The 111,238-nt window shown below is 67.0% G+C and carries 106 protein-coding genes, 6 tRNA genes, 1 pseudogene and 1 riboswitch (2 of these 114 cut by a window edge); of the genes and pseudogenes, 45 read left to right on the forward strand and 68 right to left on the reverse strand.

Features of this window, described 5'->3' with window-relative positions:
* On the reverse strand, positions 1 to 795 hold the 5' portion of the coding sequence (locus DCN14_RS18965; RefSeq protein ID WP_096503531.1) for a LysR substrate-binding domain-containing protein. It extends 135 nt beyond the left edge of the window; only the first 795 of its 930 coding nucleotides appear in the window; its start codon is at positions 793 to 795; its stop codon lies beyond the left edge, outside the window.
* Between the two features lie 170 nt (positions 796 to 965).
* Here DCN14_RS18965 and DCN14_RS18970 point away from each other — a divergent pair, with 170 nt between their 5' ends.
* The 3 genes from DCN14_RS18970 (at position 966) to scpB (ending at position 4,379) form a co-directional block, all read left to right on the forward strand.
* Entirely contained in the window at positions 966 to 2,288 is a 1,323-nt protein-coding gene (locus DCN14_RS18970; RefSeq protein ID WP_096503533.1) for an MFS transporter, read from the forward strand.
* A 61-nt stretch (positions 2,289 to 2,349) separates the two neighbouring features.
* A complete protein-coding gene (locus tag DCN14_RS18975) occupies positions 2,350 to 3,573 on the forward strand; it encodes a CaiB/BaiF CoA-transferase family protein (RefSeq protein ID WP_096503535.1) in 1,224 nt (407 codons plus the stop codon).
* Positions 3,570 to 4,379: a methylmalonyl-CoA decarboxylase gene (gene scpB, locus DCN14_RS18980; RefSeq protein WP_096503537.1), complete on the forward strand. Its 810-nt coding sequence runs from the start codon at positions 3,570 to 3,572 to the stop codon at positions 4,377 to 4,379. The genes DCN14_RS18975 and scpB overlap by 4 nt, the downstream gene beginning before the upstream one ends.
* 111 nt (positions 4,380 to 4,490) lie before the next feature.
* On the opposite strand, the gene DCN14_RS18985 is transcribed toward scpB, so the two are convergent.
* The 3 genes from DCN14_RS18985 to DCN14_RS18995 form a co-directional block, all read right to left on the reverse strand.
* Positions 4,491 to 5,027 carry a chromate transporter gene (locus tag DCN14_RS18985; protein ID WP_096503539.1) on the reverse strand — a complete coding sequence of 179 codons (537 nt, stop codon included), beginning with the start codon at positions 5,025 to 5,027 and terminating at the stop codon, positions 4,491 to 4,493.
* Complete coding sequence (locus DCN14_RS18990; RefSeq protein WP_096503541.1) at positions 5,024 to 5,635, reverse strand: chromate transporter; 612 nt, start codon at positions 5,633 to 5,635, stop codon at positions 5,024 to 5,026. The genes DCN14_RS18985 and DCN14_RS18990 overlap by 4 nt, the downstream gene beginning before the upstream one ends.
* 161 nt (positions 5,636 to 5,796) lie before the next feature.
* Positions 5,797 to 6,552, reverse strand: coding sequence for a DeoR/GlpR family DNA-binding transcription regulator (locus tag DCN14_RS18995; protein WP_096503543.1), 756 nt, complete (start codon positions 6,550 to 6,552; stop codon positions 5,797 to 5,799).
* A gap of 81 nt (positions 6,553 to 6,633) precedes the next feature.
* Here DCN14_RS18995 and DCN14_RS19000 point away from each other — a divergent pair, with 81 nt between their 5' ends.
* From DCN14_RS19000 to DCN14_RS19015, 4 genes are all read left to right on the forward strand, one after another.
* A complete protein-coding gene (locus tag DCN14_RS19000) occupies positions 6,634 to 7,239 on the forward strand; it encodes an NUDIX domain-containing protein (RefSeq protein ID WP_096503545.1) in 606 nt (201 codons plus the stop codon).
* A gap of 84 nt (positions 7,240 to 7,323) precedes the next feature.
* A complete protein-coding gene (locus DCN14_RS19005) occupies positions 7,324 to 8,205 on the forward strand; it encodes a Sir2 family NAD-dependent protein deacetylase (RefSeq protein WP_096503547.1) in 882 nt (293 codons plus the stop codon).
* Between the two features lie 185 nt (positions 8,206 to 8,390).
* Entirely contained in the window at positions 8,391 to 8,777 is a 387-nt protein-coding gene (gene crcB / locus DCN14_RS19010) for a fluoride efflux transporter CrcB (RefSeq protein ID WP_096503549.1), read from the forward strand.
* A 23-nt stretch (positions 8,778 to 8,800) separates the two neighbouring features.
* Positions 8,801 to 9,151: a DUF190 domain-containing protein gene (locus tag DCN14_RS19015; RefSeq protein ID WP_096503772.1), complete on the forward strand. Its 351-nt coding sequence runs from the start codon at positions 8,801 to 8,803 to the stop codon at positions 9,149 to 9,151.
* Between the two features lie 7 nt (positions 9,152 to 9,158).
* Here the strand turns inward: DCN14_RS19015 and DCN14_RS19020 are convergent, their stop codons facing one another.
* Positions 9,159 to 9,722 carry a YggT family protein gene (locus tag DCN14_RS19020; protein WP_096503552.1) on the reverse strand — a complete coding sequence of 188 codons (564 nt, stop codon included), beginning with the start codon at positions 9,720 to 9,722 and terminating at the stop codon, positions 9,159 to 9,161.
* 76 nt (positions 9,723 to 9,798) lie between these two features.
* A complete protein-coding gene (locus DCN14_RS19025; protein WP_096503554.1) occupies positions 9,799 to 10,728 on the reverse strand; it encodes a DUF2520 domain-containing protein in 930 nt (309 codons plus the stop codon).
* Between the two features lie 516 nt (positions 10,729 to 11,244).
* Between DCN14_RS19025 and DCN14_RS19030 the strand changes: the two genes are divergently transcribed.
* Complete coding sequence (locus DCN14_RS19030; RefSeq protein WP_096503559.1) at positions 11,245 to 11,532, forward strand: hypothetical protein; 288 nt, start codon at positions 11,245 to 11,247, stop codon at positions 11,530 to 11,532.
* Positions 11,533 to 11,655: 123 nt separating this feature from the next.
* On the opposite strand, the gene DCN14_RS19035 is transcribed toward DCN14_RS19030, so the two are convergent.
* Both DCN14_RS19035 and DCN14_RS19040 read right to left on the reverse strand, forming a co-directional pair.
* A complete protein-coding gene (locus tag DCN14_RS19035) occupies positions 11,656 to 12,327 on the reverse strand; it encodes a LysE family transporter (protein WP_096503561.1) in 672 nt (223 codons plus the stop codon).
* Between the two features lie 56 nt (positions 12,328 to 12,383).
* Positions 12,384 to 13,940 (reverse strand): UbiD family decarboxylase, encoded by a 1,557-nt coding sequence (locus tag DCN14_RS19040; RefSeq protein ID WP_096503563.1) that lies wholly within the window; start codon positions 13,938 to 13,940, stop codon positions 12,384 to 12,386.
* Positions 13,941 to 14,535: 595 nt separating this feature from the next.
* On the opposite strand from DCN14_RS19040, the gene DCN14_RS19045 reads away from it, so the two are divergent.
* A complete protein-coding gene (locus tag DCN14_RS19045; protein WP_096503565.1) occupies positions 14,536 to 15,663 on the forward strand; it encodes a lytic transglycosylase domain-containing protein in 1,128 nt (375 codons plus the stop codon).
* A gap of 101 nt (positions 15,664 to 15,764) precedes the next feature.
* Here the strand turns inward: DCN14_RS19045 and DCN14_RS19050 are convergent, their stop codons facing one another.
* From DCN14_RS19050 to DCN14_RS19090, 9 genes are all read right to left on the reverse strand, one after another.
* The gene (locus DCN14_RS19050; protein WP_096503567.1) at positions 15,765 to 16,961 is read right to left on the reverse strand and encodes a pyridoxal phosphate-dependent aminotransferase; all 1,197 of its coding nucleotides are present in this window, start codon (positions 16,959 to 16,961) and stop codon (positions 15,765 to 15,767) included.
* Between the two features lie 69 nt (positions 16,962 to 17,030).
* Entirely contained in the window at positions 17,031 to 17,468 is a 438-nt protein-coding gene (gene nusB / locus DCN14_RS19055) for a transcription antitermination factor NusB (protein WP_014897817.1), read from the reverse strand.
* A complete protein-coding gene (ribH, locus tag DCN14_RS19060; RefSeq protein ID WP_096503569.1) occupies positions 17,465 to 17,986 on the reverse strand; it encodes a 6,7-dimethyl-8-ribityllumazine synthase in 522 nt (173 codons plus the stop codon). The genes nusB and ribH overlap by 4 nt, the downstream gene beginning before the upstream one ends.
* 53 nt (positions 17,987 to 18,039) lie before the next feature.
* Positions 18,040 to 19,182 carry a bifunctional 3,4-dihydroxy-2-butanone-4-phosphate synthase/GTP cyclohydrolase II gene (gene ribBA / locus DCN14_RS19065; RefSeq protein ID WP_096503571.1) on the reverse strand — a complete coding sequence of 381 codons (1,143 nt, stop codon included), beginning with the start codon at positions 19,180 to 19,182 and terminating at the stop codon, positions 18,040 to 18,042.
* Between the two features lie 190 nt (positions 19,183 to 19,372).
* Positions 19,373 to 19,891 (reverse strand): DUF1993 domain-containing protein, encoded by a 519-nt coding sequence (locus DCN14_RS19070; protein ID WP_096503573.1) that lies wholly within the window; start codon positions 19,889 to 19,891, stop codon positions 19,373 to 19,375.
* A 329-nt stretch (positions 19,892 to 20,220) separates the two neighbouring features.
* Positions 20,221 to 20,850: a riboflavin synthase gene (locus DCN14_RS19075; RefSeq protein ID WP_096503575.1), complete on the reverse strand. Its 630-nt coding sequence runs from the start codon at positions 20,848 to 20,850 to the stop codon at positions 20,221 to 20,223.
* A gap of 14 nt (positions 20,851 to 20,864) precedes the next feature.
* Complete coding sequence (gene ribD, locus DCN14_RS19080; protein WP_096503577.1) at positions 20,865 to 21,986, reverse strand: bifunctional diaminohydroxyphosphoribosylaminopyrimidine deaminase/5-amino-6-(5-phosphoribosylamino)uracil reductase RibD; 1,122 nt, start codon at positions 21,984 to 21,986, stop codon at positions 20,865 to 20,867.
* A gap of 15 nt (positions 21,987 to 22,001) precedes the next feature.
* Positions 22,002 to 23,285: a glutamate-1-semialdehyde 2,1-aminomutase gene (gene hemL, locus DCN14_RS19085; RefSeq protein WP_096503579.1), complete on the reverse strand. Its 1,284-nt coding sequence runs from the start codon at positions 23,283 to 23,285 to the stop codon at positions 22,002 to 22,004.
* 162 nt (positions 23,286 to 23,447) lie between these two features.
* Complete coding sequence (locus tag DCN14_RS19090; protein ID WP_096503581.1) at positions 23,448 to 23,900, reverse strand: hypothetical protein; 453 nt, start codon at positions 23,898 to 23,900, stop codon at positions 23,448 to 23,450.
* A 236-nt stretch (positions 23,901 to 24,136) separates the two neighbouring features.
* Between DCN14_RS19090 and DCN14_RS19100 the strand changes: the two genes are divergently transcribed.
* Positions 24,137 to 25,354 carry a Bcr/CflA family multidrug efflux MFS transporter gene (locus DCN14_RS19100; protein WP_096503583.1) on the forward strand — a complete coding sequence of 406 codons (1,218 nt, stop codon included), beginning with the start codon at positions 24,137 to 24,139 and terminating at the stop codon, positions 25,352 to 25,354.
* A gap of 12 nt (positions 25,355 to 25,366) precedes the next feature.
* Here the strand turns inward: DCN14_RS19100 and DCN14_RS19105 are convergent, their stop codons facing one another.
* From DCN14_RS19105 to zwf, 7 genes are all read right to left on the reverse strand, one after another.
* Positions 25,367 to 25,828, reverse strand: coding sequence for a type VI secretion system amidase immunity protein Tai4 (locus DCN14_RS19105; protein WP_096503585.1), 462 nt, complete (start codon positions 25,826 to 25,828; stop codon positions 25,367 to 25,369).
* Between the two features lie 73 nt (positions 25,829 to 25,901).
* Positions 25,902 to 26,258, reverse strand: a complete 357-nt coding sequence (locus tag DCN14_RS19110) for a DUF1493 family protein (protein WP_096503587.1) — start codon at positions 26,256 to 26,258, stop codon at positions 25,902 to 25,904.
* Positions 26,258 to 26,689, reverse strand: coding sequence for an STM2901 family protein (locus tag DCN14_RS19115; RefSeq protein ID WP_096503589.1), 432 nt, complete (start codon positions 26,687 to 26,689; stop codon positions 26,258 to 26,260). The genes DCN14_RS19110 and DCN14_RS19115 overlap by 1 nt, the downstream gene beginning before the upstream one ends.
* A gap of 15 nt (positions 26,690 to 26,704) precedes the next feature.
* A complete protein-coding gene (locus DCN14_RS38050) occupies positions 26,705 to 27,001 on the reverse strand; it encodes a hypothetical protein (protein WP_143331667.1) in 297 nt (98 codons plus the stop codon).
* Between the two features lie 260 nt (positions 27,002 to 27,261).
* Positions 27,262 to 29,190 (reverse strand): bifunctional transcriptional regulator/glucokinase, encoded by a 1,929-nt coding sequence (locus tag DCN14_RS19120; protein ID WP_096503591.1) that lies wholly within the window; start codon positions 29,188 to 29,190, stop codon positions 27,262 to 27,264.
* Positions 29,168 to 29,848 carry a 6-phosphogluconolactonase gene (gene pgl / locus DCN14_RS19125; RefSeq protein ID WP_096503593.1) on the reverse strand — a complete coding sequence of 227 codons (681 nt, stop codon included), beginning with the start codon at positions 29,846 to 29,848 and terminating at the stop codon, positions 29,168 to 29,170. Before pgl ends, DCN14_RS19120 begins: the two co-directional genes overlap by 23 nt.
* 88 nt (positions 29,849 to 29,936) lie before the next feature.
* Positions 29,937 to 31,406 carry a glucose-6-phosphate dehydrogenase gene (zwf, locus tag DCN14_RS19130; protein WP_096503595.1) on the reverse strand — a complete coding sequence of 490 codons (1,470 nt, stop codon included), beginning with the start codon at positions 31,404 to 31,406 and terminating at the stop codon, positions 29,937 to 29,939.
* 430 nt (positions 31,407 to 31,836) lie between these two features.
* On the opposite strand from zwf, the gene DCN14_RS19135 reads away from it, so the two are divergent.
* From DCN14_RS19135 to ugpC, 4 genes are all read left to right on the forward strand, one after another.
* A complete protein-coding gene (locus tag DCN14_RS19135; protein WP_096503597.1) occupies positions 31,837 to 33,084 on the forward strand; it encodes an ABC transporter substrate-binding protein in 1,248 nt (415 codons plus the stop codon).
* A 136-nt stretch (positions 33,085 to 33,220) separates the two neighbouring features.
* On the forward strand, positions 33,221 to 34,159 hold the full coding sequence (locus DCN14_RS19140) for a sugar ABC transporter permease (protein ID WP_096503599.1): 939 nt from the start codon (positions 33,221 to 33,223) through the stop codon (positions 34,157 to 34,159).
* Entirely contained in the window at positions 34,149 to 35,006 is an 858-nt protein-coding gene (locus DCN14_RS19145; RefSeq protein WP_096503601.1) for a carbohydrate ABC transporter permease, read from the forward strand. Before DCN14_RS19140 ends, DCN14_RS19145 begins: the two co-directional genes overlap by 11 nt.
* 113 nt (positions 35,007 to 35,119) lie before the next feature.
* The gene (gene ugpC, locus DCN14_RS19150; protein WP_096503603.1) at positions 35,120 to 36,238 is read left to right on the forward strand and encodes a sn-glycerol-3-phosphate ABC transporter ATP-binding protein UgpC; all 1,119 of its coding nucleotides are present in this window, start codon (positions 35,120 to 35,122) and stop codon (positions 36,236 to 36,238) included.
* A gap of 355 nt (positions 36,239 to 36,593) precedes the next feature.
* Here ugpC and DCN14_RS19160 read toward each other — a convergent pair whose 3' ends face one another.
* From DCN14_RS19160 to trxB, 5 genes are all read right to left on the reverse strand, one after another.
* Complete coding sequence (locus tag DCN14_RS19160; RefSeq protein ID WP_143331668.1) at positions 36,594 to 37,418, reverse strand: hypothetical protein; 825 nt, start codon at positions 37,416 to 37,418, stop codon at positions 36,594 to 36,596.
* Between the two features lie 2 nt (positions 37,419 to 37,420).
* Entirely contained in the window at positions 37,421 to 37,990 is a 570-nt protein-coding gene (locus tag DCN14_RS38735; protein WP_240327401.1) for a hypothetical protein, read from the reverse strand.
* Positions 37,991 to 38,166: 176 nt separating this feature from the next.
* Positions 38,167 to 38,790: a trimeric intracellular cation channel family protein gene (locus tag DCN14_RS19170; RefSeq protein WP_096503609.1), complete on the reverse strand. Its 624-nt coding sequence runs from the start codon at positions 38,788 to 38,790 to the stop codon at positions 38,167 to 38,169.
* On the reverse strand, positions 38,777 to 39,556 hold the full coding sequence (locus DCN14_RS19175; protein WP_096503611.1) for a Smr/MutS family protein: 780 nt from the start codon (positions 39,554 to 39,556) through the stop codon (positions 38,777 to 38,779). Before DCN14_RS19175 ends, DCN14_RS19170 begins: the two co-directional genes overlap by 14 nt.
* A gap of 136 nt (positions 39,557 to 39,692) precedes the next feature.
* Positions 39,693 to 40,655, reverse strand: coding sequence for a thioredoxin-disulfide reductase (trxB, locus tag DCN14_RS19180; protein WP_096503613.1), 963 nt, complete (start codon positions 40,653 to 40,655; stop codon positions 39,693 to 39,695).
* Between the two features lie 365 nt (positions 40,656 to 41,020).
* Between trxB and DCN14_RS19185 the strand changes: the two genes are divergently transcribed.
* From DCN14_RS19185 to DCN14_RS19195, 3 genes are all read left to right on the forward strand, one after another.
* Entirely contained in the window at positions 41,021 to 43,330 is a 2,310-nt protein-coding gene (locus DCN14_RS19185) for a DNA translocase FtsK (RefSeq protein ID WP_096503615.1), read from the forward strand.
* A gap of 46 nt (positions 43,331 to 43,376) precedes the next feature.
* Positions 43,377 to 44,075: an outer membrane lipoprotein chaperone LolA gene (gene lolA, locus DCN14_RS19190; protein WP_096503617.1), complete on the forward strand. Its 699-nt coding sequence runs from the start codon at positions 43,377 to 43,379 to the stop codon at positions 44,073 to 44,075.
* A 174-nt stretch (positions 44,076 to 44,249) separates the two neighbouring features.
* Positions 44,250 to 45,560 carry a replication-associated recombination protein A gene (locus DCN14_RS19195; protein ID WP_096503619.1) on the forward strand — a complete coding sequence of 437 codons (1,311 nt, stop codon included), beginning with the start codon at positions 44,250 to 44,252 and terminating at the stop codon, positions 45,558 to 45,560.
* Between the two features lie 43 nt (positions 45,561 to 45,603).
* On the opposite strand, the gene DCN14_RS19200 is transcribed toward DCN14_RS19195, so the two are convergent.
* A complete protein-coding gene (locus tag DCN14_RS19200) occupies positions 45,604 to 45,870 on the reverse strand; it encodes a DUF2164 domain-containing protein (protein WP_096503621.1) in 267 nt (88 codons plus the stop codon).
* A gap of 250 nt (positions 45,871 to 46,120) precedes the next feature.
* Here DCN14_RS19200 and serS point away from each other — a divergent pair, with 250 nt between their 5' ends.
* From serS to DCN14_RS19215, 3 genes are all read left to right on the forward strand, one after another.
* Positions 46,121 to 47,422, forward strand: coding sequence for a serine--tRNA ligase (serS, locus tag DCN14_RS19205; RefSeq protein ID WP_096503623.1), 1,302 nt, complete (start codon positions 46,121 to 46,123; stop codon positions 47,420 to 47,422).
* Positions 47,423 to 47,552: 130 nt separating this feature from the next.
* Positions 47,553 to 47,643 (forward strand) — tRNA-Ser (locus DCN14_RS19210).
* Positions 47,644 to 47,845: 202 nt separating this feature from the next.
* Entirely contained in the window at positions 47,846 to 49,381 is a 1,536-nt protein-coding gene (locus tag DCN14_RS19215; RefSeq protein ID WP_096503625.1) for a methyl-accepting chemotaxis protein, read from the forward strand.
* 44 nt (positions 49,382 to 49,425) lie between these two features.
* Here DCN14_RS19215 and DCN14_RS19220 read toward each other — a convergent pair whose 3' ends face one another.
* Entirely contained in the window at positions 49,426 to 50,586 is a 1,161-nt protein-coding gene (locus tag DCN14_RS19220) for an alkane 1-monooxygenase (protein WP_096503627.1), read from the reverse strand.
* Between the two features lie 674 nt (positions 50,587 to 51,260).
* Between DCN14_RS19220 and DCN14_RS19225 the strand changes: the two genes are divergently transcribed.
* From DCN14_RS19225 to DCN14_RS19245, 5 genes are all read left to right on the forward strand, one after another.
* Positions 51,261 to 51,776 carry a GNAT family N-acetyltransferase gene (locus DCN14_RS19225; RefSeq protein WP_162826225.1) on the forward strand — a complete coding sequence of 172 codons (516 nt, stop codon included), beginning with the start codon at positions 51,261 to 51,263 and terminating at the stop codon, positions 51,774 to 51,776.
* Positions 51,777 to 51,929: 153 nt separating this feature from the next.
* Positions 51,930 to 52,700: a septum site-determining protein MinC gene (minC, locus tag DCN14_RS19230; protein WP_096503631.1), complete on the forward strand. Its 771-nt coding sequence runs from the start codon at positions 51,930 to 51,932 to the stop codon at positions 52,698 to 52,700.
* 59 nt (positions 52,701 to 52,759) lie between these two features.
* Entirely contained in the window at positions 52,760 to 53,575 is an 816-nt protein-coding gene (minD, locus tag DCN14_RS19235) for a septum site-determining protein MinD (protein ID WP_096503633.1), read from the forward strand.
* 12 nt (positions 53,576 to 53,587) lie between these two features.
* The gene (gene minE, locus DCN14_RS19240; protein WP_006486661.1) at positions 53,588 to 53,842 is read left to right on the forward strand and encodes a cell division topological specificity factor MinE; all 255 of its coding nucleotides are present in this window, start codon (positions 53,588 to 53,590) and stop codon (positions 53,840 to 53,842) included.
* A gap of 159 nt (positions 53,843 to 54,001) precedes the next feature.
* Entirely contained in the window at positions 54,002 to 54,403 is a 402-nt protein-coding gene (locus tag DCN14_RS19245) for a YXWGXW repeat-containing protein (protein WP_096503635.1), read from the forward strand.
* 117 nt (positions 54,404 to 54,520) lie between these two features.
* Here the strand turns inward: DCN14_RS19245 and DCN14_RS19250 are convergent, their stop codons facing one another.
* Complete coding sequence (locus DCN14_RS19250) at positions 54,521 to 56,071, reverse strand: chloride channel protein (RefSeq protein WP_096503776.1); 1,551 nt, start codon at positions 56,069 to 56,071, stop codon at positions 54,521 to 54,523.
* 175 nt (positions 56,072 to 56,246) lie between these two features.
* On the opposite strand from DCN14_RS19250, the gene waaC reads away from it, so the two are divergent.
* Positions 56,247 to 57,245 (forward strand): lipopolysaccharide heptosyltransferase I, encoded by a 999-nt coding sequence (gene waaC, locus DCN14_RS19255; protein WP_096503637.1) that lies wholly within the window; start codon positions 56,247 to 56,249, stop codon positions 57,243 to 57,245.
* 18 nt (positions 57,246 to 57,263) lie between these two features.
* Here waaC and DCN14_RS19260 read toward each other — a convergent pair whose 3' ends face one another.
* From DCN14_RS19260 to rph, 9 genes are all read right to left on the reverse strand, one after another.
* Positions 57,264 to 57,443, reverse strand: coding sequence for a hypothetical protein (locus tag DCN14_RS19260; protein WP_096503639.1), 180 nt, complete (start codon positions 57,441 to 57,443; stop codon positions 57,264 to 57,266).
* A gap of 104 nt (positions 57,444 to 57,547) precedes the next feature.
* The gene (locus tag DCN14_RS19265; RefSeq protein WP_096503641.1) at positions 57,548 to 58,858 is read right to left on the reverse strand and encodes an MFS transporter; all 1,311 of its coding nucleotides are present in this window, start codon (positions 58,856 to 58,858) and stop codon (positions 57,548 to 57,550) included.
* 291 nt (positions 58,859 to 59,149) lie between these two features.
* A complete protein-coding gene (locus DCN14_RS19275) occupies positions 59,150 to 59,638 on the reverse strand; it encodes an energy transducer TonB (RefSeq protein WP_096503643.1) in 489 nt (162 codons plus the stop codon).
* A 208-nt stretch (positions 59,639 to 59,846) separates the two neighbouring features.
* Positions 59,847 to 60,140, reverse strand: a complete 294-nt coding sequence (locus DCN14_RS19280) for a hypothetical protein (RefSeq protein ID WP_096503645.1) — start codon at positions 60,138 to 60,140, stop codon at positions 59,847 to 59,849.
* A 158-nt stretch (positions 60,141 to 60,298) separates the two neighbouring features.
* Positions 60,299 to 60,700, reverse strand: coding sequence for a hypothetical protein (locus DCN14_RS19285; protein WP_096503647.1), 402 nt, complete (start codon positions 60,698 to 60,700; stop codon positions 60,299 to 60,301).
* A 143-nt stretch (positions 60,701 to 60,843) separates the two neighbouring features.
* Positions 60,844 to 60,931, reverse strand: a tRNA-Ser gene (locus tag DCN14_RS19290).
* Positions 60,932 to 60,973: 42 nt separating this feature from the next.
* The gene (gene hemW, locus DCN14_RS19295) at positions 60,974 to 62,188 is read right to left on the reverse strand and encodes a radical SAM family heme chaperone HemW (protein WP_096503649.1); all 1,215 of its coding nucleotides are present in this window, start codon (positions 62,186 to 62,188) and stop codon (positions 60,974 to 60,976) included.
* Between the two features lie 34 nt (positions 62,189 to 62,222).
* Positions 62,223 to 62,852, reverse strand: a complete 630-nt coding sequence (rdgB, locus tag DCN14_RS19300; RefSeq protein WP_096503651.1) for an RdgB/HAM1 family non-canonical purine NTP pyrophosphatase — start codon at positions 62,850 to 62,852, stop codon at positions 62,223 to 62,225.
* A complete protein-coding gene (rph, locus tag DCN14_RS19305) occupies positions 62,845 to 63,585 on the reverse strand; it encodes a ribonuclease PH (protein ID WP_096503653.1) in 741 nt (246 codons plus the stop codon). Before rph ends, rdgB begins: the two co-directional genes overlap by 8 nt.
* 173 nt (positions 63,586 to 63,758) lie before the next feature.
* Between rph and DCN14_RS19310 the strand changes: the two genes are divergently transcribed.
* The 4 genes from DCN14_RS19310 to DCN14_RS19325 all read left to right on the forward strand — a co-directional run bounded on the left by DCN14_RS19310 (position 63,759) and on the right by DCN14_RS19325 (position 68,146).
* The gene (locus DCN14_RS19310; protein ID WP_096503655.1) at positions 63,759 to 64,682 is read left to right on the forward strand and encodes a YicC/YloC family endoribonuclease; all 924 of its coding nucleotides are present in this window, start codon (positions 63,759 to 63,761) and stop codon (positions 64,680 to 64,682) included.
* A gap of 88 nt (positions 64,683 to 64,770) precedes the next feature.
* On the forward strand, positions 64,771 to 65,454 hold the full coding sequence (gmk, locus tag DCN14_RS19315) for a guanylate kinase (protein ID WP_096503657.1): 684 nt from the start codon (positions 64,771 to 64,773) through the stop codon (positions 65,452 to 65,454).
* Between the two features lie 58 nt (positions 65,455 to 65,512).
* Positions 65,513 to 65,716, forward strand: coding sequence for a DNA-directed RNA polymerase subunit omega (gene rpoZ, locus DCN14_RS19320; RefSeq protein ID WP_044848533.1), 204 nt, complete (start codon positions 65,513 to 65,515; stop codon positions 65,714 to 65,716).
* A gap of 63 nt (positions 65,717 to 65,779) precedes the next feature.
* Positions 65,780 to 68,146 carry a bifunctional (p)ppGpp synthetase/guanosine-3',5'-bis(diphosphate) 3'-pyrophosphohydrolase gene (locus DCN14_RS19325; protein ID WP_096503659.1) on the forward strand — a complete coding sequence of 789 codons (2,367 nt, stop codon included), beginning with the start codon at positions 65,780 to 65,782 and terminating at the stop codon, positions 68,144 to 68,146.
* Positions 68,147 to 68,340: 194 nt separating this feature from the next.
* Here the strand turns inward: DCN14_RS19325 and DCN14_RS19330 are convergent.
* From DCN14_RS19330 to DCN14_RS19340, 3 genes are all read right to left on the reverse strand, one after another.
* A tRNA-Arg gene (locus DCN14_RS19330) sits at positions 68,341 to 68,417 on the reverse strand.
* Between the two features lie 61 nt (positions 68,418 to 68,478).
* Positions 68,479 to 68,555 (reverse strand) — tRNA-Arg (locus tag DCN14_RS19335).
* 67 nt (positions 68,556 to 68,622) lie between these two features.
* Positions 68,623 to 68,699: transfer RNA gene (locus tag DCN14_RS19340), tRNA-Arg, on the reverse strand.
* A gap of 130 nt (positions 68,700 to 68,829) precedes the next feature.
* On the opposite strand from DCN14_RS19340, the gene greB reads away from it, so the two are divergent.
* On the forward strand, positions 68,830 to 69,393 hold the full coding sequence (gene greB / locus DCN14_RS19345) for a transcription elongation factor GreB (protein WP_096503661.1): 564 nt from the start codon (positions 68,830 to 68,832) through the stop codon (positions 69,391 to 69,393).
* 108 nt (positions 69,394 to 69,501) lie between these two features.
* Here greB and DCN14_RS19350 read toward each other — a convergent pair whose 3' ends face one another.
* Positions 69,502 to 70,644: a porin gene (locus DCN14_RS19350; RefSeq protein WP_096503663.1), complete on the reverse strand. Its 1,143-nt coding sequence runs from the start codon at positions 70,642 to 70,644 to the stop codon at positions 69,502 to 69,504.
* A gap of 500 nt (positions 70,645 to 71,144) precedes the next feature.
* Positions 71,145 to 71,411 (reverse strand): hypothetical protein, encoded by a 267-nt coding sequence (locus DCN14_RS19355; RefSeq protein ID WP_096503665.1) that lies wholly within the window; start codon positions 71,409 to 71,411, stop codon positions 71,145 to 71,147.
* A gap of 393 nt (positions 71,412 to 71,804) precedes the next feature.
* On the opposite strand from DCN14_RS19355, the gene DCN14_RS19360 reads away from it, so the two are divergent.
* Both DCN14_RS19360 and DCN14_RS19365 read left to right on the forward strand, forming a co-directional pair.
* Positions 71,805 to 72,008, forward strand: a complete 204-nt coding sequence (locus tag DCN14_RS19360; protein WP_059499959.1) for a cold-shock protein — start codon at positions 71,805 to 71,807, stop codon at positions 72,006 to 72,008.
* Positions 72,009 to 72,165: 157 nt separating this feature from the next.
* The gene (locus DCN14_RS19365) at positions 72,166 to 73,293 is read left to right on the forward strand and encodes an exonuclease domain-containing protein (protein ID WP_096503667.1); all 1,128 of its coding nucleotides are present in this window, start codon (positions 72,166 to 72,168) and stop codon (positions 73,291 to 73,293) included.
* 34 nt (positions 73,294 to 73,327) lie between these two features.
* Here the strand turns inward: DCN14_RS19365 and DCN14_RS19370 are convergent, their stop codons facing one another.
* Positions 73,328 to 73,921 carry a chorismate mutase gene (locus tag DCN14_RS19370; protein WP_096503669.1) on the reverse strand — a complete coding sequence of 198 codons (594 nt, stop codon included), beginning with the start codon at positions 73,919 to 73,921 and terminating at the stop codon, positions 73,328 to 73,330.
* Between the two features lie 220 nt (positions 73,922 to 74,141).
* Positions 74,142 to 74,288, reverse strand: coding sequence for a hypothetical protein (locus DCN14_RS38445; protein WP_009690993.1), 147 nt, complete (start codon positions 74,286 to 74,288; stop codon positions 74,142 to 74,144).
* Positions 74,289 to 74,485: 197 nt separating this feature from the next.
* Between DCN14_RS38445 and DCN14_RS19375 the strand changes: the two genes are divergently transcribed.
* The 4 genes from DCN14_RS19375 (at position 74,486) to DCN14_RS19390 (ending at position 79,083) form a co-directional block, all read left to right on the forward strand.
* Complete coding sequence (locus tag DCN14_RS19375) at positions 74,486 to 74,875, forward strand: DUF2946 domain-containing protein (protein WP_096503671.1); 390 nt, start codon at positions 74,486 to 74,488, stop codon at positions 74,873 to 74,875.
* 127 nt (positions 74,876 to 75,002) lie between these two features.
* Positions 75,003 to 77,357, forward strand: coding sequence for a TonB-dependent receptor (locus DCN14_RS19380; RefSeq protein WP_096503673.1), 2,355 nt, complete (start codon positions 75,003 to 75,005; stop codon positions 77,355 to 77,357).
* Positions 77,345 to 78,604, forward strand: a complete 1,260-nt coding sequence (locus tag DCN14_RS19385) for a sialidase family protein (RefSeq protein ID WP_096503675.1) — start codon at positions 77,345 to 77,347, stop codon at positions 78,602 to 78,604. Before DCN14_RS19380 ends, DCN14_RS19385 begins: the two co-directional genes overlap by 13 nt.
* The gene (locus DCN14_RS19390; protein ID WP_096503677.1) at positions 78,601 to 79,083 is read left to right on the forward strand and encodes a thiol-disulfide isomerase; all 483 of its coding nucleotides are present in this window, start codon (positions 78,601 to 78,603) and stop codon (positions 79,081 to 79,083) included. The genes DCN14_RS19385 and DCN14_RS19390 overlap by 4 nt, the downstream gene beginning before the upstream one ends.
* Positions 79,084 to 79,159: 76 nt before the next feature.
* Here DCN14_RS19390 and DCN14_RS19395 read toward each other — a convergent pair whose 3' ends face one another.
* The 7 genes and pseudogenes from DCN14_RS19395 to pepN form a co-directional block, all read right to left on the reverse strand.
* Entirely contained in the window at positions 79,160 to 79,414 is a 255-nt protein-coding gene (locus DCN14_RS19395) for a GlsB/YeaQ/YmgE family stress response membrane protein (protein ID WP_096503679.1), read from the reverse strand.
* Between the two features lie 262 nt (positions 79,415 to 79,676).
* Positions 79,677 to 79,889, reverse strand: a complete 213-nt coding sequence (locus tag DCN14_RS19400) for a hypothetical protein (protein ID WP_096503681.1) — start codon at positions 79,887 to 79,889, stop codon at positions 79,677 to 79,679.
* Positions 79,886 to 81,619, reverse strand: a pseudogene (locus DCN14_RS19405) (FAD-dependent oxidoreductase). Before DCN14_RS19405 ends, DCN14_RS19400 begins: the two are co-directional and overlap by 4 nt.
* A 172-nt stretch (positions 81,620 to 81,791) precedes the next feature.
* Positions 81,792 to 82,601 carry a LuxR C-terminal-related transcriptional regulator gene (locus DCN14_RS19410; protein WP_096503683.1) on the reverse strand — a complete coding sequence of 270 codons (810 nt, stop codon included), beginning with the start codon at positions 82,599 to 82,601 and terminating at the stop codon, positions 81,792 to 81,794.
* A 192-nt stretch (positions 82,602 to 82,793) separates the two neighbouring features.
* A tRNA-Thr gene (locus DCN14_RS19415) sits at positions 82,794 to 82,869 on the reverse strand.
* A 205-nt stretch (positions 82,870 to 83,074) separates the two neighbouring features.
* On the reverse strand, positions 83,075 to 84,088 hold the full coding sequence (locus tag DCN14_RS19420) for a class 1 fructose-bisphosphatase (protein ID WP_096503684.1): 1,014 nt from the start codon (positions 84,086 to 84,088) through the stop codon (positions 83,075 to 83,077).
* Between the two features lie 293 nt (positions 84,089 to 84,381).
* Positions 84,382 to 87,075 (reverse strand): aminopeptidase N, encoded by a 2,694-nt coding sequence (gene pepN / locus DCN14_RS19425; protein WP_096503686.1) that lies wholly within the window; start codon positions 87,073 to 87,075, stop codon positions 84,382 to 84,384.
* Positions 87,076 to 87,261: 186 nt separating this feature from the next.
* On the opposite strand from pepN, the gene DCN14_RS19435 reads away from it, so the two are divergent.
* On the forward strand, positions 87,262 to 87,966 hold the full coding sequence (locus DCN14_RS19435; RefSeq protein WP_096503690.1) for a DUF4136 domain-containing protein: 705 nt from the start codon (positions 87,262 to 87,264) through the stop codon (positions 87,964 to 87,966).
* A 53-nt stretch (positions 87,967 to 88,019) separates the two neighbouring features.
* Here DCN14_RS19435 and DCN14_RS19440 read toward each other — a convergent pair whose 3' ends face one another.
* The 8 genes from DCN14_RS19440 to DCN14_RS19480 all read right to left on the reverse strand — a co-directional run bounded on the left by DCN14_RS19440 (position 88,020) and on the right by DCN14_RS19480 (position 96,045).
* The gene (locus tag DCN14_RS19440; RefSeq protein WP_096503692.1) at positions 88,020 to 88,592 is read right to left on the reverse strand and encodes a TMEM165/GDT1 family protein; all 573 of its coding nucleotides are present in this window, start codon (positions 88,590 to 88,592) and stop codon (positions 88,020 to 88,022) included.
* A gap of 78 nt (positions 88,593 to 88,670) precedes the next feature.
* A riboswitch (yybP-ykoY riboswitch) is annotated at positions 88,671 to 88,808 on the reverse strand.
* Between the two features lie 99 nt (positions 88,809 to 88,907).
* Positions 88,908 to 90,224 carry a guanine deaminase gene (guaD, locus tag DCN14_RS19450; RefSeq protein WP_096503694.1) on the reverse strand — a complete coding sequence of 439 codons (1,317 nt, stop codon included), beginning with the start codon at positions 90,222 to 90,224 and terminating at the stop codon, positions 88,908 to 88,910.
* 16 nt (positions 90,225 to 90,240) lie between these two features.
* Positions 90,241 to 90,630 carry a hypothetical protein gene (locus DCN14_RS19455; protein ID WP_240327404.1) on the reverse strand — a complete coding sequence of 130 codons (390 nt, stop codon included), beginning with the start codon at positions 90,628 to 90,630 and terminating at the stop codon, positions 90,241 to 90,243.
* Between the two features lie 28 nt (positions 90,631 to 90,658).
* Positions 90,659 to 91,684: an adenosine deaminase gene (locus DCN14_RS19460; protein ID WP_096503696.1), complete on the reverse strand. Its 1,026-nt coding sequence runs from the start codon at positions 91,682 to 91,684 to the stop codon at positions 90,659 to 90,661.
* 18 nt (positions 91,685 to 91,702) lie between these two features.
* The gene (gene xdhC / locus DCN14_RS19465) at positions 91,703 to 92,707 is read right to left on the reverse strand and encodes a xanthine dehydrogenase accessory protein XdhC (RefSeq protein WP_096503698.1); all 1,005 of its coding nucleotides are present in this window, start codon (positions 92,705 to 92,707) and stop codon (positions 91,703 to 91,705) included.
* A 611-nt stretch (positions 92,708 to 93,318) separates the two neighbouring features.
* Positions 93,319 to 93,831, reverse strand: a complete 513-nt coding sequence (locus DCN14_RS19470; RefSeq protein WP_096503700.1) for a disulfide bond formation protein B — start codon at positions 93,829 to 93,831, stop codon at positions 93,319 to 93,321.
* 149 nt (positions 93,832 to 93,980) lie between these two features.
* Positions 93,981 to 95,357, reverse strand: coding sequence for an amidase (locus DCN14_RS19475; protein WP_096503702.1), 1,377 nt, complete (start codon positions 95,355 to 95,357; stop codon positions 93,981 to 93,983).
* 7 nt (positions 95,358 to 95,364) lie between these two features.
* Positions 95,365 to 96,045: a GntR family transcriptional regulator gene (locus DCN14_RS19480; RefSeq protein ID WP_096503704.1), complete on the reverse strand. Its 681-nt coding sequence runs from the start codon at positions 96,043 to 96,045 to the stop codon at positions 95,365 to 95,367.
* A 279-nt stretch (positions 96,046 to 96,324) separates the two neighbouring features.
* On the opposite strand from DCN14_RS19480, the gene DCN14_RS19485 reads away from it, so the two are divergent.
* The 3 genes from DCN14_RS19485 (at position 96,325) to DCN14_RS19495 (ending at position 100,044) form a co-directional block, all read left to right on the forward strand.
* Positions 96,325 to 97,512, forward strand: a complete 1,188-nt coding sequence (locus DCN14_RS19485) for a type 1 glutamine amidotransferase (protein WP_096503778.1) — start codon at positions 96,325 to 96,327, stop codon at positions 97,510 to 97,512.
* A gap of 114 nt (positions 97,513 to 97,626) precedes the next feature.
* Positions 97,627 to 98,322 carry a DUF2968 domain-containing protein gene (locus DCN14_RS19490; RefSeq protein ID WP_096503706.1) on the forward strand — a complete coding sequence of 232 codons (696 nt, stop codon included), beginning with the start codon at positions 97,627 to 97,629 and terminating at the stop codon, positions 98,320 to 98,322.
* Positions 98,323 to 98,748: 426 nt separating this feature from the next.
* Entirely contained in the window at positions 98,749 to 100,044 is a 1,296-nt protein-coding gene (locus tag DCN14_RS19495) for an MFS transporter (RefSeq protein ID WP_096503708.1), read from the forward strand.
* 89 nt (positions 100,045 to 100,133) lie between these two features.
* On the opposite strand, the gene DCN14_RS19500 is transcribed toward DCN14_RS19495, so the two are convergent.
* Positions 100,134 to 102,044: a tetratricopeptide repeat protein gene (locus DCN14_RS19500; protein ID WP_096503710.1), complete on the reverse strand. Its 1,911-nt coding sequence runs from the start codon at positions 102,042 to 102,044 to the stop codon at positions 100,134 to 100,136.
* 58 nt (positions 102,045 to 102,102) lie between these two features.
* Here DCN14_RS19500 and DCN14_RS19505 point away from each other — a divergent pair, with 58 nt between their 5' ends.
* Positions 102,103 to 103,758 (forward strand): FAD-dependent monooxygenase, encoded by a 1,656-nt coding sequence (locus DCN14_RS19505; RefSeq protein WP_096503712.1) that lies wholly within the window; start codon positions 102,103 to 102,105, stop codon positions 103,756 to 103,758.
* 8 nt (positions 103,759 to 103,766) lie between these two features.
* Here the strand turns inward: DCN14_RS19505 and DCN14_RS19510 are convergent, their stop codons facing one another.
* The 4 genes from DCN14_RS19510 to DCN14_RS19525 are packed head-to-tail and all read right to left on the reverse strand — an operon-like array spanning position 103,767 to position 109,069.
* On the reverse strand, positions 103,767 to 104,018 hold the full coding sequence (locus DCN14_RS19510; protein WP_096503714.1) for a formate dehydrogenase subunit delta: 252 nt from the start codon (positions 104,016 to 104,018) through the stop codon (positions 103,767 to 103,769).
* A gap of 7 nt (positions 104,019 to 104,025) precedes the next feature.
* Complete coding sequence (fdhF, locus tag DCN14_RS19515) at positions 104,026 to 106,977, reverse strand: formate dehydrogenase subunit alpha (RefSeq protein WP_096503716.1); 2,952 nt, start codon at positions 106,975 to 106,977, stop codon at positions 104,026 to 104,028.
* A 17-nt stretch (positions 106,978 to 106,994) separates the two neighbouring features.
* Complete coding sequence (locus tag DCN14_RS19520; protein WP_096503718.1) at positions 106,995 to 108,572, reverse strand: formate dehydrogenase beta subunit; 1,578 nt, start codon at positions 108,570 to 108,572, stop codon at positions 106,995 to 106,997.
* The gene (locus DCN14_RS19525; protein ID WP_096503720.1) at positions 108,569 to 109,069 is read right to left on the reverse strand and encodes an NAD(P)H-dependent oxidoreductase subunit E; all 501 of its coding nucleotides are present in this window, start codon (positions 109,067 to 109,069) and stop codon (positions 108,569 to 108,571) included. Before DCN14_RS19525 ends, DCN14_RS19520 begins: the two co-directional genes overlap by 4 nt.
* A gap of 131 nt (positions 109,070 to 109,200) precedes the next feature.
* On the opposite strand from DCN14_RS19525, the gene DCN14_RS19530 reads away from it, so the two are divergent.
* The 3 genes from DCN14_RS19530 to DCN14_RS19540 form a co-directional block, all read left to right on the forward strand.
* On the forward strand, positions 109,201 to 110,307 hold the full coding sequence (locus DCN14_RS19530) for a substrate-binding domain-containing protein (RefSeq protein ID WP_096503722.1): 1,107 nt from the start codon (positions 109,201 to 109,203) through the stop codon (positions 110,305 to 110,307).
* A gap of 101 nt (positions 110,308 to 110,408) precedes the next feature.
* A complete protein-coding gene (locus DCN14_RS19535) occupies positions 110,409 to 110,678 on the forward strand; it encodes a hypothetical protein (RefSeq protein WP_096503724.1) in 270 nt (89 codons plus the stop codon).
* Between the two features lie 301 nt (positions 110,679 to 110,979).
* Positions 110,980 to 111,238 carry the 5' portion of a DUF4148 domain-containing protein gene (locus DCN14_RS19540; protein ID WP_096503726.1) on the forward strand. Its footprint extends 89 nt past the window's final position, so 259 of the gene's 348 nt are visible here — the first part of the coding sequence; its start codon is at positions 110,980 to 110,982; the stop codon falls past the right edge of the window.

Here is a 111,238-nt window from a genome sequence, read left to right on the forward strand (position 1 = left end):
GCGCACGAACAGCCGGTGCGCGACCGTCGACAGCTTGAGCTTGCGTTCCTCGATCTCGACGTGCGCGGCCGTCCACGGCAGGATCGTCACGCCGAGCTGCGCCATCACGGCCGCGAACAGGAGCCCGGTCGAACTCGCCTCGAAGCCGATCTGGTACGACAGCCCGGCTTCGCGCATCGCCCAGTCGACGCGGTTGCGGATCGTGTTCGGCGCGCTCGGCAGCACGAGCGGCAGCCGCGCGATCGCGTCGAGCGGAACGGGATCGTCCGGCACCGGAAAGTCGGGCCACGTGATCAGGTACAGCGTTTCGGTCAGCAGCCGGTGAATCGCGATGCCGCGCGTGTCGACCGCATCGACGACGATCGCGAGGTCGAGCCGCGCGCGTTCGAGCAGCGTGTCGAGATCGGCGCTCGGCGCCTCGATCAATTCCAGCATGATCCCCGGATAGCGATCGCGCACGGCGCGCGCGAGCGGGATCGCCAGCACGCGCGCGGTGCTCGACGGCATCCCGACCGTCACGCGGCCCTGCGGCGTATCGGCGTCGCGGCGCAGCAGCTCGCGCGTGCCGTCGGCCTGGCGCAGCAGTTCGAGCGCGTGCCGGTACAGCGTACGGCCCGCGGCCGTCGGCGCGACGCCGCGCACGCTGCGCTCGAGCAGCTGCATCCCGAGATCCTGCTCGAGATTGCGCATCTGCTGGCTGACCGCCGGTTGCGCGACGTGCAGCGCTTCGCTCGCATGCGTGACGTTGCCGCATTCGACGACCTTCACGAAATAGCGCAATTGCCTCAGGTCCATTGCCGCCGCCTCCCGATTCAAACCATAAGCCAATCCGATCGAGCAAGATGAATATCATATTTTTCGACGATCGCTGACATTTCTATACTCGTCTCACAAAAGAGTCCGCAGGCCGGCCATCCCGGACCGGACGCGGCACCGGAGCCGGCTCGGCCGGCAAGGAGACGAAGATGTTCAAGGCGATCGACGCGCCGGCGGCCGGCGCGAAGCCGCGGCGCACGCCGCTCACGCGCGAGCAGGTCAAGGGTTTCTGGGCCGTGTACGCGGGCTGGGTGCTCGACGGCGTGGACTCGGTGATCTACGCGCTCGTGCTGATTCCCGCGCTGACCGAACTGCTGCCGGCGTCCGGCATCGCGGCGACGCCCGCGAATCTCGGGATGTACGGCTCGATCCTGTTCGCGCTGTTCCTGATCGGCTGGGGGCTGTCGTTCATCTGGGGGCCGCTCGCCGACCGCTTCGGCCGCGTGCGCACGCTCGCCGCGAGCATCCTGATCTATTCGGTGTTCACCGGTGCCGCCGCGTTCGTGCACGACGTCTGGGTGCTGGCCGCGTGCCGGCTGATCGCCGGGATCGGCGTCGGCGGCGAATGGGCGCTCGCGGGCACCTACGTCGCCGAGAGCTGGCCGGAGGATCGCCGCAAGATGGGCGCCGGCTACCTGCAGACGGGCTATTACTTCGGTTTCTTCATCGCGGCCTGCCTGAACTACACGATCGGCGCGACCTACGGCTGGCGCGCGATGTTCCTGTGCGGGCTCGCGCCGGCGCTGCTCGCGGTCTTCACCGTGATGCGCGTGAAGGAGCCGGGGCAGTGGCGCCGGCACGACGTGCGCGACGGCGACGCGATGCACGCGAAGCGCGTGCACCCGCTGCGCGAAATCTTCGCGCCGGCGCTCCTGCGCCGCACGTTGACGAGCGCGAGCCTGGTCGGCGTCGCGATCGTCGGGCTGTGGGCCGGTTCGGTCTACGAGGCGAGCGCGGTCAGCACGCTCGCGGCGCGCGCCGGCATCGACCATATCGGCGCGATGCGGCTCGCGTCCGTCGGCGCGGCGATCCTGTCGTGCACGACGATCGTCGGCTGCCTCGTCGCGCCGTGGCTTGCGGAACGGGTCGGCCGGCGCGCCGCGCTCGGCGTGTATTTCGCGGGCATGGCCGCGGCGATCGTGTTCGCGTTCGGCTGGGCGTTCTATCAGCCGAACGGGCTCGGCGCATTCATGGTTTCGCTCGCGTTCCTCGGCTTCTTCGGCGGCAATTTCGCGATCTTCTCGTTGTGGCTTCCGGAGCAGTATCCGACCCGCGTACGGGCGACCGCATTCGCGTTCAACGCATCGGTCGGCCGCTTCATCGGCGCGGGCGTGAACTTCGTGCTCGGCGCCGCGATTCACGGCTACGGCTCGCTCGGCGTGCCGGTCGCGTGGACCGCGGCCGTGTTCGGCCTCGGCATCCTGATCCTGCCGTTCGCCGTCGAAACGCGTCACCAGACACTGCCGGAATGAACGGCGTGCCGGCGTCGTCCGGCTATCAGCAACATCTCGTCATCAATATCAGGAGTCCGGAATGCAGGCATTACAAGGAATCAGGGTCGTCGATCTGAGTCGCGCGCTGTCGGGGCCGTTCTGCTCGATGGTGCTCGCCGATCTCGGCGCCGACGTGGTCAAGGTCGAGTCGGGTCCGAACGGCGACATGAGCCGCGCGTGGGGGCCGTTCGATCGCGGCGTGAGCACGTATTACCTGTCCTGCAATCGCAACAAGCGCGGCATCTGCGTGGATTTCCGGCAGCCGGCCGGCATCGATGTCGTGCGCCGGCTGATCGCGCAGGCCGACGTCGTGATCGAGAACTTCAAGGCCGGCACGATGGACGCGATGGGGCTCGGCTACGACGTACTGAGCGCGCATGATCCGCGGCTCGTGATGGGCAGCGTGACCGCGTTCGGTCCGCGCGGTCCGCTGCGCGACTGGCCGGGTTTCGACCAGATCGCGCAGGGTTACGCGGGGCTGATGAGCCTCACCGGCTTCCCGGACGGCGAACCGACCCGCACGGGTACCGCGATCGGCGATCTCAGCTCGGGGATGTGGGTCGCGACGGGCGTCATCGCCGCGCTGTACGAGCGCGAGCGAACCGGGCGCGGCCAGCATGTCGGCACGTCGCTGCTCGAAAGCCTGGTCGCGCTGCTGAGCGTGCACGGGCAGCGCTATCTGAGCCTCGGCGACGTGCCGCGCCGCACCGGCAACGCGCATGCGGTGATCGCGCCGTATGGCGTGTTCGAGACGGCCGACGGGCCGTTGAACCTCGCGCCGATCACGACCGACATGTGGCTGCGGCTGTGCCAGTTGCTCGAGCTGCCCGAATTGCCGAACGACGCGCGGTTCGCGACCAACGATGCGCGCGTCGCGAACCGCGATGCGTTGAAGGTATTGCTGGAGAGCCGGTTGCGTACGCGCGGCAAGCGCGAATGGACGCAGCGTTTCGTCGAGGCCGGGCTGCCGGCCGGGCCGATTCATACGCTCGACGAGGTGTTCGCCGATTCGCAGCTCGCGCATTGCGGGCTCGTCGAACCGGTCGCGCATCCGACGCTCGGGACGGTGCGTCAGGTCGTGACGCCGCTCGGCGCGATGGGCGACGCCGAGCCGGCGCCGCGCACGCGCCATGCGCCGCCGCTGCTCGGGGAGCATACGGTCGACGTGTTGCGCGAAGCCGGCTACGACGACGATGCGATCGATGCGTTGCTGGCCGAGCGCGCGATCTTCCAGGCCGAAGCCGCAGCGGAGGCCGTGCAATGACGGACGTGACGAAACAGGCGGCGCCGTCGGGCGTGACGGTCGACATGATCGGCGAGCGCATCGCGCGCGTGCGGTTCTCCAATCCCGCGCGGCGTCATGCGCTCGACGCACCGCTCCTCGATCGGTTGGTGACGTGCATCGATGCGCTCGCCGCGCAACGCCCGGCGCCGATCGTGATTCTGTCGAACGACGGCAACGGCGACGTGTGGAGCGCAGGCCACGACCTGCGCGAACTCGCCGACGACCGCGATCCGCTCGCCTACGACAAGCCGCTCGAACGTGCGCTGCGGCGGATCCGGACCTATCCGGGCGCGGTCATCGCGGCGGTCGCGGGCTCCGCATGGGGCGGGGCGGTCGATCTCGTGATGAGCTGCGACCTCGTCGTCGCGGAGCGCGGTGCGCGTTTCGCGATGACGCCCGCGAACATCGGCCTGCCGTATTCGACGAGCGGCCTGCTGCGCTTTTACGACAACCTGCCGATCCACGTCCTGAAGGAGATGTTCTTTTGCGCGCAGCCGCTCGATGCCGAGCGCGCCGCCCATCACGGGCTCGTGAACCGGCTCGCGGAAGCCGGCGGCGTGGACGATGCCGCGCTCGATATCGCCCGCACGATTGCCGCGAAGGCGCCGCTCGCGGTGCACGCGGTGAAGGAGCAGTTGCGCGTGCTGCAGGATGCGCGGCCGATGCCGGTCGACGCATTCGAGCGGATCGCCGAGCTGCGTCGGCAGGCATGCGACGGTGCGGATTTTGATGAAGGGTTGCGCGCGTTCGCGGAGCGGCGCGCGCCGGTGTTTCGCGGCATCTAGGTCATGCGGCGGCGTGACAGGCGTGTGCGAGCGGCGGCGAAGAAGCGTTGCGTCATTGCTCGCATGCCGGTGCGTGTCGCGCATCGCATCCCGATGCGCGGGCGCTTTCGGTCAGCCGAGCGCGTGTATGCCGATCAGCAGCAACGCGCCGAGGACGATCAGCAGCAGCGCGTGAATGCGCGTGACCATCACGCACACCGTCGACGCAACCGCGATCGCCCGCGCGGGCCAGCCGCCGTCGAGCGCCTGCAGCAGCACCCAGACCGACGCGAGGATCATTCCGGCCGCGACCGGGCGCAGGCCGGCCTCGAGCGCGATCTGCCAACGCGCGCCCTGATGCCGTCGCCACAGGTGCGCGACGCCGTAGATCAGGAACGCGGTCGGCCCGAACAGCGCGAGCGTCGCGATCACCGCACCCCAGAAGCCCGCGACCTGCCAGCCGATCAGCGTCGCGAGCAGCGAGCCGGGCCCCGGCGCCATCCGCGCGATCGCGAAGTCGTTCACGAACTGCGTGGCCGTCATCCAGTGATGGACGTCGACGACCTGGCGCTGGATGTCGGCGACGATCGCCTGCCCGCCGCCGATCGTCGCGATCGACAGCGGCGCAAACACGCCGAAGAGGGCGGCGTAGCGCGACATCGCATTCATCGGTCGTCGCGCCTCGCAGAGGAAGGCTCCGCGCGGCGGTATTCGAGCGCAACGCTCAGCGTGCCGCCGATCAGCACGGTCCACACGAGCGGCCAGTGCAGCACGGCCACCGACACGAACGTGAGCGTCATCACCGCGAACGGCAGCACGCGGCGTGGCAGCCGGCGCACCGCGGTGATCGCCATCGAGATCGACAGCCCGATTGCCGCGGCGGCCGCGCCGGCGAGCGCGACATGCGTGAGCGTAAAGCGCGTGAGGGTCGAGAATGCGACGCCGAACAGCACGATCAGCACGGCCGGCGGCGCGATGATGCCGGTGAAGCCGGCCACCGCGCCGCGCCATCCGGCCAGCCGGTAGCCGATCCAGATCGCGAGGTTCTTCACGTTGACGCCCGGCAGCGCCTGCGACAGCGCGAGCCCGTTGAGGAACGCTTCTTCGTCGATCCAGCGCCGCTCGTCCACGAAGTCGCGCATCATGCGCCCGCTCAGCCCGCCGCCGAAGCTGGTCAGGCCGATCTGCGCGAATGCGATGAACAGCGCGAGGACGCCGGGTGACGGTGGATCGCCGTCGGGCGGCGCGGGCGGAGTCGAGGTGGCGGGCGGAAGCATCGGACGGACTGGCGCGACGGTTGGGCAATCGCCCATGGTAGCAAGCGGTGCCTGTCAGCACGCTGACATCGGCGCCGCGAGGTTGTCGGCGCAACGATCGGGGCGCGGTGCCGTCGCCGCTGCGCCGGCGCGAGTCCGTTATCGGCGCAAGCAGGCGGGCGCTAGGCGCGCACGACCGTCACGCCGGCGGCCTCGATCGGCTCGGTCAGCGCCGCGTCGGTTTCCCGTTCGACCACGATGGTCTGCGCGAGCGCAAGCTCGCCGATCACGAACTGCGATGCCGCACGCAGTTTGGACTGCGAGGCCAGCACGACCGTCTCGCCCGCGCGTTCGGCGAGCGCACGCTTGATCGCCGCTTCCTCGAAATCGCCGGTGCTCAGCCCCGCGACCGGATGAACGCCGGTGACACCCATGAAATACAGGTCCGCGTGGATGCGCGCGATACTTTCCATCGCCGCGGCGCCGACCGACACGATCGAATGCTTGTACAGCCGGCCGCCGATCAGGATCACGTCGATCGACGGATGCGCGGCCAGCGCGACGGCGACGCTCGGGCTGTGCGTGACGATCGTCGCGCGCAGGTCGGGCGGCAACTGGCTGACGAGCAGCGCCGACGTCGTGCCGCCGTCGACGATCGCGACCTGCCCGGGCGCGATCATCTGCGCGGCCCGGCGCGCGATGCGCCGCTTTTCCTCCGGTTCGAGCGCCTCGCGCTGCGCGAACGGCGCGACGGCCGGCGACGCCGGCAGCGCACCGCCGTGCACGCGCTGCAGCAGGCCTTCGGCGGCCAGCTCGCGCAGGTCTCGGCGGATCGTGTCTTCGGACACGCCGAATTGCACGCTCAGTTCGGCGGCCAGCACCTGGCCGTCGCGCGCGAGCGCATCGAGGATCACCTTCTTGCGTTGGGTCGTCAGCATCGGGATTGCACGAAAATTCTTGAAATTGCACGAATATGCACGTTACCATGCGATCCGTCTCTTGTCGAATGGGAGGCCGCCATGGCCGCAACGCGGGACCGCGTCCGCATCGTCGATACGACGGTGCTGTCCGATGACTGGTATGTGCTGAAGAAGGTGACGTTCGATTTCCTGCGCCGCGACGGCACGTGGCAGCGCCTGAGCCGTGAAACCTACGATCGCGGCAACGGCGCGACCATCCTGCTGCGCAACGCCGCGACGGGCGACGTGCTGCTCACGCGGCAGTTCCGGATGCCGGCGTTCGTCAACGGGCACGACGGGATGCTGCTCGAAGCCGCCGCCGGCCTGCTCGACGATGCGACGCCCGACGCGCGCATTCGCGCGGAAGCCGAAGAGGAAACCGGCTATCGCGTGCGCGGCGTGCGCAAGGTGTTCGAGGCGTTCATGAGCCCGGGTTCGGTCACGGAGAAATTGCATTTCTTCGTCGGCGAATACGATGCGTCGCTGCGCACGGGCGACGGGGGCGGCATCGCGGAGGAGGGCGAGGATCTCGAGGTCGTCGAGATGCCGCTGCAAGCGGCGCTGGACGCCGTCGAGCGCGGCGAGATCGTCGACGCGAAGACGATCATGCTGCTGCAGTACGTCGCGCTGCGGGAGTCCGCGGGTGGGCGCGCCGCGACCGCGTGACGAAGTCGCGGCACGACGCTCGAACGGGCGTATGATCGCGCGACGCCATTCGCGCGCCCCGTTCGACGCTACCGCAGCTCCATCATGTCGCTTGCCGATTCCACGCCTTCCCTCGCATCCGCCGCCGACGGCGGCGCCACGCAATTGCCCGCCGAACGCGTCGCGTCCGCCGTCGACGCGCTCGCGCGCGCCGATGCGCTGCTCGTGACGGCCGGAGCCGGCATCGGCGTCGATTCCGGGCTGCCGGACTTTCGCGGCACGGACGGCTTCTGGCGTGCGTATCCGGCGCTGCGTCACGAGCGTTTCGAGTTTCACGAGATCGCGTCGCCGCAGGCATTTCGTGCGCATCCGCAGCTCGCGTGGGGATTCTACGGGCATCGTCTCGGCCTTTACCGGGACACCGTGCCGCACGCGGGCTTCGCGATCCTGCGGCGCTGGATGGATGCGATGCCCAATGGCGGCTTCGTGCTGACGAGCAACGTCGACGGCCAGTTCCAGAAGGCCGGTTTCGATCCGGCGCGCATCGTCGAAATCCACGGTTCGATTCATGCGATGCAGTGCCTGCGCCCGTGTTCGGACGACACGTGGAGCGCCGCGCCATTTACGCCGGACGTCGACATGGCCACGTGCCGGCTGGTCGGCGAGCTGCCGCGCTGCCCGCGTTGCGGCGGCCTCGCACGGCCGAACATCCTGATGTTCTGTGACCGGGGCTGGCTCGGCGCCCGCCATGAAGCTCAGGAGCGTGCGCTCGAGAGCTGGGTCGCGCAGGCGGGGCGGGTGGCCGTCGTCGAGATCGGCGCGGGCACCGCGATTCCGACGGTGCGCATGCTGAGCGAACGCCTCGGCGCCGACGTGATCCGGATCAACGCACGCGAAGCCCATGCGCGCCGTGCGGACGTGATCGGACTGAAGGGTGGCGCGCTCGCGACGCTCGCCGCGCTCGACGCGGCCTGGCAGCGCGAATGAGCCGGCCCGCGACGCAATCTGGCGGGCGCCATTGCGCGCGCCGTCGTTGCAGGCGCGCCGCGAATCCGCATACAGTTCAGCCAGTGCCAGCCGTGCGTGCGCCGTGCGCGTCCGGGAACCGGCATTGCCCCCGGGCGACCGGGGCCGGCGGCTGAACCCAGCCGCATGACCGACCGGGAGCGCCCGTGTTCTATTCGATCGTCGCGATCTTCGTCGGCGCCGGGCTCGGCGCGTTGCTGCGCTGGTTTCTGAGCCTCGCGCTCAACGCGTTCTTCCCTGCCGTGCCGCTCGGCACGCTTGCCGCGAACCTGATCGGCGGCTACGTGATCGGTGTTGCTGCCGTCGTCTTCACGACCCGCGTCGGGCTGCCGCCCGAGTGGCGGCTGTTCGTGATCACGGGTTTCCTCGGCGGGCTCACGACGTTCTCGACCTATTCGGTCGAAGTGATGACGCACGCGGTGCAGGGCGAATTCGGATGGGCGTTTGCGGTGGCTGCCCTACACTTGACTGGATCGTTCACGCTGACGGCGCTCGGCATGTGGACCGCGCGTGCGTGGTTCGCGGCCGCCTGAGCGCGCCGGCACCGGAGGAGGCGATGGACAGGGTCTTCTTGCGCTTCTACGTGCACGAGCACCATCGGCTGCACTGGAAGCCGGTGTGGGAATACTTGCTCGAGGAAGCGAACCGGATGGGTGTCGCGGGCGGTTCCGCGTTTCGTGCGATGGCCGGCTTCGGCCGGCATCGCGTGCTGCACGAGGACCGTTTTTTCGAACTGCAGGGGTCGCTCGCGATCGAGGTCGAATTCATCGTCACCGAAGACGAAGCGCAGCAGTTGCTCGAGCGGCTGTCGCGGGAGAAGGTGCGCGTGTGCTACGCGGTGATTCCGGCACGCTTCGGCGTGATCGATACGCTCGACGCGCCGCCGGCGCAGGGGCCGGCGGCGTAATCCGTCGTCAGATGCCGAACATCGTCAGCGACACGGCGGCGCGCGTGACGATCATCAGCAGCACCTGCACGATCACGAACAGCAGGATCGGCGACAGGTCGATGCCGCCAAGGTTCGGGATGATGCGGCGCAGCGGGTTCAGGAACGGCGCGGTGAGCTGATAGAGGATCGGCATCGCCGGCGAGCGCGGATTGAGCCACGACAGCAGTGCCATCAGGATCGTCATCCAGATCACGAGATTGAGCGCCCACTTCACGACGGTGAGCAGCGCGACCACGACGAGCGTTGCGATCACCGAGGCCGGATCGAAGCCGGCCATCAGGACCATCAGCACGACGTACACGAGCGCCGTGAGCAGCGCGGCGACGATGCTCGCCCAGTCGATGCCGCGCACGCCCGCGATCACGCGACGCAGCGGCAGCACGAGCCAGTTGGTCGCCTGCAGCACGGCTTGCGTGACGGGGTTGTACGGCGGCACGCGGACGGCCTGCATCCAGACGCGCAGGATCAGCGCGGCGCCGAACAGCGTGAAGAGGGTATTGAGCAGAAAACGGGCGATCTCGCCGAACATCGTTGGCATCCTTTTTATACAGTCGAGTAGCGTGCGGCCGCCAACGCCGGATGGCGGCGCATCGGCCGACACCTTATCACGCCTCGTCTTGCGACGGGGAGGGGTGCCCGGTGGTGCGCGCGAGCGACGTTTCGACGGCCTCGGCGAGCGCCGGCAGCGAGGCCGGCGGCGCGGCGCGCTTCGCCGCGAGCGCGACCGCGCGGCGGGTCATCAGTGCATACAGCGTCGCATGATCGCCGCCGCGTGCTTCGAGCAGCGCGAGCTGGCGCTCGACGATGCCGGTGTCGCCGCGCGAGACGGGGCCGGCGAGTGCATCCGCGAGGCCCTTGTCGCGCGCGGTCTCGATCGTGCCGGCGAGCATCGGCAGCAGCGCGCGCAGCGCGGCCTGTTCGTCGAAGCCGATGCCGCGCCACAGCTCGACCGCTTCCGACAGCCCGCACAGTGCGAAGCTCGCCGCGTAGTGCGCCGCCGCGTGATAGAGCATCCGGCCGCCGGCCGGAATCGACAGCGGATGGCAGCTGAGTGCGGCAGCAAGTCGCATCAGCGTCGCGTGCAGCGCGCCGTCGGCTTCGATCGTGACCGAGCAGCCGTCGATGCGGGCGAGGTCGGCGTCCGTGCCGCCGAACAGGTAGAGCGGATGGAAGCCGCCGGTGGCCACGCCCTGCCGTTTCGCCGGATCGAGCAGGTCGACCGACGATGCGCCGCTGCAGTGGACGAGCGCCTGGCCGGCCGCGCGCGACGCGTCGACATGCAGCGCCGCGGCGGTCGACGCGAGATGGTCGTCGGGAACGGTCAGGAAGATCAGGTCGGCGGCGTCGACGACCTGCTGCGGCGTGTCGACTGCCCGGCAGCCGTCGATATCCGCGGCGAGCGCCTCAGCCGATCCGGCCGTGCGGCTCGCGATCGCGACGACCGGAAAGCCGGCCTGCGCGAAACGTCGTGCGACGCAGCGCGCGAGGCGGCCGGCGCCGATGAAACCGAGGCGGGGTGTGTCGGGGAGGGGCATGGTGGGTCAGGAAGCGGAAACGGCGCAGCCGCCAGTATCGCAGGAATGGTGCGGCGGCCGCGAAAGGGTGGTTTCGGTGCCGATGCGCGGCGGTCGAGGTCGGCACGCGCGACGCGTTCCGGCGCGATGCGCGTATCGGGATCATCGCGGAATGCAGGCCCTTTTATCCGGCCCCGAATCACGTGGCGCCCGCGTCCCTCTTGAATTGTCGGCGTCTTGTCTCAAATTTGTAATCGTTCATTACTGAAGCGCTCCCGCCACACGCATCGACTCCGGTAAGACTGACCGTCCGGCGCGTTGCGATCTTGCCGCTCGGACGGAATCGCGCGACCGGCAAGGGTTGCCGCGGATGCGCAGGCCCGCGCCGCAGCATCGATGCGACCGCGTGCAATTGCAATTTGCAACAAATGCGCGATACGCGAGGGGCGGGTTTTCGCTACATTGCATCCATGCGACGTGCACGCCCGCCGTTGCCGACAGGAGCGCATAAATGACCGCTCCAGCAGGAGAATCGAAGTGAAAAAGCTCATTCCGTTCATCGCCGCCGCCGCGCTGGGCCTGGGTGCCGTAAGCGCCGCGCAGGCCCACGTGTCGATCGGGGTCGGCATCGGTATCCCGGTCGCACCCGCCTATCCGGTGTACGCACCGCCGCCGCCGGTGTACTACGCGCCGCCGCCTCCGCCTGTCTATTACGCACCGGCGCCGGCCTACTATGCGCCGCCCGTGGTCGTCGGCGGCTACTACGGACGTCCGTACTGGCGGCGTGGTTACGGCGGCTGGGGCCATCACGGCTGGCATCGCTGATCCGTCCCGCGCGGCCTGACCGCGCGCGGCAAAACGGCGCAACGTCCCTCGCGGGGCGTTGCGCCGTTTTTCATTGGGGCGGTGGCAGCGGTCGCGGTTGGGTGCCGGGCCGCCGCATCGCGGTTAGACCGCGTGGGCAATCAGGTCGCGATAGCCGCCGACGATCACGCTGTACGAGAAATACGCGAACAGCAGCGCCGACGCGACGTGGCACGCGCGCATCAGCCCCGCGCCCGCGCGCTTGCGGCCCTGGCTCGCGAGCGTGCACATGAAGAGCGTCCATGCGAGCCCGCCGAGGAAGAAGCCGGACAGGAACACCGACGCCGTCGCCGGCGTGGTCGCACCCGCTTTCGCGATCAGCGCGCCGCCGACCGCCGCGAACCACAGGATCGCGCTCGGCGACGACATCGCGAGCAGCATGCCGCGCATGAAGCTGCGCCGGGCGCTGGCGCGCGGCTGCGGCGCGTCGTCCGCATCGCCGTCGCTGGCCGCGCCGGCCGGCGCGAGCGCTTCGCGCACCATCTTCCACGTGAGGAACAGCAGCACCGCGCCGCCGCCGATCCACACGATCCAGCGCACCGCCTCGAACTGCAGCAGCACGGCCATCCCGGCGAGCGCGAGCGCCGCGTAGACCAGATCGCCGACGCACGAGCCGACGCCGAGCCAGAAGCCCGGCCGGAAGCCGTGCGACAGCGTCAGCGACAGCATCGCGACATTGACGAGACCGATGTCGAGACACAGCGACAGCGACAGGAAAAACCCGTCGGACAGCATCGAGGCGGGGGGGAAGCTCATCGTCGTTCTTGTTGAGGCGTTCAATGCGCGGGCCGGCGAGCGCCGGCCTCGCGGGCTTACAGTCCGATCTCCTGCCAGAGCCGGTCGACGCGCGCCTTCACGGCGGCATCCATCTCGATCGGGCGGCCCCATTCGCGGTTCGTCTCGCCGGGCCACTTGTTGGTCGCGTCGAGCCCCATCTTCGAGCCGAGGCCCGCGACGGGCGATGCGAAATCGAGATAGTCGATCGGCGTGCTGTCGACCATCACGGTGTCGCGCACCGGATCGACGCGCGTCGTGATCGCCCAGATCACTTCGTTCCAGTCACGGATATTCACGTCCTCGTCGACCACCACGATGAACTTCGTATACATGAATTGCCGCAGGAAGCTCCACACGCCGAACATCACGCGCTTCGCGTGGCCCGCGTAGCTCTTCTTCATCTGGACGATGGCCATCCGGTAGCTGCAGCCTTCCGGTGGCAGGTAGAAGTCGGTGATCTCCGCGAACTGCTTCTGCAGCAGCGGCACGAACACCTCGTTGAGCGCGACGCCGAGCACGGCCGGCTCGTCGGGCGGCTTGCCCGTATAGGTCGAGTGATAGATCGCGTCGCGGCGCATCGTGATGCGCTCGACGGTGAACACGGGAAACCACTCCTGCTCGTTGTAATAGCCGGTGTGGTCGCCGTACGGGCCTTCGAGCGCGTGTTCGTACGCAGCGGACGCGTTGCCGGCCGGACGCGGCGGCGCGCCGGCCGGGGCAGGGGCGGGCGTGCCTTCCTGCGGATGGATGAAGCCTTCGAGCACGATCTCCGCGCGTGCGGGCACCTGCAGCGTGTCGACGCCGGGCGTCAGGCACTTCGCGAGCTCGGTGCGGCTGCCGCGCAGCAGGCCGGCGAACTGATATTCGGACAGCGAATCGGGCACGGGCGTCACGGCGCCCAGCGTCGTGGCCGGATCCGCGCCGAGCACGACGGCGACCGGATACGGCTTGCCCGGGTTCTTCAGCGCGAATTCGCGGAAGTCGAGCGCGCCGCCGCGATGCGCGAGCCAGCGCATGATCAGTTTGTTGCGGCCGATCAGTTGCTGGCGGTAGATGCCGAGGTTCTGGCGGGACTTGTTCGGTCCGCGCGTGACGGTGAGCCCCCACGTGACGAGCGGCCCCGCATCGCCCGGCCAGCAGGTCTGGATCGGCAGCTTGTTGAGGTCGACGTCGGCGCCTTCCCAGACGATCTCCTGGCACGGCGGCGACGACACCGATTTCGGCGCCATGTCCCATACCGCCTTCGCGAGCGACAGCAGCTTGCCGGCGTCCTTCAGGCTCCTGGGCGGATCCGGCTCCTTCAGCGCGGACAGCAGCCGCCCGAGATCGCGCAGCGAGCCGAGCGCGGCATCGTCGCCTGCATCGACGCCCATCCCGAGCGCGACGCGGCGCGGCGTGCCGAACAGGTTGCCGAGCACCGGAAATGCGTTGCCGGGCGGCGCGTTGAACAGCAGCGCCGGGCCGCCGGCGCGCAGTACGCGGTCGCACAGCTCGGTCATTTCGAGCACGGGCGACACGGGTTGCGTAACGCGCCGCAGTTCGCCGAGCGCCTCGAGGCGCTGGATGAAATCGCGTAAGTCTTTGTATTTCATGAAGAAGGTCCGGGCCACCCGCATGACGGGCAGCAATGGGCGGGCGCAGCGGCCGGCTGCGGCCCCGAATCGACCGACGATTTTACCCGGGGCGCCGCGCACACGCCCGATAGAGAAAAAAGTTGACCGCGCGCAAAGCCGCTACGGCAGGGGGACTGACGTTCTGAAGGGTGATTTGAAATTACTTTTTGTTATAATTTTGAGGTTTTATAGTGTTGACGATCTATAAAACCCTGCTAGAATCCGCTCACATTGGTTGCAGGGTAAAAGGCTTCGAGCCGCCAATCACCGATCTTTGACGCAGCGCGTCACCGTCCGCCGAAACCTGCACGGCGTATCGACGGCCTTAGTTGTAGTCCTAGCCAGCGCCACCAGACGCTGGTTTTTTGCGTGAGTGCCATCGCGTATGCCCGCCTCGCCCATTGTGCGAAGGTGCCGGCCCTCTTACACCCTGGCCTCGAACGGTCTTACACCGTTTCTCCGATGCCTGCGCGTCCCGACCAAGGCGTGCGGCGTCGTGATTCCGCGGCGCGTATTCTGTCTCGCCATCGAGCTGAGCGAGCCGCACGAGTCATGTTCATGGGAGATGATCTGAATGAACGCTTGGTTATCGTGGCGTCCCAGTGAGCAGCATGCGCAGTTCGTGCGCGGTGTGCTGCGTCGCGGGACGCGTGTCAGTCACCATCTATTCAGCGTCGTCGGCTGTTGCGCTGTCGCGGTTGCGCTTGCCCTGTGGCTGCTGCCGACCGTGCGCGGTTCGCTCGCGGCGAAGCTGATGCCGGTCGTGTCCGCGGCCGTGCAGGCCGGTCCGGCCCGTCTGCTGACCGGCCATCCGCTGCCGAACTTCGCGCCCGCCGGCGCGCAGCCGCAGCAGGACGATCCGCCCGAAACGGATGCGCTCGCAGTCGGCCTCGACGTCGCACCGGAACCCGCCGCGCAGAACGATGCGTCCGATCCGGCCCGCAACGGCCCGTCGCCCGTCGCACTCGCGAAGCTGATTCCGGCCCAGCGGGTGCCGGTCGATGCGCGCGACGATCGCGCGCTCGCGTCGAACCGCCAACAGGCGCTCGTCGCGACCTACCTGTCGCGCCGGTATCGCGTTGCTCAGGAGCCGCTCGGCCAGCTCGTCAAGGCCGCGTTCCAGACCGGTCACGACGTCGGCCTCGATCCGCTGCTGCTGCTGTCCGTGATGGCGATCGAATCGGGTTTCAACCCGTACGCGGAAAGCGGCGTCGGCGCACAAGGCCTGATGCAGGTGATGTCGAAGGTCCATTCCGACAAGTTCGAATATTTCGGCGGTACCGATACCGCCCTGCAGCCGCTCGCGAATCTGCAGGTCGGCGCGCTCGTGCTGAAGGACTGCATCGCACGCGGCGGCTCGCTGGCGACCGGCCTGCGTCTGTACAACGGTTCGACGAACCCGGACGACACCGCATACGGCTCGAAGGTCATGGCCGAACGCGGTCGCCTGCGCGACGTTGCCCACGGCCGCAGCGTGCCGATCAATGCGCCGCAGGCGCCGGCTCAGCCGTCGAAGCCGATCGTGACCGCGGCCGTGACGGTAGCGGCAGGCGGCGCGAAGCGCGTGCATGCGACGCTCGACGCCGCACAGCCGCTCGCCGCGAAGGGCACCGCTGCCTCGAAGGGCGCGCCGCAGCAGGACGACGCGAGCGTCGACACCGTGAAGCAGGCGCACGACGACCATTCGGAGCTGGGCGCGTAACGTCAGGCAGCTCCAGCTGGACGACTCAAGGAAAAAGGCACCCGATTCGGGGTGCCTTTCTTTTTTGCGCGTGCCGGCCGAGACGGGCCCCGGGCCCTGCGTCAGCGCTGACCGAACAGCGTTGCGAGCCGCTCGACGGCCTCTTCGAGGCGCGAGTATGCGGTCGCATAGGACAGCCGGATATAGTCGCGCGGCGCATGCACACCGAAATCCATGCCAGGCACCAGCACGACGCCCGCGTCGTGCAGCATCGCCTGCGTGAGCGCCGCGCTGTCGCCGGCCGCCGGGTGGGCGACGCCGCCGCAGTTCGCATATACGTAGAACGCACCGTCCGGCATCACGGGTACCGTGAAGCCGAGCCGCTCCAGCGCCGGTGCGATGAAGTCGCGGCGACGCTTGAATTCGAGCCGGCGCGCCTCGTAGATCTCAAGCGTCGACGGCTCGAAGCAGGCGAGCGCCGCGTGCTGTGCGAGTGCGGAAGGGCAGATGAACAGGTTCTGCGACAGCTTTTCGAAGGTGCCGACGAGCGCCGGCGGCACGACCAGCCAGCCGAGCCGCCAGCCGGTCATGCTGAAGTATTTAGAGAAGCTGTTCACGGTGACGACGTCGTCGCCGTACGACAGCGCCGACACGGGCGCCGCGTCGTAGCTGAGCCCCTGATAGATCTCGTCGACGATCGTGAAGCCGCCGCGTGCGCGCACGGCTTCGACGATCCGCTTCAGCTCGTCCGGTTCGAGCGACGTGCCGGTCGGGTTCGACGGCGACGCGAGCAGCACGCCGCGCGTGCGGCTGCCCCAGCGCGTGCGGACGTCGTCCGCGGTGAGCTGGAAGCGCGCTTCCGGGCCGCTCGGCACGAGCACCGGACGGCCTTCGGCTGCCGCGACGAAGTGCCGGTTGCACGGATACGACGGATCGGGCATCAGCACCTCGTCGTCGCGGCCGACGAGCGCGAGGCATGCGAGCAGCAGCGCGGCCGACGCGCCGGCCGTCACGACGATCCGTTCGGGGCTGATCTTGAGGCCGTAGGCGCGCGCATAGTGCGCGGCGATCGCTTCGCGCAGCGGCGCGATGCCGAGCGCGCTCGTGTACTGCGTGACGCCGCGGCGCAGCGCGGCCGCGGCTGCCTCGACGACGGGTTCCGGCGCGGTGAAGTCCGGCTCGCCGATACCCATGTGGATAACATCGCGCCCGGAGGACTCGAGCTGCTGTGCCTCCTTCATCAGTTCCATCACGTAGAAGGGCTGGATCGCGTCGACGCGTGCGGCGAGCGTGATGAGCGAATCGGCGGTGGTATTCATGGGGCGGGCGGAGCGGAGAGCGGAGGGAGAACGAAAAACGGGCGCTTGCGCGCCCGTCCAACTACGGAATCAGCCGTTGCGGCGTGCCTGCGTTTCAGCAGGGCGCAGCTTCGCGGCGAGCTTGTCGAGCACGCCGTTGACGTACTTGTAGCCGTCGGAGCCGCCGAACGTCTTCGCGAGTTCGACTGCTTCGTTGATGATCACGCGGTACGGCGTTTCGACATGGTGCGTGAGCTCGAACGTCGCGATCAGCAGCACGGCGCGTTCGACCGGCGACAGCTGGTCGACCGGACGGTCGAGCGACGGCGTGAGGGCTTCGACGAGCGTTGCATGCTCGCGAATCACGCCGTGCAGGATCGCGTCGAGCAGCTCCTTGTCGGCCTTGTCGTAACCGAGCGCGCCGCGCAGTTGCGCGTCGATCTCGCCGGAGGACGCGTTCGACAGCAGCCACTGATACAGGCCCTGCGTCGCCAGCTCGCGCGATTGTCGGCGGGCGCTCTTCTTCATGCGCGCTCCTCTTCGTCGTCTTCGTCTTCTTCTTCGTCCTCATCCTCGTCGTCGCCGAGCTGGTCGAGGGCCATCGTCAGGTTGGCCATCTCGACGGCGACGCGTGCGGCGTCACGACCCTTTTCGGTCATGCGCGCGACGGCCTGCTCGTCGTTTTCGGTTGTCAGGACCGCGTTTGCGATCGGCAGGTTGAAGTCGAGGCCGATGCGGGTGATGCCCGCGCCGCTTTCGTTCGACACGAGTTCGAAGTGGTACGTCTCGCCGCGGATCACCGCGCCGAGCGCGATCAGTGCGTCGAACTGGCCGCTTTCGGCGAGCTTTTGCAGCGCGAGCGGGATTTCCAGCGCGCCGGGCACCGACACGAGCAGCACGTCTTCACCGGAGACGCCGAGGCGTTCGAGTTCTTCGACGCATGCATCGGCGAGGCCGTTGCAGACGGGTTCGTTGAAGCGGGATTGCACGATGCCGATACGCAGGCCGTCGCCTTCGAGATTCGGTTGGTATTGTCCGATTTCCATGATCTGGTCCGTGGTGTGGATGAACGGTTATAGGGCGAAAGCGCCGTGGCGGGTTACGCGTTGGACGCCGGGCAGGACTTGGCTTCGCCGCCGGGCATCGGAATGAAGCCCGTGACTTCGAGGCCGTAGCCGGACATGCTGCCCAGCTTGCGCGGATTCGACAGCACCTGCATCTTGCCGACGCCGACATCGCGCAGGATCTGCGCGCCGATGCCGAACGTCTTGAAATCCACCGGCCGGCGCTTGAGCGCGGCGGCCTTCTCTTCCTCGTCGAACGCCTTGAAAACGTCGATCAGGTGTTCCTTCGTGTCGCCGCAGTTGAGCAGCACGATCACGCCGAGGTCGCGCTGCGCGATGTCGCGCATCGCGGCGTCGAGCGTCCACGAGTGGGTCGAGATGCTCGTCTCGAGCAGATCGAGCACCGACAGCGGCTCGTGCACGCGCACCGGCGTGTCGACGTCCGGCGACGGCGTGCCGCGCACCAGCGCGATATGCGGCGAGCCGCTCGGCTGGTCGCGATACAGCACCGTGCGGAACGTGCCGTGCGCGGTCTGCATCGTGCGCTCGGCGATTCGCTCGATGATCGATTCGGTGCGGCTGCGGTACTGGATCAGGTCGGCGATCGTGCCGATCTTCAGATCGTGCTCCTTCGCGAACTCGAGCAGGTCGGGCAGGCGCGCCATCGTGCCGTCGTCCTTGATGACCTCGCAGATCACCGCGGCCGGCGTGAGGCCGGCGAGCGCGGTGAAGTCGCAGCCGGCCTCGGTGTGGCCGGCGCGCACGAGCACGCCGCCCGGCTGCGCCATGATCGGGAACACGTGGCCTGGCTGCACGATGTGCTCGGGGCGCACGTCGTGCGCGACCGCCGTGGCGATCGTGTGTGCGCGGTCGGCGGCCGAGATGCCGGTCGTCACGCCTTCGGCCGCTTCGATGCTGACCGTGAAGGCGGTGCCGTACTGGGTGCCGTTGCGATAGGTCATCAGCGGCAGGTGCAGCTGCTTGCAGCGTTCCTGCGTCAACGTCAGACAAATCAGGCCGCGGCCGTACTTGGCCATGAAGTTGATCGCTTCCGGCGTGACGAATTCGGCGGCGATCACGAGATCGCCTTCGTTTTCGCGGTCTTCTTCGTCGACCAGGATCACCATCCGGCCGGCTTTCAACTCCGCGATGATGTCGAGCGTGGAGGCGAGCGTCATAAGGGGGCGAGAAAGAGGAAAGTGCGTATTTTACGCCAGCCGGACCGCGTTTCGGCTGGCACCGGCTGTGCGCGGCCGGCGAGCGCGCCGCAAAGCGGTGCAACCGGCTTCCGGCACGGGGCCGTTCATGCTGTCGCGGCCCGCCCGCGCAAGCGGGCGGCCGCGAGCCGGGCCGGGCCCGGGCGGGGCGTCACGCGTGCTCGTTGCGGCCGCCGAGATAGTCCAGCTTGCCGAGTTCGACGCCGCTGTGGCGCAGGATGTCGTACGCGGTCGTCACGTGGAAGAAGAAGTTGGGCAGCACGAAGTTCAGCAGGTACGACTGGCCGGTGAATTCGATCGGGCCGACGCGCATCTTGAGCACGATCTGGCGCGTTTCGCTGCCGTCGATCTGCTCGGCGTCGAACCCTTTCAGATAGTCGATCGTTTTCTGGATGCGCGCGTGCAGCTCGTCGAAGCTCTGCTCGACGTCCGGGTAGCTCGGGATATCGGTGCCGGCGAGCCGCGCGGCGCAGCCCTTGGCCGTGTCGGTCGCGATGTAGACCTGGCGGACGAGCGGCAGCATGTCCGGATAGAGGCGTGCGCCGATGAACACCGACGGGTCGATCTGCTTCTCGGCCGCATGCGCCTGCGCCTTGCCGAGGATGTGCTGCAGGTTGGTGAGGCCGCGGATCAGGACGGGCAGCGAAGCCTGGTACATCGAGATGGACATGGGGACGACTCCTTGAGGAAGAGGGGCAGCCGGTGCGCGGCGCGCCGTGTGTCGCGGCGCCGAAACCGCTGCCGTTGCATCTTAGCGCGACGCGATGACCCGTGCGCGTCGTTGGCCGTTCGGCCAGGTGTCGGGACGGACCGGGGCACGGGCGTCGAGCGATCGGCCCGTCGCGAGGCAGGGAAGCGCGGGCGGAATCAGGGTAGCCGGGCGGGCCGGACGCAGACGGCCGGCGAATGGCCCGGCACGAGGCGGCTTCCGCTCGTCCTCCGGGCAACGTCGGGCTGAACCGCCCGCCGCCGTTCTGTTTGCCGGCGGGAACCGGTCAGTCAGTCCTGGTGCACGCCCTGCGACGCCGACATCATCCGCTCCACATACCGCGCGATCATGTCGACTTCGAGATTGACCTTGTCGCCGGCCTTCACGTGCCGCAGCGTCGTGACTTCGACCGTATGCGGAATCAGGTTGATCGAGAACTCGCAGCCGTCCGCGCGATCGTCGACCGTGTTGACGGTCAGGCTCACGCCGTTGACCGTGATCGAACCCTTGTACGCGAGATAGCGGCCAAGCTCGCGCGGCGCGACGATCCGCAGTTCGCGCGATTCGCCGACCGGCGCGAAGCGCGTCACGGTGCCGAGGCCGTCGACGTGGCCCGACACGATGTGGCCGCCGAGCCGGTCGTGCGCGCGCAGCGCCTTCTCGAGGTTCACGTCGCCCGGCTGCGCGAGGCCGACCGTGCGATTCAGGCTTTCGCGCGACACGTCGACGTCGAAGCCGGCTTCGGTCTTTTCGATCACCGTCATGCACGCGCCCTGGATCGCGATGCTGTCGCCGAGCGCGACATCGGCGAGGTCGAGGCCGCCTGCCTGCACGGTCAGGCGCACGCCCGCGTCGGCCGATGCGCCCAGTGGGTTGATCGATTCGATGCGGCCGACGGCCGCGACAATTCCCGTAAACATCGTGGCGATCCCGTTCAGTGAGTGGCGGGGGACGGCGCGATACGCGCCAGGATCCGCAGATCGTCGCCGATCCGCTCGACGCTGTGGAACGCGAGTCGCGTACGGGCGTCGAGGCTCGCCGGCGCGGCGAGGTCGAACATGCCGGTCGCGTCGCTGCCGAGCAGGCTCGGCGCGAGATAGACGAGCAGCTCGTCGACGCACTGTTCGCGCAGCAGCGAGCCGTTCAGCTTGTGGCCCGCCTCGACGTGCAGCTCGTTGACGCCGCGCGCGCCGAGCGCCGCCAGCATCGCGGGCAGGTCGACCTTGCCGTGCGCGTTCGCGAGCGGCACGATTTCCGCGCCGCGCGACTTCAGCACGTTCGCGCGGACTTCGCCGGCCGCATCGAGCCGGCCGCAGAAGATCAGCAGCGGCGCGCCTTCGAGCAGCCGGGCATCGAGCGGCAGGTCCAGGCGGCTGTCGACCAGCACGCGTTGCGGCTGGCGCGGCGTGTCGATGCCGCGCACGGTCAGGAGCGGGTTGTCCTCGCGCACGGTGCCGATACCGGTGAGGATCGCGCACGCGCGTGCACGCCACGCATGACCGTCGAGGCGCGCGGCCTCGCCGGTGATCCACTGGCTTTCGCCGGACGGCAGCGCGGTGCGCGCGTCGAGCGACGCGGCCGTCTTCATCCGTACCCATGGCCGGCCGCGCGTCATCCGCGCTACGAAACCGATGTTTAGTTCGCCCGCTTCGCTCGCAAGCAGCCCGCAGCGCACGTCGATGCCCGCATCGCGCAGCATGCCGAGGCCGCGTCCCGACACCTGCGGGTTCGGGTCTTCCATCGCCGCGACGACCTTCGCGACGCGCGCTTCGATCAGCGCGTTTGCGCACGGCGGCGTGCGGCCGAAGTGGCTGCACGGCTCGAGCGTCACGTACACGGTGGAGCCGGCGACGTCATGGCCGCGCGCACGCGCATCCTTCAGCGCCTGCACTTCCGCGTGGTCCTGGCCGGCCGGCTGCGTGAAGCCTTCGCCGATCACGTCGCCGTCCTTGACGATCACGCAGCCGACGCGCGGGTTCGGCGCCGTCGTGTACATGCCGCGCGCGGCGAGCGCGAGCGCCCGCTCCATGTGGGCGAAATCGGTATCCGAGAACATGCGTGCGGACCCGGGTCAGGCGGCGAGTGCCGCGAACGCGCGGCGCGCGGCCGCGAGCGTCGCGTCGATCACCGCGTCGTCGTGCGTGCTCGACACGAAGCCGGCCTCGTACGCGGACGGCGCGAAGTACACGCCTTCGTCGAGCATCAGGTGGAAGAAGCGGTTGAAGCGCTCGATGTCGCTCTTCGTGACTTCCGCGAAGCTGGTCGGCACGCGCTCGGCGAAGTACAGGCCGAACATCGCGCCGATCGAGTCGGCCGCGAACGGCACGCCGGCCGCGCGCGCTTCGGCCGCGAGGCCGTCGGCGAGGCGCTTCGTCTGTGCGGTGAGCGCGTCGTAGAAACCCGGTGCCTGGATCAGTTGCAGCGTTTTCAGGCCCGCGGCGACCGCGATCGGGTTGCCCGACAGCGTGCCGGCCTGGTACACGCCGCCGAGCGGCGCGAGGTGGGCCATGATGTCGCGGCGGCCGCCGAACGCGGCAGCCGGCATCCCGCCGCCGATCACCTTGCCGAGGCAGGTGAGGTCGGCCGTGATCCCGTAGTGCGCCTGCGCGCCGCCGAGCGCGACGCGGAAACCGCACATCACCTCGTCGAAGATCAGCACGGCGCCGTGCTTCGTGCACAGCGCGCGCAGCGCGTTCAGGAATTCCGGGGTGCCACGCACGAGGTTCATGTTGCCGGCGACCGGTTCGACGATCACCGCGGCGATCTCGTCGCCGAACGCGCCGAACGCTTCTTCCAGCGCGGCGACGTTGTTGTATTCGAGGACGGTCGTGTGCTTCGCGATGTCGGCGGGCACGCCGGCCGACGTCGGGTTGCCGAACGTCAGCAGGCCCGAGCCGGCCTTCACCAGCAGGCTGTCCGCGTGGCCGTGATAGCAGCCCTCGAACTTCACGATGCGGCTGCGGCCGGTGAAGCCGCGCGCGAGACGCAGCGCGCTCATCGTGGCTTCCGTGCCGCTCGACACCATCCGCACCTGTTCGATCGACGGCACGAGCTTGCAGATTTCCTCGGCGATCTCGATCTCGGCCTCGGTCGGCGCGCCGAACGAGAAGCCGTTGGCAAGCACGTTCTGCACGGCCGACAACACGTCCGGATGGACGTGGCCGACGATCATCGGGCCCCACGAGCCGATGTAGTCGATGTACTGCTTGCCGTCGGCATCCCAGAAATACGGGCCTTGCGCGCGCGACACGAAGCGCGGCGTGCCGCCGACCGAACGGAAGGCGCGCACCGGCGAGTTGACGCCGCCCGGAATGGTCTTCTGGGCGCGTTCGAAGAGGATCTGATTGTTGGACATGAGCGAAACCTGCGAGAGAAGGGCGCGGGGGCCTGTGCACGGGCCGCGGCGCCTGGGCGGAACGATCGTCCGATTGTACCGGAGACGCGCGCGGCGGGCCCGCGGCGGGGTCTGCGGCCTTTCGGCGCGTTGGGGAAATCGGGGGGTGTCGATCCGGCCCGTTTATCGTGGCGGCTTGCGCTTGCCGGTCAGCTCGGCCCAGCGCTTCTCGAGCGGGCCTTCGACCATCGGCTTGATCGACGTGCCGGAACTTTGCGCATCCCAGGTCTGCACCGAGTACGGATGCACGCGCAGCGCGTCGCGCGGAATCACGACGTCCTGATGGGCGTCGACCAGCCAGTCGTAGACGAAGTCGATGCATAGCCGGTAGCCGCGTTTGGTTGCCGGATCGGGCACTTCATAGGGCGCGCGCGTCACGTAGCCCGAACCGAACACGCCCTTCGGCTCCTTCGCGACGCGATGCAGGAACACGCGGTCGCCCGGCAGGATGCTGCGTGCGAAGCCGCAACCCCAGACGTCGTGCACGGCCTCGCCGGCCTTCACGCGCGCGGCGACGTCGGGCAGTTCGGGCCACGGCCATTTCTTGGGGCTCCAGATCAGCAGGAAAGCGGTCATCGGTTCGGTCGTGCGGTTGAATAGGTCAGACGAGAGCGCGGCAGAGTCGCAAGCTTAATCGAATCCGCCCGCGACCCGCATGCGCGGCGCTCGCCGGCCTTGCGCCGCAGGGCGGCCAGCGGCATGCGAGAAAGTTGCGCGTACAATCATGGGCCTGGGCGCGCCGCATGCGGCGCGGCCTCCCGTCTTCACCGCCCGCGTGCCCCGATGCGCGCGGGCTCCCAATACGGATACCCATGTCCCACGTCGTCCGGCGCCGGCCCGATGCCCGGCTGATCCTGTTGCTCGGCGCGCTCGCCGCCTGCGGGCCGATCGCTACCGACATGTACCTGCCGAGCCTGCCGTCGATCGCCGACGGTTTCTCCGTGAGCCCCGGCGCCGCACAGCGTACGCTGACGAGCTTCATGGCCGGCTTCTCGATCGGCATGCTGCTGTACGGCCCGCTGTCCGATACGTGGGGGCGCCGCCCGGTGCTGCTCGGCGGCATCGCGCTGTTTACGCTCGCCAGCATCGGCTGTTTCGTGTCGGGCTCGATCGACATGCTGATCTTCGTGCGCTTCCTGCAGGCGCTCGGCGCGGGCGCGGCGTCGGTGCTCGCCCGCGCGATCGCGCGCGACGCGCACGAGCCGACCGATGCGGCGAAGGTGCTGTCGATGGTCGCGATCGTCACCGCGGTCGGGCCGTTGCTCGCGCCGCTGATCGGCGGCCAGATCCTGCGCTTTGCCGGCTGGCGCGGCGTGTTCGTCGTGCTGGCCGTATTCGGCGCGCTGTGCGCGGCGACCGCGTACCTGCGCGTGCCCGAAACCTGGCCGAAGGAGCGTCGCAAGAGCGCGGCCGTGCTCGCGTCGTTCGCATCGTACGGGCGGATCCTGTCCGATCCGGTCGCATGGGGGCACATGCTGTGCGGTGGGATGGCGTTCGCGTCGATGTTCTCGTACATCACCGCGACGCCGTTCGTGTACATCGAGTATTTCCACGTATCGCCGCAGCACTACGGGCTGCTGTTCGGCCTGAACGTCGTCGGGATCATGATCGGCAACTTCGCGAACACGCGGCTCGTCGGCCGCATCGGCTCGCTGCGCATCATCGCGGCCGCGTCGCTCGTGAGCTGCATCGCGTCGCTCGCGGTCGCGCTCGTCGCGCTGACGGGGTGGGGCGGGCTGTGGTCGATCGTCGTATGCCTGTTCTTCGTCGTCGGCGTGGTCGGGATCCTGTCCGCGAACTGCACGACCGACCTGATGCACCGCTATCCGCACAACGCGGGCGCGTCGGCGGCCGTGTTCGGCGCGATGCAGCTCGCGCTCGGCGCGCTCGCGAGCGTCGCGATCGGCGTACTGGCCGACGGCACGCCGTTCGCGATGGGCGTGACGATCGGCATCGCGGGCGTGCTGTGCTTCGTCGGCCGCTATCTGGTGCTGCGCTGGCATGGGCGGCCCGTGCCGGCCGGGGCTTGATTCACGTCCGCATTATTTGGCGCGGTCTGACGAGCGATTGTCGAGTCGATAGCTACGCTTCGAGTTGATCACGAACCGCTTGACCTGGGCATCGAGTTCCTGGCTGTGGTACAGGTCCAGGCATTTCAAGAAATCAAACCTGACGCCTTTGATTTCGGATTCGACGATCGGATTGCGATAGTCGCGTGCAAGAAAACGATTGACCAGCGATTTGCCCGCGTCGGGGTTCCGTTCCAGATCGAAGTCGGTCCAGTCCATCAGTGCACTGGCGCTGCTTCCCGCGTCCATCGTCGCGGACGGTTCATTCCGATAAGCGGTCGCGATGCATTCGGCGAGCACCATGTCCTTGTAGTTCTGCGCGTAGGTTCGGGCGCCGGCTTGCGGCGACGACGTTGTATCTGTTGCATGGCCCGATTGCGCCGCTAACGTCAGTGCCCCCAGCATCGCATACCGGAGCAGCGGATTTTGTCTCATGGCAGACTCCAGCGGTGTGCACCGATCCAACACATCGCCTAAAAAACAAACCGGTCTATTTGGCGAGGTGCAATCAGCGCGGCAGACTTTCCAAGCGCTGATGGTTCCATTCTCCATCCAAAATAGCCTGATAGAGCATGCCTAGAGTCAGTGGTACTTTGTCATATTTTTCTCGGCGTTTTCTGGAGAAAGCCATCCGTGCCACTTCAATCAAGCTAAAGCCCTCTCCTGAGAAGTAGCGATTGAACTCAAAATCTCCAACTTGCACCGGAAATTTATCGAAGAAGCTCTCCATAAACTCGACCGCATCGTCGCCAGTGATATCCAAATCACCCTCGACGGCATGATCTTTTGTGAGAATTTTTTGGGGACTAACACCGGCCTCCCTTCTCACAAAATCCTCAAACTCGTTCCATGTAAACTGGCTCATCAGAACACCTTGTCCTCAGGCTTAACAAGCGCGTTATAGCGCGACACGGAACGAATGCTGATCATCGTGACATCGTTGGCAGCAATGACCCAGCCAACGACAGGAACCGCGCGCCCAACGAAAACCCCAATGTTTCTTACCAGAATGAACCTCAAGCGCTTAACGCTGGCGTTGGTCAGCGTCGGGAGGATCTTCTTCTTCAAATCGTAGTCCAGATACTTGCGACTCAATATCGACGCAACAGAAGTACCCGGCGTGGTACCAAAGGGCTTTGCTCGTGTTGGCAGCCAATTTTGACCGGCCACAATGGCAACCACTGCTGCTACATCGTCAACACCAAGCTCCTTGCATGTCTCGTCGATAAAGACAAGGAAAAACAGCTCCATCGGCGCGAGATTTCGATGTGTACCAAAGTCATAGGTGTTGTTCATTATAGTATTCCTCTCTCAGGCTATCGACGAGGCTGAAGCCACGAAGAGAACGATCCCCTGCCTATCGTCCAGGGTGCGGCCTCCCAGCGAAGGCGGGAATTTGATCACTCCTGCTTTGCCCCATCGCTGGATATTGGTGGCCACGTTGCCCCAATCGTTCGCGCAACCTTCTCCGCAGAATTTATCGGGGCGTAAATTCGCATTGCTGCTGCCCATGCGGCTGAAAAACGTGGTCTCGGCATATCCCTCTCCGCAAACTGGATGAACGTGATGCTGTCGATGCCAATCCGGGGTCTTTGAGAAACGCATCATTTCTCGCGTCGGACCGAGATGGCGACATCACACGGAGTGAAGGAATTTACCGAGCCTGGGCAACGGCTGACAATTGGACTGGTTCGAAAATGGACGTGTGTACGAACGTATGACGTCACGCGCAGCCATCGGCAGAAGGCGCGTCGATGATTGCCGAGTCGCTATGGCTTGTGGCGGCGCCGCTCATGCGAAACACCCCGAACGCCGGGCCTGAATCCAGCGTTCGGGGTGTCGTGCACCGATGGTGTTTCGCCGAAGCGTCAGTCCCGCGCGACGTCCTTCGCGCCCGGCGACGCACCGTGGCTCAACCAGTCGAGCACGTCGGCCGTTTCGTCGTCGCTCGCGCGTGCCCGCGCCTGCGCGACGGCCTCGGGCAGCTCGCCGTTCGTCGACGCGCGGCGGATCGCGACGCCCACCGCGAGGATGTCGATCATCAGCAGATGCAGGATCCGCGAGATCATCGACAGCTGCGACTCGCGCATCTCGATGTGGTCGGTCTCGAGCGCGACGGTCGCGCGCTTCGCGAGCGGCGTGTTGCTCGACGTGATCGCGATCACCTTCGCGCCGGCCTGCATCGCGACCTCGAGCACGCGCAGCAGCTCGGGCGCGCGTCCCGACTTCGACACCGCGACGATCACGTCGCCCTTGCCGAGCAGCGCAGCCGACGCGGCCTGCATGTACAGGTCGCCGTACGCGATCGTCGGAATCCCGAACCGGAAGAACTTGTAGTGCGCGTCCTGCGCGACGATGTTCGAGTTGCCGAGCCCGTAGAACTCGATGCGGCGCGCACTGTTCAGGATCTCGATCGCGTTTTCGACATGCTCGAAATTCAGGTGCTCGCGCAGTTGCAGGATCGCGGATACCGTATTGTCGAGCACCTTCGCGCCGAAGTCGGTGGCCGTATCGCCGAGATGCACCTGGCTGTGGCTCATCGGGATCGTGCCCGTGAGGCCGGTCGCGAGCTTCAGCTTGAAGTCGGACAGCCCCTGGCAGCCGAGCGAGCGGCAGAAGCGGATCACCGTCGGCTGGCTCACGTCCGCCTTGCGCGCGATGTCGACGATCGGATCGTTGATGATCGAGCGCGGATGGTTCAGCGCGAGATCGGCGACGCGGCGCTCGGCCGGCGTCAGCGCGTCGCGCATCTGCCGGATCCGCTCGAACACGGCCGACGATGCGCCGCCCGAACGGTTCGACAACTGCTCGGCGAGAATCGCCGATACGCCGAGGAACGCCGGATATTCGGCGGTGATCAGGTAGGTCGGAATGTTCTCGAGATAGTGCGTGAAGCGGCCCTTCGCCTCGAAGCGCTCGCGAAACGACGAGCGCGTGAACAGTTCGCCGAGCTTCAGTGCGACGCCGCCACCGATATAGACGCCGCCGAGCGCGCCGAGCGTGAGTGCGACGCTGCCCGCGAACGCGCCGAGGATCCCGCAGAAGCATTCGACCGTCTCCAGCGCGAGCGCGTCGCCGGTATGCGCGCGCTCGACGATCTCGACCGTGTCGACGGTGGCGGCGACGCGCTTCTTGTCGCGCGCGGCGAGCGCGCGATAGATGATCTCCATGCCGGGGCCGGCGCACACGCGCTCGAACGACACGTGCGGAAACTTCTTGCGCGCGTACTGCAGCACGAGATCCTCGCGCTCGTCCTGCGGCGCGAACGACGCGTGGCCGCCTTCGCTGCCGAGCGCGATCCAGCGGTCGTCGGCGGGAATCAGCCCCGACACGCCGAGCCCGGTGCCGGGCCCGAGCAGCCCGATCACGCTGTTCTGGCGGCGCGCGCCGCCGCCGATCTGCACGCGCTGCGCATCGGTGAGGCCGGGCAGCGCCATCGCGAGCGCGGTGAAATCGTTGACGACGAGCAGCGTGTCGAAGCCGAGCGCGCGGCGCGTCGCCTCGATCGAGAAGCTCCAGTCGTGATTGGTCATCGTGACCTGGTCGCCGTCGACCGGGTTCGCGATCGCGATCGCCGCGTGATTCACGCGGCTGATCTTCACGTCCTTCAGATATTTGCGGATCGCGTCGGTGAGCGTCGGGTAGTCGGCGCCGGGATAAACGCGGATCTGCGTGATCTCGCCCGGAGCGGTTTCCAGCGCGAAGCGCGCGTTGGTGCCGCCGACGTCCGCGAGCAGGCGCGGGCCATCGGCATGCTGGCCCGCGACGACGGCCTTACTTTGCGCACCAGTAGACATCGAGCTGGGTCCCCTTGTCGTTGGCCAGTTGGGAAATCGCGTTCTTCTGCAGCGACGCGGCCGCGGCGTCGAGCACGTCGCGTTTGCGGCTGCCGGCGATCAGCAGGAAGAGCCGGTCGACGCGCTTGAGCGCATCGAGCGAAAAGCTCACGCGCGCATGCGGCGCGGCGCCGGGATGCACGGCGACGAAGCGTTCGGGCGTGACGATCGCGTGGTCCCATTCGGGCGCGTCCGCGAAGATCGATGCGGTATGGCCGTCTTCGCCCATGCCGAGCACCGCGACGTTCGGCACGCGATGGTCGGCATTCGCGTTGAGCGCGGCGACGTGCGCGTCGAGCGACACGCGCGTGTCGACGAGCGGCAGGAAGCGGGCAGGGGCCGCGGCATGCTGCAGCAGCGTGTCGCGCACGAGGTGCGCATTGCTGGCCGCATCGTCCTCCGGCACCCAGCGGTCGTCGACCAGCGTGACGTCGACGCCGGCCCAGTCGAGCGCCGCGTGCGACAGCGTTTGCAGGAACGGGCGCGGGCTGGTGCCGCCGGACACCGCGAGCGTGGGGCGCGCGGGGCCGGCGAGCGCGGCGCGCAGCGCATCGCCGACGGCGCGCGCGAGCGCTTCGCTTTGCGCTTCCTGGGTGTCGAAAGCGTGGATCTCGATCACATCTCCTCCGGACTGCTTTGTCTGTTCAATTCGTGCGAATCGTGGGGCGCGTTGCCGCGCGCATTCGCGCACGCGGCAACGGTTTGCATCAGTTTTCTTCTTCGAGCCAGCAGGTGTCGTGCTGCGCGAGCATCGCGCTCGCCGCGGCCGGCCCCCACGTGCCCGCCGCGTACGGCTTCGGCGGCTTCAGCGAGCGCGCCCATTCGTTCAGGATCGGCTCGACCCAGCGCCATGCGGCTTCCTGTTCGTCGCGACGCACGAACAACGCAAGACGGCCGTTGATCACGTCGAGCAGCAGGCGCTGGTACGCCTCCATCTGCCCTTCCTTGAAGAACCGGTCGAACGCGAGGTCGAGGTGCACGCTCGCGAGGTTCATCCCTTCGCCGGGCTGCTTCGCGAGGCAGTACAGGCGAATCGTCTCGTTCGGCTGCAGCCGGATCACGAGGCGGTTCGAGCCGGCGCGCAGCGCGGTCGGCCCCAGCGCCGAGTGTGGCACCGGGCGGAAGTTGACGACGATCTCCGCGACGCGGTCGGCCAGGCGCTTGCCGGTGCGCAGGAAGAACGGCACGCCCGCCCAGCGCCAGTTCTCGATCTCGACCTTCAGCGCGACGAAGGTTTCGGTCTGGCTGTCGGGCTTCACGCCCGGCTCGGTTGCGTAGGCCGGCACCTGCGCGCCCTTGATCACGCCCGCATGATACTGGCCGCGCACCGCGACCTTGCCGATGTCGCGCGGATCGACGGGCTTGAGCGCCCGCAGCACGCGCAGCTTCTCGTCACGCACGGAGTCGGAATCCATCGAGTGCGGCGGCTCCATCGCGACGATCGACAGCAACTGCAGCAGGTGGTTCTGCACCATGTCGCGCAGCGCGCCCGTATTGTCGTAGAAATCGCCGCGCGCCTCGACGCCGAGCTCTTCCGCGATGGTGATCTGGATGCTCTCGACCCATTCGCGGCGCCACAGCGGCTCGAACAGCGCATTGCCGAAGCGCAGCGCGAGCAGGTTCTGTACCGGCTCTTTCCCGAGGTAGTGGTCGATCCGGTAGATCTGGCCTTCCGCGAAGATCTCGCCGACCGCGTCGTTGATCGCATTCGACGACTTCAGGTCGTAGCCGAGCGGCTTCTCGAGCACGATGCGCGCGCCTTCGTTCAGGCCGACCGACGCGAGCGCCTTGCAGATCGGCACGAACAGCGACGGCCCCGTCGCGAGATAGAACACGCGGATGCCGGGCAACTGCGCGACCGCGTCGCGCAGCACGACGTAGTCTTCCGCGCGGCCGAGGTCGAGCTTCACGTATTCGATGCGCTCGAGGAAGGATTTCCATGCGCTTTCGTCGAAGGCGTTGCCGGCCGCCTTCGCCGCGTGCGGCTTCACATGCGTGTCGACCCATTCGAGATAGCCGTCCCGATCCGATTCGTGCCGTGCGACGGCAACGATCCGGCCGCTTTCCGCGAGCATGTTGCCGCGATGCGCTTCGAACAGCGCGGGCAGGATCTTGCGCATCGACAGGTCGCCGGTGCCGCCGAAAAGTACGAAGGTAAAGCTGGAATCGGTATGCATGTGTCTCCGCCGGTTGGGGTGCTGGGAAGCGATCCGTAGTGCGATAAAAATATTTTTGACACTGAATTGTAGTTTAACTACAATCCGCCGCAAGGGGTAGCACCTGGGTGAAGAAAAAAAGAAGTGCGGTCGATGAACTGCGCGAGCTTCGCCTTCGGGAACGCCTTGTGCCGAATGTTATCGGACATTGACGGAGCGCATCGTCTGCGCACCGTCGACCCCGGGCTCGCGCCGCGGCATCGCGGCGGGCCAGAAACACAAAGAGGAGACACGCCGTTGAATCTCGATTCACGCTTTCTGTAAGAGCCCGGCCGGTCATCGGCCCCGTACGCTGCATGCGTCCCGCGGCTCGATTTCCCCGTCGTTTATCAAGAAGCCGGTTCCCGTTCAGGGAACTTCACGAGTTGATTCAGTCTGGAGGAGATAAGTAATGAAAGTTCGCTCGATCATGGGCGCGCTCTGCGCGGCAGGTCTGATGGCTGGCGCCATGGCGGCGCAGGCGGCCGAGAACGTTACGGTGCTGCACTGGTGGACCTCGGGCGGCGAGTCGAAAGCCGTCGGCGTGCTGAAGGACGACATCCAGAAGCAGGGCTACGTGTGGAAGGACTTCGCGGTCGCGGGCGGCGCGGGCGCGGCGGCCATGACCGCACTGAAGACCAAGGTGATCAGCGGCGACGCACCGTCGGCCGCGCAGATCAAGGGCCCGCTGATCCAGGACTGGGCCGACCAGGACGTGCTCGTCAACATCGATTCCGTCGCCGGCGACTGGAAGAAGAACCTGCCGCCGGAAATCGACAAGATCATGCAGTACAAGGGCCACTACGTCGCCGCGCCGTTCTCGGTGCACCGCGTGAACTGGCTCTATATCAACAAGGCCGCGCTCGACAAGGTCGGCGCGAAGGTGCCGACCACCTGGCCCGAATTCTTCGCGGTCGCCGACAAGCTGAAGGCCGCCGGCATCCAGCCGGTCGCGATGGGCGGCCAGCCGTGGCAGGACCTGACGTTGTGGGAAGACGTCGTGCTGTCGCAGGGCCCGGCGTTCTACAAGAAGGCGCTGGTCGATCTCGACCAGGCTACGCTGACGTCGCCGCAGATGCTGTCGGTGTTCGACACCGTGCGCAAGATCCAGGGCTACTTCGACGCCGGTCGTAACGGCCGCGACTGGAACCTCGCGACCGCGATGGTGATCAACGGCAAGGCCGGCATGCAGTTCATGGGCGACTGGGCGAAGGGCGAGTTCGAGAACGCCGGCAAGAAGTCGGGCAAGGACTACATCTGCGCGCCGGTGCCGGGCACCGCGAGCTCGTACACGTTCAACGTCGACTCGTTCGTGTTCTTCCAGCAGAAGGGCCAGAAGGCCGCGACGCCGGGTCAGCTCGCACTCGCGAAGACGATCATGACGCCGGACTTTCAGGAGCAGTTCAGCCTGCTGAAGGGCTCGATTCCGGTGCGCCTCGGCGTGAAGATGGACAAGTTCGACGACTGCGCGAAGAAGTCGTACGCCGACGAGCAGGTCGCGATCAAGTCGGGCGGCTACGTGCCGTCGCTCGCGCACGGGATGGCGCAGAACGACGCGACGGCCGGCGCGATCACCGACGTCGTGACGAAGTTCATGAACTCGCAGCAGGATTCGAAGAGCGCGGTCGCCGCGCTCGCGAAAGCCGCGAAGGTGAAGTAAGCGCGACAGGCGCCCGGCCGGACACGCACGATCGGCCGGGCGTTTTTGCATGTGCAGCAAACGGGCTCGCCCGCGGGCCCGCGCCGTACCGGCGCTGGCCCGGCCTGCGTCGCCCTCGTTCCAGGAGTCGAATCAAGTGGCTGCCCCTCTTAGCGGAAACGGATCCGGCGCTGCCGCCGCACGGCGCACGTCGCCGATGTCGGCCTTCGCCGATCGCTGGATTCCGAAGCTCGTGCTCGCGCCGAGCGTCGCGATCGCCGTGGTGTTCATCTACGGCTTCATCCTGATTACCGGCTATCTGTCGCTGACCCGGTCGCGGCTGTTGCCCAACTACGAATTCGACGGCTTCGGCCGTTACACGGACCTGTTCCAGAACGACGTGTGGTGGACTTCCGCCGCGAACCTCGGCTGGTTCGGGATTCCGTTCATCGTGATCTGCGTCGCGCTCGGGCTGTTCCTCGCGATCCTGCTCGACCAGAAGATCCGCACCGAAGGCGCGCTGCGCGCGATTTTCCTGTACCCGATGGCGCTGTCGTTCATCGTGACCGGCACCGCGTGGCAGTGGATCCTGAACCCGGGCCTCGGGCTCGAGAAGGTGATGCACGACTGGGGCTGGACGAGCTTCTCGTTCGGCTGGCTGGACGATCCGGACAAGGCGATCTTCTGTATCGTGATCGCCGCCGTGTGGCAGTCCACCGGCTTCGTGATGGCGCTGTTCCTCGCGGGGCTGCGCGGCGTCGACGGCGAGATCTTCAAGGCTGCGCAGGTGGACGGCGCGACGCTGCCGACCATCTACCGCAAGATCGTGATTCCGAGCATGCGCCCGGTGTTCTTCTCGGTGCTGCTGATCCTCTGCCACATCACGATCAAGACCTTCGACCTCGTCGTCGCGCTGACGGCGGGCGGCCCCGGCACGTCGTCGTCGCTGCCGGCCATGTTCATGTACACGTTTTCGTTCAACCGCGGCCAGCTCGGGCTGGGTGCCGCGTCGTCGGTGATGATGCTCGCGACCGTGGTCGCGGTGCTGGTGCCGCTGATGTATATGGAATCGAGGAGCACCCGCAATGCAGCCTAAGATGACGATCAGCCGGGCAGTGATCTATGCGGCGCTGATCCTGTTCGCGCTGTATTTCCTGTTTCCGATCTACGTGATGCTGTCGACGTCGTTCAAGGATCTCGACCAGCTGCGCACCGGCAACCTGCTGACGCCGCCGACGCACTGGACCTTCGATCCGTGGATCAAGGCGTGGAGCGGCGCGTGCACCGGCGTGCGCTGCGACGGGATGAAGCCGTTCTTCCTGAACTCGCTGCAGATGGTGATTCCGGCCGTGCTGATCTCGTCGCTGATCGGCGCGTTCAACGGCTACGTGCTCACGCACTGGCGCTTTCGCGGCGCGGATGCGCTGTTCACGATGATGCTGGTCGGCTGCTTCATTCCGTTCCAGGTGATCCTGCTGCCGATGGCGCGCCTGCAGGGGATGCTCGGCCTCGCCAACACGATTCCGGGCCTCGTGTTCGTGCACGTCGTGTACGGCATCGCGTTCACGACGATGTTCTTCCGCAACTTCTACGTGAGCGTGCCGGCCGAGCTCGTGAAGGCCGCGCGCATCGACGGCGCGGGTTTCTTCACGATCTTCACGAAGATCCTGCTGCCGGTGTCGCTGCCGATCTTCATGGTGTGCCTGATCTGGCAATTCACGCAGATCTGGAACGACTTCCTGTTCGGGATCGTGTTCTCCGGCGTCGATTCGATGCCGATCACGGTCGCGCTGAACAACCTCGTCAATACGTCGACGGGCGTGAAGGAATACAACGTCGACATGGCCGGCGCGATCATCGCCGCGCTGCCGACGCTGCTGGTCTACGTCGTCGCCGGCCGCTACTTCGTGCGCGGCCTGACGGCGGGCGCGGTGAAGGGGTAAGCGCGGCTTCATCCCGATACGACGAACCGGCCGCGCACGACGCGCGGCGCATCGAAACGAACCCGACGCGGCGCCGCAGTGCGCCGCGCGAGACGAGACAGAGGATTCACAGCATGGCAAGCCTTTCCATCCGTGACGTGTACAAGACCTACCCGAACGGGGTGCCGGTCCTGAAGGGTGTCGACATCGAGATCGAGGACGGACAGTTCCTGATCCTGGTCGGCGGGTCGGGCTGCGGGAAATCGACGCTGCTCAACATGATCGCCGGGCTGGAGACCGTCACGAGCGGCGAGATCTGCATCGACGGCAAGGTCGTCAACGACCTGTCGCCGAAGGATCGCGACATCGCGATGGTGTTCCAGTCGTACGCGCTGTATCCGTCGATGACGGTGCGCGAGAACATCTCGTTCGGCCTGAACATCCGCAAGGTGCCGAAGAGCGAACAGCAGCAGATCGTCGAGCGCGTGTCGTCGATGCTGCAGATCCAGCATCTGCTCGACCGCAAGCCCGGCCAGCTCTCGGGCGGCCAGCGCCAGCGCGTCGCGATGGGCCGTGCGCTCGCGCGCGACCCGTCGCTGTTCCTGTTCGACGAACCGCTGTCGAACCTCGACGCGAAGCTGCGTATCGAGATGCGCGCGGAAATCAAGCTGCTGCACCAGCGCCTCGGCACGACGATCGTCTACGTGACGCACGACCAGATCGAGGCGATGACGCTCGGCGATCGCATCGCGGTGATGAAGGACGGCGTCGTCCAGCAGTTCGGCGCGCCGCAGGAGATCTACGATTCGCCGTCGAACCTGTTCGTCGCGGGCTTCATCGGCGCGCCGCCGATGAACTTCATCAACGGCAAGCTGGTCGAGCAGGGCAGCGGGATCGCACTGGAGATCGACACGGGGCTCGCGCGCAGCGCGCTGAACCTGCCGTTCGACGCGGCGAAGCTGAAGTCGCACGTCGGCCGCGAGGTGATCCTCGGCCTGCGCCCGGAGCGCATCACCGACGCGCGCAGCGCACACAACGGCGAGGCGTCGAACCTGCAGCCGATCGACGTGCGCGTCGACGTGACCGAGCCGACCGGGCCGGACACGCACGTGTTCGCGCAGGTGAACGGCAAGCGGATCGTGAGCCGCGTGCATCCGGCCGCGAATCCGCAGCCGGGGCAAACGCAGTCGCTGCTGTTCGACGTGTCGAAGGCGGTGCTGTTCGATCCGGCGTCGGAAGAGCGGATCGCGTGACGCAATTCCGCTTGGGGCTATCGATGAGTGTCCGGGTCACACATGGGTTTGTGCTCGTCGATTGCCCCGGCGCAAGCCAGGTCGCTGCATTTGCTGCAGCTTCAGCCTTCACGCTCGATGGCTGGGAGTGCACGTTGCAATCATGGATTTGGCAGCGACAAAAAATACGAACCGATCGCGTGTAGCATTGGCATGAACATGAGGCATGCGAAGACGGCCGGGAAATAAAGCTTCGAGCGGCGTACGCTGGAAAACAAACCGGCTACTGCGACGAGCAAACATACGCTCGCGAGAGCACCAAATAGATCGCTATCAGCGATCACCGAAAAAAACGCACGCATGTCCGTTCCACGGGTTACTGGTTGAATGTAGTGAAATTCCACCTATACAGCTGAAACTGCTTCAGAAAGTCTTTGACTTCGGCACCTGTCGTCCTGTTTCTGTAGTCCCACCCATCCTCGCCAGGCGTGTAGAGGCCGTTTTCGACGCCCATACCTGCATAGCTGTCGCTTTGCGGATCCGCGCGATTTCGGCCAAATATCCGCATGATTGTCGTGAACGGACGAACGATCACGCCGCTCGAATTACCTTGCATGATCGCAATGGACGACGGTGATACCGCCGTGACCATTTGAACGTGGTGTCCGATACCAGCGCGATCATTGGCCTGTACGAGCATATCTCCGGGCAGGAGCGACTCCGGTGTCAGAAGCCGGACGGTATTCGAACCCGCGCGCTGTACGTCTGGCGCGCCAAAAGTCAGCGATACCATATCGGCGAAGCCGTACATTGTCGAATCGTATCGTCGGTGCTCGGGTTCGCCGTAGATTTCCATATTCCGATAGCTTCGCACGCCGGTCGTCAGGTTGAGCGGCAGCCCGCGCAATGCAGAAAACTGGATGAGCAACCGTAGTGCGAAGTCCTCGCACGTAAATCGATTTGCGCGCGTGCTTCCATTTCGATCCCAATACGTTTCCGCGTGGATTTGCGCTGCCAGTTGTGGGACGGTGCGGTGGTATTCAGCAATATCGGCATCGGTCCATTTGCGGACGGTTTTCCAGAATGTATTGAACCGGGCAGTAACCGGCTTCGGTGAAGCATCGCTCGTTGGCGTCGTTGTGCGCGCTGCGACCCGCTTGTATCGATCACCGTCAGGAGAGATGTGAGTATGTTCCGGCATGGCTATTGGGCGAGATAGATTGTTATGTTTTCAGCGTGCGGCACCGAGGCGAGCAGGTGCGTTTGTCCCAGTTCATCCGTCGTGCCGTATTCGAATGCTCCCGTGCGACGCTGCAGTGCATATCGGGTCTGGCTCAGCGGGTTGCCGGCAGCGTCCTGAAGAACGAAGCGATCGTCATAGGTGAGCGGCACGGTTGCCGGGAGGGACGACATCGCACCGGCTGAGGGCGATATCCTCATGTCGTGTCCGGTTTCTTCTATTTTCCATTTGCGCCCGTATCGTGAGTCGATACGTGGAGGACGTTCACAGTGGCATCGGACCCAATCTCCGCTCAGGGCTTGAACTCTTCCTCCGCAAGTGAAGTCGCGTAATCGCTTTTTGTTCGGGTTGCTGGGCGCTGCCTCGATTGTGCCGATGCTTTCGCAGGAGCTACACCAGGCACGTTGTCCGACGAACGTGATTCTCCGCAGCTTGCCGTCGTCACCCAGGATCGTTCCGCATTTGCCTCCATCGAGTACGTAGCCACCACTGTCCAGCGGATCGTCTTCAACTACCGCATAAAAGATAGCCATGCTCTTGCCCCTCGTTTGCAATCATGGGGCGGAACGTAGCACGGACCTGTGCAGCGATGAAAGGTGAATGTAAAAATTCGTGTCCGTATGCAATGGCTCGTTTGGGCCGGAATTACGAACGTGCAACGACAAGGGGCTACTCCTGCAGCCTCTTGGTTTTTGTGGGCGGTTTGCGCTCAGTGCGGCAGCCGCACGTCGAACTTGAACGTGACGAGTCGCGCGACGAGGGTGAAGCCGGTCGCGAGCAGCACGCTGTAGACCAGGTCGCACTGCAGCCACACGAGCAGCAGGTAGAACCAGCCGCCGACGAACGCGCACGTCGCATACGGGCGCGAATCGCGCAGGATCAGCGGAATGTCGTTGCACAGCACGTCGCGGATGATCCCGCCGACCACGCCGGTGATCACGCCCATCATCACCGCGATGAAGCGCGGCATCTCGGCGTCGAGCGCGATCGCCGTGCCGGATATGCTGAAGATGCCGAGCCCGATCGCATCGGCGATCAGCAGCATTCGTTCGGCCGACAGCCGCGACAGCATCCGCAGCAGGAACGGCGCGAACAGCGCGAGCACGAAGATCGCGATCACGTAGTCGTCGTGCACGACCCAGTAGAACGGGCGGCGTTCGAGCAGGATGTCGCGCAGCGTGCCGCCGCCGAACGCGGTGGCGAGCGCGACGACGAACGTGCCGACCGAGTCGAGACGGTTCTTGCGCGCCTCGATGAAGCCCGAGATCGCGAAGGCCAGCGTCGCGATCGCCTCCAGTATCGAGATCGCGAGCGTCAGCCTAGGATGCGGCACGCGGTCCCCGATCGGCGCCTGCCGCCAGCGGCTGCAGCAGCACGAGCACCGCGCCTGCGCCGCCGTCGTGGCCGCGGGCCTCGCAGAACGCGATCACTTCTTCCTTCTGCACGAGCCACGCGCGCACCTTGCCTTTCAGCACGGGTTCCTTGCCGATCGAGCCGAGCCCCTTGCCGTGGATCACGCGCAGGCAGCGCAGCCCTTTCTTGCCGGCCTCGCGGATGAATTCCGCGAGCGCGTCGCGCGCCTCGTCGCGCCGCATCCCGTGCAGGTCGAGCTGCGCCTGCACGATCCACGCGCCGCTGCGCAGCTTGCGCACGACGTCGCGGCTGATGCCGGGGCGGTGGTAGTACAGCGATTCGTCGCTGTCGAGCAGCGTCTCGGGATCGAATTCGTCGGACAGCGTCGCGTTCAGCACGTCTTCCTCGTCGCGCTGCGTCTGCTTCGGCACCGGATCGGGCGGCGTGCGGCCGGACGACGCGCGCGGCGGCGCATTCAGCGGCCGGATCGAGCCGATTTCGTTGCGGAACAGGTTCGCGTCGGCCTCCGCCTGACGGGTGGCCTTCGCGGTTTCGACGCGCTCGCGCTCGCGGCGGTCGGCTTCGCCTTGTAGCGACTTGCGCAACGCGCCGAGGCCGGCGAGCCCCTGGCCGCGCAATGCGGCGGGGTCGGGCGCGCTCGGCGGCGCGACGGGCGCGGGATTCGCGGGGCAGGCGGCGATCTGCCGCTTCGCGGGATCGCTCGGATGGGGCTGGTTCTTCGCCATGATTCGGTAACGGGGCAGGCGCGTTCGGGCGCGCGGGCACAAAAAAGCCGCTGCGCGGCGGCAGCGGCTTGTCCGGCAAGGCCCGCTTCGCGGCAGCGGACGCCATTGTAGCGCCCGGCGCCGGCAGGCTTGCGGCTTACTTTTTGTCGTGCAGGCTTTCGAGGTAGCGCTGCGCGTCGAGCGCGGCCATGCAGCCCGTGCCGGCGCTGGTGATCGCCTGGCGGTACACGTTGTCCTGCACGTCGCCGGCGGCGAACACGCCTGGCACGCTCGTCGACGTCGCGTTGCCGTGCAGGCCGCTCTTCGTCAGGATGTAGCCGTCCTTCATCTCGAGCTGGCCCTGGAACAGGTCGGTGTTCGGCTTGTGGCCGATCGCGACGAACACGCCCTGCACGGTGAGGTCCTGCTTCTCGCCGGTCTTCACGTTCTTGATGCGCAGGCCCGTGACGCCCGAATCCTCGCCCGTCACTTCGTCGAGCACATGATCCCACTTGATGTCGACGACGCCTTCCTTTTCCTTCTCCAGCAGGCGGTCGATCAGGATCGGCTCGGCGCGGAACTTGTCGCGGCGATGAATCACCGTGACCTTCTTCGCGATGCCCGTCAGGTAGAGCGCTTCCTCGACGGCCGTGTTGCCGCCGCCGATCACCGCGACTTCCTGGTTGCGGTAGAAGAAGCCGTCGCAGGTCGCGCAGGCCGACACGCCCTTGCCCATGAACGCTTCTTCGGACGGCAGGCCGAGATACTGCGCGGACGCGCCGGTCGCGATGATCAGCGAGTCGCACGTGTATTCGCCCGAGTCGCCGATCAGCCGGATCGGCGTTTCGTGCAGTTTCGCGGTGTGGATGTGGTCGAATACGATTTCGGTGTTGAAGCGCTCCGCGTGCTCCTGGAAGCGCGCCATCAGTTCAGGGCCTTGCACGCCCTTTGCGTCCGCCGGCCAGTTTTCGACGTCGGTCGTCGTCATCAGCTGGCCGCCCTGCGCGATGCCGGTGATCAGTACCGGGGACAGGTTGGCGCGTGCCGCGTAGACGGCAGCCGTGTAGCCGGCGGGGCCGGAACCGAGAATCAGGACTTTGGCGTGTTTGGGCGTGGACATGTGCGAATCCGTAAAAGGCGGCCGCGGCGGGCGGGGTAAGGCGCGCCGGACGGTCTGGGTTGACCGGGATGCCGTCATAGATGGGTATCAGACGCGCATTATAAAGGCCCCGTTGCTGCGCTGCCGAACGAGAGTTTCAATCGCGGCGATAGCGTTTCCCCGCCGGGCTGCGCGCCGCGGCGGGGCGGGCGGCACGGGCAGGCTGGAAGGCGCCGGGGCCATTCGTCCGGCGTGCGCGGCGCCGAGATTGGCACCCGGGCCCCGTTATGTAACCGTCATTTACACTTGACGGCCCGGTGCAGCGTTTACAATAAGCGGGATCGAACGACAGGCGGGCACGCAGCCCGTCCTCTTTATACGGATTCATGGCAAAAGCTCCTTATTCCGCCCAGGCACAGGCGTTGCCGCACCGGATGTCGAAGCTCCTCACGGAGATCCGCTGGATTCTCCAGGTCGCGCTCTGCGCCTTTCTGGTGATGGCCCTGTTGAGCTACAGCCGGCGCGATCCAAGCTGGACGCATGCAGCGCAGGTGGATCACATCTCGAACTGGGCCGGGCGCGTCGGCGCATGGACGGCCGACATCATCCTGCTGCTGTTCGGCTTGTCGGCCTACTGGCTGATCGTGCCGCTCGGGCGGCGCATCGCCGTCAACTACCGGCGCATCACACGTCACGAGGCCGTCGCCGACGAGCCCGAGCGGCCGATCGGCTGGCTCACCGAAATCCTGTCGTTCGTGCTCGTCGTGCTCGCGTGCGACGGCATCGAGGCGATGCGGATGTGGTCGCTGAAGGTGCAGCTGCCGCGCGCGCCGGGCGGCGTGATCGGCGAGGCCGTCGCGGGCGCGATGTCGCATGCGTTCGGCTTCACCGGCGGCACGCTGCTGCTGCTGATCCTGCTCGCGGTCGGCCTGTCGCTGTATTTCCGCTTCTCGTGGCTGTCGGTCTCCGAGCGCGTCGGCGGCGCGATCCTGTCCGCCGTCACCGTCGCGAAGCTGCGCCGCGAAGCCGAGCGCGATCGCAAGCTGGGCGAGGCCGCGGCCGTGCGCCGCGAAGGCAAGGTCGAAGAGGAGCGCGTGCGCATCGAGGATCACGAACCGGTGACCATCGTGCCGCCGGTCGTCACGCCGGCGAAGTCCGAGCGTGTCGAGCGCGAGCGCCAGGTGCCGCTGTTTACCGATCTGCCGGGCGACTCGACGCTGCCGCCGGTGTCGCTGCTCGATCCCGCGCCGAAGACGCAGGAAGCGATTTCCGCCGACACGCTCGAATTCACGTCGCGCCTGATCGAGAAGAAGCTGAAGGACTTCGGCGTCGAGGCGAGCGTCGTGGCCGCATATCCGGGCCCGGTCGTCACGCGCTACGAGATCGAGCCGGCCACCGGCGTGAAGGGCAGCCAGATCGTGAACCTCGCGAAGGATCTCGCGCGGTCGCTGTCGCTCGTGTCGATCCGCGTGGTCGAGACGATCCCCGGCAAGAACTACATGGCGCTCGAATTGCCGAACCAGCGTCGCCAGACGGTGCACCTGTCCGAGATCATCGGCTCGGAGGTCTATGCGGCGGCGTCGTCGGCGCTCACGCTGAGCCTCGGCAAGGACATCGGCGGCAAGCCGGTGTGCGCGGATCTCGCGAAGATGCCCCACCTGCTGGTGGCCGGCACGACCGGTTCGGGCAAGTCCGTCGGGATCAACGCGATGATCCTGTCGCTGCTGTACAAGGCGACCGCCGAGCAGGTGCGCCTGATCCTGATCGACCCGAAGATGCTCGAAATGAGCGTCTACGAAGGCATTCCGCACCTGCTGTGCCCGGTCGTCACCGACATGCGCCAGGCCGGCCATGCGCTGAACTGGACGGTCGCGGAGATGGAGCGCCGCTACAAGCTGATGAGCAAGCTCGGCGTGCGCAACCTCGCGGGCTACAACAACAAGATCGACGACGCGGCGAAGCGCGAGGAAAAGATTCCGAATCCGTTCAGCCTGACGCCGGACGATCCGGAACCGCTCGGCCGCCTGCCGAACATCGTCGTGGTGATCGACGAGCTGGCCGACCTGATGATGGTCGTCGGCAAGAAGGTCGAGGAGCTGATCGCGCGGATCGCGCAGAAGGCGCGTGCGGCCGGCATCCACCTGATCCTCGCGACCCAGCGTCCGTCCGTCGACGTGATCACGGGCCTGATCAAGGCGAACGTGCCGACGCGGATCGCGTTCCAGGTGTCGTCGAAGATCGACTCGCGCACGATTCTCGACCAGATGGGCGCCGAGTCGCTGCTCGGGATGGGCGATATGCTGTACCTGGCGCCCGGCACCGGGTTGCCGGTGCGCGTGCACGGCGCGTTCGTCGCCGACGACGAAGTGCATCGCGTCGTCGAGAAGCTCAAGGAGCATGGCGAGCCGAACTACGTCGAAGGGCTGCTGGAAGGCGGCACCGTCGACGGCGACGAGGGCTCGGCCGGCGCGGGAACCGGCGAAGGCGGCGACGAGTCTGATCCGCTGTACGACCAGGCGGTCGAGATCGTCATCAAGAACCGCCGCGCGTCGATTTCGCTCGTGCAGCGCCATTTGCGGATCGGCTACAACCGCGCGGCGCGGCTGCTCGAGCAGATGGAACAGTCGGGGCTCGTGTCGGCGATGTCGTCGAGCGGCAACCGCGAAATTCTTGTGCCGGCGCGCGACGCGGAATGAGTCCGCGGCGCCCGCAGCGCCGGCCACCCAGGGAGAAAACCGCATCATGCAGCAACTTTCGTTCGTCCGTTCCCTTCGTTCGACGCGGCGCTGGCTCGGCGCGGCGTTCGCCGGCGCATCGCTGATGCTCGCGGCGACGCACGCGTTCGCGGGCGGCACCGAGCAACTGAAGGCCTTCGTGTCGCAGGTGCGTTCGGCGAAGGGCGATTTCACGCAGCAGATCGTCAAGGCGCCGAGCAAGGCCATGAGTGCCGCGAGCGCCGCGCAAGCCATGCCGAAGCCGACCGACAATTCGAGCGGCACGTTCGTGTTCTCGCGTCCGGGCAAGTTCATCTGGACGTACCAGAAGCCGTACCAGCAAGTGCTGCAGGCCGACGGCGACAAGCTCTACGTGTACGACCGCGACCTGAACCAGGTCACCGAGCGCAAGCTGAACGGCGCACTGGGCGCGAGCCCGGCCGCGATCCTGTTCGGCAGCAACGATCTCGACAAGAACTACACGCTGCGCGATGCAGGCGAGAAGGGTGGCATCGAATGGCTCGAGATGTTGCCGAAGGCGCAGGACACGCAGTTCCAGCGGATCGGCATCGGTTTTCGCAACGGCACGCTCGCGGCGATGGAGCTGCACGACGTGTTCGGTAACGTCACGCTGCTGACGTTCACCAACATCCAGACGAATCCGCCGCTGAAGGGCGATACGTTCAAGTTCGTCGTGCCGAAGGGCGCCGACGTGATCACCGGCTGACCGGCACCGCGCCGTTCTGCTGACAAGGGCCTGCCGGCGACGGCAGGCCCTTGTCGCTTTCGGGCGCGGGCACCGGGCGCGGGCACCAGACGCGGCGGCGGGTTCGCGCGGCTGTCATAATGTCGAGTGCGGCGGCCCGTTCGGCCGCCATTGTTTGATGTGGAGCGAGGGTTCATGTCCGACCTGTTTCAAGTCGAGCCGCGCCGGCCGCTCGCCGAGGCGCTGCGGCCGAAGACGCTCGCCGAGGTGATCGGCCAGACGCATCTGCTGGGCGAAGGCAAGCCGCTGCGGCTCGCGTTCGAATCCGGCAAGCCGCATTCGATGATCCTGTGGGGGCCGCCCGGCGTCGGCAAGACGACGCTCGCGCGCCTCACCGCGCTCGCATTCGACTGCGAGTTCATCGCGCTGTCCGCGGTGCTCGGCGGCGTGAAGGACATCCGCGAGGCGATGGAGCAGGCGAAGGACACGCTGAACCGCACCGGCCGCCACACGATCCTGTTCGTCGACGAGATCCACCGTTTCAACAAGGGGCAGCAGGATGCGTTGCTGCCGTTCGTCGAGTCGGGGCTCGTGACCTTCATCGGTGCGACGACCGAGAACCCGAGCTTCGAGGTCAACTCGGCGCTGTTGTCGCGGGCGCAGGTCTATGTACTGCAGTCGCTGAACGACGACGAGATGCGCCAGTTGCTCACGCGCGCACAGGAAATCGCGCTCGACGGCCTAGCGTTCGACGACAAGGCGATCGACACGCTCATCGGCTACGCGGACGGCGACGCTCGCCGCTTCCTGAACCTGCTCGAGCAGGCGCAGACGGCCGCGTCGTCCGCCCGCGTCACGACGATCGATGCCGATTTCGTCAGCAGCGCGATGACGCTGAACGCGCGGCGCTTCGACAAGGGCGGCGACAATTTCTACGACCAGATTTCGGCGCTGCACAAGTCGGTGCGCGGGTCGAGCCCGGATGGCGCGCTGTACTGGTTCTGCCGGATGATCGACGGCGGCGCGGATCCGAAATATCTCGCGCGGCGGATCGTGCGCATGGCGTGGGAAGACATCGGCCTTGCCGACCCGCGCGCGCTGCAGATGGCGAACGACGCCGCCGCGACCTACGAGCGGCTCGGCTCGCCCGAAGGCGAGCTGGCGCTCGGGCAGGCGGTGATCTATCTCGCGTGCGCGGCAAAGAGCAACGCGGGCTACAACGCATTCAACCAGGCGATGGCGTTCGTGAAGCAGGACAAGTCGCGCGAGGTGCCCGTCCATCTGCGCAATGCGCCGACCAAGCTGATGAAGGAGCTTGGCTACGGCCACGCGTACCGCTACGCGCACGACGAGCCGAACGCGTATGCGGCCGGCGAGACGTATCTGCCGGAAGGCATGCGCGAGCCGCACTGGTACAAGCCGGTGCCGCGCGGGCTCGAGTCGAAGATCGCCGAGAAGCTCGCGTGGCTGCGCGAGCTCGATCGCGAGGCTGGCAAGAAGGGCTGACCGGCCGCGCATGGTCCGACGGCCGGCGCTGCCCGGGGTGCGTCTAGCGCTTGCGGCCCGGCTGTTTCTTCCAGTACCCGAACGGCTCCTCGTGGCATTCGATGTCGAGCTCCGCGACCCGTGCGTGCAGGCGCTCCTGCGCATCGGCGATCGCGAGGTTGTAGATCGCCGGTGCGATTTCCTCGACGAAGAAGTGCAGCAGTGCGCCGGCCTGGATGTTGCCGATCGGCTCGTCCATGTTTTCCGTGAAATAGCGTTGCAGCGACGCGATTGCGCGGTCGCGAACATCCTTGTCCAGTTCGATGCCCATCGTGTTCCTCGGGTGACGGTGATGCGAAAGCGGATGCGTTGCCCGCCGCACTGCGCCGGGCCGGCGCGGCTGTTGCGCGCTTCGCGGTGGCGCCGTGCGATGCGATCCGCCGGCCGCCGACGCACGGGCCGGCTACGCGATACTGCCACGCTGATCGCCTGTTTGCGGCATTGTCCGTCCGGCCAGTGCCGTGGCGGCCCCGCGGTGCGTTAGAATTCCCGTCCTACACAACGATTTTCCAAGTCCTCCCATGCTCGACATCCAGTTGCTGCGCAAAGACCTCGACGGCGTCGCCAAGCGCCTCGCCGATCGCGGCTACACCCTCGACGTCGCCGCGTTCTCCGCTCTCGAAGCGGAACGCCGCGCGATCCAGACCCGTACCGAAGAGCTCCAGGCGCGCCGCAACAGCCTGTCGAAGCAGATCGGCGCGATGAAGGGGAAGGGCGAGGACACGTCGGCCGTGATGGCCGAAGTCGGCGGGATCGGCGACGAGATGAAGGCGGGCGAAGCCAAGCTCGGCGAAATCCAGACGCGCCTGTCCGACCTGATGCTGGGCATGCCGAACATCGCGCACGACAGCGTGCCGGTCGGCAAGGACGAGGCCGACAACGTCGAGGTGCGCCGCTGGGGCACGCCGCGCCAGTTCGACTTCGAGGTGAAGGATCACGTCGACGTCGGCACGCCGCTCGGTCTCGATTTCGAAACCGGCGCGAAGCTCGCCGGCGCGCGCTTCACGATGCTGCGCGGCTCGATTGCCCGTCTGCACCGCGCGCTCGCGCAGTTCATGCTCGATACGCACACGCAGCAGCACGGCTACAGCGAGACGTATACGCCGTACATCGTGAACCCCGAGATCCTGTACGGCACGGGCCAGTTGCCGAAGTTCGCGGACGACATGTTCCGTGTCGAGAAGGGCGGCGCCGAGAACACGATCACGCAATACCTGATCTCCACGTCGGAAATTTCGCTGACGAACACCGTTCGCGAATCGATCGTCGAAGGCTCCGCGCTGCCGATCAAGCTCACCGCGCATTCACCGTGCTTTCGCTCGGAAGCGGGCTCGTACGGCCGCGACACGCGCGGGATGATTCGCCAGCACCAGTTCGACAAGGTCGAAATGGTGCAGGTCGTCGCGCCGGACGCGTCGTATGCGGCGCTCGACGAGATGGTCGGCCACGCGGAAGCGATCCTGCAGAAGCTCGGCCTGCCGTACCGCGTGATCACGCTGTGCACGGGCGACATGGGTTTCTCCGCCGCGAAGACGTTCGACCTCGAAGTGTGGCTGCCCGCGCAGAACACCTATCGCGAGATCTCGAGCTGCTCGAACACCGAGGCGTTCCAGGCGCGCCGGATGCAGGCGCGTTTCCGCAACGCGCAGGGCAAGCCGGAACTCGTGCACACGCTGAACGGTTCGGGCCTCGCGGTCGGCCGTACGCTCGTCGCGGTGCTGGAGAACTACCAGAACGCGGACGGTTCGGTCACGGTGCCGGAGGCGCTGCGTTCGTACATGGGCGGCATGGAGCGTATCGATGCGCCTGCGCAGGCGTCGTGAGATTGCCGAACGATCGGCTTTCGAGGGCCCGGCAAAAAATTTGCAAAAAGGGCTTGTGAGTTTCGAAGAGATCGTTCTATAATCTTTTCTTTCCCGGAAACGACCAGCCGGGAAATGAAGCAGCAAGGAAGGAGAGGTGGCAGAGTGGTCGAATGTACCTGACTCGAAATCAGGCGTACGGTTTCCCCGTACCGTGGGTTCGAATCCCACCCTCTCCGCCAAAATACGAAGCCCCGTGATCCGAAAGGATCACGGGGCTTTTCGTTTGGGTCGCCCGGTGGGGCCGCCGCGCGTCGCAATTCGGCCGACGTGATCGCAGCGCGTCACCTCTTCAGCTTCAGCCTTCGCATCGCGCGCCGTTAACACGGGGCGGCGGCGGGCGTCTTCCTGCGCCGTCGCCGTTTCCCGTCGATTCAAGGTCCCATGAAGCTGAGCTACAAGATTCCCCTCGCATTCGCCGTTGCGCTGCTGCTGATGTTGTGCGGCGCGCTGTACGGTATCCGCATCCTCAACCAGTCGATCGATACGTTCGCGAACGACGTGCAGACGCACGTTGCCGATGAGCGGCTCGTGTCGGCGACGCTCGTGCAGTTCAAGCTGCAGGTTCAGGAATGGAAGGACACGCTGCTGCGCGGCAAGCAGCCCGACAAACTGGACACATACTGGCAGGCATTCCAGACGCGCGAGCGCACGGTCGATACGCTCGCCGCGCAGCTCGTCAACCGGTTGCCGCCCGGCCAGAGCCGTACGCTCGTCGAGCAGTTCATGCGTGCGCATGCGGCGATGGGCGACGGCTATCGCCGCGGTTTCGACGCGTTCAAGGCATCGGGCTTCGATCCGACGGCAGGCGATGCGGCGGTGGCGGGCGTCGATCGCGCGCCGGCCGCGCTGCTCGAGCGTGCCGCGAAGGCGATCGCCGACGAGAGCGCTACCGTGTCGGCCCACGCGAGCCGCGACGCGCAGCACGCGAGCGCGGCGAGTGTCGTGCTGATGTTGATCGTGCTCGGTGTCGCGATGATCGGCGCGTTCCTGTTCAGTCGCGCGATCCTGCGGCCGCTCGATCGCGCGGTTGCCTGTGCGCAGGCGGTGGCGGGCGGCGACCTGACGCGCGACGTCGATGCCGCAGGCCGTGACGAGATCGCCGACCTGCTGCGCGCGTTGCAGGCGATGCAGGCGAGCCTGTCGGGCGTCGTGCACGAAGTGCGCTCGCATGCCGAGTCCGTCGCGGCGGCGAGCGCGCAGATCGCGTCGGGCAATCACGACCTGTCGGCGCGCACCGAGGCGCAGGCTGCGTCGCTCGAGGAAACCGCGGCCAGCCTGGCCGAGCTGACCGGCGTCGTTCGCCAGTCGGCCGAGCACGCGACGCATGCGGCGCAGCTCGCGCGCGATGCGTCGGGCATGGCGTCCGCGGGCGGCAGCGTGATGGCGCAGGCGGTCGACACGATGAGCGGGATTGCCGACAGCGCGGCGAAGGTCGGCGAGATCATCGCGGTGATCGACGGCATCGCATTCCAGACCAACATCCTCGCGTTGAACGCGGCCGTCGAGGCGGCGCGTGCCGGGCAACAGGGGCGCGGCTTCGCGGTCGTCGCGGCCGAGGTGCGCACGCTCGCGCAGCGCAGCGCGGCTGCCGCGAAAGAGATCAAGGCACTGATCGGGCAGTCGACGCAGCGCGTCGATGCGGGCGCCGCGCTGATCGGCCGCGCGGGCGAATCGATACGGGAGATCGTCGGAGCGGTGCAGCGGGTCACGACGATCGTCGGCGATATCTCGTCCGCATCGCAGGAGCAAAGCGGCGGTATCCAGCAGGTGAACATCGCGGTCACGCAGATGGATGAAGCGACGCAGCGCAACGCCGCGCTGGTCGAGCAGGCGTCGGCCGCGACGCAGGCGCTGGCCGAACAGGCGAGTGCGCTGCGGCAGGCGGTAGCCGTGTTCAGGCTGCCGCAAGCCGCGTAACGGCATCGCCGGCGAGCGCGGGAGCTTCGTCGTGCCGCGTTGCCTTATGCCGCGGCCGGATACTGCGCGAGCACGCGGTCGCGGATCGACGGCTTGATGTTCGACTGCGCCATGTTGCCGCCGTAGTGCGCGACGACGCGCGGATTCATCACGCGATACCAGAGCGGCGGCACGTACGCGAACAGGATCATCGTCGCGTAGCCGGCCGGCAGTTGCGGCGAATCGTCGAAGTGGCGCAGCGCCTGGTACGAGCGGGTCGGGTTCGCGTGATGGTCGGCGTGGCGCTGCAACTGGTACAGGAACAGGTTCGTGACGACGTGATTGCTGTTCCACGAATGCTGCGGCGTGCAGCGCTCGTAACGGCCGTTCGGCAGCTTGCGGCGGCCGAGGCCGTAGTGCTCGACGTAATTGACGACTTCGAGCAGCGACGCACCGTAGACGGCCTGGATCACGAGGAACGGGATCACGATCCTGCCGGCCATCGCGATTGCGATGGCCCACACGACGACGGTCATCGCCCACGCGTGCAGCACCTCGTTGCGCCAGCTCCACGGCGAATGCCCGAGCCGCTCGAGGCGCGCCTTTTCGAGTCGCCACGCCGAGCGGATGCTGCCGGTCACCGTGCGCGGCAGGAACGCCCAGAACGATTCGCCGTAGCGCGCGCTTGCCGGATCCTCGGCCGTCGCGACGCGCACGTGATGGCCGCGGTTGTGTTCGACGAAGAAATGCCCGTACGCGACGGGCGCGAGCGTGATCTTCGCGAGCCAGCGCTCGAAGCGGTTGGTCTTGTGGCCGAGTTCGTGCGCGGTGTTGATCGAGATGCCCGTCGCGGCGCCGAGCGACAGCGCGAAGCCGACGTAGTCGTACCACGTGAGCGCATGCGTGCCGACGATCCACACGCAGGTGAAGAACGCGACGTATTCGACGAGTGTCGCGAGGTAGACGATGAAGCGGTAGTAGCGCTCCCGTTCGAGCTGCGGGACGACGGTTTCGGGCGGATTGTCCCGATCGTCGCCGATCAGCGTGTCGAGGACCGGAATCACGCCGAATGCGAACAACGGCCCGAACCACCAGAACACGTGCAGTCCCGTCGCAAGCGCGAGCTGGGCCGCGAGGATCGGCAGCGTGATCGTCAGCGCGCCGAGGAGCCACAGATAACGTTTGCCATCCGACCAGTTCGAGGCCGATCCGTCCGTCATTGCCATTGTCTCCCTCCTTTGGACCGCCTCCGGCGCGCAGGGGCGCCGGGCGGCCGCATGTCTGTCGCCGTTCGAATCGTCGTCGGTGCGCGACACTGCGCGCGGCCCTGGATCGGAAGTCCGGTTGTGCCAGTTATACGACCGTCGCGCACGCTTTCCAAACCCCGGCGCTAGGCATGAAACTCCAAACGGCGGGTTGCGCGGGACGCAGGTGGGGAGGGGCCGGCAGCGGGTGATTGAAACAGCGCGACACGAGCCGGATCGGCTCGCACGGCCCGGGTTCTGGTCTGACGAATACGCGAACCACACGGGTGAGTTTTCCGGCTTCGTGCATCGCAACGAATGTTGCGATGCAATAATCGGCGTGCGGCAGCGCGTTGTAGACCCTCGCTGACGGATACATATATTACGATCCATTACGGGCCGGGCGGCGAAATACCGGACGCTCGCCGCGCGAATGTCCTGCACGACAAAGGCGAGCGGGGTGACATGTCCGGATCGCACTTCGGACTCGCGCGCTTCGCAGCCGATCGACGCACGAATGCTGCACCTGCACACCCGTGCGGGCGGCGTTGCCTGCCGCCTTTTGATTCGCGCTGCCATTTGAAAATAACGATTTGACTCATGCCCCGCTTTCGGTTGAAGCTAATAACTTGCTGTCCGAAGGGGGCTGTGCCTGCATGAGTTCGACCTTGACCGTTCGTCGTATCGCTGCCGACCAGGGTGGCGTGTATCGCGAACTCCGCGCCGCATCGCTGCGTGAGCCCTACGCGCCCGGTGAAGCGCCGGAGGCCGAATTGCTGAACGTCGATTCCGACGCGGCGGCGGCCATCGCCGCGCTGCGCGCCGCATCCGACGAGTCGACGACTTTCCTGCTTTACACCGAAGGCCATCCGGCCGGCATGATCGGCGCGTATTTCGACAATACGCCCGAGCGGCGCGCGTTCGTCAGCGAGCTGTGGGTCGCGCACGCAGTGCGCCATCTGCGCGGCGGCGTGCTCCTGCTCGAAACGGCCACCGGGTGGCTGGCCGAACGCGGTGCGCAGGACGTCTACGCATGGATCGCCGATGCGAACCGCAACGCGATCCGTTTCTACGAGCGCGCGGGTTTCGGCAATACCGGCGAGCATGCGCCGATCGCGCGGATGCCCGGCGCGATGAAGTCGCTGTTCGTGTCGCGCGTGAACACGCCCTGACGGATGAACGCGCGGGCCGCCCGGCGCGCTCAACGCCTTGCCGCGCGCCGGCCCGGCCTGCCGGCGGTGTGTTCGCCGCCACCCAAGTCCCAAAAATAATGGCTGTACGCGTGGACGCCTGTAAAATACGCAAAAATTTTTTGCAGAGTGTCCATGTCGCTTAAAAAATCGCCATTCTTCGAGCTGCGCAGCGGATCGGTCGATACGTTGTTGTTCACCGTGAAGACGACCGATCTCGATGCGTTGCGTGCCGAACTGGTCAAGCGCTTCGAAGCGACTCCCGAGTTTTTCGCCGATGATGTCGTCGCGATCGACGTCCGCCGCCTCGCGGACGGCGAACGCGTCGCGCTCGCCGACATCCGCAAGATGCTGAACGACGTGCGGATGCGACCGGTGGGCGTTGTGGCGCTGCCGGCGCAGGGCTGGGCGGCAACTGCCGGCCTGCCGTTGCTCGAAGCGCGCGATCGCCGCGTGTCGGCCGCGAAACCGGTCGAGGAAGCGGAGCCGGTGCCCGTCGTCGAGGCGCCCGCTGCTGCGGCGGCGGCCGAATCGGCGTCCGAGCCTGCTCCGACGCCGATTCAGGCCGGCGGCCAGACGCTGGTGATCGACCGGCCGCTGCGTTCGGGACAGCAGATTTACGCGAAAGGAGACCTCGTGGTGCTCGCGCCGGTCAGTCACGGCGCCGAGATCATCGCGGAAGGCAATATCCACATCTACGCGCCGTTGCGCGGCCGCGCACTCGCGGGCGTGCACGGCAATCACGACGCGCGCATTTTCTGCACGTGTCTCGAACCGGAACTGATTTCGATCGCGGGTATCTATCGAACAACCGAGAACCCGTTGCCCGCCGAGATATTGGGCAAATCGGTGCAGATCCGGCTCGAAGAGGAAAAACTGATGATCGAACCGCTGCGCCTGACGTGATTCACGCGGCACGCTCCGGATCGATCGGCTCTCATTGACGAACACAGGGTATTGGGTAAATGGCAAAAATCATCGTGGTGACCTCGGGCAAGGGCGGCGTGGGCAAGACGACGACGAGCGCGAGCTTCGCGTCCGGCCTCGCGCTGCTCGGCCACAAGACGGCCGTGATCGACTTCGACGTCGGCCTGCGCAACCTCGATCTCATCATGGGCTGCGAGCGTCGCGTCGTGTACGACCTCGTGAACGTGATCCAGGGCGAAGCGAACCTGAACCAGGCGCTGATCAAGGACAAGAAGTGCGAGAACCTGTTCATCCTGCCGGCGTCGCAGACGCGCGACAAGGATGCGCTCACGCGTGACGGCGTCGAGAAGGTGCTGAACGATCTGGTTGCGATGGACTTCGAATACATCGTCTGCGATTCGCCGGCCGGTATCGAGGCGGGTGCGCTGCACGCGATGTACTTCGCGGACGAAGCGCTGATCGTGACGAACCCGGAAGTGTCGTCGGTGCGCGACTCGGACCGCATTCTCGGCATCCTGTCGTCGAAGACCAAGCGCGCGACCGAAGGCAAGGATCCGATCAAGGAACACCTGCTGATCACGCGTTACAGCCCGAAGCGCGTGAGCGAAGGCGAGATGCTGTCGCTCGAGGACATCAGCGAGATCCTGCGCATCAAGCTGATCGGCGTGGTGCCGGAATCGGAAGCCGTGCTGCATGCATCGAACCAGGGTCTGCCGGCCGTGCATCTCGACGGCACCGATGTCGCCGAGGCATACAAGGACATCGTTGCGCGCTTCGTCGGCGAAGACAAGCCGCTGCGTTTCACCGAATACCAGAAGCCGGGCCTGCTGCAGCGCCTCTTCGGCAGCAAGTAACGGAGGTCGCTCATGTCCATCCTTTCGTTTCTCCTCGGCGAGAAGAAGAAATCCGCGTCGGTCGCGAAGGAGCGCCTGCAGCTCATCATCGCGCACGAGCGGGTCGGTGGCCGGCCGCCGGCCGATTACCTGCCGGCGCTGCAGAAGGAGCTGGTCGCGGTCATCTCGAAGTACGTCCATATTTCGAACGATGACATCCGCGTGAGCCTCGAGCGCCAGGACGATCTCGAAGTGCTCGAAGTCAAGATCGAGATTCCGCAAGCCTGACCCTTGCCGTGTCCCACCGCACGGCGGCACATGCCGCCGTGCGCGTCTTACGCCCTGTTGCACTTTCGGGCACGCCGTAACACGGCCCTTGTCGGCCGTCAGCCGTCCTCCCGCATTGAACGAATACGCCCGCGTCAATTGTTCAATCAGGAGGTTGTGATGGCTGTCTCTACCGTTCAACGTCGTATCGTCTCGCTCACGCTGTTCGCCGCGGGCCTGTCAGCCGTTGCCGCACCGCTCGCCGCGCGCGCGGACGAGATCATCGTCGGCGCGCCGGTGCAGGTGCAGTCGGCCCGAATGGTCGTCGCCGAGCCCGTGGCCCTGCGCACCGGGGAAGTCGTCGTCGTCGCGCCGAATGCGCCGCCGCCCGTGCGCTACGAGGTCGTGCCGGCGACACGCGTCGGCTATGTGTGGGAGCGCGGCCACTGGCGCTGGGATCATGGCCGCTACGTATGGATCGGCGGTCACTGGGAAGCCGAGCGCGTCGGCATGCACTGGGTGCCGGGCCATTGGGATCAGCGCGGCCCGAACTGGTTCTGGACACGTGGCCACTGGGCTTGACGGAGGGCGTGCGATGAAACGAACCGCAATCGCCATCGCGCTCGTCGCGATCACGCTGGCCGGCTGCATCGTCGTGCCGGCCCGTCCCGTCTACTACCGGCCGGCGCCGGTGGTGATCTACTGAGCGTCGCGCGGGCCCGGCTGTGCCGGGCCATGCGTGTCCGGCGCAGCCGGCGCGTCGTCGTGCGTCGTCGCTGGCGTGCTCACCGCGCCGTTGTCGTGTGCCCGGGCGTCCGCCTCGCCGCCATTTTCGTCGCGCAGCGTATCGAGCGGATCGGCGGGCGCGGCGTCCGCATCCTGCGGCTCGGTGACGCTGCTCGCAGCCGCCGGCGCTGCCGTAGCGGCAGCGGCTTGCGCAGCGGCCGCGGGCGGTGCGAGATAGCGCTGCGCCAGCGTTTCGTACAGCGGCGGCGCGAAGAAGCGTGCCATGCGGCTCGACACGAGCGCGGTGGCCATCAACGAAATCACGAGCGCGTGGCCGTTGATCATCTCCATCACGATCACGAACGACGTGATCGGCGACTGCGTGACCGCCGCGAGGTAGCCGACCATCGCGAGCGCGATCAGCATCGGCAGGCTCATGTCGCCGAACACGAGGTGCAGCAGGTTGCCGAAGCCGGCGCCGATCGACAGCGACGGTGCGAAGATCCCGCCCGGAATGCCCGGCAGGTACGACGCGACCATCGACACCATCTTCAGGAACGGATAGAACGCCGAAAGCCGTTCATGGCCGTCGAGCAGGCCGCGTGCTTCGGCATAGCCGCTGCCGAACGTCGTGCCGCCCGACACGATGCCGACGACGGCGATCACGAAGCCGCACAGCGCCGCGAATGCGATCGGGCGCTCGCGATACAGGCCGAGCACGCGTGCGGGCAGCCAGCGTCCCGTGTTGAGCAGCAGCCAGCTGAAGAGGCCGCCGGCGATCCCCGTGACGATCGCGGTGACGAGCACGGCGACCGCGAGCATCTTCGGAAAATGCTGGCCGGCGTCGATCGTGCCGAAATACGTGTAGTTGCCGTTCAGCCCGAGCGCGACGACACCGGCGAGGATGATCGCGGTGATCAGCACGCCGCTTGCGCGCGCGGAGAAGCTGCGGGTCAGCTCTTCGATCGCGAACACGATCCCGGCCAGCGGCGTATTGAATGCCGCCGACAGGCCGGCGGCGGCGCCGGCGAGCACGAGCTGCCGCTCGATCTGCGCATTGGAGCGCGGGTAGAAGCGCCTCAGGTTGAACATCAGCGCGGCACCGACCTGCACGGTCGGCCCTTCACGGCCGATCGTGAAGCCGCCGAGGATGCCCATGAACGAGATCAGCACCTTGCCGAACAGGATGCGCAGCGTCAGCAGGCGTGCGCCGAACGCGCTGGGGCGCGCATGCAGCGTCGCGATGACCTGCGGGATGCCGCTGCCCTCCGCACCCCGAAAGAAGCGGCGCGTAAGCCATGCCGACGCCGCGGCGATCGCCGGCGTCAACACCAGCGGCAGCCACGCGGCGTGGTCGCGCATCGTGCGAAACGTGTCGTAGCCCCAGTCGATCAGCCGCGCGTACAGCACGGCCGCGAGACCCACGGCGATCGCGCCGAGCCAGAAGACGCCGTACTGGCGCCAGATCCGCACCGAGCGGCGGGTGAGAGCGGGAAACAGGGCGGGAAGGGCGGGGCGGGGCATCGGCGACGGGCCGGCGGACAAAAAGGGCATTATAAAAAGAACCGGATGCGCATGGGCGCTCGACAAATTTTCACGAAAACGATGCACTTTGTTGCAAATGTAATGGCGATGTAATGCCTTTGGGTGGGCAGCGTCGTTAGCATGCCGAAATGGCATGCTCCTCCCCACAGGAAACGTGAAACGCATCCTTATCGTGAAAGTGACGTCGCTCGGCGATGTCGTCCAGACGCTGCCGGTCGTCGCGGATCTCCACCGGGCTTTTCCGGGCGTGACGGTCGATTGGGCCGTCGACGAGTCGTGTGCCGAAGTCGTGCGCTGGCATCCGGGCGTGAGCCACGTGCTCTGCGCGCCGCTGCGGCGGTTCAAGAAGCGCCGGAACCGCGGCGACCTGAAGGCGATCTCGGCATCGATCGGGGCGCTGCGCGCGCACCGGTACGACGCCGTCATCGACCTGCACGGCGTCTACAAGAGCGCGATCATTTCGGCGTTCGCGCGGGCCGCCCGCCGGGTCGGCTATCAAACCCAGGATCTCGGCGAGACGGGTGCGCGCTTTGCGTATTCGCATCGCTTCGGCCCGCGCCCGGACTGCGACGCGTGGCACGGCATGCGCGTCAGCGCCGGCGAGGCGCTCGGCTATGTCCCCGAAGGGATCGCTGCATACGGCATCGTGGCGCCGCAGGACACGAGCCTGCCGGCCGCCGTGACCGACGGCGCGCCGTTCATGCTGCTGTTTCATGCGACATCCAATCCGGACAAGAAATGGCCGGCCGACCACTGGGCCGCGCTGGCCATGCAGATGATGGCGCGCGGCGTGCGCGTGCTGGTGCCGTGGGGCTCGGCCGCCGAACACGACGACGCCCAGGACATCGCCGCACGGGCCCCGGGCGCGGTCGTGCTGCCCGCGATGTCGGTGCGGGAACTGGGCGCGGCGATCGGCCGGGCCGCGCTCGTAGTGGGGGTCGATACCGGATTCGTGCACATGGCGCACGCGCTGCGGCGGCCGACCGTGATGATTTTCGTCGCGACGTCGCGCCACCACTGCGGTATCGGCGGCGCGCCGAATGCGCTGTCGATCGGCGAGCCGGGCACGGTGCCGTCCGTTGCGCAGGCGCTGGACGCAATCGATACGGTCGGTCCGGCCTACGATGCGCGCCCCGTGGCGCTGACGGCCTGACGAAGCCGCGGTGCCGGTTCAGGCCAGCAGCGCCTCGACCGTGATGACCGCGGCGATGGCCGCCATGTTCGCGAGCAGTGCCTCGAACAGCAGGCCGCGCCAGGTTTTGGGCCGGAAGCGCAGCGCGAGCAACAGCGCGCCACCCAGCGCGAGCGCGAGGATCAGGACGAGGTCGGCGTTGTCGAGGCGGATATTCATCGCGGCGGCTCCTTCGGGAAGGGATCCCGGGGGCGCACGGCGGCGCCCCCTGAATCGAGTATAAGCAGCGCCGGCCGCCGCACAACCCGGGTCGTCCCCGACGCTCAGAGCAGCGACGAGTCGCGGGTTTCGCGCATCAGCAGCACGCCGATCAGGCTGATCGCCGCCGCCACCGACACGTAGCCGCCCACCCACGACAATCCGCCGCGCGCGGCGAGCAGTTGCGCGATGTACGGCGCGATCGACGCGCCGAGGATCCCGCCGAGGTTGTACGCGACGCCCGCGCCCGTATAGCGGACGTTGGTCGGGAACAGTTCCGGCAGCAGCGCGCCCATCGGCGCGAACGTCACGCCCATCAGGAACAGCTCCAGCGTCAGGAACAGCGCGACGAGCGGCATCGAGCCGCTGCCGAGCAGCGGTTCCATCGCGAAACCGGACAGCAGCGCGGCGATTGCACCCACCACCAGCACCGGCTTGCGGCCGAAGCGGTCGGAGGCCCAGGCCGACAACGGCGTCGCGAGCCCCATGAACACGACGGCGAGACACAGCAGGCCGAGGAAGCTCTGGCGCGGAATATGCAGCGCCGACACGCCGTACGACAGCGAGAACACCGTCGAGATATAGAACAGCGTGTAGCAGACGACCATCGCGAGCGCGCCGAGCAGCGTCGGCTGCCAGTGTTGCGAGATGAGCGTCGCGACCGGCACGCGCACGCGTTCGTTGCGATCGAGCGCGGCCTGGAAGGCGGGCGTCTCGGTGATCTTCAGCCGCACGTACAGGCCGAGCGCGACGAGCACCGCGCTGACGAGGAACGGGATGCGCCAGCCCCAACTGCGGAATTGATCGTCGGACAACGACAGCGCGAGTGCGAAGAACAGCCCGTTCGACATCAGGAAGCCGACCGACGGCCCCAACTGCGGGAACATGCCGAACCAGCCGCGCTTGCCTTGCGGCGCGTGCTCGGTCGCGAGCAGCGCCGCGCCGCCCCATTCGCCGCCGAGGCCGATCCCCTGGCCGAAGCGCAGCACGCACAGCAGCACCGGTGCGAGTGCGCCGATCGTGTCGTAGCCGGGCACGAAGCCGATCGCGGTGGTCGATACGCCCATTACCAGCAGCGACGCGACGAGCGTCGATTTGCGGCCGATGCGGTCGCCGAAGTGGCCGAACAGGAACGAGCCGATCGGCCGCGCGATGAACGCGATGCCGAACGTGACGAATGCCGACAGCGCCTGTGCGGTCGCGGAGCCGTGCGGGAAGAACACGGGGCCGATGACGAGTGCCGCGGCGGTTGCGTAGACGTAGAAATCGTAGAACTCGATCGCGGTGCCGATGAAGCTCGCGAACACGATGCGCCGGTGGCTGACGGCGCCGGCCGAACCGGTTGCGTGCGCAACGGCCGGGGGGGATGCGGACATGGAAGTCTCCGTTTTGTCGTTGGGGCGGTCGGCTGATGCGTCCGAGCAGGCGGGGCGCCTGCCGGGAGCGGCCGAACGGATGAAGCAAGTGGCGGCATGGACGCGCGCCGTGGCGCGTACGTCACCCGCCGGTCGACGATGGAGACGGATAGGTCGCCCCGCCCGGTGCCGGCGTGGTCGGTTCGCTTGCCGGGTGCGGCGCGCGAACGCGCGCGCGGCAGGATGGCCGCGCGATTGCGGAAAATTATAGCCAGCGCCGCTGCATAGCGGCAATCGCAGGCGGGCGAGGGGTCAGTCGAGCGACTGCGCCTGCGCCGACGCCGTACTCTGCAATTGGAACCGGCCGTCGTCGTTGAAGAGCCAGCCTTCCATCATCTCGATCCGGCCGTTGCCGTCGAGCAGTTTCGACGGCGGCGGCGGCAGCGGTGCCGAGCGGCGCAGCGATGCGAGCGCGAGCGCTTCGGCCTCGCTGTCGCCATTGCTGCGATAGACGGATGCGTTGACGAGGCGGCCACTGCGGTCGACGGTGAACGAGACGACGACGAGCGAGCGCAGCATCGCCTGCGGCGTCCCGTGCGACATGCCGGACGGATTGCGCTCGGCGACGCGCTGCGCGACTTCCACGCGATACTGGTCGATGCTCGCGCTGCGGGTAACCGACGGAATCGTCAGGATCGAGTGCAGCGATGGCGGTGTAATCGTGCAGGCGGCAAGCATGGCTGCGGCGACCAGCACGGCGACACGCGGCCGGTCGAGGTTCGGACGGGGAAGTGGGCGCATGGGACGATCGCCGGCGGGTGACTATAAAAAAATGATAGGCGTGCCGACGCCGCGCGATATCGGGAGAAACGCATAACGCACGGCCGGTAACGTCGCGATCGCTGATGACGACGCTGCCCGGCGCAGCCGGTGTGCGCTGCAATGTGACGCGACATATGACGGTGCGGGCGTGACGCGCACCGGCGATGCGTGCATGCGGTCGGCCCCGTCAGTAGCCGTGCGTCACGAGTGCGAGCACCGACAGGTCGGGATGCGTGCCGTCGATGATGCTCTTGCCGAGGTGTACGGCTTCGTGGACGGCTTCGTCGATGCTCGCGAAGCTTTCCTCGCCGTCCGCGTGGAACGGCACCGCATGCCCGGGCAGCGCGGGATTCGCGCCCGGATGGCATACGTAGCCGGTGTAGGTGTAGCGCGTGTCGCTGCCGGGGGCGGTGCCCGGCACGACATGGATCTCGAAACCTTCGTAATCGACGTGTTCCGTCGGGGTCGACAGTTCGGTCATGGCGATCTCCGTGTGCCGCACGCACGGATGGCGCGAGCGGCATCGAGTACGCGGCGGCGGTCGTGTCGCCGTGCTGATCGAATTCTAGGCGATGGCGGCGCGGCCCGTGAGGCTTGCGCGCATCGCCTGCGGCAACGTCGAGCGTGCCGTGTCGCGCCTTACCGCGTGCAGCGTGCGTCCTTGCGCTGCACGACGAGGATCACGGGATACTTCTCGCCGTGATCGAGTTCCACCGGTGCGACGACGGTGAGCGTCGCCGGATCGGAATCGTCGTACACGCTGACCTGTTCGTTGCGGATATAGGTCACGCCGGTGCAGTTCGACGCGCGCCCGTCATCCGACACCTTGCACTGGATCTCGTTGTCTTTCAGGTAGTTGTACGGCGTCGGGCTCGCGAGGTATTCGCGCAGGCTGCGCGGCGAGCCGCCGACGCCCTTCACGTACGCGATCGCGCACGACGGCGTTTGCGCGTCGCTGGCGGCCGCGGTATCGGCCGCGGTCGCATGCATGCTCGCGGCGGCCAGCAGGGCGACGAACGACGAGGCGATGTAGGACTTCATGGCGGGGGTTCCCGTTTCGCGAATCGGAGCGCCGGATTGTAACGGCATCCGGCGGGGCGCGTCGGAACGCAGGGGGAGGGATGCGCGCGCGGGCAAACAAAAACCCCGTCATTCGATGAATGGACGGGGTTTGGCGAACTGCCTGGCGGAAGCGGTGAGATTCGAACTCACGGACAGTTTCCCGTCGCCGGTTTTCAAGACCGGTGCCTTAAACCGCTCGGCCACGCTTCCACACGAGGCGGCATTGTAACCGAAATGCCGCGTCGTTTTTCTTCAATCGTCGCGCAGGAACAATTCCTGCAGGTCGTTGAGGAAACGCTGGCCGAGCGGCGTCGGCGCGATCTGCGCGAAATCGCGCGTGATCAGCCCGCGCCGCTCCGCTTCCTGCAGCGCCGGCTCGATCGTGCCGATCGGCAGCCCGGTGCGCTCGACGAAGCTGTGCACGGGGAAGCCCTCGACGAGCCGCAGCGTGTTCAGCATGAACTCGAACGGCAGGTCGCGTGCGCCGACTTCACGTTCTTCCTGCACCGGCGTGCCGGCCATTGCTTGCTCGATGAAGGTCGCCGGATGCTTGTAGCGCGCCTGCCGCAGGATCCGGTTCGGGAACGACAGCTTCGTGTGCGCGCCCGCGCCGATCCCGAGGTAGTCGCCGAAGCGCCAGTAGTTCAGGTTGTGCTTGCACTGATGATTCGGCTTCGCGTAAGCGGACACTTCATAGCGTCCGTAACCGGCCTCGGCCGTGCGTTCGTGAATCCATTCCTGCATGTCCGCCGACGCGTCGTCGTCGGGTACCGCAGGCGGAAACTTCGCGAACATGGTGTTCGGTTCGAGCGTCAGGTGATACAGCGACAGATGCGGCGGCGCGAACGACAGCGCGGTCTCGATGTCGGTCCGGCACTCGTCGAGCGTCTGGTTCGGCAGCGCGAACATCAGGTCGAGGTTGAAGTTGTCGAACGTCTTCGCGGCGATCTCGACGGCCGCGCGCGCCTGCGCGGTGTCGTGAATGCGGCCGAGCGCCTTCAGATGGGCCTCGTTGAAGCTCTGGATGCCGACCGACAGGCGGTTCACGCCGCTCGCGCGGAACTGCGCGAACTTCGCGGCTTCGAACGTGCCCGGGTTCGCCTCGAGCGTGATCTCGGCGTCGGCATCGAGCGGCAGCAGCGCGCGCACGTCCGACAGCAGCCGGTCGAGGCCGGCGGCCGACAGCAGGCTCGGCGTTCCGCCGCCGATGAACACCGTGTGCACCTGCCGCCCCCAGACGAGCGGCAGCGCCTGCTCGAGGTCGGCGCGCAGCGCGTCGAGATACTCGGTTTCCGGAAACCGCTCGCCTTTCCATTCGTGCGAGTTGAAGTCGCAGTACGGGCACTTGCGCACGCACCACGGGAAATGCACGTACAGCGCGAGCGGTGGCAGCGACGTGAGCCGCACCTGCCCGGGCGACGTGAACGTCGCGACGACGCGCGCGCCGGTTTCTGCGGCCTGGCTCATGCGTCCTCCGGCAGCGAATGCGTGGCGAAGACGGTCATGCGGGTTCCTCTGCGAGCCGCGCGAGCAGCGCCTTCAGCGCGAGCGCGCGGTGGCTGTGCGTGTTCTTGACGGCCGGTTCGAGTTCGGCCGCCGTCGCGCCGAGCGCCGGCAGGTAGAAATACGGGTCGTAGCCGAATCCGTGTTCGCCGCGCGGCGTGTCGACGATCTCGCCCGTCCAGCGCCCTTCGGCGAACAGCGGCTCGGGATCGTCCACATGGCGCACGAGCGCGAGCACGCAGCAATAGTATGCGCGTCGATCCTCGACGCCGCGCAACTGCTCGACGAGGTACGCATTGTTCGCCGCGTCGCCCTTGTCGAGGCCCGCGCGCTGCGCATAGCGCGCCGAATAGACGCCCGGTGCGCCGTGCAGCGTGCGCACGCACAGGCCGGAATCGTCGGCGATCGCCGGCAGGCCGGTGAGGCGCGACGCATGGCGCGCTTTCGTCAGCGCATTCTCGATGAACGTGCCGAACGGCTCTTCCGCCTCGGGCACGGCCAGGTCGCCCTGCGGCACGATCTCGATGCCGACCGTCGAGAACAGCGCGGTGAATTCGCGCAGCTTGCCGGCGTTGTTCGACGCGAGCACGATGCGCGACAGCGGCGCGACGGTGCGATCGTCAGACATGGGCGGCGCCCAGCACGTCCTTCTGCAGCTGCACGAGCTGGCCGATCCCGCTTTGCGCGAGGTCGAGCAGCGCGTTCATCTCGGCGCGCGAGAACGGCACGCCTTCGGCGGTGCCCTGGACTTCGACGAAGCCGCCGGCGCCCGTCATCACGACGTTCATGTCGGTGTCGCAGCGCGAATCTTCCGCGTAGTCGAGATCGAGCACGGGAGCGCCTTCGTACACGCCGACCGAAATCGCGGCGACGTGGTCGGTGATCGGCGAGCGCGCGAGCTTGCCGGCGGCGATCAGCTTCGACACGGCGTCGTGCGCGGCGACGAACGCGCCGGTGATGCTCGCCGTGCGCGTGCCGCCATCGGCCTGGATCACGTCGCAGTCGATGTGGATCGTGCGCGGGCCGAGCGCTTCCAGATCGAACACCGCGCGCAGCGCGCGGCCGATCAGGCGCTGAATTTCCTGCGTACGGCCCGTCTGCTTGCCGCGCGCGGCTTCGCGGTCGCTGCGCGTGTGCGTCGCGCGCGGCAGCATCCCGTATTCCGCCGTCAGCCAGCCTTGCCCGCGATCGCGCAGGAATTCGGGCACGCGCTCGGCGACGCTCGCGGTGCAGATCACCTTGGTGTCGCCGAATTCGACCAGCACGGAGCCTTCGGCGTGTTTCGTGTAGTGGCGCGTGAGGGCGACCTTGCGCAGTTCGTCGGCGCGACGGCCGCTCGGGCGGGAAAGGGAAGACGTCATGGGGAAATCGTGGACGGAGGAGGAAACCCCGATTCTAGCGCCGAACGGCATCCGTGCCCGGCGGGGTGGGGCGCAAAAATGGGATAATGCGCGCTTCCCGCCCCGCGCCTTGCGACGCGCCGGGCGCCTCGACATATTCCGCCCGCAAGGGCATCCAGACGGCGAGACGAACCATGATCTACAGCATGACGGGCTATGCGAGCGCGACGCGCGAACTCGTGACGGCTACCGGCAACGGCGGCACCAGCGTGTCGGTCGAACTGCGTACCGTGAACTCGCGCTTCCTCGACCTGAATTTCCGCATGCCGGACGACGTGCGCGCGTGCGAACCCGCGCTGCGCGAAATGCTGATGAACAAGCTGTCGCGCGGCAAGGTCGACGTGCGCATCAACCTGCAGCGCGGCGAGCAGAGCATCGGCGCGGGCGCGCTGAACCAGTCGGCGCTCGGCCAGCTCGCCGAGCTCGAGCGCTCGGTGCTCGATTCGTTCCCGGGCGTCGGCCGCCTGCGCGCGGGCGAGATCCTGCGCTGGCCGGGCGTGCTCGCCGAGAGCGGCGTGTCGGCGGAAGCGATCCGCGACGCGGTGCTCGCGTGCGGCAAGGAAGCGATCGGCGAGCTCGTCGTCGTGCGCTCGCGCGAAGGCGCGCAACTGGCGACGATGCTGCTGTCGAACGTCACCGAAATGGAAGCGATCGTCGCGCGCATCACGCCGCTCGTGCCGGAGCTGATCGCGAAGCATCAGCAGAAGATCGTCGAGCGGCTGCAGGAAGCGCTCGGCATCGCGGCGCCCGAAGGCAGCGCGCCGATCGTCACGCGCGAGGAAGCCGCGGAACGCATTCGTCAGGAAGTGACGATGTACGGCATCCGGATCGACATCGCGGAAGAGCTGTCGCGACTCACCGCGCACCTGAACGAAACGCGTCACGTGATCGAGAAGGGCGGCCGCGTCGGCAAGCGTCTCGACTTCATGATGCAGGAACTGAATCGCGAAGCAAACACGCTCGGCTCGAAGGCGGCGGCGAAGGAACTGGCCGACGCATCGATGGCGCTCAAGCTGTTGATCGAGCAGATGCGTGAGCAAGTGCAAAACCTGGAGTAAAAGAGATGCAACAATCCCCACGCTCACTACGTTCGCTGCCCCCCGAGGGGGCGGTCAGCCTCCTTGGGGCGGCCCGGCGGAGGCTGACATGACCGAATCCACTCGCGACGCGCACGCGTCGCATTCGCTGCACGGCGGCGTCTATCCCGGCAACCTGTTCATGGTCATCGCACCGTCGGGCGCCGGCAAGTCGACGCTCGTGAACGCGCTGCTGTCGAAGGACAGCGACATCTGCCTGTCGATTTCGTACACGACGCGCAAGCCGCGCCCGGGCGAGCAGGACGGCCAGCACTATCACTTCACGACCGTCGAGGATTTCCGCACGCGTCACGCCGCGCACGAATTCCTCGAGAGCGCGGAAGTGCACGGCAACTATTACGGCACGTCGCGCGTCTGGATCGAAGAGCAGATGATGAACGGCCATGACGTGCTGCTCGAGATCGACTGGCAGGGCGCGCAGCAGGTGAAGAAGCAGTTCCGCAACGCGGTCGGCATCTTCATTCTGCCGCCGTCGCTCGATGCGCTCGAGGAGCGTCTGAAGAAGCGCGGCCAGGACGAACCGAACGTGATCACGCGACGCCTGCTCGCCGCGGGCAGCGAGATGGCGCATGCATCCGAAGCGGAATACGTCGTGATCAACGAGAATTTCGATCGCGCGCTGTCCGAGCTCGAGTGCATCGTCGCGGCGACGCGGCTGCGCTTTGCTTCGCAGTACGCGCGACACGCGGAGCTGTTCATCGAGCTCGGCATCCATCTGCCCCACGCGGAATGACGCGGGGGCAGAGGGACATAAGGTAGAATAAGGACTATATTCAGAAGGAATTACCAACATGGCTCGCATTACCGTCGAAGACTGCCTGAAGCAAATCCCCAATCGCTTCGAACTGGCGCTCGCCGCCACCTACCGCGCGCGGCAGCTCGCGCAAGGCCATACGCCGAAGATCGAAAGCCGCGACAAGCCGACCGTCGTCGCGCTGCGCGAGATCGCGTCCGGCCAGGTCGGTGTGGAAATGCTGAAGAAGGTGCCGGTGTAACGCGCATCCGGCCCGTTCCAGCCATGTAATCCACGCGCGCAACGACTCGACCTGGAGGCGAATATGAGCACCACCCCATCGTCCGCCTCCGCGGATTCGATCACCGAAGCCACGGCCCAGTCGCCTGCGCGCCAGTACATCGACGCGGTCCTCGAACAATCCTTCCGGCATCTGTTCGGGCCGACCGCCACGCCGGAGCAGCCGCGCAAGCACGGCGTCGTTTCGATCGCGAAACTGACGACCGCGCTTGCCGAGTATCTCCCTCCGGAAGAGATCAAAGAGGTCAAGGCGGCGTTCCACTTCAGCGACGAAGCCCACCTCGGTCAATATCGCCAGAGCGGCGAACCCTACATCACCCATCCCGTCGCCGTCGCGGAAATCTGCGCCGGCTGGAAGCTCGACGCGCAAGCCGTGATGGCCGCGCTGCTGCACGACGTGATGGAAGACCAGGGCGTGACCAAGAGCGAGCTGGCCGAACGGTTCGGCCCGAAGGTCGCCGAACTGGTCGACGGCCTGTCGAAGCTCGACAAGATGGAGTTCCGCAGCCGCGAGGAAGCGCAGGCGGAGAACTTCCGCAAGATGCTGCTCGCGATGGCGCGCGACGTGCGCGTCATCCTCGTCAAGCTCGCCGACCGTCTGCACAACATGCGCACGCTCGGCGCGGTGCCGATGGAGAAGCGCCGCCGCGTCGCGCGCGAGACGCTCGACATCTATGCGCCGATCGCGCACCGCCTCGGGTTGAACAACACGTATCGCGAGCTGCAGGACATGAGCTTCGCGAATTTCAACCCGCATCGGTACGCGACGCTCGAGAAGGCCGTGAAGGCCGCGCGCGGCAACCGCCGCGAAGTGATCAGCAAGATCCTCGAGGCCGCGCAGCGCGCGATGACCGATGCGAAGATCGACGCCGAGATCACCGGCCGCGAAAAGACGATCTACAGCATCTATCGCAAGATGCGCGACAAGCAACTGTCGTTCTCGCAGGTGCTCGACGTGTACGGCTTTCGCGTCGTCGTCGAGAGCCCGCTCGACTGCTACACGTGCATCGGCGCGCTGCACGCGCTGTACAAGCCCGTGCCCGGCAAGTTCAAGGACTACATCGCGATCCCGAAGATCAACGGCTATCAGTCGCTGCACACGACACTCGTCGGCCCGTTCGGCGCGCCGATCGAGTTCCAGGTGCGCACGCGCAAGATGCACGAGATCGCCGAGGCCGGCGTGGCCGCGCACTGGCTGTACAAGAATGGCGGCGCGGATCTGAACGACGTGCAGAAGCGCGCGCACCAGTGGCTGAAGTCGCTGCTCGACATCCAGAGCGAAGCCGGCGATTCGAGCGAATTCCTCGAGCACGTGAAGATCGACCTGTTCCCGGACGCGGTCTACGTGTTCACGCCGAAGTCGAAGATCATGGCGCTGCCGCGCGGCGCGACGGCACTCGATTTCGCGTATTCGATCCACAGCGATCTCGGCAACCAGTGCGTCGCGGTGAAGATCAACAACGAGTTGCTGCCGCTGCGTACCGAGCTGAAGAGCGGCGACATCGTCGAGGTGATCACCGCGCCGTATTCGAAGCCGAACCCGGCGTGGCTCGGATTCGTGCGCACCGGCAAGGCGCGCTCGGCGATTCGTCACTACCTGAAGACGATGCGCCTGAATGAGTCCGTGCAGCTCGGCGAGCGGCTCGTCGATCAGAGCCTGAAGGGCTACGGGCTCGCACTGGCCGATGTCGCACCGGAAGTATGGGAAAAGCTCGTGCAGTGGACGGGCAACAAGAGCCGCCAGGAAATCTTCGCGGACATCGGCCTCGGCCGCCGCGTCGCCGCGGTGATGGCCAAGCGCATCGAAGTGCTGATGAGCGGCCGCGATGCGGACGACGACCTGCCGAAGTCCGAGCGGCATCCCGCGCACAATGCGCCGCCGGTCGTCATTACCGGCACGGAAGGGATGTCCGTGCAGTTGTCGGCATGCTGCCGACCGATTCCCGGCGACGCGATCATGGGCTATATCGGCATCGGCCTCGGGATGGCGATTCATACGACCGATTGCCGGGTCGCGCAGCGTATCCACCGCCGCGATCCGGGGCGCTGGATCGATGTCGAGTGGGCGCCGCAGCCGGGCCGTCTGTTCGACGTCGCCGTGAAGGCGCTGGTGAAGAACACGAAGGGCATCTTCGCGCGCGTCGCGGCGGACATCACGTCGGCCGACGCGAACATCGTGCATATCGCGATGGACGAGGATCTGACGCACGAATCGACGGTGCTGCGCTTCGTGATCCAGGTCAGCGACCGCGTGCATCTGGCGAACGTGATGCGGCGCGTACGGACCAATCCGGACGTGATGCGGATCATGCGCGAACGTTCGACCGACGACAGCGTGCATGCGCGTCACGACGGCGGCATGCGCATCGAGCGGGAGCGGCAGGACTACTGACGCGACGCGAAGCGTTGCGGCGGGGACGACGGCGGCCACGGGCCGCCGTTTTTGTTTGTGGTGCGATCGAAACGGATGCGTGTCGCGGCGGTTCGTTGCGTCGAGCGGGGACCGGGGAGCGGCCGTGGTCGGGAAGGCGAGAAAGCGGGGCGGAAAAAGAAAAAGGGCCTTCCCGGAGGAAGGCCCTTCTGAGGTGGCGCGGCTGGCAGGATTCGAACCCACGACCCCTTGGTTCGTAGCCAAGTACTCTATCCAACTGAGCTACAGCCGCACGCAAAGCGGTACTACTTCAACTGTCGGAACCTTCTACGGTGGGAAGATCCCCAAAAAGGTGGCGCGGCTGGCAGGATTCGAACCCACGACCCCTTGGTTCGTAGCCAAGTACTCTATCCAACTGAGCTACAGCCGCACGCAAAACAAAAATACTACTGCATCGAACTGAAAGGGCCTTCGGTTCGGAAGGCCCTCGAAAAAAGTGGCGCGGCTGGCAGGATTCGAACCCACGACCCCTTGGTTCGTAGCCAAGTACTCTATCCAACTGAGCTACAGCCGCACGCAGAAGCGGAAGTATAGCAGGGTTGTATAAAAAGGGAAGCCTTATTCGCAAAATATGTCACCCGATCCCGCAGGGCCGCCTTCGTGTACCCTTGAGACATCGGTCATCCATGTATTGAATCTGCATCATGAACAAGGCGTTTGTCAAAGAGTCGGACGGCGACGACGACGATCTCGACCCGGGTCAGCCCGCGATTCCCGCGGGCGCGAAGAACTACATCACGCCGGCCGGTCACAAGCGGCTCAGGGACGAGCTGCTGAACCTCATCGACGTCGAGCGTCCCGAGGTCGTGCGGCTCGTGTCATGGGCCGCGTCGAATGGCGACCGGTCGGAGAATGGCGACTACATCTACGGCAAGCGGCGGCTTCGCGAGATCGACCGCCGCATCCGCTTTCTGACGAAGCGGCTCGATCTTGCCGAAGTCGTCGACGCGAGCCGGCAGGAGAGCGTCGACCAGGTGTTCTTCGGCGCGACCGTCGATTACGCGACGCCCGACGGCGAAGATCATACGATCACGATCGTCGGGATCGACGAGGTCGATCTCGATCGCGGTTGCGTCAGCTGGATTTCGCCGGTTGCGCGCGCGCTCATCAAGGCGAAGATCGGCGACACCGTCACGCTGATGACCCCGGCGGGGCCGCAGCCGATCGACGTGCTCGACGTCCGCTATCCGGCGCGAAGCGACGCGTGAGCGTTTGGCCGGCCTAACGGCGCTGCCGCACCGCGCCGCCGAAACGAAAAGCGCCCCGGGCGGGGCGCTTCGTCATGGCGGTCCGGGCCGAATGGTTGCGACGATTGCTTAGAAGCGGTGGCGCATGCCGGCCGTGACGGCGATCTGCTTGTTGGTCGACGATGCGGTGCCGAGCCCGTTGATGTTCGCGCCGATCGCAAGGCCGTCCGCATTCACCCGCTGGTATTCGCCCTGCAGATACAGGTCGGTGCGCTTCGACAGCGCGTAGTCGGCCTGCAGGTTGAACTGGTGCCAGCTCGGCGTCTGGCCGTCGAGGCGGCTGTCGGTGTACGTGTACGAGCCTGCCAGCGAGAACGCCGGTGTCAGCGCGTAGCGGCCGTTGATTTCGTAGTTGTTGAAGCGCGTGCCGCCGGCGAGCGGGATGCCGTTCGACACGCCGGATTGTCCGGCGCTGATGCCGGACGAATCGGTCAGGCGCGTCTGCGTGAACACGAATCCGGCCGTCGCGGGCCCGAACGTGTAATTGAGGCCCGCGCCCCACGTGCGCTGACGGCTGGCGGCGAACGTCCAGTCGCCGGCCACCGCGCCGGGATCGCTGGTCGCGAGCGCCAGCGAGTTGATGTTGTTGTTCAACTGCATGTACGCGGCCGCGACGTTGAAGCCCATGAAGCTGTACGACGCGCCGACGCTGTACGCCCGGTTGTTCGAGAAGTCGCTCGAGTTCGAGAAGCCGTACAGCGCGCCGAACTTCAGGCCGCCGTAGTTCGCGCTCTGGTACTTGACCGCGTTGTTGATCCGGAACGAGTTGTTCAGGTTGTCGTTGTCGAACGGATGCGCGAACTGCGTGCCGCCGTACTGGGTGCCGGTCAGCGACAATGGGCCGAGGAAGTCGACGACGCTGTCGTACTGGCGACCGAGCGTGAGCGAGCCGTAGCTGTCATGCACCAGGCCGACGAACGCCTGGCGGCCGAACTCGCGGCCGTTCTGCTTGAGGGTGCCGTTGTTGATGCCGAAGCCGTTTTCCAGCGTGAAGATCGCTTTCAGGCCGCCGCCGAGATCCTCGGTGCCGCGCAGGCCCCAGCGGCTGCCGTTGATCGAGCCGCTCGTCTCCTGCCACGCACTGTGACCACCCTGGTTGTTCGTATAGGTGATGCCTGCATCGATCAGGCCGTACAGCGTGACGCTGCTTTGCGCATGCGCGGCGGTGGTGCACACGCTCGCCAATGCTGTGACGATCAGGGTCTTCTTCATGATCTGTCTCCAAACAGGATGATGTCGATCGAGCCTGCTGCGGGCATTGGCGGCGGCACGGTCCGGCGATGCCGGATGCGCGGGGGCGGCTGCCCTTGTCGGATATCCATTTGCAGTGTACGGATCGCGCGGAACGCAGACGAAAACTGCTTCGGGAAATACTGTATTTTGAATCGCGCAAGAATCGGTGGGAACGCCGAAAGCCATGCTGGTCAAGGCTTTGTGGCAATGCAGCAGGAACAAATGGCGATCAGGAGTCCGGAGTGTGCGTTGCGCGATCGCGACAAGCGATCACGACCGGGCGCAACTGGCGCTGGCCCGATTATTGACACATCGGCAATAGAGGTTTGTGCGAGCCATGGATAATGAAAGGATGTTCTCTCGCTATACTGCGATCTCTGCTTTCCGAAGCAGACTTTTTCGTTGACGGAAAAGATCTCCAAACCTTTGTCGGCGCGACTTCCCAGTCGCGCTTTTTTTTTGCCCCGCCGTTCCGATCGCTACTGCGCGTATGAGCGCCGCTTGCGCTTGGCGGTCGGCTCCGTATCGTCGGCGTCGGCTTGCAGCGGCGTGTACGTCCAGTCTTCCATCACGTAGTGGCGCGCATCCAGCGGCGACGCAAGCAGGTTCTGCCAGTGGTCGCCATGCCAGGTCGGGTCGAACTCGGTGTCGCACGGTGCTTCACGTGCGGACTCGGCCAGGGCGCGGGACTTGCGGCGTACGCGCCCGAGCCGGCTCGCGAAGCGCTTGATTCCGTCCAGCCACATGACCGTCTCCCTCCGTCGGCATTGCATGAGGATCGCAACGTCCCCCGTTTTCCGCAACCCGGAAAAAACCCGAGGATTTTACCGAGTCGATTTGTCCCCGGTAGGTTTTGCGCGTCGTTGATTATCTGCGATCCTATCCCGGTAACATTGACAGGTTTTTGATGCGAATCAATTAATAAAAGGCGGCGGTGTGCCGATTCCAGTGGCATTGATGTTTTTTTGATAAAGCAGTCGCTAAAAATTTTCTTGACGCACCCGGATTTTCCAATTTATAAAGTCAGCACTCCGTCCCTGTGTGGAGCGCTGGTGGGGGTATCGGCGCGATGTCGCGGGATTACGGGAGGCGGCTATAAACGGTAGCTTTTTTGATCTAAACGAGTGGGGAACGAAGGTATGGATACCGGTATCGTAAAATGGTTTAACGATGCTAAAGGTTTCGGTTTTATTACGTCCGACAATGGCGGCGAAGATTTGTTTGCACACTTCTCCGAAATCCGGATGGAAGGTTTCAAAACGCTGAAGGAAAACCAACGTGTTTCCTTTGACGTGAAAGTCGGGCCGAAAGGCAAGCAGGCAGCGAATATCCAGGCGGTCTGACGCGCCACGCAGTGCCGATCACGTCCGGCCCCCGCTTAGGCGGGGGCTTTTTGCTTTTATGGGGAAGAATCTTGTCGGCCGGCCGATTCCGCTTCGGGCTGGTCGTGAGCACGCATGCCGGTGCATACTCACGGAAGCATCGTTTCCCTGTCTTTTCATGTCCGATTCCCGTCCGTCCGATCCCGCCAGCGAACAGCCGCTCGTCTTCGTCGATCTTGAAACCACCGGTGGCTCGTCCGCCGAGCACCGCATCACCGAAATCGGCGTGGTCGAAATCGGGCCGCTCGGCGTATCGACGTGGACGACCCTCGTCAATCCGGGGCAGTCGATTCCGCCGTTCATCCAGCAACTGACGGGCATTTCGGACGAGATGGTGCGTGATGCGCCGCCGTTCGCCTCGCTCGCCTCCGCGCTGTTCGAACGGCTCGACGGCAAGCTGTTCGTCGCGCACAACGCGAGCTTCGATCGCGGCTTCCTGCGTGCCGAATTCGAGCGTGCGGGCATTGCGTTCAATCCCGACGTACTGTGCACGGTGCGGCTGTCGCGCGCGCTGTTTCCGCGCGAGTCCCGGCATGGGCTCGATGCGCTGATCGAACGGCACGGCCTCGTTCCTGCCGCGCGACACCGGGCGCTCGCCGACGCCGATCTCCTGTGGCAGTTCTGGCGGCAGTTGCACGAGATCGTGCCGCTCGAGCGTCTGCGCGACCAGATCGCGCGCACGACACGCCACTTTCGCCTTGGCGGCGACCTGACCGAGGCGTGGCTCGATACCGCGCCGGCCGGATGCGGCGCGTACGCATTGTTCGGGGAGGGCGATGTGGCGCTTTACGTCGGCCGCAGCGTGCGCGTGCGCCAGCGCTTGCGTGCGCTGCTCACGGGCGAGCGGCGGTCGTCGAAGGAAATGCGGCTGGCGCAGCAGGTGCGCCGTGTCGAGTGGCGCGAGACCGGCAACGAGCTGGGCGCGATGCTCGCCGAAGCGCAGTGGATCGCACGGCTGCGGCCGTCGTACAACCGTCGGCCCGCAGCCGACGCCGGCCGGGCAGGCAACGCACCCTGGCCGTTCGACGGCCCGGTGGCATTCGAAGCGAGCGGCGAGCGCCGCTTCTTTCACGTGATAGATGGCTGGCGCTACCTCGGCGTGGCCGAATCGCTCGATGCGGCCCTGCAGCTCGTGGTCGACGGCGCGGATGGCCCGTTCGAGCCCCATACCCATCGTCTGCTGCAGACCCAGCTCGCGCGCGGCCTGCAACTGATTCCACTCGCGACGCTCGCGCCCGCCGACTGAGCGCCGCGTGTTGCGGCGTCGTGGCCGGGCGTCGTCAGCCGATCGCGCTGGCGCCGCCGCCGGCGCATACGTGCGACAGCGCGGTGCCGAGCGCCTGAGTTTGGGTCGAGTCGTAGCGGGTGAGCGTTTTCCAGTTCGCGATGCTGCGCGCGAGCCGTGCCTGGCAATCGGGTGCGTCGCGCAGCGGTGCGACCTGTGCGAGGCCCGCGAGCATCTTCTGCGTCAGCTGGTCGAGCGCCGGCCGCGTGCTGGTCGCGAGGTCGGGCGGCGCGCCTTCGGGCGGTCGCGTCGCGCGCCACGTTGCGAACAGCGCGTCCTGCACTTCCTTGCTCGCGGCGATCTGATCCTCGAAGAACGTCCGTGCGAACGCCGGATCCACGCCGCTCTGTCCCGCACGCTTTTCCACCGACGATAGCAATGCCGCTTCGCGCGGCCGATCCTCGATCGCCTTGTGATTCGCCCATTTCCATCGCGCGACGGGCTCGGCGAGCGCGAGCCGCTGCGATGCGAGTGCGACGAGGTTGGTGAGTGCGGTGTCGTCGCCGTCCGCATGGGCAACGTGCGGGGACGAGAAGAGGGCGACGCCGAGCGCGGCGACAGCGAGGCTGGCACGAATGGCTTGCTTCATCGGAACGATCGGGAGAGCCGGGAAGGCCCGAGGTGTAAAACGAGAAGGATAGACGAAGACAGTCGCGCGGCGGAGCGTCGCGACAGAAGAATCAGCGGGCGAGCTGATCCGGCACCGTCAGGTCGTTGCAACCCGGGTGCGAGGTGATCTGCGCCGAAAACGCAGCGATGAACCGCACGATATCGATCGACACGTGGCGGTTACAGAACGGAACGTAGGTTCACTTCGGCGAGTACAGCTTGTGCTGCTCGTCGAAGAATGCCCGGACGTGCTCGGGCAATTCGGCGAGGAATTCCACGCCGACGGGTTCCGGATCCGGGCTCATCACTTGCTCGGGCGGGGGCATGCGAGTTGGTCTTTCGTCCATGGTCATTTCTCCAGCAGGTTCAATGATTATCAACCTCGGCCTTGGATTTGTGCCAGTGGCGAATCGTTAGATTTTGTCTCTGTTGTATTAACGGCACATGCGCTGCTGCGCGCCGTGCAATGCCGACTATTGCACGCGGCAGAATCGGCAACAATCGGCCGCTTGTTATACTTGCGCGCACTTTTTCCTGGACCGCGATGCAACGAACGACGCGATGGATCGGCCTCGTATGGCTGGCGCTGGTACTGAACGTACTGTCGCCCGTCGTCGGCTACGCGCGTCTCGCGTCGAGCGGTTCCGGCGAGCTCACGCTCGACCTGTGCAGTGCGACCGGCGCCCGCCAGGTCGTGCTGGCCCAGTCCGGCAGCGATCAGGACACGTCGTCGCTCGATCATGCCGGCGTGCCGCACTGCGTGTACTGCCCCGGCTTCGCGGCGAACGTCGCGCTCGGCACGAGTTTGCCCGTGCTGCCGGGCTTCGTGCGCGCGTTCGCCTACCGGGCGGCCGCGCCGGCCGTTCCCGACTTCCCGCGCAAGGGCATGCGTCTTGCGCAGCCGCGCGGCCCGCCTGAAAGCGTCCCGATCTGATTGATATCGTCCGCGCGCCCTAGTGGCGCGCGTGCCGCACGCGGCCCGATCCGCGCGCCGCGCCGTCCGTGCGCGGGGCGTCGACTCGCGTCCGGCGGCGCCCGGTCACGTTTTCAGGAATTCATCCATGTCGTCTACCTTCGCCGCGCGACCGTCGCGCGGTCGGCTCGCACTTGCGTGCGCGGCCGCTTTTGCCTGGCCGGCTGCACAAGCGGCTTCGATCGACGGCGCGTCGTCCGATCCGGCACCGGGTGGCGCCGGCCATCCGGCCCGCAGCGCTGCCACGGTCGCCACGGTTGTACCCGCGCCGACGGGCGACACGCTGACCGCGGTCAGCGTGACCGCCCAGCGGCAACCCGTCGATCCGAATACGCCGGCCGTCGTCGAGTCGATCACGCGCGAGCAGATCGACGCGCATACCAACGTCACCACCGAGGACGCGCTGAAGTACGCGCCGAACCTGATGGTTCGCAAGCGCTACATCGGCGACCGCAACAGCGTGTTCGCCGGCCGCGACTTCAACGAATTGCAGAGTGCTCGCGGGCTCGTCTACGCCGACGGCCTGCTGCTGTCGAACCTGCTCGGCTCGAGCTACGCGTATCCGCCGCGCTGGTCGCTGATTTCCCCCGACGATATCGCGCGCGTCGACGTGCTTTACGGCCCCTTTTCCGCGCTGTATCCCGGCAACGCGATCGGCTCGACCGTGCTGCTGACGACGCGTCGCCCCGAAAAACTCGAGGCGTCGCTGTCGACGCAGTTCTTCACGCAGCGCTACCACGACGGCTACGGGGTCGCGGACAGCTTCGGCGGCAACCACCAGACTGCCCGGATCGCGAACCGCGTCGGCAAGTTCTGGTTTTCGCTGTCGCTCGACCGGCTGGAGAACGACGGTCAGCCGATGCAGTATGCGAGCCCCAATGCCGCATACAACCCGAAGCTCGGCGCTGCGGTGCCCGTGACGGGCGCGGCGACCGACATCGGGCCCAACGGCTCGCCGCGCACGATCGTCGGCGCGCAGACCATCGAGCGGACCGAGCAGCTCAACGAGACGGTCCGGATGGGTTATGCGTTCACCGACCACGTCGACGCGACGCTGACGCTCGGACACTGGGAGAACCACTACCGGCAGCACGGCGAAACTTTCCTGCGCGATGCGGCCGGCAATCCCGTCTACGGCGGCAACGTGTCGATCGGCGGTCAGAACATGACCGTCGCGCCGAGCGCGTTCGCGCCGCAGCAAGGCGACCAGGAGAACTGGCTCTACGCGCTCGGCCTGAACGGCCGGCTCGATTCGGGCTGGCGGTTGTCGGGCGTGGTGTCGGCGTACGACGTGTCGCGCGACGTGCTGCGCGCCGCGTCGACCGTGCAGGGCGGCGCGGGCACGCTGTTCCAGGGCGACGGCACGGGCTGGCGCACGCTCGACCTGAAGGCCGAGGCGCCGGAAGTGAAGGGCCACACGTTCACGTTCGGCTATCACTACGACAACTATTTCCTGCGCAACATCACGTACAACACGGCCGACTGGCTCGCTGGGCCGACCACGTCGGTCGCGAACGTCTATCAGGGCGACACGCGCACGCAGGCGCTGTTCGCACAGGATGCGTGGCGATTCGCGCCCGGCTGGCTCGCGACGCTGGGCCTGCGCTACGAGCGCTGGGATGCGTACGGCGGCGCGCTCGGCAACACGAACGGCACGCTCGGTTATGCGGACCGCGGCGCGAACGCGCTGTCGCCGAAGGTCGCGGTGCAATGGGACGCGACCGACGTCTGGCGTTTCCGGCTGTCGTTCGCGACCGGCACGCGCTTCCCGACGGTCGGGGAGCTGTTCCAGGGCACGATCTCGAACAACGCGATCGTCAACAACAATCCGAACCTGCGGCCCGAGAAGGCGATCGACTGGGACTTCACGGCCGAGCGCGACGTGGGCGTGGGCGTCGTGCGTGCGAGCGTGTTCCAGAGCGATCTGCGCGACTCGATCTACAGCCAGACGACGGTATCGGGTGCATCGAGCATCACCAATATCTCGAACGTCGACCGGGTGCGCGCGCGCGGCGTCGAACTCGCGTTCAGCGGCCAGAACGTCGGGCTGCGCGGGCTCGATATCGACGCGAACGTATCGGCAACCCATGCGCAGATCCTTGCCGACGCCGCGAACCCGGCGTACGTCGGCGCGCGCTTTCCGCGCATCCCGCGCATGCGCGCGAACCTGCTCGCGTCGTATCGCTTCGACGAGCACTGGCTCGCGAGCGTCGGCGTCCGCTATTCGGGCCGCCAGTTCAACACGCTCGACAACAGCGACGTGAATCCGGACGTCTACGGCGGCACGAGCATCTTCACGATCGTGGACCTGAAGGCGCGCTACCGGTTCGACCGTCACTGGACCGCGTCGGTCGGCATCGACAACCTGACGGACCGTCGCTACTACGTATTCCACCCGTATCCGGGCCGCACTTTCTATGGAGAATTGAAATGGTCGCTGTGAAATCGTTCGCGGCAGGCTGCGCGCTGTGGCTCGCGGCGCTGTCGCCCGCCGGCGCGCACGATGCGCCGAAGGCAGCCGATCCGCATGCCGCGCACATGAGCATGCAGGCGGCATCGGCGCAACAGAAGCAGCCGCTCGCGACCGGCGCCGCCTTCGACGCGCGGCATCGGCTGTGGGTCGCATGGGTCGAAGGCGCGCACGTCGTCGTCGCGCATTCCGGCGATGCGGGCCGGACGTTGTCCGCGCCCGTGATCGTCAACGCGATGCCGGAGCCGATCTATACGAGCGCGGAGAATCGGCCGAAGGTCGCGACGAGCCCGGATGGCCGCGCGGTGTACGTGTCGTGGTCGATGCCGCTCGATGCGCCGTACACCGGCATGGTGCGCTTCTCGCGTTCGCTCGACGGCGGCGTGACCTGGAGCGTGCCCGTCACCGTCCATCGCGACCGGCAGGCGATCACGCACCGTTTCGACATGATGGCGGTCGACCCGGCCGGCAACATCGCGATCGCATGGATCGACAAGCGCGATCTCGTCGCGGCGAAAGCGGCGGGGCAGGCATACGAAGGCGCGGCCGTGTACTACGCGGTGTCGCGCGACGGCGGCGCGTCGTTCGAGCCTGAGCGCAAGGTGACCGACCACACGTGCGAATGCTGTCGCATCGCGATGGCGATCGACCCGGCCGGACATATCGAAGCCGTGTGGCGCAACGTATTCCCGGGGCAGATTCGCGATCATGCGCTGGCGGTGTTGCCGGTGTCGGCATCGGCGCCCGTCGTGCCCGTCCGTGCGACGTTCTCGAACTGGCATGTCGAGGCGTGCCCCGAGCACGGGCCGGCACTCGCGATCACGCCGGACGGTACGCGCCATCTGGCGTGGTTCGGCGTCGTCGACGGTCGTGCCGACGTGTTCTATTCGCGCATCGGCGCCGACGGCCGGCCGCTCGGCACGCCGTGGGCATTCGGCGAGAATCCCGCGGTGCCGGCCGAGCAGGCGTCGCATGCGGCGCTCGTCGCGCACGGCGATGTCGTCTGGCTCGCGTGGAAGGCGTTCGACGGCGAAACGATGCAGATCAAGCTGCGTCGCTCGGACGATCGCGGCGAGCATTGGTCGGTGCCGCGCGTGATCGCGGCGACGGCGGGTGCGAGCGACAATCCGCAATTGCTCGACGATGCCGGGCGCATCTACCTGTCGTGGCGTACGCGGAACGACGGCTATCGGCTGATTCCCGTGGAGGGCGCGCAATGAAACGGCTGATTGGATTGCTCTGCGTGGTACTTGCCAGTGTGCCGGCGTGGGCCGGCGAACTGCAGCCGCTGCATGCGGCCGATGTGGCGAAGCTGTATGCGAGTGCGCACGAACGGTCGCTCGCGATCGAGATCTGGTCGCTCGATTGCGGTTACTGCCGCGAGAACGCCGCGCACCTCGTTACATGGCAGCGCCGGCATCCGGACGTGCAGCTCGCCATGGTCGCGATGGATGCGTACGACGACAACGGTGCGGCGATCGCGCAGGCGCTTGCGCAAATGAACCTGCCGCCGCAGGTCGCGCAGTATGCGAATGCGGAGCCGATGCCCGAGCGTTTGCGCGCGGCGCTCGATGCGGGTTGGCGAGGGGAGATGCCGCGTACCGTGTGGATCGGACGCGATGGCGCACGTGATGCGCGCAGCGGCTTGCTGACGACCGACGTGCTCGACGGCTGGCTGCAGCGCGGCAAGCGCCGCTGAAACGGGCGGCGGCGCGCGGGGGATGCCGCGCGCCGCGTCGATGCAAAAACGCGCCCGAAGGCGCGCGAGAAGATCGTCAGGCCGCTCGCCTGAATAGCCGGATCACGAACAGCAGGATCACGGCGCCGATGACCGCGATGATCACCGAGCCGATGAAGCCGCTGCCGATGCTGATGCCGAGCAGCCCGGCAAGCCAGCCGCCGATCACCGCGCCGACGATACCGACGATGATGTCGACGATCAGGCCGAACCCGCCGCCCTTGACGAGCACGCCCGCCAGCCAGCCGGCGATTGCGCCGATGATGAGCCACATAATCAAGCCATGAGTCATGGTGATCCTCTCCTTTGTTGAGTCGAAATGACCGGACGTCGGCTGTTTCGCCGCAAGCTACGTGAGGGCGGCATTGCGACTGCCGCGCCGCCCACGCAATGTAACGCGATAGACGGGTCGGAATCGTTAAGTAATGTTATGCACCCTTAACCGGTTTTTCCAGGGGATTCGTCTGCCTACGGCGCGGCGCGTGCGCAGACGATGAGCGGTGAAATGAATTTGTAATGTTCGGGCGGCAGAAGCGGTGCGATTGCGTCGTGCGTCATCGTCCGGGCGTTGGCGCCGGTTCGGCTGCCTCGGGCAGGCCGTCGCCGGCCTCGTCGATCAGTCGGGTGACGGTTGCGGCGTCGCCGATCGTTTCGATTGCGAGCAGTGCGAAGCGGGCAAGAAAAAGCGATGCGCCGGTTTCGCCGATGCGCGTCATCGTGCGGCACAGATCGGTATAGAGGGTGTCGCGTTCGGTGTCGGTCATCATGCGTTCTCCTGAAGGTCGGACGACGTGCGCGGGTGGAGCGCGCGGTCGAGGGCATTGCCGAGGTCGTCGGCGCGGGCGTCGTGCCAGCGGCCGAGTACGTGGCCGTCCGGCCGCACGAGATAGACGGTGCCCTCGCGTGCGCCGTACAGGTCGAACAGCCGGCCGTCGGCATCGTAGCCGCGGCACGCGCGGTATCGCGGTGCCGCGCGCCGTGCCAGCGTGACGAGCGAGAACGGCAGTCCGGCGTCCCGCAGGCGCCGTTCGAGTTCGACGAGAGACGGGCGGGGCACGCCGTCGGACGTGAAGCACAGCGCGGTGAAGCGCGGGCCGACGAGATCGGTCAGGTGGCCGGGGGTTGCGCCGTCGTCATGCGATGCCTGCAGCATCAGCGGACATTCCGCGAGTACCGTGCCCGGCGCCGGCCCGGCCGAAAACGCATCGCGCTCAGGCATATTGAGCGGCGACGCGGCATACGCGATCGCGGACGTCTGGCGCGGATTGATCAGCGAACGCAACGCCGGATGCCGGACCGCGAGCGTCAGCACGGCCTTGCGCATCAGGTCGAACGCGAACGACGGCGGCGCCATGAACTCGGTGCTTTTCGTGCCGTAGCGCAGGTTCTCGTGCGTCGCGAACACGCGTTCGTCCGAATAGCTGTCGAGCAGCGCGTCCGATGCGAGGCCGCGGATCACGAACGCCAGTTTCCACGCGACGTTGTCGGCGTCGTCGATGCCCGAATTCGCGCCGCGCACACCGAAGATCGGCACCAGATGCGCGGCGTCGCCGCAGAACAGCACGCGATCGTGCCGGTAGCGCTCGAGCGTCAGGGCGTTCGCCTTGTAGATCGTGATCCAGATCGGCGATCAGTCGCCGCGCTCGCCCATCATGTCGAGCAGGTTCTGCACGCGCGGGATCACGTTTTCGGGTTTCACCGCGGCGTCGGGATCCTCGTCGTCGCGCAACTGGTAGTCGATGCGCCAGACGTCGTCGGGCTGCTTGTGGACGAGCACCGTCGAGCCGGGGTTCGACGCCGGGTCGAAGTACGCGAGCCGTTCGGTCGGCCGGTCGCTGTCGAGCGCGATGTCGACGATCACGTAGCGGCCTTCGTAGCGCGTGCCGTGAAGCGACAGGCCGAGCGCATCGCGCATCGTGCTGCGTCCGCCGTCGCTCGCGACGATCCAGTCGGCGTCGAGCGCATAGCTGCCGAGCGGCGTATCGACGTCCAGACGCGCGCCGTCCGGATGCTGCGTCACGCCCGCGACCTTCGTCTGCCAGCGGATCTCGATGAGCTCGGGGCGGCGCAGCGCGGCGTCGAGCAGGAACTGCTCGATGTGATATTGCGCGAGGTTCACCATCGGCGGCAGCTTCTGGTTCTCGTCCTGCGGCATCGTGAAATGCAGCACTTCGTCGCGGCGGTAGAAGCTGCGCCCGCCTGCCCACGGCAGCCCGACGCGCAGGAAGTCGTCGAGCGCACCGAGCCGCTCGATGATCTCGAGGCTGCGTCGCGAGATGCAGATCGCGCGGCTGCCGTGGCAGACCGAATCGTCCGCTTCGAGCAGCACGCTGCGAATGCCGTGGTTCGCGAGGCCGAGCGCGACGGCGAGCCCGACCGGGCCGCCGCCGACGATCGCGACGCGGTGTCGTTGCGTATCGACGCCGTCGCTGCAGGCGGGCAGATGCGCAGGGTAGCGTTCGGCGACGAACGGGTATGGTTTGAATTCGATGGCCATCGTTGGCTTCCGGGTTGCAGTGATCGAATGCGCACGCAATCGCGCGATGCGTGCGGCAGGTCGATGCAGTATGGAAGCCGCGCCGGGCGCGGCTGTCCCCATTCCGGGTACAGCGAACGGCAGCCGGCGGGCCGGGATTTACCCCGATACGGTCAGGACCGGCGGGCCGCGTTCAGGGTTGCAGGCACAGCGCAAACAACTGACGCTGGCTCGAGATGCCGAGGCGCCGGTACGCTCGCTTCTGGTAGGTGACGACGCTCGATGCCTTCACGCCGATCGTCTCGCCGATCTCGTGCGCGGTCTGGCCTTCGAGTACGCCGCGCAGCACGTCGAGTTCGCGCTTGGACAGCGCCGGGCATGCGGTGCGCAGCCGCGCGAGCATCAATTGCGGGATACCGATCTGCGCCGAACCGGCGAGCGTGTAGTGATGCTGGGCGGCCTGCGCGATCAGCGGCGCGAGCGTTTCGATGGCCGCGATTTCGCGCGGCTGGAATGCGCCGCTTCGATGCGCGCGATACAGGTTGATCGACAGCCAGGTCGAATCGTTCGGCTGCATCAGCAGCGCGAGACGATCGGAGACGTCGGGGCCGCGATAGCAGGCCGCGCGGTACGCGTCGTGGCCGATTTCATCGCCGGCCTGCTGATGCAGCAGCACGTCGCGGCGATGCGTGCCGCGGTGTGCTGCCGATACGATCTTCTGATTGCCGTCGAGTGCGTAGAAGTGTCGTGCATAGGTGTCGGCGACATCGCGCAGGTAGCGGCCGCCGCGATGATCGGCGACCGACATCGTGCGCGGCCGATTGCCGAACTCGTACGCGAAGATCGTGCACTGCGTGACGCACAGCGCATCGTCGAACAGCTTCAGGATTTCGCCGGCGAACGCATTCGGCTCGCTGCCGCCGATCGCGGCGACGAGACCGGTCGCGCGGGATACATCCAGCTGCCCGCTGAGGTTCGGTCGCTCGAGACGCCAGGTGCGCATGATGCTCGGGAAGGGCGGGTGATCCGGCGATTGTAATCGGCGGTGCGCGGCACGTGAGTCGGGAGATGCCCGCAAGCGGTATCGGCGGGGAGAGGGCGTGCGTGCGATTTCGTGGATCGGAAATCGCAGCCGGAAACGTGACCCGAAAAGAGAAAAGGCCTGACAAGCATCACTTGTCAGGCCTTTATATCTTGGTGCCGGAGATAGGAGTCGAACCTACGACCTTCGCATTACGAATGCGCTGCTCTACCAACTGAGCTACACCGGCAGCAGAGAAATGAAATTATATGGTCAAATCCGAGATCTTGGCAATAGGTTTTGCGAATTTTTTTCAGCTTGCTGCTGCTTCGCGAAACCATCGATCCGGCGAACTGCCCGCTTTCACTTCACTGCGATGCAACCGGTTAGGGCCACATCGCGAAGGCGCGATTGTACTGACGTCTCGCACCTTCGTCTAGTGCTGCAGTGCAAATTTACTTGCCGTCGGTGTGATAGCCGGTCACACGCTCGACTTCGTTCTTCGAACCGAGGAATACCGGCACGCGCTGATGCAGTCCGGTCGGCTGCACTTCCATGATCCGCTGCGTGCCCGTCGTCGCGGCGCCGCCTGCCTGTTCGACGATGAACGACATCGGATTCGCTTCGTACATCAGGCGCAGCTTGCCCGGACGATCCGGCGTGCGCTTGTCGGCCGGGTACATGAAGATGCCGCCGCGGTTCAGGATCCGGTGCACGTCGGCAACCATCGATGCGATCCAGCGCATGTTGAAGTTGTCGCCGCGCGGGCCTTCCTTGCCGGCATTCAGCTCGTCGACATAGCGCTGGACCGGCTCGTACCAGTGGCGTGCGTTCGATGCGTTGATCGCGTATTCGCGCGTATCGGCCGGGATCTGCATGTTGCTCTGGGTGAGCACCCATGAGCCGACTTCGCGGTCGAGCGTGAAGCAGTTCACGCCGTTGCCGGTCGTCAGCACGAACACGGTTTGCGGGCCGTACACCGCGTAGCCGGCCGCGACCTGCTCCGTGCCGGGCTGCAGGAAGGATTCCTCGGTGGCCTGCTTGCCGTCCGGGCAGCGCAGCACCGAGAAGATCGTGCCGATCGACACGTTCACGTCGATGTTCGACGAGCCGTCGAGCGGATCGAACACGAGCAGGTATTCGCCGCGCGGGTAGTTCTCCGGGATCGGGAAGAACGTTTCCATTTCCTCCGATGCCATCGCGGCGAGGTTGCCGCCCCATTCGTTCGCGTCGAGCAGGATCTCGTTCGACAGGATGTCGAGCTTCTTCTGCACTTCGCCCTGGACGTTTTCGCTGCCGGCGGTGCCCAGCGCATCGCCGAGCGCGCCCTTCGACACGTTGTAGCTGATTGCCTTGCACGCGCGGGCGACGACTTCGATCAGCAGGCGCAGGTCGGCGGGGAGGTTGTTGGTCTCACGTTGCTGTTCGATCAGGAACTTGGACAGCGTGGTGCGGCGGGCAATGGACATGACTGACTCCGAAAGGCCAAAAATCCTTGAATTGCCGCAATTTTACCTGTCGTGCTTCCCGACCCGCCGGCTTTTTTCGTCCCGTTACACGGCCGGGCGGCTGAAGCGGCCGGGGTGCGGCGGGCATGGCGCAGCAGATGCACGCGGCAGCGGCGGGAAATCCGGGCGGCTGGCGCGGTGTCCGGCTCCGACCCCGCCCGCGCTCATGCAATCACGCAAGCAACAAAAAAAGCCGGCGCCGCAACGGGGCGGCGCCGGCTTCGTCACGCACCAACGCGACGCGGGAGTGCGGGTTACGCGAGCGCCTTCTCGACGATCTCGCGCACGTCGCGCGATTTCGCCCCGGCGGCGACCTGCTCGAGCGCTTCGCGCATCCGGTCGCGCAGCGCCGGCGTGAAGCGGCGCCACAGTTCGAGCGAGCGTGCGAGGCGCGCGGCGACCTGCGGGTTGATCGCGTCGAGCGCGAGCACCTGTTCGGCCCAGAACGCGTAACCGGAGCCGTCTGCCGCGTGGAATTGCGCGGGGTTCGCCGCGCAGAAGCTGAAGATCAGCGAGCGTGCGCGGTTCGGGTTCTTCAGGTTGAACGCGGGATGCGCCATCAGCTTGCGGACCTTCGCGAGCGTCGGCTGGGCGGGTGTGCCGCGCTGGGCGGCCTGCATCGCGAACCACTTGTCGATCACGAGCGCTTCCTTCTCGAAGCGGCGGTAGAAGTCGTCCAGCGCACGTTCGGCCGCATCGTTCGCGCCCGAGGCCGCGGCCGACAGCAGCGCGCCGAGCGCGGCCGCGCGATCGGTCATGTTGTTCGCGTCGTCGTACTGCGCGGTCGCGATGCGCACGGCGTCGGCCGGATCCTCGAGTTCGGCGAGATACGCCAGCGCAAGGTTCTTCAGCCCGCGGCGGCCGGACGCTTCGGGCGTCGGCTCGTAAGCGCCCGGCGTCTGGTGCTGCTCGTACGCGGCGAGCCACTCGGCGCGCAGCGCGGTCGCGAGCTGACGGCGCACGAACTGGCGTGCGCGGTGCACGGCAGCCGGATCGGCTTCGGCCATCTGGTCGGCCAGATAGGTTTCCGACGGCAGCGTCAGCGCGAGTTCGCGGAACGCGGGCGACAGGCTCGCGTCGGTCAGCACGCGGCGGAAGGCGGCGACGAAGTTCTCGCCGAGCGCGAGCGGCTCGTTCGCGGCGGCGCGCGCAGCGAGCGTCAGCAGCGCGCGCGTCGCGAGCCGCTGGCCGGCTTCCCAGCGGTTGAACGGGTCGCTGTCGTGCGCGAGCAGGAACGCGAGGTCGTCGTCGCTGTAGTCGTACTCGACGATCACCGGCGCCGAGAAATTGCGCAGCAGCGACGGCAGCGGCTGTTCCGGCACGTCGACGAATGTGAATGTCTGCTCGGCGCCGGTGAAGTCGAGCACGCGCGTCGTGCCCGCCGCGGCCGCTTCACCGTCGAGCTGCAACGGCAGGTCGCGGCCGTCGCGACCGATCAGGCCGATCGCGAACGGAATCAGCAGCGGCCCTTGCTGCGTCTCGCGCGCGGCCGCCGACGCATCGCCGTAGCCTTGCGCGAGCGTGACCGTGTAGCGGCGCGCGGCTGCGTCGTACGCGGTGCGCACCGACACGCGCGGCGTGCCGGCCTGGCTGTACCAGCGCTCGAACTGCGCGAGGTCGTGCCCGTTCGCGTCGGCCATCGCGTGGCGGAAGTCGTCGCAGGTCACCGCATGGCCGTCGTGACGCTTGAAGTACAGGTCCATCCCCTTGCGGAACCCGTCGCGGCCGAACAGCGTCTGGTACATCCGCACGACTTCCGAGCCTTTCTCGTAGACGGTCATCGTGTAGAAGTTGTTGATCTCGACGTAGCTTTCCGGGCGCACCGGGTGCGCCATCGGGCCCGCGTCCTCGGCGAACTGCAACTGGCGCAGCACGCGCACGTCCTCGATGCGCTTGACCGCGCGGGCCGCCGATTCGACGGCGTCGCCCGCGGCCATGTCGGCCGAGAATTCCTGGTCGCGGAATACCGTCAGGCCTTCCTTCAGGCTCAGCTGGAACCAGTCGCGGCAGGTCACACGATTGCCGGTCCAGTTGTGGAAGTACTCGTGGCCGACCACCGATTCGATGTTCGCGAAGTCGGTGTCGGTCGCGGTCTCGGGGTTCGCCAGCACGTACTTCGTGTTGAAGATGTTGAGCCCCTTGTTCTCCATCGCGCCCATGTTGAAGTCGCCGACCGCGACGATCATGAAGCGGTCGAGATCGAGCTCGAGGCCGAAGCGTTTTTCGTCCCAGCGGATCGAGTGGATCAGCGAATCCATCGCGTGACGGGTCTTGTCGAGATCGGCCGGTTCGACCCAGACTTGCAGCAGCTTTTCCTTGCCGGAGCCGGTCGTGATCTTCTCCTCGATCGCGACGAGCTTGCCCGCGACGAGTGCGAACAGGTAGCTCGGCTTCCGGAACGGGTCTTCCCACTTTGCGAAGTGGCGGCCGTCGGGCAGTTCGCCCGAATCGACGAGGTTGCCGTTCGACAGCAGCACCGGATACGCCGTCTTGTCGGCGCGCAGCGTGACGGTGTACGACGCCATCACGTCGGGGCGATCGAGGAAATAGGTGATGCGGCGAAAGCCCTCGGCCTCGCACTGCGTGAAGAAGTTGCCGCTCGACACGTAGAGACCGGACAGCGTCGTGTTCTGGTCCGGCGCGCAGGCGCTGTCGAGCGTCAGTTCGAACGCGTCGGGCACGTTTTCGACCGTCAGCCCGTGTTCGTGCGCACGCACCGCGCCGTACGGCGCGCCGTCGAGATGCGCGCCGACGAATTCGAGCGCTTCGCCCATCAGTTCCAGATGCGGGGCGGGCGCCGCGTCCGGATTGCGGCGCACGCGCATCGTATTCCTGACGATCGTACGGGCCGGTGCGAGATCGAATTCGAGTGCGACGGAATCGATGAGGAACGCCGGCGGCGTGTAGTCGGCGCGGCGGATCACGGTGGAGGAGGCGTTGTCGGACATGGTCGTCGAGATCGGTGGAGTGGGGATCGGGCCCGCCACGCGGGCCGGGCGAATCGGCCCATTGTACAAAGGCTTGCGGCCGCGTGCCGGGCGAACTTTTTACCGGTTCCGGCTGTCCGCGTATTATCGGCATCCCGTGCGCTTCGCGCGGTGCGACGAACGGGTGACGGATCGACGAGGATCGACATGAAACGCGAATGGATTCAACGCGGTGCGGGCTGGGCGGCGGTGCTGTGCGTGGCGCTGCTGACGGGCTGCACGAGCTACGTGACAACGCAGGTCACGGCCTTCTCCGACTGGAGCGGCAGCGACGCGACACGCACTTATGCCTTCACGCGCACCGATGCGCAGAAGCACAGCATCGAGCAGTCGACCTACGAGCCGATCGTCGCGAACGAGTTGTCCGCGTATGCGTTCCGGCAGGTGCCGACGGCGCAGGCGCGCTATCTGGTCGGGCTCGCGTATGGGGTCGGCAGCGATCTCGTGACGGTGCCGCAGCCGGTTTACTACGATCCGTGGTTCATGGGGCCGGGGCCGTACTGGCGAGGCGGGCCGTGGGGCCCGTGGGGGCCCTGGGGGCCGATGCCGGCCGGCTACGTCGCGCAGACGTACCAGGTCTTCGACTACACGCTCGGCATCCGGATCACCGAGCGCGCGACCGGCAAGGAGGTCTATAACGTGACCGCGCGCACCACCGGCGACAACGGCGCGCTGATGTATGCGATGCCGTTCCTCGTGCGCAGTGCGCTTGCCGATTTCCCGCTGGCGAACGGCGCGATCCGCACGGTGCGGCTGCCGGTCGACAAGCACGGCGGGCCGGCGGCGCCGCCGGCCGCGAACGAGCGTGCGGTGCCGGCCGTGCCGGCATCGGGCGCGGCGGTCGCGAAGTAACGCGCGACATCGATATTCGGCGCGGCCGCCCGGCCGCGCCGCGCCCGCGTGCGTCAGATCCCGACGCCGAACAACGCCAGTGCGCCGAGCACGACGAACAGCACGGCCGCGATGCCGTGCACGAGCTTCGTCGGCAGGCGGTGCGCGAAACGGTCGCCCAGCAGGATCGCGGGCACGTTCGCGAGCATCATCCCGAAAGTCGTGCCGGCCACGACGCCGATGTAATCCTGGAAGCGCGCGGCCAGCGCGACGGTCGCGATCTGCGTCTTGTCGCCCATTTCCGCGAGGAAGAACGCCACGAGCGTCGCGCCGAACACGCCGAGCCGCGAGCGCGTCGCATTGGCTTCGTCGGCATCGAGCTTGTCGGGCACGAGGATCCACAACCCCATCGCGATGAACGAGAACGCGAGTGCCCAGCGCATGATCGACGGCGTGACGAGCACGCCGAGCCATTCGCCGAGCGCACCGGCGAAACCGTGGTTGACGAGCGTCGCGACGAGCACGCCGAGAATGATCGGCATGGGCTTGCGATAGCGCGCGGCCAGCACGAGGGACAGCAGTTGGGTCTTGTCGCCGATTTCAGCGAGGGCGACGGCGCCGGTGGAGATCAGGAAGGCTTGGGACACGTATGGGGTTCCGCGGGCCGGTGTTGTGCGTGCGAGCGACGATCCGCCGCGCGCCGGGCCCTGAAGCGGCGCGCAGTGAACCATCGGTCTCGCCAGGCCTCGGTGGCTGCGTCCGCCATGGCCGAACGGCCAAGTCTGTTGACGGACGCCTCCGTCACGATGCGCGCCGGGGGCGCGGGACATCGAGCGGAGCGGCTACTCCCCAATGAGCGGCGAATTCTAGCACGGCGCGCGCCGTGTGCGGCGCATCGTGCGAATCCGGCGGCTCCGGCATGCGCGACAGCGTACGCCGGAGCCGGGCGGGGCAAACGGACGTTACGCGGAGGCGCCGCGTGCCGCGCCGCGCTCGTGCACGAGCCGGCCGGCCGCGTACGTGCGGTACACGGCGCGGTCGTCGCCCAGCAGTGCGAACGCGAACAGCAGTTCCTCGAGCGAATCCGCGCGCTTGGTGCGGCGCGCGAGCAGCGGCGTCGCCTGCGGGTCGAGCACGACGAAGTCGGCTTCCGTGCGCGGCGCGAGCGTGCCGACGGTATCGGCGAGGTCGAGCGCCTGCGCGGCGCCGGCCGTCGCGAGCCAGAACATGCGCGTCGCGCTCAGGTGGTGGCCCGACAGCCGCGCGACCTTGTGCGCCTCGTTCATCGTCTGCAGCATCGAGAACGACGTGCCGCCGCCGACGTCGGTCGCGAGCGTGACCGGCACGTCGTATTCGCCGGCCTTGTCGAAGTCGAACAGGCCGCTGCCGAGGAAGAAGTTCGACGTCGGGCAGTGTGCGACGACGGTACGCGTTTCGGCCATCCGGCGGCGGTCTTCGTCGTCGAGGTGAATGCAGTGGCCGTACACCGCGCGCGGACGCAGCAGCCCGTAGCGATCGTAGATGTCGAGATAGCTGCGGTGGCCGGGGAACAGCTCGGCGACCCATTTCACTTCATCGACGTTTTCCGCGACGTGACTCTGCACGAACACGTCCGGGTGGCGGCGCGCGAGTTCGCTGCATGCCTCGAGCTGCGCTTCGGTGGAAGTCGGCGCGAAGCGCGGCGTGAGCGCGTACATCTGGCGGCCGTGGCCGTGCCAGCGGTCGATCAGCTCGGCGCTGTCGTCATAGCCCGACTGCGCGGTGTCGCGCAGGAATTCGGGGCAGTTGCGGTCCATCAGCACCTTGCCCGCGATCATCCGCAGGTCGCGCGCGTCGCTCGCCGCGAACAGCGCGTCGGCCGACTGCTTGTGCACGGTGCAGTAGACGAGCGCGCTCGTCGTGCCGCACGCGAGCAGTTCGTCGACGAAGAAATCGGCGACTTCGCGTGCATGCTCGGGATCGCCGAACTGGCGCTCGGTCGGGAACGTGTACTTGTCGAGCCACGGCAGCAGGCCGGGTGCCGGCGACGCGATCATGTCCGTCTGCGGATAGTGGATGTGCGTGTCGATGAAGCCGGGCACGATCAGCTTGTCGCGCAGGTCGTGGACGACCGCGTCGCGCGCGAGCGTCGCGGCGAGCTTCGCATAGGGGCCGGCCGCGACGACCTTGCCGTCGTCGACGATCAGGAGGCCGTCGGTCTCGTAGTTCGCGGCCTGGCTCGACTGCGCCGGGTCGCCGTTGAAGGTCAGCAGCTGGGAACGGAAAGCGGTTTGCGTCATGACGAATGGTCCTGCATCAAGGTAAGGCGAACAGAAGAAAACGGTCGGCGCCGGGCGCGCGACAGGGGGACGGCGCGCCCGGCGCCCGCACGCGGCGGCGATGCGCGGGCGGCACGGGTGCGAAGCCTGGCGCGCTGCGGGCTGCGATGGCACACACGAGCGCAGCGGCCAGGGCAGCCGGCACATGATTGCCGACCGGCAGCGCCGCGATTGCAGTGGCCATCGCGACCGGCACGGCGACGAACGGCACGACGAGCCGCAACGACAGGCGTCCGCGAGCGACGGCGGACAGCCTCGTCGTCATGCTTGCGACGGATGCCATGCCCGCATGCACGCACGGTGCACGGGGGGCGCGGCGCAGTGCCGGGCCGGCCGTCGCGAAGCGGATGTCGTTGCGGTGTTTCATCTGTCTGGTGAACCTCGATGCCGGCGCGTTATGCGGCCTGCCAGTACGTATCGAGACGCGCGATCAGCGCATCGCGCTGCGCGGCGTCGACGAACGACGCCTCGAAACCGTTGCGGATCACCGCGTGCACTTCGGCGTCCGTCAGTTGCAGCCCGTCGACGGTGGCGAAGTAGTTGTCGTTGACGTAGCCGCCGAAATAGGCCGGATCGTCGGAGTTGATCGTCACCGCGACGCCGCGATCGAGCAGCGCCTTCAGCGTGTGCTTCGCCATGTCGTCGAACACGCACAGCTTCAGGTTCGACAGCGGACACACGGTGAGCGCCGTGCGGGTGCGCGCGAGGCGTTCGACGAGTGCCGCGTCCTCGATGCTGCGCACGCCGTGGTCGATCCGGTCGACCTTCAGCACGTCGAGCGCTTCGTAGATGTAGGCGGGCGGGCCTTCCTCGCCCGCATGCGCGACGAGCTTCAATCCGAGCGCGCGCGCCTCCTCGAACACGCGCGCGAACTTCGTCGGCGGATGGCCGAGTTCGGACGAGTCGAGGCCGACGCCGATCAGGCGATGGCGATAGCGCTCGAACAGCGGCAACGCGGATTCGAACGTCGCGAGCGCGTCGTCTTCGGACAGGTGGCGCAGGAAACACAGGATCAGCTTGCTCGACAGCCCGCGCTGCTCGGCATCGGCGAGCGCGCGGTCGATGCCCGCGACGACCGTGTCGATCGGCACGCCGCGTTCGGTGTGCGTCTGCGGATCGAAGAACAATTCGGTGTGGACGACGTTGTCGGCGAGCGCGCGCTCGCAGTACGCGGCCGTCATGTCGTAGAAATCCTGCTCGGTCAGCAGCACGCTCGCGCCGGCGTAGTAGATGTCGAGGAACGACTGCAGATCGGTGAACGCGTACGCGGCGCGCAGCGCGTCGATCGAGTCGTATGCGAGCTTCACGCCGTTGCGCTGCGCGAGCGCGAAAATCAGTTCGGGCTCGAGCGAGCCTTCGATATGGATGTGCAGCTCCGCCTTCGGTGCGCGGGCAATCTTGTCCTGGAATGTCGGGGTCATGGCGTGGTTCTTGGTCGGTCAGAATGTAGGGGAAGCCTGCGCGGGCGCATTCGCCTCGACGGCCTGCAGCAATTGCGCGGCCACCGAGATCGCGATCACTTCGGGCGCCTTGTCGATGATGCCTTCGACGCCGATCGGGCAGCGCATCCGCGCGACCTGGGCGGGATCGATGCCGATCGCGGCGAGACGGTGATCGAACTGCACGCGCTTGGTGTGCGAGCCGGTCATCCCGAAGTACGCATAGTCGCCGCGTCGCAGGATGCGCTCGGCCAGCACGAAATCGAGTGCGTGGTCGTGCGTCATCACGACGAAGTACGCGTGCGGCGGCGCCGCGTCGACGGCATCGGCCGGGGCGGCGAGCGCGTCGATCGCGAGATTGCCGATGCCGGCGAGTGCGTCGGCCGGCGGGAACACCGCATCGGGCCCGTCGATCCAGCGCACGTGGCACGGCAGCGTCGCCAGCACCTTCACGAGCGCGGTGCCGATGTGCCCGGCGCCGAACAGCACGACGGGGAATGCATACGGCGCGATCGTTTCGGTCATCAGCGACACGCCGCCGGTTTCCCACAGCAGGCAGTCGGCACGCGCCGCCTGCGATTCGGGTTCGCTCAGCAGCGGCGCGCCCGGCGAGGGGCCGAATGATACGCTACGCACGGTCGCGACGCCCGCCGCGACACGCTTCGCGAGCGACATGATCCAGCCGAGATCGCCGACGTCGAGCCGCTCGAACGCGAGCACGACCGCGCCGCCGCAGCACTGGCCGAGGCTCGGGCCGAGCGCGAGCCGTTCGAGCCGGCGTGCGTGGGGGACGTGTGCGCCGTCCTTCAGCAGATGCCGCGCGATCTCGATCGCTTTCCATTCCAGATGACCGCCGCCGATCGTATGGCGGGCCGTGTCGCGCGTGATGAGCATCTTGGTGCCGGCCTCGCGCGGCGCGGAGCCGTCGGTGTGCGCGACCGTCACGAGCACGGCCGCTTCCCCGTGCGCGAGCAGTTGCTGCAGATCGCCGAGCCACGCTTCCATCAGCACGCTCCGTTCGGGACGACGCGGCACGACACGCGGCGCGGGCTGGCGGACGTGGCGGCAACGAGGACGGACGGGAGCGGGGCGGGCCGGCCGCACGGCTGATGCGGGGCGGCGACAATGCGCCGAGGGCGCGCGCGAACGACGCCGCGGGACGTGCGGACGCCATGAAGGTGACGGATGCGGATGGTTTGCGTTGTCATGATGAATCCAGTCGACATTGCGGATCGGGCGCGCGTTACGCAGGTGGTGAGACCGCCTGGCCTCGCGCACGTAGATCGCCATCCAGCCACGAAGATAGCACCGCAAAGCGACGGGAACATCGCCGGACGGTGATCCGGGCTATCAGACGGCGATCATGTCGATCATAGGCCCGCCGCGCGGGATCGGGGCGCCGATGCGCGTGCATCGGGCGCAAACGTACGTGTGGCGGGGCGCGAGCGCGATGTCGTTCGATGCGCGTTCGCCCGGACATCCGGGCGGCGGCGAGGGTAGGTGTTTACGCGCGGCGCGCGGAATGCGCACCGCTCGGGAGGCTGCCGGCACGGCCGGGCGAGCGGAAGCCGGCTGCGCGGCGCCGACCGGCAGGACGGGCCGCGCGCTGCGGGCGCTTAGCCTGCGAGCTTGCGGCGATGGCGCCAGAGGCTCGACACGACGGCGATCAGGATCACCGCGAAGCCGATCAGCGCCCAGCCGGGCAGCAGGATGCCGAAAATCGGCGGGTAGACCGTCTCGCACAGGCCGGCGACCTTGAACATGCCGGGGAACCAATGTGCGGGCGGCAGGCTGTCGACGATCGGCTGCAGCGTGTCGAAGCCGCAGCTGAAGCCGGGATTCATCTGGATCGACAGATGCCGTGCGGCCGTGCCGACGCCGGCGGCCGCGGCGATCGCGATCAGCAGCTCGAGCACCCAGATGCCGCGCCAGTTGCGCATCCCGGCGGCGAGGAACGCGAAGATCCCGATCGCCGCGAAGAAGTAGCGCTGGATGATGCACAGCGGGCACGGGTCTTCGTTCTTCACGTATTGCAGGTACAGCGCACCGGCCAGCAGGGCGATGCACACCCATCCGAGCAGCATTAGCAAGCGGCGTTCACGGCGGAGGGCGAGCGTGTAGTCGTTCATGTCGGCGGGATTCCTGTCGTTGGTCGGTCCGATGATCAATCGCGCGATTTTAGCGCGAACGATCCGGCACGAAACCGACGGCGTACATGCGGCAACCCGCCGCACGTGTTGCATGCGCCGCCCGGGCCGCCGTCATTTCGCTTGCGAGGTTACCGGATCGTGTTCAGCACGGCTTCGACCGACTGGCCGATCGCGAGCAGCGCGTCGTCGCGATGCGGCGCGGCGGCGAGCATCAGGCCGACCGGCGCCGTATCGCGCGGATGGCACGGCAGCGACAGCGCGCACGCGTCGAGGAAGTTGAATGCGCTCGGGTTGCGCAGGATCAGCGCGTTGGTGCGCGTGAATTCGGCGTCGTCGGCTTCGAGTTCGGCGATGCGCGGCGGCACGACCGGCACCGTCGGCGCGACGAGCGCGTCGAAACGCGCCCAGACCGTGTGCGCCGCTTCGTCGAGCATGGCCGCGCGCGCGGCGAGCAGGTCGAGATAGTCGGCCGCGCTCGCGGGTTCGCCCTTCAGGATGCGCGACAGCACGCGCGGGTCGTATTGGTCGCGATGCTGCGCGAGCAGCGGGCGATGCCACGCGTATGCCTCGATCGGCGAGAAGCCGAAGCGGTTGATTTCCGGCAAGCGGTCGAGCGCTGAAAAACGGACTTCCGTGACGATCGCGCCGGCGGCTTCGAGGTGCTTGAGCGACGCGTCGAGCGCGGCGGCGACGTCGGCATCGACGCCGTCCGTCACATAGTTCGTCAGCACGCCGAGGCGGACGCCTTCCAGCGGCCGCGCGGCCGGCACGTGCGGTTCGAGGCCGGCGAGCATCCGGTCGACGAGCGCGCAGCATGCAACGGTCAGGCCGATCGGGCCGAACGAGTCGAGCGTGGTCGACAGCGGCACGCCGCCTTGCGTCGGAATCCGGCTCGCGGTCGGCTTGAAGCCGGTGAGCCCGCACAGCGCGGCCGGAATGCGGATCGAGCCGCCCGTGTCGGTGCCGAGCGCGACGGCGGCCATCCCGTCCGCGACGGACGCGGCCGCGCCGGACGACGAGCCGCCCGAAATGCGCGCATCGCCCGGCACGTCGCGATGGTACGGCGAGCGCGGGGTGCCGAAGTGCGGATTCAGCCCGAGCCCCGAGAACGCGAATTCGCTCATGTTGGTGCGGCCGACCAGCACCGCGCCCGCGCGCTTGAGCCGCGCGACGGCGACCGCATCGGCCTTCGCGGGCGGCGCACCGTCGAGCACGCGCGAACCGGCCCGGGTCACCTGGCCCGCGACGTCGAACAGGTCCTTGACCGACACGGGGATGCCCGCGAGCGGCGACAGCACGGTGCCGGCGGCGCGCAGGCGATCGTGCGCATCGGCGGCCGCGCGTGCGTTGTCGGCGTCGACTTCGGTGAAGACGGCGGCGCCCTGGCCGGACGGGGCGGCGATCCGGTCGAGGGCAACGTCGACGAGCGCGCGGCTCGTGGTCCGGCCGGCGGCGAGGTCGGCGGCGAGCTGGGCGAGCGGGGGGAAGGGCGTGAAAGTGGTCATGAGCGGCTCAGGGGCGAAGATGTTGGACAAGGGCGGCGCGAAACGAATCGATATGACGTTCGACGGCCGAGCGTGCGCCGGCGGCGTCGCGCGCGGACAGCCGCTCGAACAGTTCCCGGTGTTCGCGCTGGACATCGGATAAGTGATGCGGCTCGGACAGCGTGACGAACCAGAAGCGCAGCGAGCGTTCGTGCAGCGCGCGCAGGACTTCCGCGAGGACCGTGTTGCGGGCCGCCGCGGCGATCGCCTGATGAAACGCGCGGTCGAGCTCCATCATGCCTTCGACGTCGTGCGTGTCGACGCATGCCTGCCCGTCGTCGAGCAGCGCGGCCATGCGGGCGAGATCGTCGGGCGTCGCGTGGCGCGCCGCGAGTTCGACGCAGTGCGCTTCGTTGATGCGCCGCACGTCGATCACCGACACGATGTCGTCGAGCGACAGCGGCTGGACCATCAGTCCCTTGCGCGGCATCACGGACAGCAGCCCTTCGAGCACCAGCCGGTGGACGGCCTGGTGCACGGGCGTGCGTCCGATGCCGGTGCGCGCGACGAGGTCGGCTTCGTTGAGCGCGGCGCCCGGCTTCAGCCGCATCGTGATGATGTCGCGCTGAATCAGCGCGTAGGCGCGATCGGCGAGGCTGACCGCCGAGGCGGCAGGGCGGTCGCGGAGCGCGTCGGTCAGGGCGTTCATGCGGACGGCGGCGCGGCGGCCGGGCGGGGCGCGATCATGGCGCGGGAATCGGGAGCGTGGACGATTCGTGAATATTATTGTGATATATCACTGGTGTCTAGTGCGTGCCCGGGAAGGATCAGGCCGCCGCCCAATAAGGGCCGGGACGGTTGTGCCGCCGCATGCGACGACTTGCAACAATATCGACAGGATGTTGCAGGTTTGCCGCGCGATCGTGCACTGAAGCATAATGAATCCTCGTCAATCCAATACGCGCGAGCGACGTACCAGACCATCGTCATGAGCGAAAACACGCCTCCCCCGGCCGGTCTGCCCGGCACCTCTTCCGCTTCTTCCGATTCCCCACGTTCCGATCCGGCGAAAACGCCCGCCGTGCCCGCCGCGCAGGTTGCTGCCGCGCAGAACGTCGCCGAGGACGGCGCATCGCCGGTCACGGCGGCGTCGGAGCCGGGTGCGCCCGGTGCGACGGGCGCCGCCGCTGAAGGCAATGCGGCGCCGCCGAAACCCGGCGCACCGCCGCCCGGCTTCGGCGCGCCGCCCGATTTCGACACGCCGCGGCCGCCGCCTGCGAGTGCGCAGAATGCACCGCCGGCCTACCTGAAGCACAGCGATACGCCGTGGTCGGTATTCGGCCGGATCGTCGCGGCGCGTGCGCGCCGGCTGTTCGACCGTGCCGGGCAGCGCATCACGCAGCGTACGCTGCGCATCGGCGTGTCGGCGCGGATCTTCCATCCAGAGCCGGGCGCGAAGGGGCTGCGCGGCAAGACGCTGCAATATCTCGAGGAATCGATCGCGCACTGGGTGATGTCGCGCGACGTGCTCGTGTTCATGATTCCGACGGTCGGGCATCAGGGCATGCTGCATCCGAGCAACATCCGCCTGCGCGACTACGCGAAACATCTCGACGGCCTGCTGCTGCAAGGCGGCGCCGACGTGTCGCCGCAAACCTACGCGGCGTCGGATGCGCACCCCGAATGGCCGGGCGACCGTGTACGCGACATGTACGAGCTGGAGCTGTTTCACGAATTCGTCGAGTCCGGCAAGCCGGTGCTCGGCGTGTGCCGCGGCTGCCAGCTGATCAACGTCGCGTTCGGCGGCTCGCTGTACCAGGACATCGCGACCGACGTGCCGACCGCGAATCCGCACGTGAGCGAGCATTACGACCAGCATCGCCACGCGATCCGCTTTCCCGACACGTCGACGCTCGCGAGCATGTTCCCCGGGCGCAGCGAAGCGATCGTCAACTCGATCCACCATCAGGCGATTCGCGATCTCGGCCGCGATCTGAACATCGAGGCCGTGTCGGCCGGCGACGGGATCATCGAGGGCATTCGCTACCGGCGCGCGCCGTTCGTGGTCGGCGTGCAATGGCACCCGGAGTTCCATCGCGCGGGCGGCGCCGAACTGCTCGATTGCACGCCGCTGCTCGATGCATTCCTGCGCGCGGCGCGCGAAACCCGTCTGTAGCAAGCGCGGGCGCAATATTGCTGGAAGGCCGGCCGCATCCCGCCATGTTCGGGATGCGGCCGTCCGGTTTTGAACGATAATCGCGAGTTCCGATTCGTTCGCCGGAGTCTGACGTTGGCCTTCCGAAATTTCCCTTCCGCACGATGCGCAACCTGGATCGTTGTGATGGCTGCCTGCGCGTACGCGAGCGCCGCGTGGTCCGCCGACGCGACCGCGCCCGTAGCGGGCACGCGCCCCGCGGTCACGAGCCTGAGCGGCGATGCGGCACCGGCTTCGGCGTCGTCCGCGACCGACGCCGGCACGCAAGGCAACGTCGCCGAACTCGCGCAGATGCTGCACGGCGGGCGCCTCGTCGAGATGCGCACCACGTACAACGGCAGCTATGGCGCGAGCCTGATGTTCGATCCGGACGAGATGACGTATTACGTCGCGCTGTTCCAGGACAAGCATCTGTGGCGCGTGATCAAGTCGCAGGAAAAGAATCGCGCGGAGATGGTGTATGCGAACTTCGTCCAGCAGACGGTCCAACTCGCGGAGGTCGAGATCCGGCGCACCGAATTGCAGGCGCAGAAAGCGTTTCTCGAACGCGTGATTGCGCTGCAGGCGACCCGCGCGCAGCAACTGCAGGCCGATCTGAGCGTCGCGCGCAGCCAGCAGGCCCAGGTCGCGCAGCGGCAGAAGTCGGCGCAGGAACAGACCCAGGCGCTGCAGGTCGAGAAGCGGGCGGCGCAGATCCAGTTGCGCGATCTGCAGGAGCAGGTGCGGCAACTCGAGCGGCAGGCCGAAACGGGATTGCCTGCGCGCAAGTGACGAAGTGACGATACGCCGGTCCGGTGGATCGGCGAACGGACGAAACCCGGCGATGCGTGCTTCGCCGGGTTTTTTATTGGGCGGTCGTCAGCGCTCGGGCAGCGGCGGGAGCGCCGCGATGTCCGGCCGAAACCGGCGGCGGGCGTGCCGGTTGTCGATACGGAAGATCCGGCACCCGCGATCGACCGATCCGATTCGGCGTACTTGTCGGGGCGACGCGTACGAGCCGCGGGAAACCACGGTAACTGCAGGCCGGGTACAAGGCAATTGTCGGCTTCGCGTGGCATCATTTGCGGACGATGCCGGCACGCATCGATACGCGACGTGCTGCCGGCTGACAGCGATGTCCGTGCCCCCGATCGGCGTGACACGCATCGTCGGATCCACACGGCGCAAAGCTTGCGCCAGCCGAGCTGAGAGAAAAACATGTCCACTGCCTCACACGCCGTCGAGCAGGAATCGAAAGTCCGTACCGTTTTCCGGGTCGTCAGCGGCAATTTCCTGGAAATGTACGACTTCATGGTCTACGGGTATTACGCGTCGGCCATCGCGAAAACGTACTTTCCGAGCGGCAATGCGTTCGCGTCGCTGATGCTGTCGCTGTCGGTGTTCGGCGCGGGCTTCCTGATGCGGCCGGTCGGCGCGATCGTGCTCGGTGCGTACATCGATCATCACGGCCGCCGCAAGGGGCTGATCCTGACGCTCGGGCTGATGGCGCTCGGCACGCTCACGGTCGCCGCGGTGCCCGGCTATGCGACGATCGGCGTGCTCGCGCCGGCGCTCGTGCTGCTCGGCCGGCTGCTGCAGGGCTTTTCGGCGGGTGTCGAGCTCGGCGGCGTGTCGGTCTACTTGTCCGAGATCGCGACGAAGGGCCACAAGGGGTTCTATACGTCGTGGCAATCGGGCAGCCAGCAGGTCGCCGTCGTATTCGCCGCGTTCGTCGGCGTGCTGCTGAATCGCGCATTGCCGGCCGAGGACATGAGCGCGTGGGGCTGGCGCATTCCGTTCCTGATCGGCTGCCTGATCGTGCCGTTCCTGTTCCTGATCCGGCGTTCGCTGAAAGAGACCGACGAGTTCCTCGCGAAGCGCCATCGTCCGACGATGGGCGAGATCATGCGCTCGATGCTGGAGAACTGGGGCGTCGTGATCGCCGGCATGGGGATGGTCATCATGACGACGGTGTCGTTCTACATGATCACCGCGTACACGCCGACGTTCGGCAAGGAAGTGCTGCACCTGTCGTCGCTCGACGCGCTCGTCGTGACCGTCTGCGTCGGCCTGTCCAATCTCGTCTGGCTGCCGCTGTCCGGCGGGCTGTCGGACCGTATCGGCCGCCGCCCGGTGCTGATCACGTTCACGGTGCTCACGCTGCTGTCGGCTTATCCGGCGGTGCAGTGGCTCGTCGCGGATCCGTCGTTCCTGCGGCTGCTCGCGGTCGAGCTGTGGCTGTCGTTCCTGTACGGCTCGTACAACGGCGCGATGGTCGTCGCGCTGACCGAAGTGATGCCGGCCGACGTGCGTACCGCCGGCTTCTCGCTCGCATACAGCCTTGCGACGACGATCGGCGGTTTCACGCCGGCGATCTCGACGCTGCTGATTCACCAGACCGGCAACAAGGCCGCGCCGGGGCTGTGGCTGAGCGTCGCCGCGATTTGCGGGCTGATCGCGACGCTCGTGCTGTATCGCACGCCCGAGTCGCGCAACCAGTACAAGGCGGCCTGACACCGCAGGCGACGCCTCGGAATCGTGTTGAATGAAAAAGGGAGCGCAGCGCGCTCCCTTTTTTCGTATGCGATCGGGCGTTCAGGTATTCAGCCGTCGCGTAGCGTGTCGGCAACAGCCGTCGCCACGTCGAACCATTGCCCCGGTGCGGGCTGACGAGCGAGCGTGGCTTGCGGATACCACGGGCAGTCGCGGCGGGTGAACCACCGCCAGTCGGCAGCGAACGGCAGCATGATCCACAGCGGCTTGCCGAGCGCGCCGGCGAGGTGCGCGACGGCAGTATCGATCGTGACGACGCCGTCGAGCCGTTCGATCAACGCGGCCGTGTCGGCGAAATCGTTCAGGCGGCCGTCGAGACGATGCACGCGCGGGTGCGCATCGACGCGTGCCCGTTCGTCGTCGTCGAGCGCCGGCTGCAGCACGACCCAGTCGATGTCGGGCAGCGCGAGCAGCGGCGCGAGTGCGTCGAACGGCATCGAGCGGTTTTCCTGCGCCTGCCGGCGCCCCGACCACGCGAGGCCGAACTTGCGCTTCGACTGCCCGCCGAGCGAGCCGCGAAAGCGCCGGCGCGCGCTGTCCGGCGCGCCGAGGTAGCGCGTGTCCGCGACGATCTCGGCCGGCTGCAGTCCGAGCAGGAACGGCAGGCTCATCAGTGTGCATGCGACGTCTGCGGCCGGCAGCTTCGCGGCGCCCTGTGCAACGAGCGTCACGCGCCAGTGCGCGGCGGCCGGTGCGAGCAGCGCGACGAGTTCCGGCTGCACCTCGAGCACCACGCGGGCGCAGCGCGCGCGCGCCAGCGGCACGAAGCGGACGAACTGCAGCGTGTCGCCGAACCCCTGTTCCGCGCGGATCAGCAGCGTGTGCGACGCGATCGGCTCGCCTTGCCAGCGCGGCAGCGCGCCGAGCGTCGGTGCGCCCGGCGTGTCGTGGCGCGTTTCGTAAGCGGGCAGGCCGCGGGTGAAGTCGCCCAGCGTCAGCAGCGTGACGGCGCGGTGCAGTTGCGCGAGCTTCAGGTCGGGCGCGACGCGCAGCGCCTGGTCGAATGCGCGCAGCGCCATTTCGTGCGCACCGAGCGCGTGATGCGCGTTGCCGAGGTTCAGCCACGCGAGACCGAACGACGGATCGAGCCCGACCGCGCGTTCGTAGTAGGGCAGCGCATCGCGCTGGCGCGCCTGCGCGCTCAGCGCGTTCGCGAGCCCGAAGAGTGCGAGTGGAAACGGCGGGTGCAGGGCAAGCGCGGCTTCGAACGCGGCGGCGGCTTCGACGTGACGGCCGATCGCCTCGAACGTGTTGCCGAGATTGAAATGCGCGGCGACGAAACGCGGTTGCGCGGCGATCGCGGCCTGGAAGTGCGCGATCGCGTCGTCGGCCCGGCCCATCGCGTTCAGCGCCATCGCGAGATTGTTGTGCGCGCCGGCGTGTCCCGGCCGCAGCGCGAGTGCGCGATGGAATGCGGCGAGCGCGTCGTCGTGACGGCCGAGCGCGTTCAGCGCGTTGCCGAGGTTGTTGTGGATCGACGCATCGTCGGGCGTGAGCCGAAGCGCGCGGCTGAATGCATCGACGGCATCCTCGTGGCGTTGCAGCGCCGCATACGCGTTGCCGAGGTTGTAGTGCGCGAGCGGAAATTCGGGCGCGAGCGTCAGCGCGTTGCGAAAGCGGTCGATCGCTTCGTCGAGCCGGCCGAGTGCCTTCAGCGCGTTGCCGAGGTTGAGCTGCAGCGCGGCGTCGCCCGGGCGCAGCGCGACCGCGCGCCCGACGAGATCGGCCGCCTCGGCATGTTGCCCCTGCTGATGCCGCAGCACGCCGAACAGATGGAGTGCGTCGGCGTCGGCGGGGTTGGTGGCGAGCGCGGCACGGTAGCCGTGCTCGGCCTCGGCGAGGTGGCCCGCGCGGTGCGCGGCGTACGCTCGGTCGAATGCGGAATCCATGACGCGAAAACTGACGGAAAGCGCGTATTTTCCCACACTGCGTGGGGGCACCCCAGATCGGCCGGTCGGCATATGGCCCCGTCACGCGGAGCGGCGTAGACTTGCAGGATCGCGTGTCATCGAGGTTCTCATGGCTGACACACTGCTCGACATTCCACCCGTGCTGATCGCCGGCGCCGGGCCGACCGGCCTTGCCGCCGCAATGAGTCTCGCTCGGGCTCGCGTGCCGGTGCGCATCATCGACCGGCTCGTCACGCCCGCGCCGTATTCACGAGCGATCGGCATCCAGGCGCGCACGCTCGAATTGCTGGAGCAGCATCGCGCGGTCGAACCGTTCCTCGCGCTGGGCCATCGCGCGCATGCGGCCGCGCTGCATGCGGACGGCCGCGTGATCGCGCGGCTCGATTTCGACCCGCTGCAAACGCGCTATCCGTATCTGCTGTTTCTCGACCAGAGCATCACCGAGCGGCTGCTCGCCGAGCACCTCGCAGGGCTCGGCGTGACGGTCGAGCGTGGCGTCACGCTCACCGCGTGCGAGGCAGGCGGCACGTCGCTCGACGTGAAGATTCGCGGCGCCGACGGTCTCGAACAAGCGTTCGCGCCGTCATACCTGATCGCCGCCGACGGCGCGCACAGCACGGTCCGCCATCTGCTCGGCGTCGGCTTTGCCGGGCATGCGTTCGAACAGACTTTCCTGCTCGCCGATTTCGCGGCGATACCCGACTGGCCGGAAGAGGAGATTCACCTGTTCACGACGTCCAACGGCATCGCGGGGCTGTTCCCGATGGGCGGTGGCCGCTTCCGGCTTGTCGCCGACCGGCCGCCCGGCAGCGATGCATCGCCCGAGACGTCGACGCCGTCGCTTGCGGAATGCGAGGCGATCGTGCGTGCGCGCGTGGGCGCGTCGATCTCGCCGAGCGATCTCGCGTGGTCGTCGTATTTCCACCTGCACAGCCGGATGGTCGATCGGCTGCGTCACGGGCGCGTGTTTTTCGCGGGCGACGCCGCGCACGTCCACAGCCCGGCGGGCGCGCAGGGCATGAACACGGGCATTCAGGAAGCGTTCAATCTGGGCTGGAAGCTCGCGCGCGTGCTCGGCGTGGGCTCGCCGGAACGGCTGCTCGACACGTATCACGCGGAGCGTCATCCGATCGAGCGCGACGTGTTGCGGCAGACCGGCCTCGTCACGCAGATCGTCGAAGCCGACCACGGCGCGATGAAGCTGCTGCGCGATCATGTCGTGCCGCTGCTGGCGTCGTTCGGGCCGCTGCGCGATGCGGTGCGGCGCACCGTCAGCGAGCTCGGCGTGCAATACCGGAAGAGCGCGCTCACGCTCGAACGCGTGCTCGATGGCGGGCCGCGGGCCGGCGAGCGCGCGCCCGATGCGCTTGTGCACGTCGTCGACGGGCCGCTCGGTCAGGCGCCCGGAACCGCGCGGCTATACGACCTGCACGATCCGGCGAGCTTCACGCTGCTGCTGCTCGAGGAACCGGTCAACGGCGAAGCGGGCGAGACGGCCGATGTGCCGCCGATCCCCGCGGATGCGCAGGCGCTCGTGCAGGGGCTGGAGCGGATCATGCCGGGCGCCGTGCGTGCATGGCGCGTCGCCGATGCCGCAAGCGACGGAGCGGACGGGCTCGCGCAGGCGTACGGCCGCTCGAGGCCATCGTTCTATCTGCTGCGGCCCGACGGTTACATCGCGGCGCGCGGCCGCACCGCAACCGATGCGAACGCGCTGCTGCGCCATTGCGAAAGCTGGTTCGCGGGCATGTCGCTGCCCGCGTAGCGGAGCGCTCAGGCAGACGCGGCGGCCGGCACGAGCGAAGCGCGGTGCGCGGCGATCGCGGCGAGCACGATCGGTGCCGCGCGTTGTGCGGCGGCGCTCGACGGATCGTCGAGCGCGGCGAGAAACGCGCGGCGCATCCGCGGCGCCCAGAAGCGCCGGATATGTTCGGCGATCCCGGTCAGCGCTTCTTCGCGATCGGGCATCGATTCGAAGAAAGCGCCGATCTGGTTGGCCATGTCGATCAGGTGTCCGTTGTCCATCGCGTCCTCACTTGCCCGTCGTCACGGCAGCCTGCGTGCCGGCGCGGCGCTCGAGCAGGTCGAGCTGCTCCGAGTTGAAGCGCGCGTACGCACGCTGCCAGTCGGACGGTTGCGCCACCGGCATCACCTGCACGGCTGTCACCTTGTATTCCGGGCAATTCGTCGCCCAGTCGGAACTGTCCGTCGTGATCACGTTCGCGCCCGATTCGGGGAAGTGGAACGTCGTGTACACGACCCCCGGCTGCATGCGCTCGGCCACGAGCGCGCGCAGCACCGTATGACCGGCGCGCGATTCGATGCCGACCCAGTCGCCGGTGCGGATCCCGCGATCCTCCGCGTCGTGCGGATGGATCTCGAGGCGGTCCTCTTCGTGCCACTGGACGTTTTCGGTGCGACGGGTCTGCGCGCCGACGTTGTATTGCGACAGAATGCGGCCCGTCGTCAGGATCAGCGGATAGCGCTGCGTGACCTTTTCCGGCGTCGGGATGAACTGCGTGATCACGAACCGGCCCTTGCCGCGCACGAATTCGTCGATGTGCATCGTCGGCGTGCCTTCCGGCGCCTGTTCGTTGCACGGCCACTGGATGCTGCCCATCGCGTCGAGCTTCTCGTACGACACGCCCGAGAAGGTCGGCGTGAGCCGCGCGATCTCGTCCATGATTTCCGACGGATGCGTGTAGTGCATGTCGTAGCCGAGCGCCTGCGACAGCAGCAGCGTCACTTCCCAGTCCGCGTAGCCGGCGAGCGGCGGCATCACCTTGCGCACGCGCGAGATGCGGCGCTCCGCGTTCGTGAACGTGCCGTCCTTCTCGAGGAACGTCGAGCCCGGCAGCAGCACGTGAGCGTATTTCGCGGTTTCGTTCAGGAAGATGTCCTGCACGACGATGCATTCCATCGACGACAGCGCGGCGGCGACATGCTGCGTGTTCGGGTCCGACTGGACGATGTCTTCGCCCTGGCAGTAGAGCCCCTTGAAGCTGCCGTCGAGCGCTGCGTCGAACATGTTCGGAATGCGCAGCCCCGGTTCCGGTTGCAGCGTGGCCGACCATGCCTGTTCGAACTGCGTGCGGACGACTTCGTCGCCGATGTGCCGGTAGCCGGGCAGCTCGTGCGGGAACGAGCCCATGTCGCACGAACCCTGCACGTTGTTCTGGCCGCGCAGCGGATTGACGCCGACGCCTTCGCGGCCGATGTTGCCGGTCGCCATCGCGAGGTTCGCGATGCCCATCACCGTCGTCGAGCCCTGAGCGTGTTCGGTCACGCCGAGACCGTAGTAGATCGCGGCGTTGCCGCCGGTCGCATAGAGGCGCGCGGCTTCGCGCACCAGCGCCGCCGGCACGCCCGTCACGTCCGCGGTCGCTTCCGGCGAGTTCTCGGCGCGCGACACGAACTCGCGCCATTGCTCGAATGCACGCGTCTCGCAGCGCTCGGCAACGAACGCGTCGGCGACGAGCCCTTCGATGACGATCACGTGCGCGAGGGCATTGACCATCGCGACGTTGGTGCCGGGCCGCAGTTGCAGGTGATGCGTGGCCTTCACGTGCGGACCGTCGACCACGTCGATGCGGCGCGGATCGATCACGATCAGCTTCGCGCCTTCGCGGATGCGCCGTTTCAGGCGCGAGCCGAACACCGGGTGGCCGTCGGTCGGGTTCGCACCCATCACGACGATCACGTCGGCGTGGCCGACGGACGCGAAGGTCTGCGTGCCGGCCGATTCGCCGAGCGTCGTCTTCAGGCCGTAGCCGGTCGGCGAATGGCACACGCGGGCGCAGGTGTCGACGTTGTTGTTGCCGAACGCGGCGCGCACGAGCTTCTGCACGAGGTAGGTTTCCTCGTTCGTGCAGCGCGACGACGTGATGCCGCCGATCGAATCGCGGCCGTACTTCTGCTGCAGCTTGCGGAACTGCGTCGCCGCGTAGGCGAGCGCTTCTTCCCAGCTGACTTCGCGCCACGGATCGGTGATCTTCTCGCGGATCATCGGCTTCGTGATGCGGTCCTTGTGCGTCGCATAGCCCCACGCGAAGCGCCCCTTCACGCAGGCGTGGCCTTCGTTCGCGAGGCCGTTCTTGTGCGGCGTCATGCGCACGACCTGCGTGCCCTTCATCTCCGCCTTGAACGAGCAGCCGACGCCGCAATACGCGCAGGTGGTGATGACCGAATGCTCGGCCTGGCCGAGCTGGACGACGGACTTCTCCTGCAGCGTGGCGGTCGGGCAGGCGGCGACGCAGGCGCCGCACGATACGCATTCCGAGGCCATGAACGATTCGCTTTCGCCGGCGGCGACGCGCGATTCGAAGCCGCGCGCGGCGATCGTCAGCGCGAACGTGCCTTGCGTTTCCTCGCACGCGCGCACGCAGCGGTTGCATACGATGCACTTCGACGGATCGTACGTGAAGTACGGATTCGATTCGTCCTTGGTGTCGCGCAGGTGATTCGCGCCATCGAAGCCGTAGCGCACTTCGCGCAGCCCGACGACGCCGGCCATGTCCTGCAGTTCGCAATCGCCGTTGGCGGGGCAGGTGAGACAGTCGAGCGGGTGATCGGAGATGTACAGCTCCATCACGTTACGGCGCAGCGATTGCAGCCGGTCGGATTGCGTGCGCACCTTCATGCCGGCTTCGGCCGGTGTCGTGCACGACGCCGGGTAGCCGCGCCGGCCTTCGATTTCGACGAGGCACAGACGGCACGAGCCGAACGGTTCGAGCGAGTCGGTCGCGCAAAGTTTCGGGACGTTCACGCCGGCTTCGATCGCGGCGCGCATCACCGACGTGCCGGCCGGCACCGTGACCGGCCGGCCGTCGATTTCGAGCGTGACGTCGGTGTCGGCATGGCGTTGCGGCGTGCCGTAGTCGGTATCGTCGAACGGATCGAGCGCGCGTGCCTGTGCGGCGCTCTTGCACGCGCATTGGCCCGAGCCGCAGCCGCCTTGGCGGACGTTGTTCGTGTCGAGTGACATGCAGGGCTCCTTCTGGATCAGGCCGCAGCCTTGACCGGACCCGCCGCGGCTTGCTTGCCGGCGGCGAGCCCGAAATCTTCGGGGAAATGGTCGAGTGCGGACAGCACCGGGTACGGCGTCATCCCGCCCATCGCGCACAACGAACCGGCCAGCATCGTGTCGCACAGGTCGCGCAGCAGCGTGACCTGCCGCTCCGACGTGTCGCCCTGGCGGATGCGGGCGATCGTCTCGACGCCGCGCGTCGATCCGATCCGGCACGGCGTGCACTTGCCGCACGATTCGATCGCGCAGAACTTCATCGCGTATTCGGCGAGTTCGGCGAGATTCGACGTGTCGTCGTGCAGCACGATGCCGCCGTGACCGACGACTGCACCGATCGCCGTATAGGCCTCGTAGTCGAGCGGCACGTCCCATTGATGTTCGGGCAGGTAGGTGCCGAGCGGGCCGCCCACTTGAGCGGCGCGCGCGGGGCGCCCGCTTGCCGTGCCGCCGCCGTAGTCGAACAGCAGCTCGCGCAGCGTGACGCCGAATGCGAGTTCGACGAGCCCGCCGTGACGGATGTTGCCCGCGAGCTGGAACGGCAGCGTGCCGCGCGAGCGGCCCATTCCGTAGTCGCGATAGAACGCGGCGCCGCGTGCGAAGATCACCGGCGCCGTTGCGAGCGTGATCACGTTGTTGATCACGGTCGGCTGGCCGAACAGGCCGGCGAGCGCAGGCAGCGGCGGCTTCGCGCGCACGACGCCGCGCTTGCCTTCGAGCGATTCGAGCAGCGCCGTTTCCTCGCCGCACACGTACGAGCCTGCGCCTTTCGCGACGTGCAGGTCGAACGCATGCGCGGAGCCGAGCACGTGTTCGCCGAGCCAGCCGGCTGCGCGGGCGCGCTCGATCGCGGTTTCGAGCGCCGCGATCGCGTGCGGGTATTCGCTGCGCACGTAGATGTAGCCGAGCGTCGCGCCTGTTGCGATGCCCGCGATGATCATCCCTTCGATCAGGCAGTACGGATCGCTTTCCATGATCAGGCGGTCGGAAAACGTGCCCGAATCGCCTTCGTCCGCGTTGCAGACGATGTATTTTTGCGCGGCGCTCGCGTGCCGGACGGTGCGCCACTTGATGCCGGCCGGGAAAGCCGCGCCGCCGCGGCCGCGCAGCCCCGATTCGATCAGCGTCTCGCATGCGGCGTCGCCGTCGAGCGCGAGGGCGTTTTTCAGGCCGGCGAGGCCGTCGTGCTTCAGGTAATCGTCGATCGACAGCGGATCGGTCAGGCCGATGCGCGCGAAGGTCAGGCGCTGCTGGCGGGCGAGATACGGCAACGCGTCGACGAGGCCGACGCCGCTCGGATGCACGCCGCCGTCGATCCAGTTCGCGTCGAACAGGGCCGGCACGTCGGCGGCCGACAGGTTCGCATAGCCGACGCGTCCGGCGGTCGTGCCGACCTCGACGAGCGGCTCGAGCCAGAGCAGCCCGCGCGAGCCGTTGCGGATCAGCTCGATCTCGATGCCGCGCCGTTCGGCTTCCGCGACGATTGCGCCGGCCAGTGCATCGGCGCCGAGTGCCAGCGCGGACGAATCGCGCGGAACGTAGATGCGGGTCGTCATGCGGCCTCCGGGGTGTGAGCGGCCGCGTCGGCGAGCAACGCGTCGAATTTCTCCGGCGTGACCTTTGCGTGCAGCACGCCGTTGACCGTCATCGACGGCGATTGCGCGCACAGCCCGAGGCAGTAGACCGATTCGAGCGCGACTGCATCCGGCGCGTGCGCGTCGGCGCCGTTGCCGTGTGCCGCGTCGAACCGGCAACCCGTGCGTGCTTCCGCGTGCGCGGCCAGTGCCTCGCAACCCATGCTGCGGCACGCTTCGGCGCGGCACACCTGGATCGTCACGCGCGCGGGCGGCGTGGTGCGGAAGTGATGGTAGTAGGTGAGCACGCCGTGGACTTCCGCGCGCGACAGGTTCAGCGCCTTCGCAAGCGGCGCGACGCAGCCCGCCGGCACGTAACCCGCGTCGTCCTGGATCGCGTGCAGGATCGCGACGAGCGAGCGGCCGGCGCGCGCATGGCGCTCGACGAGCGCGTCGGGCGCATGGGAATTCGGGGACATCGGTTATGCTCCTCCAAAGTCTCATATGCGCTCGAAATTCATATAGTGCGCACCGGGACTTCGTTCTGATTGATTTTAGCCAACGATAAGCGGAAGATTTCGCGGTCGCAATAGGAAATCGGAGTACATAATTGGTTCGAATCGAATGCGACGCGTATCTGACCGTACGCGACACCGAGGGCCGCACGGCCAGTCTGTCGGACGTCGCGCCGTTGCTGGAGCTGGTGGCCGACACGGGCAGCATCGCGCAGGCCGCGCAGGTGAAAGGGCTGTCGTATCGGCACGCGTGGGGCATGCTGCGCGCGCTGGAGGCGTGCGTCGGCGCGGAGTTGATCGAAACCGCGCGCGGCAAGGGATCGACGCTGTCGGAGCTCGGGCAGGCGATCGTCGATGCGCAGCGCCTCGCGCGCAGCCGTCTCGACGGCAACCTGCGCGCGCTGGCGGCCGAAGTGGCGAGCGACCTGAATCGGCGGCTCGCGCAGCGCGACGGCGCCGTGCGCATTCATGCGTCGCACGGCTACGCGGTGGCGGCACTCGTTTCCGCGCTCGTCGACGTGCAGGCAGCCGTCGACATCAAGTATCGGGAGAGCGTCGAGGCGGTGCAGGCGCTTGCGCGCGGCGAATGCGAGCTGGCCGGCTTCCATCTGCCGCGCGGCGCATTCCGTGAGCAGTGCGCGCAGATCTACCGGCCGTGGCTCGACGATACGCGTCATGTGCTCATTCATCTGACGCGTCGTCAGCAAGGGTTGTTCGTGCCGCGCGGCAATCCGAAGCAGGTCCGCGGGCTCGCCGATCTCGCCCGCAACGACATCCGCTTCGTCAACCGGCAGCCGGGGTCGGGCACCCGGATGTTGCTGGATCTCGCGCTGCGCGCGATCGGCATCGATCCCGAGCGCATCGACGGCTATGCGTCGGCCGAGCTCACGCACTCGGCGATCGCGGCGTTCGTCGCGAGCGGGATGGCCGACCTCGGCTTCGGCGTCGAACCGGCCGCCCATCATTTCGGGCTCGATTTCATCCCGGTCGTCGACGAGGACTACTACTTCGCGTGCGAGCGGGCGCGGCTCGACTCGCGGCCGCTCGCCGGCGTGCTGGCATTGTTGCGCGATGCGCGTTTCGTCGAGCGTGTCGCGCATCTCGACGGCTACGATCCGGCCGCCTGCGGAACGCTGACCGGCATCGCGATGGGGCTGGCCGGCAGCGACGGCGCGGCCGCGACGGACGGCAATGCGCGGTAACGAGGCCCGGATTGGACCGCGCTGCAGCAGCGGGGGATTTGCGCTACGCTTGCCGCTTGATCAACGTTCCAACAAGCACGCCGTTCAGGCGTCATCCCGCCATGAAACTTTCCGTTCCCCTCTCCGCGGCAGCGTTGACCGCGGGGCTTCTGGTCGCCGTATCGCCGTTTGCGTTTGCGCAGAATTCGCCGGGCGTACCCGGCGGCATCCTGAGCGACCAGTTTCGCCTGAACGAGCATCCGCAGATGCCGTTCGCTGCGTCGGCGCCGTCGCAGAAATATCAGTCCGGCAAGAAGTCGTCGCTGCGTCGCAAGGGTGACTTGGGTGACCCGAACGGCTGCAACCTGAAGTGCCCGATGGATAGCCAGTAAAGACGGACGCAGGCGCGCTGCACGGTTACCGGCACGCGTCTGGCCGATGGCCGCACGGGGTCCGTGCGGTTCTCTCCGAGCCCCGCGCAGCTTGCTGCTTCGCGGGGCTCGTGCTTTTTGGCGCGGCGCCGTGCAAGAGGACGAACGGGGAGGGGATGAATATAGGGTTAACCCTGAATTCTGGAAGGATGTCTTCCACAAACCTGCCTTATTCTTAAGCACTCACCTACATAAACTTTGGTTTGTCAGCGGTGAACGAGGTGTCCACCGCGAAAACAGACAAATGTGGAGGTAGGTCATCATGAAGTCGCTCGTTCAAGCCGTTGTCGTTGCTGCCGCTCTCGTTGCCCCGGTCGTGTCGTTCGCGCAGTCCGGCTCGGCACTCACCCGCGCACAGGTTCGCGCCGAACTGGTTCAACTGCAGCAAGCGGGTTACAACACGGCCCGCGGCGAAGATCCGCACTATCCGGAAGCCATCCAGGCTGCCACCGCGCGTGTCGCCGAGCAGCAGCGCCTCGCCCAGGCACAGGGTGCCGACGCCAGCGGGTACGGCGCACAAG

This window comes from Burkholderia sp. IDO3, assembly GCF_003366075.1.
Taxonomy (GTDB): domain Bacteria; phylum Pseudomonadota; class Gammaproteobacteria; order Burkholderiales; family Burkholderiaceae; genus Burkholderia; species Burkholderia anthina.

Coding starts and splice junctions, on each gene's coding strand:
- DCN14_RS18970 (WP_096503533.1), top strand. CDS start 966: ATGTTCAAGGCGATCGACGCGCCGGCGGCCGGCGCGAAGCCGCGGCGC.
- DCN14_RS18975 (WP_096503535.1), top strand. CDS start 2,350: ATGCAGGCATTACAAGGAATCAGGGTCGTCGATCTGAGTCGCGCGCTG.
- scpB (WP_096503537.1), top strand. CDS start 3,570: ATGACGGACGTGACGAAACAGGCGGCGCCGTCGGGCGTGACGGTCGAC.
- DCN14_RS18985 (WP_096503539.1), bottom strand. CDS start 5,027: ATGAATGCGATGTCGCGCTACGCCGCCCTCTTCGGCGTGTTTGCGCCG.
- DCN14_RS18990 (WP_096503541.1), bottom strand. CDS start 5,635: ATGCTTCCGCCCGCCACCTCGACTCCGCCCGCGCCGCCCGACGGCGAT.
- DCN14_RS18995 (WP_096503543.1), bottom strand. CDS start 6,552: ATGCTGACGACCCAACGCAAGAAGGTGATCCTCGATGCGCTCGCGCGC.
- DCN14_RS19000 (WP_096503545.1), top strand. CDS start 6,634: ATGGCCGCAACGCGGGACCGCGTCCGCATCGTCGATACGACGGTGCTG.
- DCN14_RS19005 (WP_096503547.1), top strand. CDS start 7,324: ATGTCGCTTGCCGATTCCACGCCTTCCCTCGCATCCGCCGCCGACGGC.
- DCN14_RS19015 (WP_096503772.1), top strand. CDS start 8,801: ATGGACAGGGTCTTCTTGCGCTTCTACGTGCACGAGCACCATCGGCTG.
- DCN14_RS19020 (WP_096503552.1), bottom strand. CDS start 9,722: ATGTTCGGCGAGATCGCCCGTTTTCTGCTCAATACCCTCTTCACGCTG.
- DCN14_RS19025 (WP_096503554.1), bottom strand. CDS start 10,728: ATGCCCCTCCCCGACACACCCCGCCTCGGTTTCATCGGCGCCGGCCGC.
- DCN14_RS19035 (WP_096503561.1), bottom strand. CDS start 12,327: ATGAGCTTCCCCCCCGCCTCGATGCTGTCCGACGGGTTTTTCCTGTCG.
- DCN14_RS19040 (WP_096503563.1), bottom strand. CDS start 13,940: ATGAAATACAAAGACTTACGCGATTTCATCCAGCGCCTCGAGGCGCTC.
- DCN14_RS19045 (WP_096503565.1), top strand. CDS start 14,536: ATGAACGCTTGGTTATCGTGGCGTCCCAGTGAGCAGCATGCGCAGTTC.
- DCN14_RS19050 (WP_096503567.1), bottom strand. CDS start 16,961: ATGAATACCACCGCCGATTCGCTCATCACGCTCGCCGCACGCGTCGAC.
- nusB (WP_014897817.1), bottom strand. CDS start 17,468: ATGAAGAAGAGCGCCCGCCGACAATCGCGCGAGCTGGCGACGCAGGGC.
- ribH (WP_096503569.1), bottom strand. CDS start 17,986: ATGGAAATCGGACAATACCAACCGAATCTCGAAGGCGACGGCCTGCGT.
- ribBA (WP_096503571.1), bottom strand. CDS start 19,182: ATGACGCTCGCCTCCACGCTCGACATCATCGCGGAGTTGAAAGCCGGC.
- DCN14_RS19070 (WP_096503573.1), bottom strand. CDS start 19,891: ATGTCCATCTCGATGTACCAGGCTTCGCTGCCCGTCCTGATCCGCGGC.
- DCN14_RS19075 (WP_096503575.1), bottom strand. CDS start 20,850: ATGTTTACGGGAATTGTCGCGGCCGTCGGCCGCATCGAATCGATCAAC.
- ribD (WP_096503577.1), bottom strand. CDS start 21,986: ATGTTCTCGGATACCGATTTCGCCCACATGGAGCGGGCGCTCGCGCTC.
- hemL (WP_096503579.1), bottom strand. CDS start 23,285: ATGTCCAACAATCAGATCCTCTTCGAACGCGCCCAGAAGACCATTCCG.
- DCN14_RS19090 (WP_096503581.1), bottom strand. CDS start 23,900: ATGACCGCTTTCCTGCTGATCTGGAGCCCCAAGAAATGGCCGTGGCCC.
- DCN14_RS19100 (WP_096503583.1), top strand. CDS start 24,137: ATGTCCCACGTCGTCCGGCGCCGGCCCGATGCCCGGCTGATCCTGTTG.
- DCN14_RS19105 (WP_096503585.1), bottom strand. CDS start 25,828: ATGAGACAAAATCCGCTGCTCCGGTATGCGATGCTGGGGGCACTGACG.
- DCN14_RS19110 (WP_096503587.1), bottom strand. CDS start 26,258: ATGAGCCAGTTTACATGGAACGAGTTTGAGGATTTTGTGAGAAGGGAG.
- DCN14_RS19115 (WP_096503589.1), bottom strand. CDS start 26,689: ATGAACAACACCTATGACTTTGGTACACATCGAAATCTCGCGCCGATG.
- DCN14_RS38050 (WP_143331667.1), bottom strand. CDS start 27,001: ATGATGCGTTTCTCAAAGACCCCGGATTGGCATCGACAGCATCACGTT.
- DCN14_RS19120 (WP_096503591.1), bottom strand. CDS start 29,190: ATGTCTACTGGTGCGCAAAGTAAGGCCGTCGTCGCGGGCCAGCATGCC.
- zwf (WP_096503595.1), bottom strand. CDS start 31,406: ATGCATACCGATTCCAGCTTTACCTTCGTACTTTTCGGCGGCACCGGC.
- DCN14_RS19135 (WP_096503597.1), top strand. CDS start 31,837: ATGAAAGTTCGCTCGATCATGGGCGCGCTCTGCGCGGCAGGTCTGATG.
- DCN14_RS19145 (WP_096503601.1), top strand. CDS start 34,149: ATGCAGCCTAAGATGACGATCAGCCGGGCAGTGATCTATGCGGCGCTG.
- ugpC (WP_096503603.1), top strand. CDS start 35,120: ATGGCAAGCCTTTCCATCCGTGACGTGTACAAGACCTACCCGAACGGG.
- DCN14_RS19160 (WP_143331668.1), bottom strand. CDS start 37,418: ATGCCGGAACATACTCACATCTCTCCTGACGGTGATCGATACAAGCGG.
- DCN14_RS38735 (WP_240327401.1), bottom strand. CDS start 37,990: ATGGCTATCTTTTATGCGGTAGTTGAAGACGATCCGCTGGACAGTGGT.
- DCN14_RS19175 (WP_096503611.1), bottom strand. CDS start 39,556: ATGGCGAAGAACCAGCCCCATCCGAGCGATCCCGCGAAGCGGCAGATC.
- trxB (WP_096503613.1), bottom strand. CDS start 40,655: ATGTCCACGCCCAAACACGCCAAAGTCCTGATTCTCGGTTCCGGCCCC.
- DCN14_RS19185 (WP_096503615.1), top strand. CDS start 41,021: ATGGCAAAAGCTCCTTATTCCGCCCAGGCACAGGCGTTGCCGCACCGG.
- lolA (WP_096503617.1), top strand. CDS start 43,377: ATGCAGCAACTTTCGTTCGTCCGTTCCCTTCGTTCGACGCGGCGCTGG.
- DCN14_RS19195 (WP_096503619.1), top strand. CDS start 44,250: ATGTCCGACCTGTTTCAAGTCGAGCCGCGCCGGCCGCTCGCCGAGGCG.
- DCN14_RS19200 (WP_096503621.1), bottom strand. CDS start 45,870: ATGGGCATCGAACTGGACAAGGATGTTCGCGACCGCGCAATCGCGTCG.
- serS (WP_096503623.1), top strand. CDS start 46,121: ATGCTCGACATCCAGTTGCTGCGCAAAGACCTCGACGGCGTCGCCAAG.
- DCN14_RS19215 (WP_096503625.1), top strand. CDS start 47,846: ATGAAGCTGAGCTACAAGATTCCCCTCGCATTCGCCGTTGCGCTGCTG.
- DCN14_RS19220 (WP_096503627.1), bottom strand. CDS start 50,586: ATGGCAATGACGGACGGATCGGCCTCGAACTGGTCGGATGGCAAACGT.
- DCN14_RS19225 (WP_162826225.1), top strand. CDS start 51,261: ATGAGTTCGACCTTGACCGTTCGTCGTATCGCTGCCGACCAGGGTGGC.
- minC (WP_096503631.1), top strand. CDS start 51,930: ATGTCGCTTAAAAAATCGCCATTCTTCGAGCTGCGCAGCGGATCGGTC.
- minD (WP_096503633.1), top strand. CDS start 52,760: ATGGCAAAAATCATCGTGGTGACCTCGGGCAAGGGCGGCGTGGGCAAG.
- minE (WP_006486661.1), top strand. CDS start 53,588: ATGTCCATCCTTTCGTTTCTCCTCGGCGAGAAGAAGAAATCCGCGTCG.
- DCN14_RS19245 (WP_096503635.1), top strand. CDS start 54,002: ATGGCTGTCTCTACCGTTCAACGTCGTATCGTCTCGCTCACGCTGTTC.
- DCN14_RS19250 (WP_096503776.1), bottom strand. CDS start 56,071: ATGCCCCGCCCCGCCCTTCCCGCCCTGTTTCCCGCTCTCACCCGCCGC.
- DCN14_RS19260 (WP_096503639.1), bottom strand. CDS start 57,443: ATGAATATCCGCCTCGACAACGCCGACCTCGTCCTGATCCTCGCGCTC.
- DCN14_RS19265 (WP_096503641.1), bottom strand. CDS start 58,858: ATGTCCGCATCCCCCCCGGCCGTTGCGCACGCAACCGGTTCGGCCGGC.
- DCN14_RS19275 (WP_096503643.1), bottom strand. CDS start 59,638: ATGCGCCCACTTCCCCGTCCGAACCTCGACCGGCCGCGTGTCGCCGTG.
- DCN14_RS19280 (WP_096503645.1), bottom strand. CDS start 60,140: ATGACCGAACTGTCGACCCCGACGGAACACGTCGATTACGAAGGTTTC.
- DCN14_RS19285 (WP_096503647.1), bottom strand. CDS start 60,700: ATGAAGTCCTACATCGCCTCGTCGTTCGTCGCCCTGCTGGCCGCCGCG.
- hemW (WP_096503649.1), bottom strand. CDS start 62,188: ATGAGCCAGGCCGCAGAAACCGGCGCGCGCGTCGTCGCGACGTTCACG.
- rdgB (WP_096503651.1), bottom strand. CDS start 62,852: ATGTCTGACGATCGCACCGTCGCGCCGCTGTCGCGCATCGTGCTCGCG.
- rph (WP_096503653.1), bottom strand. CDS start 63,585: ATGACGTCTTCCCTTTCCCGCCCGAGCGGCCGTCGCGCCGACGAACTG.
- DCN14_RS19310 (WP_096503655.1), top strand. CDS start 63,759: ATGATCTACAGCATGACGGGCTATGCGAGCGCGACGCGCGAACTCGTG.
- gmk (WP_096503657.1), top strand. CDS start 64,771: ATGACCGAATCCACTCGCGACGCGCACGCGTCGCATTCGCTGCACGGC.
- rpoZ (WP_044848533.1), top strand. CDS start 65,513: ATGGCTCGCATTACCGTCGAAGACTGCCTGAAGCAAATCCCCAATCGC.
- DCN14_RS19325 (WP_096503659.1), top strand. CDS start 65,780: ATGAGCACCACCCCATCGTCCGCCTCCGCGGATTCGATCACCGAAGCC.
- greB (WP_096503661.1), top strand. CDS start 68,830: ATGAACAAGGCGTTTGTCAAAGAGTCGGACGGCGACGACGACGATCTC.
- DCN14_RS19350 (WP_096503663.1), bottom strand. CDS start 70,644: ATGAAGAAGACCCTGATCGTCACAGCATTGGCGAGCGTGTGCACCACC.
- DCN14_RS19355 (WP_096503665.1), bottom strand. CDS start 71,411: ATGTGGCTGGACGGAATCAAGCGCTTCGCGAGCCGGCTCGGGCGCGTA.
- DCN14_RS19360 (WP_059499959.1), top strand. CDS start 71,805: ATGGATACCGGTATCGTAAAATGGTTTAACGATGCTAAAGGTTTCGGT.
- DCN14_RS19365 (WP_096503667.1), top strand. CDS start 72,166: ATGTCCGATTCCCGTCCGTCCGATCCCGCCAGCGAACAGCCGCTCGTC.
- DCN14_RS19370 (WP_096503669.1), bottom strand. CDS start 73,921: ATGAAGCAAGCCATTCGTGCCAGCCTCGCTGTCGCCGCGCTCGGCGTC.
- DCN14_RS38445 (WP_009690993.1), bottom strand. CDS start 74,288: ATGGACGAAAGACCAACTCGCATGCCCCCGCCCGAGCAAGTGATGAGC.
- DCN14_RS19375 (WP_096503671.1), top strand. CDS start 74,486: ATGCAACGAACGACGCGATGGATCGGCCTCGTATGGCTGGCGCTGGTA.
- DCN14_RS19380 (WP_096503673.1), top strand. CDS start 75,003: ATGTCGTCTACCTTCGCCGCGCGACCGTCGCGCGGTCGGCTCGCACTT.
- DCN14_RS19385 (WP_096503675.1), top strand. CDS start 77,345: ATGGTCGCTGTGAAATCGTTCGCGGCAGGCTGCGCGCTGTGGCTCGCG.
- DCN14_RS19390 (WP_096503677.1), top strand. CDS start 78,601: ATGAAACGGCTGATTGGATTGCTCTGCGTGGTACTTGCCAGTGTGCCG.
- DCN14_RS19395 (WP_096503679.1), bottom strand. CDS start 79,414: ATGACTCATGGCTTGATTATGTGGCTCATCATCGGCGCAATCGCCGGC.
- DCN14_RS19400 (WP_096503681.1), bottom strand. CDS start 79,889: ATGATGACCGACACCGAACGCGACACCCTCTATACCGATCTGTGCCGC.
- DCN14_RS19410 (WP_096503683.1), bottom strand. CDS start 82,601: ATGCGCACCTGGCGTCTCGAGCGACCGAACCTCAGCGGGCAGCTGGAT.
- DCN14_RS19420 (WP_096503684.1), bottom strand. CDS start 84,088: ATGTCCATTGCCCGCCGCACCACGCTGTCCAAGTTCCTGATCGAACAG.
- pepN (WP_096503686.1), bottom strand. CDS start 87,075: ATGTCCGACAACGCCTCCTCCACCGTGATCCGCCGCGCCGACTACACG.
- DCN14_RS19435 (WP_096503690.1), top strand. CDS start 87,262: ATGAAACGCGAATGGATTCAACGCGGTGCGGGCTGGGCGGCGGTGCTG.
- guaD (WP_096503694.1), bottom strand. CDS start 90,224: ATGACGCAAACCGCTTTCCGTTCCCAGCTGCTGACCTTCAACGGCGAC.
- DCN14_RS19455 (WP_240327404.1), bottom strand. CDS start 90,630: ATGAAACACCGCAACGACATCCGCTTCGCGACGGCCGGCCCGGCACTG.
- DCN14_RS19460 (WP_096503696.1), bottom strand. CDS start 91,684: ATGACCCCGACATTCCAGGACAAGATTGCCCGCGCACCGAAGGCGGAG.
- xdhC (WP_096503698.1), bottom strand. CDS start 92,707: ATGGAAGCGTGGCTCGGCGATCTGCAGCAACTGCTCGCGCACGGGGAA.
- DCN14_RS19470 (WP_096503700.1), bottom strand. CDS start 93,831: ATGAACGACTACACGCTCGCCCTCCGCCGTGAACGCCGCTTGCTAATG.
- DCN14_RS19475 (WP_096503702.1), bottom strand. CDS start 95,357: ATGACCACTTTCACGCCCTTCCCCCCGCTCGCCCAGCTCGCCGCCGAC.
- DCN14_RS19480 (WP_096503704.1), bottom strand. CDS start 96,045: ATGAACGCCCTGACCGACGCGCTCCGCGACCGCCCTGCCGCCTCGGCG.
- DCN14_RS19485 (WP_096503778.1), top strand. CDS start 96,325: ATGAGCGAAAACACGCCTCCCCCGGCCGGTCTGCCCGGCACCTCTTCC.
- DCN14_RS19495 (WP_096503708.1), top strand. CDS start 98,749: ATGTCCACTGCCTCACACGCCGTCGAGCAGGAATCGAAAGTCCGTACC.
- DCN14_RS19500 (WP_096503710.1), bottom strand. CDS start 102,044: ATGCCGACCGGCCGATCTGGGGTGCCCCCACGCAGTGTGGGAAAATAC.
- DCN14_RS19505 (WP_096503712.1), top strand. CDS start 102,103: ATGGCTGACACACTGCTCGACATTCCACCCGTGCTGATCGCCGGCGCC.
- DCN14_RS19510 (WP_096503714.1), bottom strand. CDS start 104,018: ATGGACAACGGACACCTGATCGACATGGCCAACCAGATCGGCGCTTTC.
- fdhF (WP_096503716.1), bottom strand. CDS start 106,977: ATGTCACTCGACACGAACAACGTCCGCCAAGGCGGCTGCGGCTCGGGC.
- DCN14_RS19520 (WP_096503718.1), bottom strand. CDS start 108,572: ATGACGACCCGCATCTACGTTCCGCGCGATTCGTCCGCGCTGGCACTC.
- DCN14_RS19525 (WP_096503720.1), bottom strand. CDS start 109,069: ATGTCCCCGAATTCCCATGCGCCCGACGCGCTCGTCGAGCGCCATGCG.
- DCN14_RS19535 (WP_096503724.1), top strand. CDS start 110,409: ATGAAACTTTCCGTTCCCCTCTCCGCGGCAGCGTTGACCGCGGGGCTT.